The 115,343-nt window shown below is 60.7% G+C and carries 102 protein-coding genes, 1 tRNA gene, 1 pseudogene and 2 riboswitches (2 of these 106 cut by a window edge); of the genes and pseudogenes, 66 read left to right on the plus strand and 38 right to left on the minus strand.

All coding sequences use genetic code 11. From position 1 onward, the window contains the following. Positions 1 to 383, minus strand: partial view of a MarR family winged helix-turn-helix transcriptional regulator gene (locus ACT7DV_RS10150; RefSeq protein WP_444662300.1) — the 5' portion only. 103 nt of this gene lie to the left of the window's left edge; 383 of the gene's 486 nt are visible here — the first part of the coding sequence; it begins with the start codon at positions 381 to 383; its stop codon lies off the left edge, out of view. 203 nt (positions 384 to 586) lie between these two features. Between ACT7DV_RS10150 and ACT7DV_RS10155 the strand changes: the two genes are divergently transcribed. After that, entirely contained in the window at positions 587 to 1,708 is a 1,122-nt protein-coding gene (locus ACT7DV_RS10155; RefSeq protein WP_444662302.1) for a glutathione S-transferase C-terminal domain-containing protein, read from the plus strand. Here the strand turns inward: ACT7DV_RS10155 and ACT7DV_RS10160 are convergent. Continuing rightward, the gene (locus ACT7DV_RS10160) at positions 1,705 to 2,010 is read right to left on the minus strand and encodes a hypothetical protein (protein ID WP_444662304.1); all 306 of its coding nucleotides are present in this window, start codon (positions 2,008 to 2,010) and stop codon (positions 1,705 to 1,707) included. The genes ACT7DV_RS10155 and ACT7DV_RS10160 overlap by 4 nt on opposite strands. Positions 2,011 to 2,127: 117 nt before the next feature. Between ACT7DV_RS10160 and ACT7DV_RS10165 the strand changes: the two genes are divergently transcribed. Further along, the gene (locus ACT7DV_RS10165; protein WP_444662306.1) at positions 2,128 to 3,051 is read left to right on the plus strand and encodes an RNase H family protein; all 924 of its coding nucleotides are present in this window, start codon (positions 2,128 to 2,130) and stop codon (positions 3,049 to 3,051) included. Between the two features lie 78 nt (positions 3,052 to 3,129). Here the strand turns inward: ACT7DV_RS10165 and ACT7DV_RS10170 are convergent, their stop codons facing one another. Beyond that, a complete protein-coding gene (locus tag ACT7DV_RS10170; protein ID WP_444662308.1) occupies positions 3,130 to 4,581 on the minus strand; it encodes an APC family permease in 1,452 nt (483 codons plus the stop codon). Between the two features lie 263 nt (positions 4,582 to 4,844). Here ACT7DV_RS10170 and ACT7DV_RS10175 point away from each other — a divergent pair, with 263 nt between their 5' ends. The 10 genes from ACT7DV_RS10175 (at position 4,845) to ACT7DV_RS10220 (ending at position 18,763) form a co-directional block, all read left to right on the plus strand. Continuing rightward, positions 4,845 to 6,005 carry a serine hydrolase domain-containing protein gene (locus ACT7DV_RS10175; RefSeq protein WP_444662310.1) on the plus strand — a complete coding sequence of 387 codons (1,161 nt, stop codon included), beginning with the start codon at positions 4,845 to 4,847 and terminating at the stop codon, positions 6,003 to 6,005. Between the two features lie 48 nt (positions 6,006 to 6,053). Further along, a complete protein-coding gene (locus tag ACT7DV_RS10180) occupies positions 6,054 to 6,842 on the plus strand; it encodes an SGNH/GDSL hydrolase family protein (RefSeq protein WP_444662312.1) in 789 nt (262 codons plus the stop codon). Between the two features lie 101 nt (positions 6,843 to 6,943). After that, positions 6,944 to 7,041: riboswitch (glycine riboswitch) on the plus strand. A gap of 165 nt (positions 7,042 to 7,206) precedes the next feature. Then, entirely contained in the window at positions 7,207 to 10,053 is a 2,847-nt protein-coding gene (gene gcvP, locus ACT7DV_RS10185; RefSeq protein ID WP_444662314.1) for an aminomethyl-transferring glycine dehydrogenase, read from the plus strand. A gap of 12 nt (positions 10,054 to 10,065) precedes the next feature. After that, positions 10,066 to 11,193, plus strand: a complete 1,128-nt coding sequence (gene gcvT, locus ACT7DV_RS10190) for a glycine cleavage system aminomethyltransferase GcvT (protein ID WP_444662316.1) — start codon at positions 10,066 to 10,068, stop codon at positions 11,191 to 11,193. A gap of 60 nt (positions 11,194 to 11,253) precedes the next feature. Next, positions 11,254 to 11,634, plus strand: a complete 381-nt coding sequence (gene gcvH / locus ACT7DV_RS10195; protein WP_444662318.1) for a glycine cleavage system protein GcvH — start codon at positions 11,254 to 11,256, stop codon at positions 11,632 to 11,634. Then, positions 11,634 to 12,956, plus strand: coding sequence for a serine hydroxymethyltransferase (gene glyA, locus ACT7DV_RS10200; protein ID WP_444662320.1), 1,323 nt, complete (start codon positions 11,634 to 11,636; stop codon positions 12,954 to 12,956). The genes gcvH and glyA overlap by 1 nt, the downstream gene beginning before the upstream one ends. Before the next feature lie 187 nt (positions 12,957 to 13,143). Continuing rightward, positions 13,144 to 14,553 (plus strand): L-serine ammonia-lyase, encoded by a 1,410-nt coding sequence (locus ACT7DV_RS10205; RefSeq protein ID WP_146276049.1) that lies wholly within the window; start codon positions 13,144 to 13,146, stop codon positions 14,551 to 14,553. 411 nt (positions 14,554 to 14,964) lie between these two features. Continuing rightward, positions 14,965 to 16,323: a magnesium transporter gene (gene mgtE, locus ACT7DV_RS10210; protein ID WP_444662321.1), complete on the plus strand. Its 1,359-nt coding sequence runs from the start codon at positions 14,965 to 14,967 to the stop codon at positions 16,321 to 16,323. Positions 16,324 to 16,382: 59 nt separating this feature from the next. Further along, complete coding sequence (locus ACT7DV_RS10215; protein WP_444662322.1) at positions 16,383 to 17,492, plus strand: NADH:flavin oxidoreductase/NADH oxidase; 1,110 nt, start codon at positions 16,383 to 16,385, stop codon at positions 17,490 to 17,492. A gap of 140 nt (positions 17,493 to 17,632) precedes the next feature. After that, positions 17,633 to 18,763: a baeRF2 domain-containing protein gene (locus tag ACT7DV_RS10220; protein WP_444662324.1), complete on the plus strand. Its 1,131-nt coding sequence runs from the start codon at positions 17,633 to 17,635 to the stop codon at positions 18,761 to 18,763. Positions 18,764 to 18,868: 105 nt separating this feature from the next. Here ACT7DV_RS10220 and ACT7DV_RS10225 read toward each other — a convergent pair whose 3' ends face one another. Further along, positions 18,869 to 20,041, minus strand: coding sequence for a CPBP family glutamic-type intramembrane protease (locus tag ACT7DV_RS10225; protein ID WP_444662326.1), 1,173 nt, complete (start codon positions 20,039 to 20,041; stop codon positions 18,869 to 18,871). Positions 20,042 to 20,176: 135 nt separating this feature from the next. On the opposite strand from ACT7DV_RS10225, the gene ACT7DV_RS10230 reads away from it, so the two are divergent. The 3 genes from ACT7DV_RS10230 (at position 20,177) to ACT7DV_RS10240 (ending at position 23,652) form a co-directional block, all read left to right on the plus strand. Then, positions 20,177 to 21,430 carry a YibE/F family protein gene (locus ACT7DV_RS10230; RefSeq protein WP_444662328.1) on the plus strand — a complete coding sequence of 418 codons (1,254 nt, stop codon included), beginning with the start codon at positions 20,177 to 20,179 and terminating at the stop codon, positions 21,428 to 21,430. 69 nt (positions 21,431 to 21,499) lie between these two features. After that, positions 21,500 to 22,513 carry a metal ABC transporter solute-binding protein, Zn/Mn family gene (locus tag ACT7DV_RS10235; protein WP_444662330.1) on the plus strand — a complete coding sequence of 338 codons (1,014 nt, stop codon included), beginning with the start codon at positions 21,500 to 21,502 and terminating at the stop codon, positions 22,511 to 22,513. 20 nt (positions 22,514 to 22,533) lie between these two features. Continuing rightward, complete coding sequence (locus ACT7DV_RS10240) at positions 22,534 to 23,652, plus strand: CDP-glycerol glycerophosphotransferase family protein (RefSeq protein WP_444662331.1); 1,119 nt, start codon at positions 22,534 to 22,536, stop codon at positions 23,650 to 23,652. A 5-nt stretch (positions 23,653 to 23,657) separates the two neighbouring features. Here the strand turns inward: ACT7DV_RS10240 and ACT7DV_RS10245 are convergent, their stop codons facing one another. From ACT7DV_RS10245 to ACT7DV_RS10265, 5 genes are all read right to left on the minus strand, one after another. Beyond that, entirely contained in the window at positions 23,658 to 25,151 is a 1,494-nt protein-coding gene (locus ACT7DV_RS10245; RefSeq protein WP_444662333.1) for a gamma-aminobutyraldehyde dehydrogenase, read from the minus strand. A gap of 20 nt (positions 25,152 to 25,171) precedes the next feature. Further along, complete coding sequence (locus ACT7DV_RS10250; protein ID WP_444662334.1) at positions 25,172 to 25,540, minus strand: cupin domain-containing protein; 369 nt, start codon at positions 25,538 to 25,540, stop codon at positions 25,172 to 25,174. Then, the gene (locus ACT7DV_RS10255) at positions 25,540 to 26,985 is read right to left on the minus strand and encodes an NAD(P)/FAD-dependent oxidoreductase (protein WP_444662336.1); all 1,446 of its coding nucleotides are present in this window, start codon (positions 26,983 to 26,985) and stop codon (positions 25,540 to 25,542) included. Before ACT7DV_RS10255 ends, ACT7DV_RS10250 begins: the two co-directional genes overlap by 1 nt. Positions 26,986 to 27,167: 182 nt before the next feature. Next, positions 27,168 to 27,485 carry a hypothetical protein gene (locus ACT7DV_RS10260; RefSeq protein ID WP_444662338.1) on the minus strand — a complete coding sequence of 106 codons (318 nt, stop codon included), beginning with the start codon at positions 27,483 to 27,485 and terminating at the stop codon, positions 27,168 to 27,170. Positions 27,486 to 27,594: 109 nt separating this feature from the next. Next, entirely contained in the window at positions 27,595 to 29,517 is a 1,923-nt protein-coding gene (locus ACT7DV_RS10265; protein ID WP_444662340.1) for a primary-amine oxidase, read from the minus strand. Between the two features lie 124 nt (positions 29,518 to 29,641). Between ACT7DV_RS10265 and ACT7DV_RS10270 the strand changes: the two genes are divergently transcribed. The 4 genes from ACT7DV_RS10270 (at position 29,642) to ACT7DV_RS10285 (ending at position 34,248) form a co-directional block, all read left to right on the plus strand. Further along, positions 29,642 to 30,229, plus strand: coding sequence for a TetR/AcrR family transcriptional regulator (locus ACT7DV_RS10270; protein WP_444662341.1), 588 nt, complete (start codon positions 29,642 to 29,644; stop codon positions 30,227 to 30,229). Between the two features lie 162 nt (positions 30,230 to 30,391). Further along, positions 30,392 to 31,267, plus strand: coding sequence for an AraC-like ligand-binding domain-containing protein (locus tag ACT7DV_RS10275; protein ID WP_444664831.1), 876 nt, complete (start codon positions 30,392 to 30,394; stop codon positions 31,265 to 31,267). Between the two features lie 114 nt (positions 31,268 to 31,381). Further along, positions 31,382 to 32,812 (plus strand): APC family permease, encoded by a 1,431-nt coding sequence (locus tag ACT7DV_RS10280; protein ID WP_444662343.1) that lies wholly within the window; start codon positions 31,382 to 31,384, stop codon positions 32,810 to 32,812. A gap of 23 nt (positions 32,813 to 32,835) precedes the next feature. Continuing rightward, the gene (locus tag ACT7DV_RS10285; RefSeq protein WP_444662345.1) at positions 32,836 to 34,248 is read left to right on the plus strand and encodes an aldehyde dehydrogenase family protein; all 1,413 of its coding nucleotides are present in this window, start codon (positions 32,836 to 32,838) and stop codon (positions 34,246 to 34,248) included. Positions 34,249 to 34,330: 82 nt separating this feature from the next. Here ACT7DV_RS10285 and arr read toward each other — a convergent pair whose 3' ends face one another. Continuing rightward, positions 34,331 to 34,741 (minus strand): NAD(+)--rifampin ADP-ribosyltransferase, encoded by a 411-nt coding sequence (arr, locus tag ACT7DV_RS10290; RefSeq protein ID WP_444662347.1) that lies wholly within the window; start codon positions 34,739 to 34,741, stop codon positions 34,331 to 34,333. A 139-nt stretch (positions 34,742 to 34,880) separates the two neighbouring features. Between arr and ACT7DV_RS10295 the strand changes: the two genes are divergently transcribed. Continuing rightward, positions 34,881 to 35,693, plus strand: a complete 813-nt coding sequence (locus ACT7DV_RS10295; protein ID WP_444662348.1) for a shikimate 5-dehydrogenase — start codon at positions 34,881 to 34,883, stop codon at positions 35,691 to 35,693. Positions 35,694 to 35,792: 99 nt separating this feature from the next. Here ACT7DV_RS10295 and ACT7DV_RS10300 read toward each other — a convergent pair whose 3' ends face one another. The 5 genes and pseudogenes from ACT7DV_RS10300 to ACT7DV_RS10320 form a co-directional block, all read right to left on the minus strand. Then, the gene (locus ACT7DV_RS10300; RefSeq protein WP_444662350.1) at positions 35,793 to 35,957 is read right to left on the minus strand and encodes a hypothetical protein; all 165 of its coding nucleotides are present in this window, start codon (positions 35,955 to 35,957) and stop codon (positions 35,793 to 35,795) included. 56 nt (positions 35,958 to 36,013) lie between these two features. Next, positions 36,014 to 36,490: an HtaA domain-containing protein gene (locus tag ACT7DV_RS10305; protein ID WP_444662352.1), complete on the minus strand. Its 477-nt coding sequence runs from the start codon at positions 36,488 to 36,490 to the stop codon at positions 36,014 to 36,016. A 349-nt stretch (positions 36,491 to 36,839) separates the two neighbouring features. Beyond that, positions 36,840 to 38,201, minus strand: a complete 1,362-nt coding sequence (locus ACT7DV_RS10310) for an FAD-binding oxidoreductase (protein ID WP_444662353.1) — start codon at positions 38,199 to 38,201, stop codon at positions 36,840 to 36,842. A 60-nt stretch (positions 38,202 to 38,261) separates the two neighbouring features. Continuing rightward, entirely contained in the window at positions 38,262 to 39,629 is a 1,368-nt protein-coding gene (locus ACT7DV_RS10315; RefSeq protein WP_444662355.1) for an aspartate aminotransferase family protein, read from the minus strand. Between the two features lie 7 nt (positions 39,630 to 39,636). After that, a pseudogene (locus ACT7DV_RS10320) lies at positions 39,637 to 41,140 on the minus strand (CoA-acylating methylmalonate-semialdehyde dehydrogenase). A 117-nt stretch (positions 41,141 to 41,257) separates the two neighbouring features. Between ACT7DV_RS10320 and ACT7DV_RS10325 the strand changes: the two are divergent. Both ACT7DV_RS10325 and ACT7DV_RS10330 read left to right on the plus strand, forming a co-directional pair. After that, a complete protein-coding gene (locus ACT7DV_RS10325; RefSeq protein ID WP_444662356.1) occupies positions 41,258 to 42,784 on the plus strand; it encodes a PucR family transcriptional regulator in 1,527 nt (508 codons plus the stop codon). A 92-nt stretch (positions 42,785 to 42,876) separates the two neighbouring features. Continuing rightward, positions 42,877 to 44,586 (plus strand): HNH endonuclease signature motif containing protein, encoded by a 1,710-nt coding sequence (locus ACT7DV_RS10330; protein WP_444662358.1) that lies wholly within the window; start codon positions 42,877 to 42,879, stop codon positions 44,584 to 44,586. Positions 44,587 to 44,595: 9 nt separating this feature from the next. On the opposite strand, the gene ACT7DV_RS10335 is transcribed toward ACT7DV_RS10330, so the two are convergent. The 3 genes from ACT7DV_RS10335 to ACT7DV_RS10345 form a co-directional block, all read right to left on the minus strand. Next, complete coding sequence (locus ACT7DV_RS10335) at positions 44,596 to 45,654, minus strand: ImmA/IrrE family metallo-endopeptidase (RefSeq protein ID WP_444662360.1); 1,059 nt, start codon at positions 45,652 to 45,654, stop codon at positions 44,596 to 44,598. Positions 45,655 to 45,822: 168 nt separating this feature from the next. Continuing rightward, entirely contained in the window at positions 45,823 to 47,202 is a 1,380-nt protein-coding gene (locus ACT7DV_RS10340; RefSeq protein ID WP_444662361.1) for an aspartate aminotransferase family protein, read from the minus strand. Further along, positions 47,199 to 47,666, minus strand: coding sequence for an Lrp/AsnC family transcriptional regulator (locus tag ACT7DV_RS10345; RefSeq protein ID WP_444662363.1), 468 nt, complete (start codon positions 47,664 to 47,666; stop codon positions 47,199 to 47,201). The genes ACT7DV_RS10340 and ACT7DV_RS10345 overlap by 4 nt, the downstream gene beginning before the upstream one ends. Before the next feature lie 215 nt (positions 47,667 to 47,881). Between ACT7DV_RS10345 and ACT7DV_RS10350 the strand changes: the two genes are divergently transcribed. The 8 genes from ACT7DV_RS10350 to rpsN all read left to right on the plus strand — a co-directional run bounded on the left by ACT7DV_RS10350 (position 47,882) and on the right by rpsN (position 53,679). Next, positions 47,882 to 49,108: an ABC transporter substrate-binding protein gene (locus ACT7DV_RS10350; RefSeq protein ID WP_444662365.1), complete on the plus strand. Its 1,227-nt coding sequence runs from the start codon at positions 47,882 to 47,884 to the stop codon at positions 49,106 to 49,108. A 44-nt stretch (positions 49,109 to 49,152) separates the two neighbouring features. After that, a complete protein-coding gene (locus tag ACT7DV_RS10355) occupies positions 49,153 to 50,286 on the plus strand; it encodes an ABC transporter ATP-binding protein (RefSeq protein ID WP_444662367.1) in 1,134 nt (377 codons plus the stop codon). After that, positions 50,283 to 51,185 (plus strand): ABC transporter permease, encoded by a 903-nt coding sequence (locus ACT7DV_RS10360; protein ID WP_444662369.1) that lies wholly within the window; start codon positions 50,283 to 50,285, stop codon positions 51,183 to 51,185. Before ACT7DV_RS10355 ends, ACT7DV_RS10360 begins: the two co-directional genes overlap by 4 nt. A 1-nt stretch (position 51,186) precedes the next feature. Then, a complete protein-coding gene (locus ACT7DV_RS10365; protein ID WP_060702426.1) occupies positions 51,187 to 51,984 on the plus strand; it encodes an ABC transporter permease in 798 nt (265 codons plus the stop codon). A 148-nt stretch (positions 51,985 to 52,132) separates the two neighbouring features. Then, entirely contained in the window at positions 52,133 to 52,633 is a 501-nt protein-coding gene (locus ACT7DV_RS10370) for a MarR family winged helix-turn-helix transcriptional regulator (RefSeq protein ID WP_444662371.1), read from the plus strand. A 328-nt stretch (positions 52,634 to 52,961) separates the two neighbouring features. Next, complete coding sequence (rpmB, locus tag ACT7DV_RS10375; protein ID WP_060702424.1) at positions 52,962 to 53,198, plus strand: 50S ribosomal protein L28; 237 nt, start codon at positions 52,962 to 52,964, stop codon at positions 53,196 to 53,198. Between the two features lies 1 nt (position 53,199). Beyond that, a complete protein-coding gene (gene rpmG / locus ACT7DV_RS10380; protein WP_022874359.1) occupies positions 53,200 to 53,370 on the plus strand; it encodes a 50S ribosomal protein L33 in 171 nt (56 codons plus the stop codon). Between the two features lie 3 nt (positions 53,371 to 53,373). Beyond that, complete coding sequence (gene rpsN / locus ACT7DV_RS10385; protein WP_060702423.1) at positions 53,374 to 53,679, plus strand: 30S ribosomal protein S14; 306 nt, start codon at positions 53,374 to 53,376, stop codon at positions 53,677 to 53,679. 68 nt (positions 53,680 to 53,747) lie between these two features. On the opposite strand, the gene ACT7DV_RS10390 is transcribed toward rpsN, so the two are convergent. The 3 genes from ACT7DV_RS10390 to ACT7DV_RS10400 are packed head-to-tail and all read right to left on the minus strand — an operon-like array spanning position 53,748 to position 56,788. Beyond that, entirely contained in the window at positions 53,748 to 54,335 is a 588-nt protein-coding gene (locus ACT7DV_RS10390) for a J-domain-containing protein (protein ID WP_444662372.1), read from the minus strand. After that, positions 54,332 to 54,850, minus strand: coding sequence for a GNAT family N-acetyltransferase (locus ACT7DV_RS10395; protein WP_444662374.1), 519 nt, complete (start codon positions 54,848 to 54,850; stop codon positions 54,332 to 54,334). The genes ACT7DV_RS10390 and ACT7DV_RS10395 overlap by 4 nt, the downstream gene beginning before the upstream one ends. Positions 54,851 to 54,865: 15 nt before the next feature. Next, complete coding sequence (locus ACT7DV_RS10400) at positions 54,866 to 56,788, minus strand: FAD/NAD(P)-binding protein (protein ID WP_444662375.1); 1,923 nt, start codon at positions 56,786 to 56,788, stop codon at positions 54,866 to 54,868. Between the two features lie 288 nt (positions 56,789 to 57,076). On the opposite strand from ACT7DV_RS10400, the gene ACT7DV_RS10405 reads away from it, so the two are divergent. The 18 genes from ACT7DV_RS10405 (at position 57,077) to ACT7DV_RS10490 (ending at position 75,809) form a co-directional block, all read left to right on the plus strand. Then, entirely contained in the window at positions 57,077 to 58,102 is a 1,026-nt protein-coding gene (locus tag ACT7DV_RS10405; RefSeq protein ID WP_444662377.1) for an amino acid ABC transporter permease, read from the plus strand. Next, positions 58,099 to 58,905, plus strand: a complete 807-nt coding sequence (locus ACT7DV_RS10410) for an amino acid ABC transporter ATP-binding protein (protein ID WP_171920207.1) — start codon at positions 58,099 to 58,101, stop codon at positions 58,903 to 58,905. Before ACT7DV_RS10405 ends, ACT7DV_RS10410 begins: the two co-directional genes overlap by 4 nt. Before the next feature lie 25 nt (positions 58,906 to 58,930). Further along, positions 58,931 to 59,896 (plus strand): ABC transporter substrate-binding protein, encoded by a 966-nt coding sequence (locus tag ACT7DV_RS10415; protein ID WP_444662379.1) that lies wholly within the window; start codon positions 58,931 to 58,933, stop codon positions 59,894 to 59,896. Continuing rightward, a complete protein-coding gene (locus ACT7DV_RS10420; protein WP_444662381.1) occupies positions 59,896 to 60,981 on the plus strand; it encodes an LLM class flavin-dependent oxidoreductase in 1,086 nt (361 codons plus the stop codon). Before ACT7DV_RS10415 ends, ACT7DV_RS10420 begins: the two co-directional genes overlap by 1 nt. After that, entirely contained in the window at positions 60,978 to 62,009 is a 1,032-nt protein-coding gene (locus ACT7DV_RS10425; RefSeq protein ID WP_444662382.1) for an LLM class flavin-dependent oxidoreductase, read from the plus strand. Before ACT7DV_RS10420 ends, ACT7DV_RS10425 begins: the two co-directional genes overlap by 4 nt. After that, a complete protein-coding gene (locus tag ACT7DV_RS10430) occupies positions 62,006 to 63,334 on the plus strand; it encodes an LLM class flavin-dependent oxidoreductase (protein ID WP_171920291.1) in 1,329 nt (442 codons plus the stop codon). Before ACT7DV_RS10425 ends, ACT7DV_RS10430 begins: the two co-directional genes overlap by 4 nt. After that, positions 63,331 to 64,302, plus strand: coding sequence for a transporter substrate-binding domain-containing protein (locus tag ACT7DV_RS10435; protein ID WP_444662384.1), 972 nt, complete (start codon positions 63,331 to 63,333; stop codon positions 64,300 to 64,302). Before ACT7DV_RS10430 ends, ACT7DV_RS10435 begins: the two co-directional genes overlap by 4 nt. Before the next feature lie 21 nt (positions 64,303 to 64,323). After that, positions 64,324 to 65,319, plus strand: a complete 996-nt coding sequence (locus ACT7DV_RS10440) for an SDR family NAD(P)-dependent oxidoreductase (RefSeq protein WP_444662386.1) — start codon at positions 64,324 to 64,326, stop codon at positions 65,317 to 65,319. Positions 65,320 to 65,493: 174 nt separating this feature from the next. Further along, positions 65,494 to 65,778, plus strand: a complete 285-nt coding sequence (locus ACT7DV_RS10445; RefSeq protein ID WP_061954273.1) for an HU family DNA-binding protein — start codon at positions 65,494 to 65,496, stop codon at positions 65,776 to 65,778. Between the two features lie 272 nt (positions 65,779 to 66,050). Further along, on the plus strand, positions 66,051 to 66,335 hold the full coding sequence (locus tag ACT7DV_RS10450) for an HU family DNA-binding protein (RefSeq protein ID WP_013349906.1): 285 nt from the start codon (positions 66,051 to 66,053) through the stop codon (positions 66,333 to 66,335). A gap of 152 nt (positions 66,336 to 66,487) precedes the next feature. Further along, a complete protein-coding gene (locus tag ACT7DV_RS10455; protein ID WP_444662389.1) occupies positions 66,488 to 67,096 on the plus strand; it encodes a hypothetical protein in 609 nt (202 codons plus the stop codon). 55 nt (positions 67,097 to 67,151) lie between these two features. Further along, the gene (locus tag ACT7DV_RS10460) at positions 67,152 to 67,733 is read left to right on the plus strand and encodes a copper resistance CopC family protein (RefSeq protein WP_444662390.1); all 582 of its coding nucleotides are present in this window, start codon (positions 67,152 to 67,154) and stop codon (positions 67,731 to 67,733) included. Positions 67,734 to 67,821: 88 nt separating this feature from the next. Further along, the gene (locus ACT7DV_RS10465) at positions 67,822 to 68,352 is read left to right on the plus strand and encodes a copper chaperone PCu(A)C (protein ID WP_444662394.1); all 531 of its coding nucleotides are present in this window, start codon (positions 67,822 to 67,824) and stop codon (positions 68,350 to 68,352) included. Then, on the plus strand, positions 68,333 to 69,508 hold the full coding sequence (locus tag ACT7DV_RS10470) for a Dyp-type peroxidase (RefSeq protein WP_444662396.1): 1,176 nt from the start codon (positions 68,333 to 68,335) through the stop codon (positions 69,506 to 69,508). Before ACT7DV_RS10465 ends, ACT7DV_RS10470 begins: the two co-directional genes overlap by 20 nt. Positions 69,509 to 69,610: 102 nt before the next feature. Further along, positions 69,611 to 71,665, plus strand: coding sequence for a cytochrome c oxidase assembly protein (locus ACT7DV_RS10475; protein WP_444662398.1), 2,055 nt, complete (start codon positions 69,611 to 69,613; stop codon positions 71,663 to 71,665). Next, positions 71,658 to 72,407, plus strand: a complete 750-nt coding sequence (locus tag ACT7DV_RS10480; RefSeq protein WP_444662400.1) for a hypothetical protein — start codon at positions 71,658 to 71,660, stop codon at positions 72,405 to 72,407. The genes ACT7DV_RS10475 and ACT7DV_RS10480 overlap by 8 nt, the downstream gene beginning before the upstream one ends. A 125-nt stretch (positions 72,408 to 72,532) precedes the next feature. Then, positions 72,533 to 74,437, plus strand: a complete 1,905-nt coding sequence (locus tag ACT7DV_RS10485) for an NHL domain-containing thioredoxin family protein (protein ID WP_444662402.1) — start codon at positions 72,533 to 72,535, stop codon at positions 74,435 to 74,437. Between the two features lie 121 nt (positions 74,438 to 74,558). After that, complete coding sequence (locus ACT7DV_RS10490; protein ID WP_444662404.1) at positions 74,559 to 75,809, plus strand: MFS transporter; 1,251 nt, start codon at positions 74,559 to 74,561, stop codon at positions 75,807 to 75,809. Between the two features lie 17 nt (positions 75,810 to 75,826). Here ACT7DV_RS10490 and ACT7DV_RS10495 read toward each other — a convergent pair whose 3' ends face one another. The 8 genes from ACT7DV_RS10495 to ACT7DV_RS10530 all read right to left on the minus strand — a co-directional run bounded on the left by ACT7DV_RS10495 (position 75,827) and on the right by ACT7DV_RS10530 (position 82,535). Beyond that, a complete protein-coding gene (locus tag ACT7DV_RS10495; RefSeq protein WP_444662405.1) occupies positions 75,827 to 76,849 on the minus strand; it encodes a hypothetical protein in 1,023 nt (340 codons plus the stop codon). A gap of 66 nt (positions 76,850 to 76,915) precedes the next feature. Further along, on the minus strand, positions 76,916 to 78,457 hold the full coding sequence (locus ACT7DV_RS10500) for a helicase HerA-like domain-containing protein (RefSeq protein WP_444662406.1): 1,542 nt from the start codon (positions 78,455 to 78,457) through the stop codon (positions 76,916 to 76,918). An 18-nt stretch (positions 78,458 to 78,475) separates the two neighbouring features. Further along, positions 78,476 to 79,243 (minus strand): amino acid ABC transporter ATP-binding protein, encoded by a 768-nt coding sequence (locus ACT7DV_RS10505; protein ID WP_444662408.1) that lies wholly within the window; start codon positions 79,241 to 79,243, stop codon positions 78,476 to 78,478. Continuing rightward, entirely contained in the window at positions 79,230 to 79,895 is a 666-nt protein-coding gene (locus ACT7DV_RS10510; protein WP_146275961.1) for an amino acid ABC transporter permease, read from the minus strand. The genes ACT7DV_RS10505 and ACT7DV_RS10510 overlap by 14 nt, the downstream gene beginning before the upstream one ends. An 83-nt stretch (positions 79,896 to 79,978) precedes the next feature. Further along, on the minus strand, positions 79,979 to 80,788 hold the full coding sequence (locus ACT7DV_RS10515; protein WP_444662410.1) for an amino acid ABC transporter substrate-binding protein: 810 nt from the start codon (positions 80,786 to 80,788) through the stop codon (positions 79,979 to 79,981). 87 nt (positions 80,789 to 80,875) lie between these two features. Further along, positions 80,876 to 81,805, minus strand: a complete 930-nt coding sequence (locus ACT7DV_RS10520) for an AEC family transporter (protein ID WP_444664832.1) — start codon at positions 81,803 to 81,805, stop codon at positions 80,876 to 80,878. A gap of 71 nt (positions 81,806 to 81,876) precedes the next feature. Continuing rightward, positions 81,877 to 81,947, minus strand: a tRNA-Gly gene (locus ACT7DV_RS10525). 96 nt (positions 81,948 to 82,043) lie between these two features. Continuing rightward, positions 82,044 to 82,535 (minus strand): SseB family protein, encoded by a 492-nt coding sequence (locus ACT7DV_RS10530; RefSeq protein WP_444662412.1) that lies wholly within the window; start codon positions 82,533 to 82,535, stop codon positions 82,044 to 82,046. A gap of 111 nt (positions 82,536 to 82,646) precedes the next feature. On the opposite strand from ACT7DV_RS10530, the gene ACT7DV_RS10535 reads away from it, so the two are divergent. Beyond that, complete coding sequence (locus ACT7DV_RS10535) at positions 82,647 to 84,353, plus strand: fumarate hydratase (RefSeq protein ID WP_060702407.1); 1,707 nt, start codon at positions 82,647 to 82,649, stop codon at positions 84,351 to 84,353. Between the two features lie 181 nt (positions 84,354 to 84,534). Then, positions 84,535 to 84,876 (plus strand): hypothetical protein, encoded by a 342-nt coding sequence (locus ACT7DV_RS10540; RefSeq protein WP_444662414.1) that lies wholly within the window; start codon positions 84,535 to 84,537, stop codon positions 84,874 to 84,876. A gap of 6 nt (positions 84,877 to 84,882) precedes the next feature. Here ACT7DV_RS10540 and ACT7DV_RS10545 read toward each other — a convergent pair whose 3' ends face one another. Beyond that, positions 84,883 to 85,725, minus strand: a complete 843-nt coding sequence (locus ACT7DV_RS10545; RefSeq protein WP_444662415.1) for a M15 family metallopeptidase — start codon at positions 85,723 to 85,725, stop codon at positions 84,883 to 84,885. Between the two features lie 215 nt (positions 85,726 to 85,940). On the opposite strand from ACT7DV_RS10545, the gene dcd reads away from it, so the two are divergent. Continuing rightward, the gene (dcd, locus tag ACT7DV_RS10550; protein WP_060702404.1) at positions 85,941 to 86,522 is read left to right on the plus strand and encodes a dCTP deaminase; all 582 of its coding nucleotides are present in this window, start codon (positions 85,941 to 85,943) and stop codon (positions 86,520 to 86,522) included. 66 nt (positions 86,523 to 86,588) lie between these two features. Here dcd and ACT7DV_RS10555 read toward each other — a convergent pair whose 3' ends face one another. Continuing rightward, positions 86,589 to 87,911 carry an MFS transporter gene (locus ACT7DV_RS10555; protein ID WP_444662417.1) on the minus strand — a complete coding sequence of 441 codons (1,323 nt, stop codon included), beginning with the start codon at positions 87,909 to 87,911 and terminating at the stop codon, positions 86,589 to 86,591. Between the two features lie 225 nt (positions 87,912 to 88,136). Between ACT7DV_RS10555 and ACT7DV_RS10560 the strand changes: the two genes are divergently transcribed. From ACT7DV_RS10560 to mnhG, 6 genes are read left to right on the plus strand one after another with little or no spacing between them, the layout of a single operon-like run. Then, positions 88,137 to 91,106 carry a Na+/H+ antiporter subunit A gene (locus tag ACT7DV_RS10560; RefSeq protein WP_444662419.1) on the plus strand — a complete coding sequence of 990 codons (2,970 nt, stop codon included), beginning with the start codon at positions 88,137 to 88,139 and terminating at the stop codon, positions 91,104 to 91,106. After that, a complete protein-coding gene (locus ACT7DV_RS10565) occupies positions 91,103 to 91,552 on the plus strand; it encodes a Na(+)/H(+) antiporter subunit C (RefSeq protein WP_022874324.1) in 450 nt (149 codons plus the stop codon). The genes ACT7DV_RS10560 and ACT7DV_RS10565 overlap by 4 nt, the downstream gene beginning before the upstream one ends. Then, positions 91,549 to 93,150 carry a Na+/H+ antiporter subunit D gene (locus ACT7DV_RS10570; RefSeq protein WP_444662422.1) on the plus strand — a complete coding sequence of 534 codons (1,602 nt, stop codon included), beginning with the start codon at positions 91,549 to 91,551 and terminating at the stop codon, positions 93,148 to 93,150. The genes ACT7DV_RS10565 and ACT7DV_RS10570 overlap by 4 nt, the downstream gene beginning before the upstream one ends. Positions 93,151 to 93,161: 11 nt before the next feature. Continuing rightward, complete coding sequence (locus ACT7DV_RS10575) at positions 93,162 to 93,794, plus strand: Na+/H+ antiporter subunit E (RefSeq protein WP_444662424.1); 633 nt, start codon at positions 93,162 to 93,164, stop codon at positions 93,792 to 93,794. After that, positions 93,791 to 94,057, plus strand: a complete 267-nt coding sequence (locus ACT7DV_RS10580; RefSeq protein ID WP_444662425.1) for a monovalent cation/H+ antiporter complex subunit F — start codon at positions 93,791 to 93,793, stop codon at positions 94,055 to 94,057. Before ACT7DV_RS10575 ends, ACT7DV_RS10580 begins: the two co-directional genes overlap by 4 nt. Beyond that, positions 94,057 to 94,461, plus strand: coding sequence for a monovalent cation/H(+) antiporter subunit G (mnhG, locus tag ACT7DV_RS10585; protein WP_444662427.1), 405 nt, complete (start codon positions 94,057 to 94,059; stop codon positions 94,459 to 94,461). Before ACT7DV_RS10580 ends, mnhG begins: the two co-directional genes overlap by 1 nt. 55 nt (positions 94,462 to 94,516) lie before the next feature. Here the strand turns inward: mnhG and ACT7DV_RS10590 are convergent, their stop codons facing one another. After that, positions 94,517 to 94,768 carry a DUF4235 domain-containing protein gene (locus ACT7DV_RS10590; protein ID WP_060702398.1) on the minus strand — a complete coding sequence of 84 codons (252 nt, stop codon included), beginning with the start codon at positions 94,766 to 94,768 and terminating at the stop codon, positions 94,517 to 94,519. Positions 94,769 to 94,841: 73 nt separating this feature from the next. Then, positions 94,842 to 94,965: riboswitch (TPP riboswitch) on the plus strand. 63 nt (positions 94,966 to 95,028) lie between these two features. Here ACT7DV_RS10590 and ACT7DV_RS10595 point away from each other — a divergent pair. After that, a complete protein-coding gene (locus tag ACT7DV_RS10595; RefSeq protein WP_444662429.1) occupies positions 95,029 to 95,649 on the plus strand; it encodes an ECF transporter S component in 621 nt (206 codons plus the stop codon). Further along, positions 95,646 to 97,973 (plus strand): ATP-binding cassette domain-containing protein, encoded by a 2,328-nt coding sequence (locus ACT7DV_RS10600; RefSeq protein WP_444662431.1) that lies wholly within the window; start codon positions 95,646 to 95,648, stop codon positions 97,971 to 97,973. The genes ACT7DV_RS10595 and ACT7DV_RS10600 overlap by 4 nt, the downstream gene beginning before the upstream one ends. On the opposite strand, the gene ACT7DV_RS10605 is transcribed toward ACT7DV_RS10600, so the two are convergent. Beyond that, positions 97,970 to 98,845 carry an aminodeoxychorismate lyase gene (locus ACT7DV_RS10605; RefSeq protein WP_444662433.1) on the minus strand — a complete coding sequence of 292 codons (876 nt, stop codon included), beginning with the start codon at positions 98,843 to 98,845 and terminating at the stop codon, positions 97,970 to 97,972. The genes ACT7DV_RS10600 and ACT7DV_RS10605 overlap by 4 nt on opposite strands. A 169-nt stretch (positions 98,846 to 99,014) precedes the next feature. Between ACT7DV_RS10605 and cls the strand changes: the two genes are divergently transcribed. After that, complete coding sequence (gene cls / locus ACT7DV_RS10610; protein WP_444664834.1) at positions 99,015 to 100,508, plus strand: cardiolipin synthase; 1,494 nt, start codon at positions 99,015 to 99,017, stop codon at positions 100,506 to 100,508. On the opposite strand, the gene ACT7DV_RS10615 is transcribed toward cls, so the two are convergent. The 4 genes from ACT7DV_RS10615 to ACT7DV_RS10630 all read right to left on the minus strand — a co-directional run bounded on the left by ACT7DV_RS10615 (position 100,495) and on the right by ACT7DV_RS10630 (position 104,229). Further along, entirely contained in the window at positions 100,495 to 102,510 is a 2,016-nt protein-coding gene (locus ACT7DV_RS10615) for a chorismate-binding protein (protein WP_444662435.1), read from the minus strand. The two genes, cls and ACT7DV_RS10615, sit on opposite strands and share 14 nt — an antisense overlap. Continuing rightward, complete coding sequence (locus ACT7DV_RS10620; RefSeq protein ID WP_444662437.1) at positions 102,497 to 103,006, minus strand: low molecular weight protein-tyrosine-phosphatase; 510 nt, start codon at positions 103,004 to 103,006, stop codon at positions 102,497 to 102,499. The genes ACT7DV_RS10615 and ACT7DV_RS10620 overlap by 14 nt, the downstream gene beginning before the upstream one ends. Before the next feature lie 90 nt (positions 103,007 to 103,096). Further along, positions 103,097 to 103,720 (minus strand): LysE family transporter, encoded by a 624-nt coding sequence (locus ACT7DV_RS10625; protein ID WP_444662439.1) that lies wholly within the window; start codon positions 103,718 to 103,720, stop codon positions 103,097 to 103,099. Continuing rightward, the gene (locus ACT7DV_RS10630) at positions 103,717 to 104,229 is read right to left on the minus strand and encodes a MarR family winged helix-turn-helix transcriptional regulator (protein ID WP_444662441.1); all 513 of its coding nucleotides are present in this window, start codon (positions 104,227 to 104,229) and stop codon (positions 103,717 to 103,719) included. Before ACT7DV_RS10630 ends, ACT7DV_RS10625 begins: the two co-directional genes overlap by 4 nt. A gap of 217 nt (positions 104,230 to 104,446) precedes the next feature. Between ACT7DV_RS10630 and ACT7DV_RS10635 the strand changes: the two genes are divergently transcribed. The 3 genes from ACT7DV_RS10635 (at position 104,447) to pulA (ending at position 111,756) form a co-directional block, all read left to right on the plus strand. Next, positions 104,447 to 106,498 carry an MMPL family transporter gene (locus ACT7DV_RS10635; protein WP_444662443.1) on the plus strand — a complete coding sequence of 684 codons (2,052 nt, stop codon included), beginning with the start codon at positions 104,447 to 104,449 and terminating at the stop codon, positions 106,496 to 106,498. 288 nt (positions 106,499 to 106,786) lie between these two features. Continuing rightward, positions 106,787 to 108,334, plus strand: a complete 1,548-nt coding sequence (locus ACT7DV_RS10640) for a DEAD/DEAH box helicase (protein WP_444662445.1) — start codon at positions 106,787 to 106,789, stop codon at positions 108,332 to 108,334. Positions 108,335 to 108,711: 377 nt separating this feature from the next. Then, positions 108,712 to 111,756, plus strand: a complete 3,045-nt coding sequence (gene pulA / locus ACT7DV_RS10645; protein WP_444662447.1) for a pullulanase-type alpha-1,6-glucosidase — start codon at positions 108,712 to 108,714, stop codon at positions 111,754 to 111,756. A 46-nt stretch (positions 111,757 to 111,802) separates the two neighbouring features. On the opposite strand, the gene ACT7DV_RS10650 is transcribed toward pulA, so the two are convergent. Further along, positions 111,803 to 112,150, minus strand: a complete 348-nt coding sequence (locus ACT7DV_RS10650) for a PLD nuclease N-terminal domain-containing protein (RefSeq protein ID WP_444662448.1) — start codon at positions 112,148 to 112,150, stop codon at positions 111,803 to 111,805. Between the two features lie 164 nt (positions 112,151 to 112,314). On the opposite strand from ACT7DV_RS10650, the gene dnaK reads away from it, so the two are divergent. The 3 genes from dnaK to ACT7DV_RS10665 all read left to right on the plus strand — a co-directional run. After that, positions 112,315 to 114,168, plus strand: coding sequence for a molecular chaperone DnaK (gene dnaK, locus ACT7DV_RS10655; RefSeq protein WP_444662450.1), 1,854 nt, complete (start codon positions 112,315 to 112,317; stop codon positions 114,166 to 114,168). A 13-nt stretch (positions 114,169 to 114,181) separates the two neighbouring features. Continuing rightward, complete coding sequence (locus tag ACT7DV_RS10660) at positions 114,182 to 114,763, plus strand: nucleotide exchange factor GrpE (RefSeq protein ID WP_060702386.1); 582 nt, start codon at positions 114,182 to 114,184, stop codon at positions 114,761 to 114,763. A gap of 85 nt (positions 114,764 to 114,848) precedes the next feature. Further along, positions 114,849 to 115,343, plus strand: partial view of a DnaJ C-terminal domain-containing protein gene (locus ACT7DV_RS10665; RefSeq protein WP_444662453.1) — the 5' portion only. 477 nt of this gene lie beyond the right edge of the window; only the first 495 of its 972 coding nucleotides appear in the window; the start codon lies at positions 114,849 to 114,851; the stop codon falls past the right edge of the window.

A 115,343-nucleotide genomic window follows, 5' to 3' on the forward strand; every position in this document is an offset into this window, starting at 1 on the left:
AGGGTTTCTCGCACAAAGGTCACGTGGCTGGGTGCCGCGTTTTCGATGGTTGCCTGGCCCAGCTCAGTCAGCGCAATCTGATGGCCGCGGCGGTCGGTCTCATCGGAGCAGCGGCTGATCAAGCCCTTGGCCTCCATGCGGCGCAAGAGGTGGGAGAGGCGCGAGCGATCCCAGCGCAATGCCTCGGCGACGTCCGCGGGACGTAAACTGGGTTCTGTTGCTTCAGAAAGCACGGCCAGGACCGAGTACTCCCCGGACTGCATTTGGGAATCGCGCATCAGCTGGCGATCCATGGCACTGGGGAATAGCCAGAGGAATTCGCGGATGGTTCTCCAGAGGTCCTGCTCGCTCTCGGATAGCCAGCGGGTCTCATCGCTCGTCATTTTCTTCACCCTTTTGAAATCTTGCAGCTCAGCAAATTTTGTTGACGCATCAATCATCTCGTGTAAAGTTTAATTTGGCAATATATGGTGACGCGTCAATCAGATTTCTGAACTTGCTGCCATGTTCAATTGCTGCCGCTTGCCATAATGTCGATAGGGGAGCGCGCAATCTGGATTGGCGCGACGGACTGTGGAGGGAAAAGATGAGCGAGGAATATTCAACCAAGGGTGCCTATGTCACCGGCGGGGAATTCACCCGGGATACCAATTACATCCAAGACCGGATCGTGGCCGATGCGAACCCGGCAAATTACGGCAGTGAACACAACAACAGCAAGATCGGCCACCCGGACGCCGGTGTCGGCGTAGGCGCCCAGCTCTGGCCGGTGGAAGCCGGACGCTACCGGCTAGTCGCGGCTCGCGCCTGCCCATGGGCCAACCGCACGCTGATTGTTCGCCGAATACTGGGCCTGGAAGACGCGCTGTCTGTCGGACTGCCCGGCCCCACGCACGATGCCCGCAGCTGGACCTTCGACCTGGACCCCAGTGGGAAAGACCCGGTCCTTGGCACCGAACGCATTCAAGAGAACTACTTCAAACGCTTTGCCGATTACCCGCGGGGCATCACCGTACCGGCCATCGTGGACATTCCCACCGGGGCGGTCGTCACCAATGACTACCCGCAAATCACCTGGGACCTGTCCACCCAATGGAAAGAATTCCATCGCGAAGGCGCGCCCAACCTGATACCGCAGGACCAGCTGGACGAGATGCTCCCGCTGGTCAAGCGCATCTTCACCGAGGTCAATAACGGCGTCTACCGCGCCGGCTTCGCGGGCAGCCAAAGCGCCTACAACGATGCCCATGACCGGCTGTTTGCCACCTTGGATTTCCTTGAAGAGCGCCTGTCCACCCGCCGCTTCCTCATGGGCGACCACATCACCGAGGCAGACGTCCGGCTCTTCACCACCCTGGTTCGATTCGATCCGGTGTACCACGGGCACTTCAAAACCAACCGGAACAAGCTCATCGAAATGCCGAACCTCTGGGGTTATGCACGGGATTTGTTCCAGACTCCCGGCTTTGGCGACACTATCGATTTCGAGCAGATCAAGGCCCACTACTACGTGGTCCACGAAGATATCAACCCCACCCAGATCATCCCCAAGGGGCCGGTCTTGGAGAACTGGCTGGAAGCTTCAGAACGCGAGCGCTTGGCCGACCAGGGACCGTGGCTAGAAGGCACGGCCCCGGAGCCGGTGCGCCCGCAAGAGCGCGTCCAGTCCGGGCACAATCCGCTGTATCCCACCGAACTGGCAGGCTAGTAATCAAACCCCTGAGCTTCACAGGCCTTCTTGAATCCTTCAAGATCCGTGATCTCAGGGGTTTGCGGCTCTCGGAGATCAACCGCATCGCGCACTGGCCCGGTTGCGGATTGCGCACCATGGGCTGCGGCCTTTTGCATATTGGTTTCTCCAACTCCCTGGGGCGCATCAAGCCCGCCGCCAAAATGGATGCAGGCCGCATAGCCTTCTGGGTCCTGCTCCCTGAACCGATCAGTCGAGGGCTCCGAGCACGCGGCCAATAGCAGGCTGATGGCCGCCAAGAGGGGCAATATTTTCTTCACGCCACCCATGGTAGCCAGTGCACGGCAAGATGAAGTGCGAACAACGCCATAGACCCGGCGGCGACATGGCCCAATCCATGAGCCGGAGCCAGGCCGGTAGCGTGGCAGGATTAAACCATGACGATCATTGCTGCTGCAGATGGATCCGCCCTCGGTAACCCCGGGCCGGCCGGTTGGGCCTGGTACGTGGACGAAGAGAACTGGGCCGCTGGCGGCTGGGACCATGGGACCAACAACATGGGCGAGCTCCAAGCTGTCCTCGAGCTCTTCCGTTCCACCGCGCACCTGCCGGATGAAGAGCTGAAGATCCTCTGCGATTCGCAGTATGCCATCAACTGCATCAGCAAATGGATGCCCGGATGGAAAAAGCGCGGCTGGAAAAAAGCCGATGGCAAACAAGTTCTCAACCAGGACATCCTCAAGGAACTTGATGCCGCGATCCAAGGGCGGAAATACACCTTTGAATGGGTCAAGGGGCACGCCGGCCATGAGCTGAACGAAGCTGCCGACGACCGCGCACGGGCGGCAGCGACAGCACATCAGCAGGGCACCGCTGTGGATGCTGGACCCGGCTACGCCGGGGGCGCACGCCCGGCAGCAGCTACAGGCGGGACCGCCACTGCGCCACCAGTTCCGGCGGCACCGGAAGTTCCGACCGCCGCCCAGGTGCAAGCGGAGCCGGGCGCCGACTTCGCGGCCACGGTCTACGAACTTGAACTCGGCTTCCTCGACCCGCAGATCCGCTCCAGTTTCACCGAGCTCAAGGATTTCCTGCACCCGAGTTACCAGGAAGTGACCCGGCATGGAGGACTGCTTGATGTCGCGACGATCGGATCGCTCTTGAGCGCCGGATCTTCCCTTCCGGGCACCGGCCAGATGCAGGTCCTGGCCACCCGCCAGATCAGCGAGGAAATGGTGCTGCTGGCCTACCGGATGAAGCCGGCCGGCACCGGGACGCTCATTGTCTCTTCGTGGTGGCAGCTAGATGCCAGCGGCTGGAAGCTTCGCTTCCGGCAGGAAACTATCGAGCAGCCAGCCTAGGTCCTGCCGCCGGGCATGGGGCAAAAATATGGTCCACCGGGGAAATTCCCGGTGGACCAAGGTATTGCTGGAGAGGATTTACTTGTAGTCGCCAGGGCGGGTCTCGATGATGCCCTTCTTGTAGTTGACGCGGTTGATCAGCCAGGTCAGGGCCCAAAGAGCCACGCCGATGACCAGCAGCAGGCCCGCGATCTCGTACTGCACCCAGTCGGCGCGCGAACGGGCCCATGGGCCGGCGAGGAACAAGCAGAAGGCCACGCCAAGAATCGGGATGATGGTTGGTGCGCGGAACGCATCGTCAGGTGCCTTCTCGCGGCGCAGCACCAGCAGCGAAACGTTCACTACTGCGAAGACGCACAGCAGCAGCAGCGCAGTGGTGCCGCCCAGGGAACCGACAATGCCGTTTTCGCTGTCCAGGTTCACATAAGCCACCAAGGCGATGGCAAGGGCGGTGCTGAACAGAATGGCTACCCAAGGGGAGCGGCGGGTGGAGTGCACCTTGCCCAGGAACTGCGGCAGCACGCCCTGGCGGGCCATGCCGTAGAGCAGGCGGCTGGCCATGAGCATGTTCATCAGCGCCGTATTGACCACTGCAAAGACGGTCACGAACGGGAAGATGGTATCGATGGGAATGTTCGGTGCGCCGATGCGCACCACGTCCAGCAGGATGCCGGCATCCGGGTTCTTCGGGTTCAGCAGGTCGCCGGTGGGGATCACCATAATGACGGTGATGGCTACGAGCATGTAGATCAGGGCACACAAGCCCAGGCTGATGAGCATGATCTTCGGGAAGATCTTGTTCGGGTTCTTCGTCTCTTCCACCAGATTGACCGAGTCTTCAAAGCCCACCATGGCGAAGAACGCGATGGCCGTGCCCATGGTCACCGCGGCGAAGAGGCTGCGATCGGAAGGGGTCTCGAAGACGACCAAGCGGCTCACGTCGCCCTGGCCCGAAGCGATAACTGCGAAGCCAATGCCGATAATCACCGCCATGATGGCCAGCGAAACGATGGTCAGCACCAGATTGAACTTCACGCTCTCGCCCACACCGCGCAGGTTGATCAGCGCAAGGATCACGATGATGATAATGGCCGCCCACATGCCCGCCTGCGGGGTCGTGGGCACACCGTCAATGAATTGGCCGAAGCCGATCAGCAAGTTTTGCCCCACCAGGGTCGCCGACGTGGCAGCACTGGTAATGCCAGAGCAAGCCACGGTGAAGGCCACGATAAAGGTGACAAAATGGACGCCGAAAGCCTTGTGCACATACAGCGCAGCGCCTGCGGCGTGCGGGTATTTGGTCACCAGCTCCAGGTAACTGAAAGCGGTGAGGGTTGCGATGGCGAAGGCGACCAGGAATGGCAGCCACGCTGCGCCGCCGACCTGTCCCGCAACCTTGCCGGTGATGGCAAAAATTCCAGCGCCGATGATATCGCCCATGATCAGGAATAGCAGCAGCTTGGGGCCGATCACCCGCTTGAGTTCTGCATCCTGGCTCTGGGGTATTGGCGTGTCACTATCCACAGTCATGCGATCGAGATCATCTCCTTCAAATATTGGTGGCAAGCATGACAAATTTAGTGGCTGCACCCAAAGCGGGCAACCTGCCTTCAGGGCTGGCTCACAGTTTCCGAAGCCCAGCGGTATGAATCACGGGATAAGCGGTCAATGACTGGCAAACCTGTGACTTGACGTACGGATATGCTGGTAGGGGCGCTCATGGGCGCCAATCGTGAATTGCGCGGAATCCGACTAGGGTTAGTTGAAAAGCGAGAAGCAGTTTAAGGATGTAAATGGACTCGGTGATCAGCGAAGATTTCGCACCGTTGGCTCAGGCTCTTGAAGCGCGAGCTGCCGAAGAGGAAGACTATTCGGCGCAGCTGGCCGTATATCACCGAGGCGAGCTGGTGCTCCGCCACAGCGTGGGAGAGCACCTTGCCGGGAATGCGCTGACTTGTGTTTTCTCCTGCACCAAGGGGCTGGGCGCGCTGGTCGTTGCACTGTTGGTCCAGGATGGCCTGATCGACCCCGCCGAGCCAATGGCCACCTACTGGCCGGAATTCGGCGCTGGCGGAAAAAATGCCTTGAGCGTCGGCGAAGTACTCAGCCATCAGGCCGGTGTCCTCGGCGTTCCCGGGGGAGTGCCCAGCCAGGTGCTGCTGAACTCGGCAGAATACGCCAAGGTCCTGGCCTCCATGCCAAGCATCTGGCCGCTGGGCCAGAATATCGTGGGCTACCATGCCATCACCATGGGGGTGCTCATGGAAGAACTGGTTCGCAGGGTCACCGGCAAGGAACTCAAGGAGATCTTTGAAGAGCGCATCCGCAAGCCGCTGGGGGTGGACGCCTATATCGGGCAGGATCCTGCGTTGGAATCCCGCTACCGCGACGTCTTGCCGGCGGCCGAAGCTCCCGCCGAATTTTTCGACCCCTTCTCACCGGCTGGCCTCGCCGTGAACTCCTCCTCCGGGTTCGCCCTGGAAAGCGGCCCGGTGTACAACTGGCACGAGCTGGCCAATGCGGCGCAGGTACGTGAACTTGGCCCGGCTTCCATGGGCGGCGTAGCCAGCGCCCAGGGCCTGGCTGCCATCTACGCGGCGTCCTTCGGGGCGGTTCCTGCCCTCGGCGCTTCGCGCGGATTGCTCAGCGAAGACACCTGGTCGCGAGTATCCACCGAGCTGGTCTACGGCCATGACCGCACCAATGGATTGCTGCAAGCCTTCGCACTGGGATTCATGAAAGCCACCGCGCGCAACAACTACGGCTCGATTTTTGCCTACGGGCACGATGGCGCGAACTCCTCCCTGGCTTTCGCGGACCCGGCCTACCAGTTGGGCTTCGGCTTCATCCCCTCGCGCAGCGAAGGTGCCAGGGAAACCTCCACCGGGGTGCAATTGAGCCAGCTGTGCCGCCAGCTCATCTTGGCCAAGGGCGCCAAGGCGAAATCCAGCTAGCCGCAACGGCACAACGCAAAATCATCAGCAAGACGAAGTGGGATTGAAGTGAAGAAGTTTTTGGCATTAGGTGATTCATTCACCGAAGGCGTCGGCGATGTTGATGCAGAACGTCCAAACCAGGTGCGCGGATGGGCTGATCGAGTTGCCGAAGTGCTCGGTGCCCAGGGGGATTGGGAATATGCCAACCTTGCGGTGCGCGGCAAGAAAATTGGCCAGGTGATCAACCAGCAACTGGACCAGGGGCTGTCCATGGCCCCGGACCTGGTGAGCATCTACGCCGGCGGCAATGACATTTTGCGTCCCACCGCGGATTTGGACGCGCTGATGCGCGGCTATGAGGGAATGGTCCGCCGCTTTTCCGAGGCCGGTTGCACCGTGATGCTCTTTACCGGTTTTGATACCGTCGAATCCCCGCTGTTTTCCAGGACTCGCCCGCGCACTGCCATCTACAACGAGAAGGTCCGCGAGATCGCCGACAAGCACGGCGCGATCATCGCCGACTACTGGCGCTGGCGGGAATTCTCGGACCTGCGGTACTGGGCGGCAGACCGCCTGCATATGAATGAACTTGGCCATGCGCTGATGGCCTCCAAGGTGCTCAACGTCCTGGGCGAAGAGCAGGTGGCCGAGGGCAACTGGGCCGAACTGATCCAGGCTCCGGTGCTGCCCGAGCTGGCCGTGAACTCGCGCGGCGAGAAGCTCAAGGAAGAATTGGGCTGGGCCACCGAGCATTTGGTGCCGTGGCTCAAGCGCCGCCTGACCGGAACGTCCTCTGGAGACTCCTTGTCAGCCAAGTATCCCGAGTACGTTCGGCTAGCCGTCCCGGCGAGCTAGAAGTTTTGTGACAGTTTTTCTGCCGAGGCGTCTTTGATGTTCCGCGCGAGGCAGGTAACATGGTTGTGTGCTGCGGGTCTCCGACCGGCAGCGTGCGCCATAGACGGATGGCGGGAGAGCCCCGTTCACACCATGGACGGGCGCCGTAGGAGCAATTCCTCCCCAGGAAACTCTCAGGCCCCCGTACCGCCATCACGAGGCAACTCTGGAAAGTAGCCGGCCAGTACCGGTTCACCGAAGGTGCAAGCGCCCGGCTTAGTTGGCCGGACGCGTAAAACTCTCAGGTAGTGCAACAGGGATGGGGAGGCAAAGCGTCCTTCCTTTGGCATGCGCCAAGACAGATCCCCGTGGAGACTCCAGCACCATGACCAGCACGCAGATTTCGGCTTCTACGAATAGCGAATTCGTTGCCCGCCATATCGGCCCGCGTCCTTCCGACGTAGACACCATGCTTCAGACTCTGGGCTACAACAGCCTCGAAGACCTGATCGACACCGCCGTTCCGGCAGACATCCGCCAAGACGCCATGCTGGATATCCCAGCCGCCCTGAGCGAAACCCAAGCACTAGCCCACCTGCGTGACCTGGCCTCCAAGAACGTCATGAAGACCCAGATGATCGGCCAGGGCTTCTACGACACCATCACCCCCGCGGTGATCCGCCGCAACATCGTGGAAAACCCGGCCTGGTACACCGCCTACACCCCGTACCAGCCAGAAATCTCCCAGGGCCGCCTCGAAGCCCTGCTGAACTTCCAGACCATGGTCATGGACCTGACCGGACTGCCGATCGCCAACGCCTCGCTGCTGGACGAATCCTCCGCCGCCGCCGAAGCGGTGCTGATGATGCGCCGTGCCAACAAGAAGAAGGCCAAGGGCAAGACCGTCCTGGACTCCAACATCTTCCCGCAGACCATCAAGGTCGTGCAGGGCCGCGCCGACGCGCTGGGCTTCGAAGTCGAGGTCGCTGACCTCTCCGCAGGCCTGCCAGAAGGCGACATCTCCGGCATCGTGCTGCAGCAGCCAGGCAGCAACGGCTCCATCTCCGAGCACACCGGCATCATCGCCGCCGCCAAGGAAGCCGGCGCCATGGTCACCGTGATCGCCGACCTGCTGGCACTGACCATGATCACCCCTCCAGGCGAGCAGGGCGCCGATATCGCCGTGGGCAACACCCAGCGCTTCGGCGTGCCGCTGTTCTTCGGCGGACCGCACGCAGCCTACATGGCGGTGGCCGATGGCCTGACCCGTTCCATGCCAGGACGCCTGGTCGGTGTTTCGGTGGATGACGCAGGAGTTCCTGCCTACCGCCTGGCCCTGCAGACCCGCGAGCAGCACATCCGCCGCGAGAAGGCCACCTCCAACATCTGCACCGCCCAGGCATTGCTGGCCATCTGCGCCTCGATGTACGCCGTCTACCACGGCCCGGCAGGCCTGAAGCAGATTGCATCACGCGCCAACAACCACGCCCGCGTGATCGCCAGCTCGCTGGTTGCCGGCGGATTCACCCTGGCCTCGCAGACCTTCTTCGACACCGTCGTGGTGAACGTCGAGAACGCCGGGGAAATCATCGCCAAGGCCATCGCCGCGGGCATCAACCTGCGCAAGGTCAGCGACACCCAGGTCGGCATCTCCACCGATGAGACCACCACCTCGAGCATTGTGAAGTCCCTGCTGGAGGTCTTCGGCGTGCAGCTCTCTGCCCCGGAAGGATTCGAGATCCCTGCCGGTCAGGTGCGCACCAGCGACTTCATGACCCACCCGATCTTCAACACCATCTCCTCCGAGACCCAGATGATGCGCTACCTGCGCCGCCTCTCGGACCGCGACCTGGCGCTGGACCGCACCATGATCCCGCTGGGCTCTTGCACCATGAAGCTGAACTCCGCAGCCGAGATGGAATCCATCACCTGGCCAGAGTTCGCTTCCATCCACCCGTACGCACCAGCCGAGCAGACCGAGGGCTGGCGCGAGCTGATCACCGACCTGGAAGGCCGCCTGACCGCGATCACCGGCTACGCTGGCGTCTCCATCCAGCCAAACGCCGGCTCGCAGGGCGAATACGCAGGCCTGCTGGCCATCTCGGACTACCACGCATCGCGTGGCGAGGGCCAGCGCAATGTCTGCCTCATCCCGGCTTCCGCCCACGGCACCAACGCCGCCTCGGCAGTGCTGGCCGGCATGAAGGTCGTGGTCGTGAAGACCGCAGCCGACGGAACCATCGACGCCAATGACCTGGATGCCAAGATCGAGGCCAACAAGGACGTCCTCTCGGCCATCATGATCACCTACCCGTCCACCCACGGGGTCTACGACGCCGACGTGCGCGAGGTCTGCGACAAGATCCATGCTGCTGGCGGACAGGTGTACATCGACGGCGCCAACATGAACGCCATGGTGGGCCTGGCCCAGCCGGGCAAGTTCGGCGGAGACGTCAGCCACCTGAACCTGCACAAGACCTTCTGCATCCCGCACGGCGGCGGCGGCCCGGGCGTCGGCCCGATCGGCGTGGGCGAGCACCTGCTGCCATTCCTTCCCGGAGATGCCTCGGGCACCTACACCGAGCGCGACGGCGTGCCGGTAGTGGCTACCGCCTTCGGCTCGGCCGGCGTACTGCCGATCTCCTGGGCCTACATCGCGATGATGGGCGGGGACGGCCTGACCGAGGCCACCAAGCACGCCATCTTGAACGCCAACTACATTGCCAAGCGCCTGAACGAGCACTTCCCCGTGCTGTTCACCGGCAACAAGGGCCTGGTTGCCCACGAGTGCATCCTGGATTTGCGCGAGCTGACCGCGAAGACCGGTGTGACCGCAGAAGATGTGGCCAAGCGCCTGATCGACTTCGGCTTCCACGCGCCGACCCTGTCCTTCCCGGTCGCCGGCACCCTGATGGTGGAGCCCACCGAATCCGAGGACCTGGGCGAGATCGAGCGCTTCATCGAAGCCATGATCACCATCCGCCAGGAAATGGAAGAGGTGCTCTCCGGGATTTACACCATCGAGCAGTCCCCGCTGCGCAACGCTCCGCACACGGTCTCCGCTGTGGTCAACAGCGGCTGGGACCGCAAGTACTCGGTAGAGCAGGCCGCCTTCCCGGTAGCCAGCTTGAAGTTCGACAAGTACTTCCCGGCTGTCGGACGCATCGACGGCGCCGGTGGCGACCGAAACCTGATCTGCTCCTGCCCGGCTCCTGAAGCCTTCGAAGACTAGAAAGACTTTGAGATGACTGAGACTACCCAAGAACTCAAGCACACCGCCCTGCATGCCCAGCATGCAGAGCTCGGCGCCAACTTCACCGACTTCGGCGGCTGGGATATGCCGCTGAAGTACGGTTCGGAACTGGCCGAGCACAAGGCCGTGCGCTCCACCGCTGGCCTGTTCGACCTGTCCCATATGGGCGAGGTGTACCTTTCTGGTCCGCAGGCCGGCACCGCGCTTAACACCGCACTGGCTGGCAACTTCACCATCATGAAGGTGGGCAAAGCGAAGTACTCGCTGATCCTCGATGCTGAAGGAAAGATCATCGATGACCTGATCGTGTACCGCCTGGCAGAAGAAGAATTCCTCGTGGTGCCCAATGCCGGCAACGCCGACGTGGTGGCCGTGGCCCTTCAAGAGCGCGCTGCAGGATTCGACGTGCAGGTGGATAACGCCTCGGCCCGCCAGAGCCTGATCGCAGTCCAGGGACCCAACGCGCAGGCGATTGTCTCCAAACTGGCAGCGGATGCCGAAACCGCCCAGAGCGTCACAGAGCTGAAATATTACGCAGCGGCCAAGCTGGTGCTCGGCGGTATCGACGTGCTCCTGGCGCGCACAGGATACACCGGCGAAGACGGCTTCGAATTAATCATCGACAATGAACAAGCCGCCGAACTGTGGGCCAAGATCATCGCCATTGGCGCGGACCACGAATTGGTTCCGTGCGGCCTGGCCGCTCGCGACTCGCTCCGCCTTGAAGCAGGCATGCCGCTGTACGGCAACGAGCTGAGCCTGGATCGCACCCCATTTGATGCGGGATTTGGCCCAGTGGTCTCCTTCAAGAAGGAAGAAGACTTCGTAGGCCGCAAGGCACTGGAGTCCCTGCGCGAGCAGACCCCGGCACGCAAGCTCGTTGGCCTGAAGGGCCTGGGAAAGCGCGCGGGACGCGGCGGCTACGCCATCGTGAAGGACGGGGCCACTGTTGGTGAAATCACCTCCGGACAGCCTTCTCCGACCCTCGGCTACCCGGTGGCCCTGGGGTATGTGGATGCGGAATTCAGCGAAGTCGGCACCGAGCTGGAAGTAGATCTGCGCGGTAAGACTTTGCCATTTGTCGTCGTCGAACTGCCGTTCTACACGCGAGCCAAGTAACGTTAAACATCAGTAGGGCCAAGCCATACGCCCGCTTATTCCCTTGGGAGAGGAAATACCGTGAGTAAAGTTCTTTCGTCATTGCGCTATTCGGCCGAGCACGAGTGGATCGATGCATCGTCCCCAGCCAAGGTCGGCATCACCCAGATCGCTGCAGACGCCCTGGGCGACGTGGTCTACGTCGACCTGCCAGAAGTTGGCGATTCTGTCAGCGCCGGTGAAACCTGCGGCGAGGTGGAATCCACCAAGTCGGTATCCGACCTGTACTCGCCAGTGACCGGCACGGTCGTTGCCATCAACGACGAGGCTGTTGACAACCCCGCAATCCTGAACGAAGACCCCTACGGTGCCGGCTGGCTGTTCACCGTAGAAGTGACCGAAGAGGGCCCGCTGCTTTCGGCAGCAGACTACGCAAGCACCAACGGTGGAGACGTCGAGTAATGAGCAACCAGACTTTTGAATCCCTAGCGCCAGCATCGCTGACCCAGTCGCTGGCTGCCTTGGACCCGGAGGTAGCGCAGCGCATCGACGCCGAGCTGGCCCGCCAGCAGCGCGGCCTGGAAATGATCGCCTCGGAGAACCACACCGCCCAGGCCGTCATGCAGGCCCAGGGCTCGGTGCTGACCAACAAGTACGCCGAAGGCTACCCGGGCCGCCGCTACTACGGAGGTTGCGAAGAAGTCGACGTCATCGAGACCCTTGCCATCGAGCGCATCAAGGAACTGTTCGGCGCGAACTTCGCCAACGTCCAGCCGCACTCCGGCGCGCAGGCCAACGCCTCGGTGTACCACGCACTGGTCCGTCCGGGCGATACCGTGCTGGGGTTGAACTTGGCTCATGGTGGTCACTTGACCCATGGCATGAAGCTGAACTTCTCCGGCCGCTTGTTCAACATCGTGCCCTACGGCGTGAACGAGGAAACCAATGTGGTGGACATGGACGAGGTGGAGCGCCTTGCCGTGGAGCACCAGCCGAAGATGATCGTGGCCGGTTGGTCGGCGTACCCGCGCCAGCTGGACTTCAAGCGCTTCCGCGAGATCGCTGACAAGGTCGGCGCGTACTTGTTTGTGGACATGGCGCACTTCGCGGGCCTGGTCGCTGCCGGGTTGCACCCGTCTCCTGTGCCTTATGCGCATGTGGTCACCTCGACCACGCACAAGACTTTGGCTGGTCCTCGTGGCGGAATCATCTTGTCCAATGATGCCGAGATCGCCAAGAAGCTGAACTCTGCAGTCTTCCCAGGCCAGCAGGGCGGCCCTCTGGAGCACGTGATTGCTGGCAAGGCAGTGGCCTTCAAGATCGCTGCGTCCGAAGAGTTCAAGGAACGCCAGCAGCGCACCTTGGCTGGTGCCAAGATCCTTGCTGAGCGTTTGACTCAGGATGATGTGGCGGCCAAGGGCATCAGCGTGTTGACCGGTGGCACCGATGTGCACCTGGTTCTGGTTGATCTGCGTAATTCGGAGTTGGATGGCCAGCAGGCCGAGGATCTGCTGGCAAAGGTGGAAATCACCGTGAACCGCAACTCGGTTCCATTCGATCCTCGTCCGCCGATGGTGACTTCGGGGTTGCGCATCGGTACTCCGGCGTTGGCAACCCGTGGCTTCTCTGAGGCGGCGTTTGCCGAGGTGGCCGAGATCATTGCGCAGGCGTTGATCGCTGGTGCTGATGGCAATACCTCGGTGTTGCCAGAGCTTAAGGACCGGGTTCTGGAGCTGGCGCAGGCCCATCCGCTGTATCCGGATCTGGCCAAGGTTTCCGAGTAGCACCATCTTGTGAGGATGGGGGCCCGGACGGCGGAAACATCCGCTTTTCGGGCCCGCAGTCTTTCATCCGCAGAAGTTCACCCCACGCTGTGCGGAAGTTCCGATGCAAGGATGACCTCTTGCACACCACACCATCTTTCCGGAGTGAGCACTCCGGATTGCCGACGTTCTAAGGATGTGACCCGCCATGGCGGTAAGCGTATTCGATCTTTTCTCGGTTGGCATTGGACCCTCATCCAGCCACACCGTGGGGCCAATGCGTGCGGCGCACGCATTCATCGCCCAAGTAATCCGTGAAGAGAAGATGGATGCCCTGGATAATATCCGGGTCGATGTCTATGGCTCACTGGCCGCGACCGGACGCGGGCACGGAACTTTCACTGCCATCATGCTGGGACTTGAAGGATTTGAACCCGAAACGGTGCTGCCTTCGCAGGTTGATGAACGCCTGGAACAGATGGATGCCACTGGAATCTTGCAGTTGGGAGCGCAGCTAGGACAGCGCAAAGACCTGAACTACTCCGTCAATGACATGGTCCAACACCCGTTGACCGTACTGCCGCGCCACACAAACGGAGTGAAGTTTGTGGCCCTCGATTCACAGGGCAATGAACTGACCAATGAAACGTTCTTCTCAGTTGGCGGCGGCTTCATCGTGCGTGAAGGTGCTGAGGAGCGCATCGAGAAGAATCTGGAAGAAAAGCTGCAACAGCAGCCATACCCTTTCACCACTGCTGCCCAGCTTTTGGAGCATGTGAAGGCCACGGGCAAGTCCATTGCCGACATCATGATGTCCAATGAATTGGCCTACCGCAGTCAGGACGAAATCCGATCAGGACTGGTCCACATCTATCAGGTGATGGAGGACTGCAAGGACTCTGCCTTAGAACGTACCGGTGTGCTGCCCGGTGGGCTTAAGGTTCGCCGCCGCGCGCCGGAATGGCATGAGCGCCTGCGCAAGGAAGACAAGGACCGTGATCCTGTGTACTGGCAGGAATGGATCAACCTTGTCGCTTTGGCAGTGAATGAGGAAAATGCTTCCGGCGGCCGCGTGGTGACTGCGCCGACCAATGGTGCGGCCGGCATCATCCCAGCGGTCCTGTTCTACGCCACCCACTATGCCCCAGGTGCCAAGTACTGGAATGAAGAGGAAAGAAACGACGCCGTAGTGCGCTTCCTGCTCACCGCAGGCGCAGTGGGAGTGCTCTACAAGGAGCAGGCCTCGATCTCCGGCGCTGAGGTTGGCTGCCAGGGCGAAGTCGGCTCGGCCTCGTCGATGGCCGCTGGCGGCCTCGCCGAAATTCTCGGTGGCACCCCGGCACAGGTGGAAAACGCCGCAGAAATCGCCATGGAGCACAACCTCGGATTGACCTGCGATCCCATTGGCGGCCTGGTCCAGATTCCATGCATCGAGCGCAATGCGATTGCTGCATCCAAAGCAGTGAATGCTGCCAAGATGGCGCTGATGGGCGACGGCGAGCACCATGTCACCTTGGATGAAGTCATCATCACAATGCGTGAAACTGGCAAGGACATGAGCGATAAGTACAAGGAAACGGCCATGGGCGGCCTCGCCGTCAACGTGGTCGAATGCTAATCGCTAGCTGAGATTTATTTTCGGGAGGCCGGTTGATCCGGCCTCCCGAAGCCATTTAATGTGAGATGCATCGTTGTTGTTGGCTATCAGCCTCGGGTTTCTGGTAGAACTGGCAATACACGCAGCATGAATCCATGCTTCGGAATTTCAGGAGGTGAGCTTCATGGACGGCAGTTCTAGTCGATCTATATACCTGCGAGCTCACCAGTTCCTTTCTTCATGCGCCAGCTGATTTTCCTGATCCAGGACAGCTCTGCGTCCGGCGAGTTCGCAGCCTAACCACCCTTGGCATGCGCAAATTGGCGCACGCAAATACTGACTGATTTATCACCCGATTTATCGGATGGAGAGTGGTGAGTAGTTGCTTGTGAGCCTTGAAATTGCGCCAAACGAACCGTTCGGAAGACAATAATGTTCACCTTCGAATACGTAGACTTTTCAACTACTTCCCAGGAAATCCGCACCTGCCTCGCAGCTGATGCATATCAGCGCCTAGCCGCGTTGCTCAGGGAACTGGAGCTGGGGCAGCTCATCGAACAATTTGAAGCCTTGAAGACAACCGACGCTGCGATCCTATACCGCATGCTGGACAAAGAGCGGTCGTTGGAAGTCTTCCAAGAGCTCGATGCGCCAGTACAGGCTGAACTCATCGAGACGCTCCAGCAAGAATCGGTCGTTGAAGCATTCGCCGCGTTGGAACCTGCAGACCGGGTTGCGCTGCTTGACGAGCTGCCAGCCACCGTTGCCACGCAGCTGCTTGCCGGATTGGACGCCCGGCAGCGCCAAGCGACCGGGGTGCTGCTGGGCTACCGGGATTCAAGCGCCGGGCGGGTCATGTCGGCCCAATTCCTCTCCACGCATCCGGAGCTCACCGTCGGGCAGACTCTGGATCGCATTACCCCGCAGTTGGGCACGACGGAACACTGCCACATCATCATGGTGGTTGATCGCACCCGCCGGCTCATCGGAGCGGTGCGGCTGGGTGATCTGCTCGGACAGCCTCGGGAGCAGCCCATCTCTGCCATCAGCGTGGAAACACCTGCCGCGCAGGCCTCCGAGCCTGGCATCGAGGCAGCGCGCAGGGCTGTCGAACGCCACCTGGACTTGATGCCGGTGCTTGATAATGATGGACGATTGATTGGCGTGCTTCCACTGGGAGAGGCCATCGAGCTGCTCGAAGACGCCGAGGAATCACGCACCGCACGCAGCGCTGGATCCGAGCCTTTGTATCGTCCGTACCTTGGCACTCCGCTGCGCAAGCTGGTGCGAGCCCGTGTGGTTTGGCTCCTGGTCTTGGCGATCGGCGCCACGCTCACTGTGCAAGTGCTCGCCACTTTCGAACAGACCTTGGAGTCCATGGTCGTGCTCAGCTTGTTCATCCCGCTGATTGTTGGCATTGGCGGAAATACAGGCAACCAGGCGGCCACGACTGTCACAAGGGCACTGGCCATGGGAGATGTGCGCGTGAGCGACTTGGGCCGGGTCATTTTCCGGGAAGTGCGCATCGGGGCCATGCTGGGACTGTGCTTGGGTGCTATTGCCTTCCTCATTGCCGGCGTCGTTTTTGAACTGAAGGTCGGCCTAATCATCGGGATAACGCTCGTGGCACTGTGCAGTGTGGCGGCGGCCGTTGGGGGAGCGATGCCGATCATCGGAAAGTTCTTCAAAGCCGACCCGGCGGTCTTCTCCAACCCATTCATCTCCACCTTTGTGGACGCTGCTGGGCTGATCGTGTACCTCACCGTGGCAGTACTCGTCCTGGGCCGATGACCTCGACGCTCGATGGTGCTGGGCGGAATAAATCAGGCGGCCTCAACGTCACACTAGGTATGCCGCAAAGCAAGTTATTCAGCCCAGTGACCATCCCCGCCAAAAACGGAACAGGACTCCAGCTGCGCAATCGCGTGGTTCTGCCACCGATGTGCCAATATTCCATCAGCGAGCGCAACGGAGTGCCAACCACATGGCACCTCGCGCATTTAGGATCCATGGCCCACGGCGGTTTTTCCCTTGTCATCGCCGAGGCAACGGCAGTCGCTGCCGAGGGGCGAATCTCTGACAGGGATGCCGGATTATGGAACGACGAGCAGGTCGAAGCCTGGAAGCCCATCACCGAATACATCCGCTCCCATGGCGCTGCCGCCGGGGTGCAGCTGGCCCACGCCGGCGCGAAGGCCTCCACCTACGGATGGCTCAAAGAGCTGGAGGAAGCTGGCCTCTCGGGCAGCATCAGTGTCGAAGACGGCGGTTGGGAAACCTTCACGTCCGCGCCGAGCGACCTGTTCGACCTGAAGCCGGCAACAGCCATGAGCCCCGAGCAGATCGCCGAGTCAGTTCAGGATTGGGCAGCAGCGGCACAACGTGCCGATGCCGCCGGATTTGATCTCATCCAGATCCATGCAGCGCACGGTTATCTGATCCACCAGTTCCTGTCTCCACTGACCAATCAGCGCACCGATGAATATGGCGGAAGCTACGAGAATCGCACCCGATACTTGCGTGAAATCATCCAGGCAATCTCGGCCGTCTGGCCGGCAGATAAACCGCTCGGGATTCGTTTTTCAGGTGAAGACTGGGTGGAAGACGGATGGAGCATTGCCGACACGGTGAAACTCGCCGAGGAACTGTATGAGCTCGGGGTGCGCGCGTTTGACCTCTCAAGCGCGGGCATCGGGCCTTTCCATGGGCCAACGGGGCCGGGGTACCAGGTGCCCCTGGCACAGGCCGTCAAGCAGGCGCTGCCGGACGACGCATTTGTCACCGCCGTAGGCGCTATCACCGATGCCATTCAGGCTGAGCATATTGTGGTCTCAGGCCAGGCCGACGGCGTGAGCATTGGACGGGCTGCTTTGGGCAATCCGCAGTGGCCAAACCATGCTGCCCAGCAGCTTGGCGCCGAGAAATCGCACCCTCCGCAGTACTGGCGTGGACGCTGGTAAATTGTTGCCGCCATGCTGATTTCATTCCAATCACAAGTTAGTTTCTGGTTACCTCTTCCAGCCACTGAATAGTGATGTTAGGTTAGTCCCACGGATCTAGTCGCAAGGCGGCCAAGGGTCGCGTGCGGAAGGGAGTCAGCATGGCACTACGCGCGGATTCTAATGGAATCGACGCTTCGCTCTATCGAAGGAATGGATCATGGAGCACGGCTCTCGTGGATGCTTCACTGGGTACGACGGGTGCTCAAGAAGCAGCTGATCGGCTTCCAGGGGATGTCGCCAAATTGCTGAAGTCCCAGCAAGCCAAGGCTGATGATATCCAAGCATTAATTGGTGCGTTGGAACCTGCCGAAGGACTGCGAGCACCGGTTGCAAGATTTGTCGCTGTCCATGACGGTGAAGTTGTACTCAATGAAATCATTCCCGGGCTCAAGGTCCAGGCTCCAACGGTGGATGTCGGGCCTTTCCCGAATTTCACGGCATTGGCTCGTGCTCGCGGTGGTTCCTTCTCTTACCTGGTTGCCGAAGTGGGCAAGGACGGTGGCGAAGTGCATCTGTACAACACGGCATCACCAGAGCGCATCGCTAGCCAAGGCATCGTTGGACTGCCCGAGGAGATTCACCACGCTCGAAAGGTTCCCGGTGAATACGACCAGCCCAAGGCCCAGGCGGCTGCCGACGAAATGGTGCGCAGGAACGCAGATGAAGTCGCCCAGCTGATTACGAAGATGTCTGCGGAAAATTACGTTCGATTGATCGTGATCTCCGGGGATATCAAGGCTCGCGAAGCGGTCATTGCCCAATTGCCGGCGGCCCTGCGGGATTACGTGGAAGTCATCGATTCGCACACGAGAACTGGTGGTGCTGATTCAAAACAGGTTGATGCGAGGATAGCCAAGCTTATCGAGGACGTGAAGTCCAAGTCACTGGCTGATCTGGAAGCGAAAGTCGCGGCGCAGTCAGGCAACGGCCGTTCGCTCTTGGCCGTGGGCCTGGACGAAGTGGTGACAGCGTTGCAGTCGGCACAGGCTGAAACCGTGCTTGTCGGGCAATACCAAGACGAGCACACCTTGCGTGCCCTGAGTGCCGAGCCCTGGATTGCCCATCAAGAAGGGGATGACCACGCAGAATTGGTTGCCGGTGAGTGGCCGGCACCGGAAGTGCTCTTGCGGGCCACCGCATTGACGGATGCGACTATTCGATATGTCCCGGATTCGGTCATACCTGACGGGGCAGGAATTGCTGCACTGCTGCGTTGGGCGAAGCCCTGACCCCCTCAATAATATGAAATTGGGCTCTTGCCACGAGGAAAAATCGTGTCAAGAGCCCATTGCCATGCCAGAACCTCCTCCAGTTTTCAGCCGGAGAACAGCGGCTTAGCGATCGTGATTCTCGGGAGCGCCATGAGCTGGATCAACGGGAGGCGTCGACGGGTACCTGGGAGACGGAGGATAGTCCTGCGGGTAAGGCGATTGGGCCTGCGGTGCGGACGGATCCATCGGTGGCGCCCAATAAGCCTGGCGCGGGTGAGGTACCGGCTGGGCCATCGGCCAGGGCTGCAGCAGCGGCGGCCGAGTCATGGGCGGGATTGGCCCTGCGGCGCGAGCGACGTCGTTCTTGCTGGAAAGCTTGACCAGGGCAAATGTCAGCAGCGCCGTGAAGAGGACCGAGAAGAGCAAGGACATCGGACCGGATGACGTTGCATTCAAATCCACCTGGCCCATTGCTCCGAGCAAGAACAAGAAGGTGTTGTTGATAATGTGCATGGCCATTGCAGCTTCCAGGCCGCCGGTGCGCCAGGTGAGGTAGCCGGCAGCGATGGCAAAGGCCGTCACATCCAGCAGTCCATAAACGTCGTAGAGGTGGCCAAAGGTGAACAACGGCACCGGCAGGAGAATGGCAAAAAGGGGATGCTTCAGCCAGCTGCCGATAATCTGCATCAATGCTCCGCGGAACACCAATTCCTCGGCAGCACATTGAAATGGTGTCAGCAAAATGACCAAGAGAGCAAAAAAGAGTGGATCAGCCGGAACTTTGGCCGCAGCCATGTCAGGTTGGCCTCCCACACCGGCGGCCGTCAGGCCGAAGCTCAGGGCGAAGTAGGCAGCAAATAAGAGGGAACTGGTGCCGAGGGCCATTGCGAACCAGCGCCAGCGCAATCTTCCAGCGACGGAAATCAATTGGCCGACAGGCTTGGAGCCGAGCAATAGATAGGCCAGATAAACCGCGGGGATCATGATGATCAATGACGCCATCGTAATGGTGAAATCGATGGGCGAGGTCATGTCCAACTCTGCCTCGGTAAGGACTGAGTCTGGCGCGCCATTTGAATCGGCCGCCCAATTGGCGGGGTTCACCAAGGCCACTACGAAGATAATCAGCATGACGACAATGAACAGTGCTACAAAAAAACCCAGCCCGGTTCCGGCAAAAGCCAGCGGGCGCCACCAGCGGTAATCATGGTTTCGACGCATTAGCCGGTGGAAGGGAAAACTTTGTTCCCCGGCAGCTATGGGCGCAGGGGGCTGCAGAAAGTGTGGCGAGCTCATAGGTCAATTCTCCCGCTGATCACCCATTGCGACATGAACCTTGCGGAGGATTTATCGGTCATCCCAAGGTAGCCACCTTGGTGCTCATAGACTTGTTGCAGACGATTCGCCTTTATTGATTTGGAGAAAGACCCAGTGGGCCACCATCACCATGACGGACCGATATTGCAGGATCCCAAACGCCGGCGCCGTGCCTCGATCATCTTGTGGGCATTGCTCGCGCCTATCGGCGTGCTGGCAATGGTCATGGTCATCGTCCTATGGCCCCAAGGAACGTACAACAAGTTTGCCCTCGATGGCTCCATGGATACCGCTGGTGGTGCCACGATGGCCACCGGCACCGTAACCCGGAGCGGTGTTGAGACCTGTCCTTCGTCCCAAGGGCTGGAAGACGTGGGCGGCAAGACCTTGGAATGCACGGTCACCTATGTCATGCCAGCGTCAGGCGGGGCGGAAATCCAGATGGAAATTCCGCCTGAAATGCTGCAATCCCGGGATGCCCGGCCCGGGGATGCCTTGCGCTATTTAGACCTGTCCAAGGTAGATACCACCAGCGGCAGTCCCTACGTGTTTGTCGACTTCGTGCGCACCATGCCCATGACACTGTTGGCCATTGCCTACGGGGTAGTTGTCGTGCTGGTGGCTGGATGGCGTGGTGCGCGAGCGGTCATCGGCTTGGTTGGCGGCATCGCGTTCATGATCTTCTTCATGGTCCCGGCGTTGATAGAGGGCGGGAATCCCGTGGTGGTCGGCCTGACCGGTGCCACGGCCATCATGTTCGTGGCGCTGTATTTTGCCCATGGCTTGAATGCCAAGACATCAACGGCGCTGCTGGGCACGCTCTTTGGCTTGGGAGTGACCGCGGCGTTGGCGCTGTGGCTAACGGACGCGGCGGCGCTGACTGGCGCTAATGACGAGTCGGCGATGACCTTGTCTACTGTGGCGCCGCAAATTTCCTTGCCCGGCCTGCTGATCTGCGGCGTGCTGGTCGGTGGAATGGGTGTGCTCAACGATGTCACCATCACTCAGTCCGCCACGGTGTGGGAACTGGCCGAAACTTCGCCCAGGGCTTCGGCCAAGGAACTGTTCTTCCGCGGCATGCGCATTGGCCGGGACCACATTGCCTCAACTGTCTACACCATTGCCTTCGCATACGCCGGGGCCGCGCTGCCAATCCTGGCCATAGCGGCCATGAGCAACCAGGGATTCGGTGTGACGCTGGGCTCAGGGGAGATGGCTGAGGAAGTTATCCGGATACTTATTGGTTCTATAGGTTTGGTACTGGCTATTCCGGTCACCACGGCCATCGCGGTCATGGTGGTGAAGGCCACCGGTACTGGCGGAGCACACGGCAAACGGTCCTTGTTTGCCGCCAGCGCAGACGCTTAGGTGCGAACGGTTCTCAAAAGTAATGTAGAATTGTTCTCAATAGCAAACGTGTTTGGATGGAGAACTCATATGAAGAAGTATCGCTCATTGCTTGCAGCCGCCGTTGCTGTGCCCGTGGCGGGGATGATCCTCGTAGGGTGCGCCGGGACTGGCAGCGAAGCCAGTGACGCCGATACCTCCGCGGTCAAAGTGGTGGCCACGACCAATGTCTATGGCCAAGTTGCCCGTGCTGTAGGTGGCGACACCGTCAGCGTCAGCGAGATCATCACCTCGGCTGCCCAGGACCCGCACTCCTATGAGCCAACCACCCGCGACAAGCTCACCGTTTCCGAAGCGAATATCGTTGTTGCCAACGGCGGGGGATACGACCAGTTCATGGATTCGCTGGTCCAGTCCCTGCCCAGCGACGAGGCTTCCGGCGTTCAACTGATTCACGCGGTGGATTCTTCGCCGATTGCCAAGGAGCATGAGGAAGAAGAAGCGCATGAAGGCGAAAGTGCCGAGGAGCATGCCGAGCATGCCAAAGAGGAAGCGCATGAGGAGCATGAAGGCCATGATCATGCCGGCTACAACGAGCACATCTGGTACGACCTCGACTCCATGTCGGCCTTGGCCGATGAGCTGGCCACCACCTTCGGCAAAACTGACGCCGCCAACGCGCAGCAATACACGAAAAACGCCGAAGAGTTCAATGCCGGCATCAAGAAGCTGCAGACTCAGCTGCGCGATGCCAAGCTCGAGGACAAAAAGTTCATCATGACTGAGCCAGTGCCGTACCACCTTCTGGAGGATGCAGGCATGGAGGACATCACGCCTGAAGGGCTGAGCGAGGCCATCGAAGAAGGCGAAGGCATTGCGCCGATGACCCTCAAGAAGGCCCAGGACCTGTTGGAAGGCGGCAAAACCGGCGTCCTCGCCTACAACGTGCAGACCGAAGGCAATGAGACCAAGGCGCTGAAAAAGGATGCTGAATCCGGCAAGGTGCCAGTCGTCGATTTCGCAGAAACCATTCAGGATGATTCAAGCTACCTGGATTGGATGAAATCCAACATTTCCAACTTGGCTTCCGCGATCAACGGCTAGCCGGTACGTAGACTACATGTATGGCATTGATTCCTTCCCAAATTACTCAGGCGACAGGTAAAGCACGCGCCTTGATCGCGGAGCGATCAGTGCGAGTTGAAATAGCCCAAGGTCAAAGGGAAATACAACAAGCCGACCATGTTATCTTCTTTGCCGAAGGCCCCGGCCAGTTCTACCAACTAGGAGTCTGGCTGGGGACCTTTGAGCGGCTTTCCGCCCAAGGCCTGAGCATCGGTCTGGTATTGATGGACTCACTCAGCGCGCGGCAGGCACTGAACTCCAGCACACTGCCCCTGCTGTTCACACGTTCCATGGAACAAATCGAGTCCAGGCTGCGCGAGTGGAACACCAAATCGATCAGCTACGTGAACAATGCCCAGCGGAACTTCACCATGCTGCGCTTCAACGGGCCAGCGCATATTCATCTGAACCATGGCGAGAGTGAAAAAGCCTCGATGGTTTCTAACCAGCTCAAGGCCTATGACTTTGCCTGTGTCGCCGGACCCGCAGCGGTGGATCGCATCTGTGAAAACATCTCACGATTCGATCCTTCGCACCTCGTGCAGATCGGGCGGCCCCAGCTTGATGCCTTGGAACTGGCAGGACCCTCAGAGAAGATCCGAGTCCTCTACGCACCAACGTGGGAAGGCGACTCTTCGGCGATGGCCTATTCCTCGGTGATGAGGCTGGGCGAACGGATCCTTGCGCAGCTGGTCAACGATGACCGGTTTGACGTGCGTTTTCGTCCCCATCCGAAAACCGGCGATATCCAGGCTGAAGCCAAGAAGACCGTGGCTGCTTTGCAGTCGAGGTTCGAGTCGACCATGGATCCCGTTCCCGACGCTTCGCAATCCCTGGTCTGGGCCGACGTGGCCATTTGCGATACTTCAGCCATGGCCTACGACGCCGTGGCATTGAACGTTCCGCTGCTGCTCGCCGCCGAACGCCCGAGCAAGCTGCGTGACGGGCTGCCGATGGAACAGCACCTTGGCAACGCCAACGGATTGGCGGACCGGGTAGCGAAACTGGCTGCCAGCGGGGTGGCCGGCAAGCAAAAACAACTGGCCCAGTACTTCTTCGCCACCACCGAGCCCGGGATGGCCACGAAGAAGCTGAACCAGCTGTTCTCCGGTCTGTAGCCGGCCTATTGGCGCTGTTTGAAAACGGTGTCCTGCCACTGGCGGTGAGGCGCCGGATCGTGGGAGAACATCACGTGCTTCACATTGGTGTATTCGTCAAAGGAGTACTGGCTCATATCCTTGCCCATGCCTGAAGCCTTGTATCCGCCATGTGGCATGTCCGAAACGATGAGGATATGCTCATTGATCCACACGCAGCCGGCCTGGATCTGGGCGCTGGCCTGCATTGCCCGGTCGACATTCTTCGTCCACGCGCTGGCAGCCAAACCGTAGGGCGTGTCATTAGCCAGATCTATGGCTTGCTCGTCATCCTCGAACGGCAGGGCCACCAGGACCGGCCCGAAAACTTCGTGCTGGACAATTTCTGAATCCTGGGCGGCACCGATGACCAGTGTTGGGCGATAGTAGAACCCGGGGCGTTCCTCGCGCCGGCCACCGGCCAGTATTTGCGCGCCGTCCTGCTTTGCGCGATCGACCATCGCCGAAACCTTTTCCAGGTGCGCTTCGCTGATCAGCGAACCCATATCGGTGTCGGGATCTGCGGGATTGCCAACCACCATCGCATCCATCAGCTGCGCCACCCGCGCGGTGAACTTGTCAAAAACAGAAGAGTGCACATAGGCGCGGGTCGCCGCCGTGCAATCTTGGCCGGAATTGATCGTGGAACCGGCCACCGCGCCGTGAGCCGCTGCTTCAATATCGGCATCGTCAAAGACGACGAATGGCGCTTTGCCGCCCAACTCCAAGTGCACGCGGTTTGCGCGTTCAGCGGCCATCGACATGATCTTCAGCCCTACCGCGGTGGAACCTGTGAACGAGGTCATCTTCACCAGAGGGTGGCGTACCAGCGTTGCCCCGACGGAAGGGCCATCGCCAACCACCACATTGAGAACACCATCGGGCAGCCCCGAATCGCTTGCGGCCCTGGCAAAAAGCATGGACGTGCCGGGAGTGAGCTCACTGGGCTTGAGCACGATTGTGTTGCCCGCCGCGATGGCCGGGAGGACCTTCCAGGCAGCCATTTGCAATGGATAGTTCCAAGGGCTGATCGAGCCGATGACGCCAACAGCTTCACGGCGGATCATCGAGGTGGTGTTGCCTGCATAGTCGCCAGCAGCCAAGCCCTGGAGGTTTCTGGCGGCGCCGGCAAAGAAGTTCACATTGTCAATCGTTCCGGGGACGTCAAACTCCGTGGACATCCGAATGGATTTGCCGGTTTGCGCCGTTTCCACCTGGGCCAGCTCATCTGCATGCGCGTCAAGCTCGCGGGCGAAGGCCAGCAGATGGTCTGAGCGTTCTGCTGGTGTCAGTGCGGACCAGGTCGTAAATGCCCGTGCCGCGGCTTGTACCGCTTGGTCCACTTGTTCCGAGCTCGCCGTATCAACGTCGAGCAGTTTATCACCGGTCGCGGGGGAGACCCGCGGCAGGACAGGTCCCTGGCCGCGTACCTGCTTCCCGTTGATGAATTGATGTCCCAGAGTCGGGTTGTAGTAATCCATGGCGATGCTCCTGTGGATGCTCAGAGGGTGAAGTAGATCTTGCGAAGTGTTTCGGTCACGGCCCATCGGGTATGCATGCCGGCCTTCAAGCGCACAGCGGTGCCGTTGGCCAGTTCTATTTCCTGGGTGCTGAAGCCGTCGCTGCCAAGGATTTGCAGCCTGCCGCGGCCGGAGAGCACGACAAAATACTCGTCGGCTTCGACATCTTGCATGAATCCGGGCGACATTTCCCAAACTCCGATTTCAGCTTCGCCAAGGGTGCTGACTTGATGGAATCCTGTAGTTGCAGGAACCTGTCCCTCGATGCGCTGCCCTGTCTCTATCGGATGGCGAGCAATGGGGAGCTCAAGCAGCTTTTGGCATTCAAAGTGCGGAGGGAAAATCGTCATCAGGAGTCGAACCCCATCCCGATCTTGTCCATGAATTTCAAGAATACGGAGCGCTTGCCTTCGTGGCGATCCGCCTTGACCAGATGACTTGTCATGATTTTGACTCCGAGCCATGCGGCCGGTTCTGGCGGGAAAGGAATAGGCTTGGTGTGGACCAATTCCAGTTCTGTCAGTTCGGTTTTCTCTCCGGAGAGCAAGTCCAGCATGACCTTGGCGCCGAACCGGGTCGCGCCGACTCCCAGCCCGGTGAACCCGGCGCAGTAGGCGACCTTGCCTCCATGGGTGAGGTCGAAGAAGGAGAAGAAGCGGGAGCAGGTGTCGATGGCGCCGCCCCAGGCGTGGGAGAACTTCACGCCGGATAGCTGCGGGAAGCTGCCAAAGAAGTGCGCGGCCAACTTGTTGAAGGTTATTTGATTGCTGTCGTAGCTTGAACGCACTTTTCTGCCGAAATGGTATACGGCATCGTAACCGCCGTAGAGAATGCGGAAGTTCCCATTGGCATCGATTGTTGGCCGCGAGTAATGGAAGCGATTATTCATGTCGGCTAATCCAACCATTCGGTCCCAGCCGATGGCCGCGCGCTGCTCTTCTGTCAGGGGCTCGGTCATCAGGGCGTAGTCGTACACCGGGACGATGCGGGCCCGGTGGCGTTTGAGCAGCGAAGGGAAAACATTGGTTGCCAGGGCGACTCGCCCCGCCATGATGCTTCCATCAGCCGTCAAGACCTGGACTTTGTCGCCGGCATCGGAGATTTCCAGGGCATGCGTATGCTCGTAGAATTCCACACCCAGCTCACGGCAAACCCTGGCAAGCTCCCAGGCCAACTTGGCTGGATGCACCAAGGCCGTGGAGTGGTGGTCTAAAGCGCCGGCCAAGAAATCCGGCGAATTGATGACTGCTTTGACTTGTTGCTCGTCGAGGAAATCTACCCCGGATGATTCAGCTTCTTCACTGGCCCAGGCAATCTGGTGAGCCTCGGTAGCCACGCTCAAGGAACCCTGGCGGATAAAGTCGACGTCCATGGCGTACTTCTGAACGGACGCCTCGAATTCATCAAGGTTTTGCGCTCCAAGCTCGGCAAGCAGTGCATTTTCCTTCGGGAGATGATTCGCTCCGTTGGCTTCTCCATGCACGAGCGACGCTTCGCAGAATCCTCCGTTGCGTCCGGACGCGGCCCAGCCGATGCGTTGGCCTTCGATGAGAACTACATGCCGTTGCGGGTCCCGCTCCTTGGCCTGCAACGCGGTCCACAGGCCCGTGTATCCACCACCGACGATTAGTAATTCTGCGGTGATTGAACCGTGCAGCGAAGCACTGGGTTCTGGGCGCTGCTCATTGTCCAGCCAATAACTGGTGTGCTTGGCGGATGCTAGTGATTCGGCAATGAGCGATGAAGGGACTTCTGCTTCATGCCGGTCGAAAGTAATTTGGTGCTGAGAGCTCATGGGTTCTTTCCTGGATTAATAGCGGAGTTGTGAGTGCTATTGATCCAGGGGAACAACCATGGGGCCTTGCGGTTTTGCGGTTTGCTGGGCACGCAGGATGCCAGTTGAGAGCCAGTCGGCGATCAAGGCTTATCCCTCTTCTCGGCAGAAGATCCGCAAATTGAATATGATTCATTACTTATCTAAACTTGAGCTTTTCCGCCTGTCAATAGATTGCCGGGAAGCGACAACCGGCTTCGCTGAATATGACACAGAATTGCCGCCCAGAACATCACGGCGAATTCTGGCAATGCTAGCAGCAGCATGAGATTTCCGTGCGCGGATGAATGCGCCGTCGCTGAATGATGATGTTCGCCCATCCATGGCAGGCCCAGCGCCATCTCCATATGGAGCATCCCCATCAGCGCACTCATCACCAGCAGCTTTTGCGCCGGCGCGCCTCGCCAAACACCCCAGGCGCATTTGGTGCACCAGAGCGACATGACCAGCAGAATAGACATCCACCACAGTGAATGCGGCAGAACAGCAATGCTGGCCAGATGCGCGAGGCCCAACCCCAAGGCGGCTGACCCGAGCACTCGATGCGCAGGGACCAGCCGCCGGGAAGGACTAGGCGCTATCGCCACAGCAACCATCGGAGGCCTTGGTGGAGCAGCAGCCATGCTGGACGGGGGCTGGAACATCGAGCACCGGGGAGCGGTCGAAGAAACCCTCGGGGCGGATGGTGAAGCCCACGGTGTCCACTGGCATCATTGGCCAGTCCTCGGTGCGTGGGAAGTGGGTCAACGCGAACGTGTGCCACATGCTGATCTGCTCGCCATCGATGTTCTTGTCGTCTTCAATCCATGAGCCGATGCCGTCCGCACCACGACTCTGGTTGACGAAATCGCCGGTAGGGTAGCGGTGCGAAGCATCGCGCTTGGTCACCCATAGCGCCTTGGAGGCGAACTCGGCGCGTCGATGAATTGACGAACCGTCGGCGGCAAGCAGGGTCGGCAGCCCCTGGGACATGAGCTTGTAGCCTACCGGCTTGCCAAGGTAGTTCTTCGATTCAGGGTTGGTCACCACCCAGGCGCGGCCTGCGGTCGGGTTGTTCTCGCGCACCGCTTGCTGCTCGGTGCCCAGTACCGTGTGGCTGCGCGTGAAGGCATTGCCGCGAGGATTTTCCTTGCTGATGGGAAGGCGTACTGCTTCCTCCTCAATGACCCGGCTCGGCCCGCCATCCAGGGAGAAGTCCAAGCGGGCTCCGAAAATGTGCTGGTGGAATGGCGCGCCGAGCCCCGGAGCCATTTCGGAAGCGAAACGTTCGTCGAGCATGGCCGAGGTGAAAACGATGCCGGTGGCCTTGGCCTCGAATTCGATGGTGCCGTCCAGATACAGGTACCAGTAGAAGCCGTAATCGTAGTTGCCCACAGTAGTGAAGAAGCTGATCACCAATCGGCGGTTGCGTCGCGTGTATTTCACGCCGGACCAGTCATCCGCGTGCTTGGAGAGGATCGAGGCATCTTCCTCGTGCATGCAAATGCCGTTGGTGATCGTTTGGGCGTTGCCATCTGCGTCGGTGACTACAGGGGAAATGTAATGGATTTCGCCCAGGCAATCGCAGCCCAGCTCCAGCGAGTTGGCCAGACGGCCGATCAGGTATTCGCCGGTATCGAAGTAGTTCTGCCAGCTGCGCACCGGTGACGGGTCACCGTAGGGGACCACCATTTCGGCGATGGAGGCCCGGTCCAGGATGCGGCGATCTACGCCCTTGTCGTTGAAGCCGATGTTGTAGAGCACCAAGCCTTCGCGCATATCGAAGCCGATATCAACAGACCACTTTTCCCATTCCACGTGGTTGCCATTGGCGACGGTGAAACTGGCGCCCTCGGGCTGGGTGATTTCAATGGGTTTCTGCGTGGTGCGCGTCGGGCCGCTCAGCTCCGGATCGGTGTAATTGCCATGCGTCTCGGGGACCGGGACAATTTGAAGATCCAGCAGGCGATCAACTTTTTGGGCAATGGTGTCAATGTAGACCACGAGCCCATCCACTGGGTGGGCCCAGGCAGAATCTTCGGCGAAGTCCTGTCGGAAGGCGAGTCCGCGCAGGATGCGGCGACCTGATTCGTCGGGATATTCGTCGTCGTAAACACCGGCGGAGAGCGGCGCGACGCGTACCTGAGCCGGGGTGAGGCCTCGTTTGTCCAAGGCAGCCGCCCACTGGGGGTCGGAGCCCAGGATGGATTCAACCATTTCGAACTCTTCGAGCAGCACCGGCATCTGGCCCACCTTGGACGGATCAAGATCGATAGCCGACACCACGCTGCGGTTGCCCAGGTCCAGCACGATGTCTTGTGGCGAGTTGGTGATCTTGTCCAGGAGCATGATGCGGACAAAGCGACCGGGGCGCGAGTGCTGCGGGTCCTCTAGGCCCAGGTAGGCGATGCGGGTGTTGTCGCCGAACAGCCGGTTTTCAAGCAGGACCTCTTTGGCTCTGGCGATTTCTGCTTCGCTGAGTAAGGTGAAATCTGTCGTTGCTGTGGTTGCCATGCGCGGATTCCTTCGGGTGTGTGATGCACATCAATTATTATTCTATGAATGTAGAGAATACGGAGTGGTGTTGTGCGGCGCAACCCTTTGGCGCGAAGAAAATAAAAATGACTAAGCTTGGGTCATGCCGAAAATCGTTGATCACGACCAGCGTCGTCGAGAGATCGTAGAGGTCACCTGGAAGTTCATTGCCCGAGAAGGAATCGAGAAACTGAACCTGCGTGACTTGGCCGCTGCTGCTGGTTACGCCAACGGGGCGCTGAAGCCGTACTTCCCAACGCGTGACGCACTGCTTGTGGCGACCTTCAACTTCGTGGCTGACGCAACGAATCAGCGAATCAAGAAGAACGCAGCAGGCCTGCAGGGCCTGGAAGCCGTTTCAGCGTTCGCCCGGGAAGTGCTCCCGCTCGATGAGTTGCGGCGGAACGAGGCGCGCATTGCCGTGCACTTCTGGCATCTCGCGCTAGGCGATCCTAAGCTTGCTGTCGTGAATGCGTCGACGATGGACCAATGGCGAACCATGCTCGATGGCTGGCTGGAGCAAATTTTCACGGCAGGAGACGCGCGCGCACTGATGGCACGCGATTCGCTGATCAACTTCCTCTTGGGTGCCCAGGCCAGCAGCGTGCTGGACGCAGACGTCAATACTGCAGAACTGCTGGAACAACAGCTGAAGTACCAGGTGGATCTGCTCGCGTCTCTCGCCCGGTAGAGTTCCCATCGATATTCTCGGGTTGAAGAAAATAGTGACAATCTACGCGGCCGAGCGTACCCTCAAATGTGATGCCCCGCACCTTGGAAGCGTCAATGGGGGGGAGGGAACGCATGTATCAGATCCAGCACGTTCGACTCATTTACCGCGTGGTCGAGGCTCATTTCTGATGCCTTCGTGCAATTGCGCAGTGAACAAGTGACCGGTGGCCACTTCACCGCCTCCCTCGGGGTAAACATGCTCGGCGACATCGGCCTGATGCGCATCCACGCCAGGCCCCATGCGGTGCAACGCACCGTGGACCTGACCAACAGCGGGGATGGAGAGTTCTACAAAGTCTCCTACCAGCTCGACGGCTATGGACTGCTGGTTCAAGACGGGCGTGAAACGGTGCTCGCCCCAGGAGACTTGGCCATCTATGACACCCAGCGTCCCTATACGCTGGCCTTCGAAAAGCCAGCAACCGTCGTTGTCGCACTGATTCCGCACGGCCAATTCAAGCTTTCAACCCAACAGGTCGGGCAGGTTACCGCACTGGCCCTCAAGAACAACCATCCGCTCTCCGGGACCGTCGCCCCGCTCATGAACCACCTTGGCGCCAATCTGGCGCAATGGGACGAATACGGGGGATACCCCTTGGCCCGCAATACCGTGGATCTGCTTGCCACGGCACTCGGCGGAGTGCTGGGAATCGAGTCCGTCGCGGACGCCAAAGCCCAGCAGCGGGAAAAGATCACCAGCTACATCGATGACCATCTCAACGACCCCGACTTGGGGCCGGCGCAAATCGCGGCAGCGCACTTCATCTCGATCCGCAGCTTGCACGCATTATTCGAGCATCAATCCCATAGCGTCGCTGCGCTCATTCGCCACCGCCGCCTCACCGAAGCTTCGCGTTTGCTACGCGACCCACTGCTATTGACGCAATCAGTCCAAGCGATTGGCGCGCGGGTGGGCATCGCCGACGCGGCTGGATTCAGCCGGATGTTTTCCAGGGAATTCGGCTGCACTCCGGGCAAATACCGCACCGGACAATGAGATGTGGCGCACAGCCATGCGCGGGGAAGCAATGAGGCTGCACCGAATGACAATGCGAATCCTTCCGCGCCGTAGATCCTGAAGAGAGCACAATCAACACTTTTGGGGGATCTTATGGCACTGGAACAACGCACTCTTACGGTGCCAGCGCTGGTGGTCATGATCATTGCGGCCAGCGCACCATTGACGGCGGTTGCCGGAGGCGTCACCACAAACTACGCGGTGACCGGAATGGGCTCTGTGCCGCTGTCCTTCCTGCTCATCGGGGCGGTGCTCCTGGTCTTCAGCGTTGGCTACACAGCCATGAGCCGGCACATCCCCAACGCGGGTGCCTTCTACGCCTACGTGGCAGAAGGCTTGGGCAGGATCCTGGGAGTCGGAGCCGCAATGGTGGCGCTCGTAAGCTACAACCTGATGCAAATCGGCATCTATGGAATGTTCGGATTCGCGGCAGCTTCCTTCGCCAATGCCACCTTCAACACGGCAATTCCGTGGTGGGGCATGGCCCTCGTGGCCTGGGCCGCCGTCGGGTTCCTCGGCATGAACCGCGTGGATTTCTCCGTGAAGGTTCTGGGCATCATTGTTGCCGCCGAATTCCTGGTCGTTGTCGTTTACAACATCATGGCTTTTGCGCTGGCACCACAAGCACCGCAACCAGAAACCGCCTTCAACTTCTCCGACGCACTGGCCCCGGGCATGGGTGCGGTCGTGGCGTTCACCATTGCGGCGTTCATGGGCTTCGAATCCGGCACCATCTACAACGAAGAGGTCAAAGACCCGCAGCGAACGGCACGGCGTGCCACCATGATCGCCATCGTCATCATCGCCTGCTTCTACGCCTTCTCCGCCTTCGCGGTAGCGGTAGGCGAGGGGGCGGACAACGTCATCGCCGCCTCAGCCGAGAATGGCCCCGATCTGCTGTTCGTCTTTTTCGCAGCCCATGCCCCAACGTGGTTCGTGGATCTTGCGAATATCCTGTTCATCACGAGCCTGTTCGCCGCATTGCTGGCCTTCCACAATGTCATTGCCCGGTACTTCTACTCCATGGGCCGTGGTGGCGCCCTGCCCAAGTTCTTGGCGGTCACCTCGCGAACCACCCACGCGCCTATTGCAGGATCGATGGCCCAGTCCGTGCTCGGCCTGATCGTGATTATTGCCTTTGCCATAGCATCGAGCGGTCAAGAACCCATGTACATCGTGTTCACCATGTTCACCTGGATGACCAACTCCGCTGCTTTCGGACTGGTCCTGCTAATGGCCCTGACGTCCTTCGCCGTCATCGGATATTTTGGGCGGCGCAAAACCGACGACTCGGTGATCACCCGAGTGGTCGCTCCACTGATCTCAGGCATCGCGCTGTCCTATGTTTTCGCGCAAATCATCATCAACTTCGATATTCTGCTCGGCGTGGAAGACCCGGGCCTTCTGGGATACGTGCTCCAAGGCATCGTCATCATCCCCGGGGTCCTGGCTTCTTCGGCCGCGGCAATCATCCGGCTGACCGGCAGGGGATCCCAGCCGGCAACAGAATTATCCGTCCTGTAAAAGCACAACAAAGGAGTTGCACCATGGCCTACGCCAACGCCCAAGAATTATTGGACGCAATCCAGCCCGCCACCGGCGGAACCGAAATCTTCGATCCGGCAACCGGGGACCTCGTGGGCCGGGTTGCGCAGCAGAACGCCGAAGACCTGGATGCCGCAGTCGCTTCGGCCAAGGCTGTACAGCCTGCCTGGGACAAGCTCGGACACGCTGAACGCAAGCGCTTGCTGAATGCCGCTGCGGACAATATCGAGGCTAACGCTGAAGCCTTGGCCGAGTTGCTCTCCCGCGAGCAGGGCAAGCCGCTCAATGGCCCTAATGCCCGATTCGAAGTGGGAGGGGCAGCGGCATGGCTGCGAGCAGCGACCGCCTATGAAGTAGAACCAGAAGTGATCGTGGATGACGGCGAAACCTATGCCGCGAAGCATTACCGCGCGCTGGGTGTCGTCGGGGCCATCGGACCGTGGAACTGGCCAATGATGATTTCCATCTGGCAGCTGGCCCCATCCCTGCGCATGGGCAACACCGTTGTGATGAAGCCCAGCGAATACACTCCGCTGTCAGTCCTGGCCTTGGTGCACATCCTCAATGAGGTGCTGCCCGCCGATGTCCTGCATGTTGTCGCCGGAGGACGCGAGGTCGGCGAAAAGCTCTCCAGCCATCCGGACATCGCCAAGATCATGTTCACCGGTTCCACCCGCACCGGCAAGGCGATCATCCGATCTTCAGCCGATACGGTCAAACGGCTGACCATGGAACTGGGTGGCAACGACGCAGGCATTGTGCTGGAGGACGCCGACCCGAAAGCAATTGCCCAGGACCTGTTCTGGGGCGCGTTCATCAACACCGGCCAGACCTGCGCTGCGTTGAAGCGTCTCTACGTCCCCGAAGCAATCTACGACGAGGTGTGCACCGAACTCACCGCGGTAGCCAAGGCCATGCCGATGGGCAACGGCCTGGACGAAAACAATGTCTTGGGCCCTCTGCAGAACAGGGCCCAGTACGACATCGTTGCCGAACTGGTCGCGGACGCTGTGAATTCGGGAGCCACCGTATTGCTCGGTGCGAACCCGGATGAACAGGCCAAGGGCTACTTCTATCCCACAACCCTCATCGCCGACATCGACCCGGACAACCGCCTGGTGACCGAAGAACAATTCGGCCCGGCCCTGCCGATCATCAAGGTCAAAAACAGTGCTGAAGCAGTTGCCCACGCCAACTCCCTGGAAGTCGGCCTCGGCGCTTCAGTCTGGAGCAGCGACCGCGACAAGGCTCTGGAGGTAGCAGCCCAGATTGAGTCGGGGACCGTGTGGATCAACTCCCACGGCACCATCGATCCTCGCATTCCATTTGGTGGTGCCAAGCAATCAGGCTACGGCCTGGAATTCGGCCTTGACGGCCTGAAGTCCTTGGCGCAGCCGCAGATCATCAAGGGCTGACAAGCTCAGGAGAAAATGAGAATTGGCGGTGTTCGCGGGCCAGCGCTGGGCCCCGTGAATACCGCCAATTCCCGGTGCAGGGCTAGTTGATGATGTCGCCTTTGGGGCTGTCTGTAATCGCTGCGATGCGTTCTCGCCAGGCTTGCAGCTGTTCAGGAGGCAGCCGCGTCCAATCATGGATTTCGCGGACAACTTTCAACGGACTGGCGCTGCGGTAGGAACGAGTCGGGTTTCCCGGGAACTTCTTGTCGGTGACATTAGGATCATCTTCGAATTCTCCGGTCGGCTCCACCTCATACACATGCGGAGTTCCGTCAAGTGCCGCAATCTGCGCAGCCAAACCAGCCCCATCGGGCAACGCCGTGAAATAGATGTGATTCATGAGGATCTCGGGTCGATAGTTCGAGGGAAAACCAGCGGACAATAAATCGCCGGGGTCCAAAGCCGCCTTGGTGCCGTGATAAAACGGTCCTGCTTCCGAATCCTTGCTCATGGACCTGAGCTTAGCGAATCGGGCACGGCGGTAAAAGGGGCACTGGCCGAGTAGCCATCGGGCGAGCAATTGAACGGCTTCAAGTACCCGGACACGTATATTTGGTGGTGAACTGCGAACAAGCTTTGGAGAAATACTCGTGCCCATCTTGAATAAAGACATGTCCCTGTGCATCTCGCTGTCGGGGCGCCCATCAAATATCGGGACCCGCTTCCACAACTACCTCTATGAAGAACTCGGGCTGAACTTCATCTACAAGGCTTTCTCCACTGATGATTTGGCAGGCGCCATTGCTGGTGTCCGTGCTTTGGGAATTCGTGGATGCTCCGTCTCCATGCCTTTTAAGGAAGACGTGATGAAGCTGGTCGACGAGATCGAGACTTCTGCCGCAGCTATCGATTCGGTCAACACCATCGTGAACACCGAAGGCCGGCTGGTGGCCTCGAATACAGATTTTGAAGCAATTGCGACGCTGATCAAGCGCCACGAGCTGGATGCGACCCACAGCGTATTGGTCCGCGGATCCGGAGGAATGGCCAAAGCTGTTGTCGCAGCGTTCCGCGATGCTGGCTTCGAAAATCTCACCGTACTGGCCCGGAACGAAAAATCCGGCCAAGAGCTGGCTCAGAAGTACAACTACAAGTTTGTTGCTGCTGATCCAGCACCTGGCAGCCAGATCTTGGTCAACGTGACTCCGCTAGGCATGGATGGGGAGCAAGCCGACGTCCAGTCATTCTCCGATGAGCACATCGCTGCCGCTGAAGCCGTCTTTGATGTTGTCGCTTTCCCAAGCCAGACTCCGCTAATCCGCGCAGCCCAGAAGGCAGGAAAGCCAGTGATCACCGGCGCGGAAGTCATCGCACTGCAGGCCGCCGCCCAATTCGAGAAGTACACCGGGCACTCGCTGAGCGATGAGCAGATTGCGCGGGCCTCGGAGTTCTCGCGCCAGTAGCCGCTTGCTGATCCTGGCGGGGCATTGTACTGCAATGCCAAGTAGCTGATGCCAGCACCAAGTTCTTGGTGCTGGCATCAGATATGTCAGGTGTTGCGGCTATTCGCCTCTTGAGTCCGTTTCGTCATCCGCAACGATTTCCACGGTTGTCGACTTGCGGCCCCGGGCCACGAGGACGATGACAACGACCAGTGCGATGACAAAGAGCACCGGAACGATGTAGAACACGATGACCTCGTAGGCATTAGGCACTAACGGGTTCACGCTTGAGTCACCTTTATCTAGTTGATCCATGTTTTTTGGCACTTGGCTTGAGCGGATCAGCCGCGGAGCACTACCTCCAGATCTTCGAGCTGCTGGCCTGCAGGATATTGTCCGTTGAAAAGCTTCGAACCATCTTCGGTGAGTACAGCGGAGAAACGGGTCTTGACCAAGCCGAAAGCGCGCGAGACGGCGGTTTCAGTGAGTTCAGCGATCGCAATGCGACCATTAGCCGTACCAATGGTGAGCGTGATGGCTTCATCCTGGTTTTCCACGCGAGGCTCAAGCAGGTCCAGCTTCATCATGCCGCCGTGTCCGGAGAAAGACACGTGGCCGTTGAACCACACCTCATTATCCGGGACATCAGTTGCCGGGGATGCAGGGAAGACCAAGGAGTTGCCGGCTTGCCAGACACCATTGCTTGCTTCGATGCGTCCGTCAGCAAGGGAAGAAATATAACCCACGAACGAGGCTTTCAGGCCCCATTCCAGATGCGGCTGGAACGGATCGCCAGCTGGCGCACCATTTCCCATCATTATTTTCGTCCTTCCACAAGGTAACGGCACTAAATACTCTGTTGATCAGTATTTCATAACTCCGATAGTTGTTGGTGCCCAGATTCACTGCTAGCTGATCATTACGCGGTGCTTCATTGAGGATGCGATGGTTGCTGCAACCGCCAGCAGTGCAGCCGGCATCAACATCACGGCAATTATCCGGTCGACCATTTGAGCGTGGTGCGATGAACGCGCGCAAGGATTTGCCTCGGCGCAAGGGGGCCGAGGAGAAAGGCCGCACCCATCGGAACAACGATGGCCGTGCCAAAATCTACCCAGGGGTATTTGTCCCTGGCCGGGCTGTGCCCTGTCAGGCGGGGAAGCCAGGCTAGATCGCCTTGCCAGGATTCAAGATTCCCTGCGGGTCAAAGACGGCACGCAGCCGGCGCTGCAGCTGCAAAGAAGTTTCGCCCAGTTCTTCGGCCAGCCAGTCCTGCTTGAGCAAGCCGATGCCGTGTTCGCCGGTTAATGTCCCGCCCAGATCCTTGGCCAGATGGAACATGTCCGCCAAGGCTGCCTTGGGGGCACCGGAAGTAATCGACTGACCTCGAGGAACGATAATGATCGGATGGAGATTTCCATCGGCCGCGTGGGCAATGATGAAAATCGAAACAGCGCGTACGGCTTCGATCCGCCGCAGCCCGTTGATCGCCTCGGCTAGCCGATTGCGTGGTACCCCGATATCGCAGATCGACACCGTACCCAGTTTTTCCATGCTGGGGATGGCCTGGCGCCGGGCTTCGAGCAGAGCTTCGGCATGCTGCGGGTCTTCAGCTAATTCGCTGTGCCCGGCTAATGGCCCGATGGCCTCCTGCAACGCCTGCATTTCCAAGTGCGCACCGTAGCCATCGGTTTGGGCGAGCAACAGCGCACCACCGCGGTTGTGGTGATCGGTTCCCAAAGCGGCATCCACCGCGCCGAGCGTTTTGCCGTCCATTAGTTCCAGCACCGATGGTGTCAGCCCGGCGGCCGCAACCGCTGAAGCCGCCAAGGCCGCCGAAGCCTCATCGGGGAAGTATACGACCAGGGTGGCGGTGTGCCTCGGCTTCGGGCGCAACCGCAACATCGCCTCGACCACAATGCCCAGGGTCCCCTCGGAACCGATCATCAGCGCATTCATGTCGTATCCGGCCACGCCCTTGATGGTCCGCCGCCCGGTGCGCAGCAATTGCCCATCGGGCAGGACCACCAGCAAGCTCAGCACCGATTCGCGGGTGACTCCGTACTTGGCGCACCACATGCCACCGGCATTGGTGGCGATGTTGCCGCCGATGGAACAGATGGCGGTGCTGGCCGGATCCGGCGCGTAGAACAGCCCGTGCTCCAAGGCAGCCTGGTTGACGGCCGCATTGATGACTCCGGGCTGGACCACCGCGATGCCTTGCACCGGGTCCAGCGAGAGGATCTGGTTCATTGCCGACAGATCCAGCACCACCTCGCCGGCCTGCGCGCAGGAACCTGCAGCCAGCCCGGTACCGGCCCCGCGCGGGACGATCTTCACTCCATGCTCGGAAGCCAGCTTCATCGTGAGCACTACGTCATCGACATCCTGCGCGAAAACCACGCCGTCGGCAAAGCTTTGCGGGATGAACCCCGAACGATCCACGCTGGCCCGGGCCCGATCATCCGGATCTGTTGAAGCCCGTGGGTGGGCGGCCAGCAGCTGTTCGCTGGTTGGTGAAGTCATCATTGTCCTCCCGCAAAAAAGAAAACTGGCAGGATGGCTTGCGCCACCCTGCCAGCATGGTTGTTATTCGACGAAGCTATCTGCCACGATCAGCGCCTGCTCCAGCCGATCCAACGCTTCGATGAGCACCTCGTCCTCGATATTCATCGCCGGAACCACGTGCAGCCGGTTGAAATTGGCAAACGGCAGTAGGCCAGCCTTCTTCGCCGCGCCGATCACCTGGTTCATCTCCGGGCTGCTGCCGCCATAGGCGGCCAACGGCTCACGGGTTTCCCGGTTCTTCACCAGCTCGATAGCCCAGAACACCCCGGTGCCGCGCACCTCGCCCACCGATGGATGGTCAGCGGCGAACTGTGCCAGTCGCGGGCCGATGATTTCCTCGCCGAGCCGCTTGGCGTTCTCCACCATGCCCTCATCCTCCATCGCGGTGATGGTGGCTGCGGCCGCGGCGCAAGCCAGCGGGTGGCCAGAATAGGTCAGCCCGCCCGGGTAGGCCTTCTCCCGGAAGGTCTCGAAGATCTCCGGGCTGATGGCCACCCCGCCCAGTGGCACATAACCGGAGTTCACACCCTTGGCGAAGGTCAGCAGGTCCGGCACCACATCAAAGTGGTTCACCGCGAACCATTCACCGCTGCGCCCGAAACCGGCCATCACCTCGTCTGCGATGTATACGATGCCGTGCTTCTTGGTCAGCTCGCGAACACCCTCGAGATAGCCGGGAGGCGGCAGGTAGATGCCTGCGGTACCCGGAATCGACTCAAGGATGATCGCGGCAATGGTGCCCGGGCCCTCCAGCAGAATCGTGTCCTCCAGGTGCTTGAGCGCCCGCTGCGTTTCCTCTTCCAAGGTTCTCGAATTGAAGTAGGAGCGGTACGGGTAGGCGGGGAAGAAGTGCACGACCCCGTCGCTGGCATGATCCGAGGCGAAGCGCCGCGGATCCCCGGTGATATTCACCGCCAGGTGGGTGCCGCCATGGTAGGAACGGTAGGCCGAGAGCACCTTGTGCTTGCCGGTGTGCACCCGGGCCATGCGCACCGCATGCTCCACCGCATCCGCGCCGCCATTGGTGAAGAAGATCTTGTTCAACTCGCCCGGTGTGTGCTTGGCGACCAGCCGCGCCGCCTCCGAGCGTGCCTCGTTCACATGCTGCGGGGCGATCGTGGCGATCTTGCCGGCCTGCTCCTGGATGGCGGCGATGACCTTGGGATGCTGGTGGCCGATATTGGTATTGACCAGCTGGCTGGAGAGGTCGATGAGCTTATTGCCCTCGCCGTCCCACACATAGGAGCCCTCGGTCTTCAGGATGGTCATCGGGGTGAAGGGCCCCTGCGCCTGCCAGGAATGGAACACATGTTCCCGATCCAGCTCGTAGGCGCGCTTGCCGGCGGCGATCTGCTCGCTGGTGATTTCGTCGGTCAACTGCTCGCTCATGATGCTCCTAGTCGTTCTGCGGGAAGCCGAGGTTGATGCCACCGTGGCTGGGATCCAGCCAGCGCTTGGTGACCACCTTGTTGCGGGTGAAGAATTTGAAGCCCTCCGGTCCGTAGGCGTGCTGGTCGCCGAACAGCGAGGCCTTCCAGCCGCCGAAGGAGTGGTAGCCCACAGGGACGGGGATCGGCACGTTCACCCCGACCATGCCCACCTGGATCTCGTCCTCGAAGCGGCGGGCCGCTCCACCGTCATTGGTGAAGATCGCGGTGCCATTGCCATAGGGCGAGGAGTTGATCAGGTCGATCCCCTCGTTGAAGGACTCGACGCGGACCACGGAGAGCACCGGGCCGAAGATCTCATCGGTGTAGATGGACATGCCGGTGCCGACCTTGTCGAAGAGGGTCGGGTGCAGGAAGAAGCCCTCGCCCTCGGCATCCACGGTGCCGGTGCGGCCATCGATCACCAGTTCAGCTCCGGCCTCGATTCCGGCGTCGATGTACCCGGCCACCTTGGCCTTGTGCTCGCCGGTGATCAGCGGGCCCATATCGCAACCGCGGGTGCCATCGCCCACGCGCAGCGTCTTGGCGCGGTCGGCGATCTTGGCCACCAGCTCATCGGCGATGGATTCCAGCGCCACCACCACGGAGATGGCCATGCAGCGCTCGCCGGCCGCCCCGAAGCCCGCATTCACGGCCATGTCGGCGGCCAGGTCCAGGTCGGCGTCGGGCAGCACCAGCATGTGGTTCTTCGCGCCGCCGAAGGCCTGGACGCGCTTGCCGTGGGCGGTGCCGGTGGAGTAGACATACTGGGCGATCGGGGTGGATCCGACGAAGGATACCGAGTTGACCCGCGGGTCGGTCAGCAGGGCGTCCACCGATTCCTTGTCGCCGTGCACCACATTCAGCACGCCTTCGGGCAGTCCGGCCTCGGCGAAGAGCTGGGCCAGCCAGAATCGAAGCGGTCGGGTCCTTCTCCGATGGCTTGAGCACCACGGCGTTGCCGGCGGCGATGGCGACCGGGAAGAACCACAGCGGGACCATGGCCGGGAAGTTGAAGGGGGAGATGATGGCCGAGACGCCGACCGGCTGGCGCAGCGACTGCACGTCAACACCGGTCGAGGCGTTCTGCGAGTATTCGCCCTTGAGCAGGTACGGGGCGTTGCAGGCCAGCTCCACCACTTCCAGGCCGCGGGCTACCTCGCCCAGCGCGTCGTCGAGCACCTTGCCGTGCTCCGCGGTGATGATGGCGGCCAGCTCGCCCTTGCGCTCGGCCAGCAGCTGGCGGAAGTTGAACATGATCGCGGTGCGGCGGGCCAGCGAGGTGTCGCGCCACTTCGGGAAGGCCTCTGCGGCAGCGGCAATGGCCACCTCGGTGGTGGCCTTGGAGGCCAGCTGCACGGTGCGGGTGATCTCGCCGGTGGCCGGGTTGTAGATGTTGCCGGTGCGCTCGTTTGCCGAGTAGGCGGCGTTGTTGATCCAGTGCTGCAGGGTATCGGTCAGCGTAGTGCTCATCGCGGGTGTTCCTTTCAAGGTCCTTCATCGGGCTTTCCTTCATCATGGGTCATTGCGGTGACCGGGAACACCGTTACTGTGTCATGATTTATGCAAGAAAGATTACGGAGTGTAAAAATGCTGACGGTCAAAGAGGTCCTGCAATTACCGGTGGTCCAGGCCGCCGATCCTAGGATCCTCTGCGCCGACGGGCTGGACTCCGAACTGCGCTGGGTGCACGTGACCGAATCCAGCGAGAACACCGAGCTGCTCCTGGGACGCGAACTGGTGCTCACCACCCTGCGCAACGTCAGCGACGTCCGGGGCTTCATCACCGCGCTGCGCGCCGCCGGCGCGGCCGCGGTCATCATAGAGGACACCACCGGCAGCGCTATTTCCGCCGAGGACCTGGGCCTGCCCGTGATCGTGCTGCGCCGCCGCACCCGCTTCGTGGCAATCACCGAAGTCATCCACCAGCTGCTCGTGGCCCAGCAGCTCGAAGCCGTGCAATTCTCCCGCACCGTGCACGAAATCTACACCGGGCTCTCGCTGTCCGAAGCCGACGAAGCCGACATCGTCTCGCGCACCGCCGAGCTGCTGCGCGCCCCGGTGGTGCTCGAAGACGTCCGCCACCGGGTGCTCGCCCACGCCGACGCCCACCTGGAGGACTGGATCAACCGCTCCAAGTTCGTCGGCTACCTTCAGCACACCGGACGGGCCTCCGGAGCGGAGAACTGGCTGCAAACCCCGGTGGGCGCGGCCCGCCGGCGCTGGGGACGGCTGATTGTCCCGGCCCAATTGCAGGACGACGACCGGGCCGCCCTGGTCCTGGAACGCGCCGGCCAGGCCCTGACCATCGCCCGGCTCTCGGGACGTGACGAACGCGAACTGCTCTACCAGACCCGCACCGCCACCTTGCATGAACTGGCTGCCGGGCACAGCTACAGCGAAAAGGAGCTGTCCATCCGCACCCAGGCCCTGGGCCTGGCCCCGGCCGCCTACTATGTCCCGGTGGTCATTTCCACCTCCGCCGCGGCCAGCGCCACCGAAACCCAGCTGGCCGACCGCGCCTTGCTGGAGGAGCTCGACCAGCTCGCCGATTCCATGCACCTGGGCATCCTCGCCGGCCTGCGCAAGCCCGGCTACCTCTCGATCCTGCTGCCGGTGCGCGCCCGCGAACTGATCGACTCCACTCTGCAGGGCTTCACCCGCCGGCTGGCCGAGCAGCGGGCCGAGCCGGTGGCCATCGGGGTCGGGCCCGAAGGCACCCTGGGAGCGGCGATCACAGGGCTGGAACAAGCCGCGCAGGTAGCGGAAATCGTGCCGAACCTGCCCACCCGCGCCCAGCCCTACTACCGCTTTGCCGACCTGCGCCTGCGCGGGGTGCTCTCGGCCATGGGCAGCGACCCCCGGATGCGCACCTTCGCCCACGCCGAGCTGGCCTCCTTGCTCAACCCCGTCGACGAACCTGCCCTGGACCTGCTCGAGCTCTATCTTGCGCACAGCGGCAACAAGTCCGCCCTGGCCAAGGCCGGCTACCTCTCGCGCCCCACGCTCTACTCCCGGCTGGCCAAGCTCGAAGCCAAGCTCGGCGTGGTGCTGGACTCCGCCGAATCCCGCGCCAGCCTGCAGGTCGCCCTGCTCTGGTACCGCATGCACGGCTGAGCCCCGCCGGTCCTGGTTGTCCCTGCCGAAGTTCTCCACAGTTCGATCCCGGCGCCGGTCCGCCGCCCGCGCAACCGTGCACGCTGGGGGACATGAGCACAGCAACGACCCAGGCACTGGCCGATCTGGCCACCGCGGCCCGGCTGATCGCTTCGGCCACCGCTGTGCTCAGCGATCCCGGGATCGCTCCCGGCCACGCCGCCTGCTTCGGGATCCTGGCCGAACAGCTGGGCGCAGCCCAAACCCGCGCGCAGATCCATGTCGCCCATGCCGTGCGGCGCAGCGGCGCCCACAAGCTCGACCAGCCCTCCCTGCAAGCCGTTGCCCAGGCCGGCGCTGATCCCAGCCTGCCCAACCTTGCTGCCGCCGAAGGCCAAACCACCGCCGGGCGCACCGCCTTCCGCTCGGCCCGCTTCTTCCTGCAGGACTGGTTGGATATTCCGCGCAGTGCCGCCCACGATCGGCTCATCCAGGCCGACTGCCTGATCGGAGGCGTGGATGAGGCCGGGCAGCCCCTCTCACCTTGGCTCGAAGAGCTGGCCGCGGACTTCGCCGAACCCGCCATCGATCCGCGCCTGGTGGCCGCCACCGCGCTGAAGCTGCACTCCACCCGCAAGGACCTGCCCGATGGCGCGGCCGGGGCCGAACAAAAACAGCGCCTGCAGTCCGACGCCCGGCAGCTGATCCACAGCGAACCCAAATCCGCGCGCAAGCACATCGCCGACATGGTCGCCCAGGTCAAAGCAGGCAAGCGCCCGCTCAAAGCGCTGCTGGACGAGGTCGGCCTCTTCCGCCGGGGCACCCGCCGCGGCTTGATCGAATACATTCTGCGCGTTCTGCCCTCCCAGGCCGCGGTGATCGAAGCGCACTTCGCCCGCACCGGCAACCGGGCCACGCAGGCCGGGGACCGCCAGGGATTGCAGGAAGCCGAAGCCGAATTCACCGGCGATCCGGGCGAGGGCTGGGACGATGAAGCCACCAAGCCCGACTGGGCCCGCGAAGGCAACACCGACCCGCCCGGCGCGGATCCCGGCGCCGACCCGGACCTTGAACCTGCTCCGGACGCCGACGCAGAGCCCGACACTGAACCAGAAGCCGCAGGCACTCCCGGCGACCGGGCACCCGCGTGGGAAGACCTGAGGCCCGAACGGCGCCGGCTGATTGGCCTCATGGCGCTATTGCTCAAAGATCATCGAGCCAATGACGGGACAAGCGCCAGCCGTGCCGGCCTGGCCACCGCGCAAGTCAGCATTATTCTGGATTACGAGAAAATGCTCAGCGGAGCACCGCGCTATGCCGTGAGCTCCTCGGGACTGGCGTTCTCGCCCGGTGAACTGCGCGCCGCCATGTGCAATGCCGGAATCTATCCGGTCATCCTCAACGGCCAATCCCTGCCTCTTGACCTGGGCCGAACCCAGCGCCTGTTCACCAAGGCGCAGGGGCGGGCGATCCGCGCCGCCTACCGCGGGTGCGCATACCCGGGCTGCGCGATGCCCGTCGAACGCTGCGAACTGGACCATCTGGACGCCTGGGAGAACGGCGGATGCACAGACATCCATTCGGCGTCCCTGTGCTGCCCGGTCCATCACGTGGAACGGCACTGCGGGCTGTTCCACGCGGTGAAGATCTCCGGCTGCCGCCCCATGGTCTTGCTATCGCCCGATCTGGACCCTGAGCAGCAATTGCGGATCAACACCTACTTCATGACGCCCGATGAGGCCTTGGCCGCCGAGGAACTGGCGCAGCGCATGACCGCCCAATGGCGTGCAGGCCAGCTCGAAATCGAAATCGTCGACCCCTGAGGACACGGGCTAGAGCGCGCGCAGGTGCCCGCGATGGATCTCGCCGGGCTCTTGCTCGTTCTTGCCAGCCAGCACGACGAAGGCCTGCCCGAACGTCAGTTCGTGGATGTGCTGTTCGCGCAGTCCCAGCTCGCGGGCGATCACCGAGGTGCTGGCACGATGCTCCAGCTGCAGCGAAGGGAAGACTATCGAGAATACGCGGGAGGTCACCGGCTGCACCGGTGCCGGCGCTTCGAGCGCGATCTCCTGGGATAGCCAGCAGTAGGCCTTTTCGCCGAGCAACCCGCTGGCGCGGCTATGGGCCAGGATCACCGCGGCTGGCACACCGAAATGCTCTTCGAGGGTCAGCAGCTGCGGGATCTGCAGGGAATCGGAAATCCGCATCTGCAAGGATAAGGCCGGCAGCAAGAGCTGAGCGGCAAACTGATCGGCTTCCAGTTCCGCAGCCGCTACCTGTTCGCTGCCTGCGCCCAAGGACGAATGCAGCAACAGATGCCCCAGCTCGTGGGCGAGGGCAAAACGACGAGCCTTCGCGGACCCGGAGGCCAGGAAGATGTAGGCCTGGGAATCCTCCCAAAAGCTGAAGGTCTTCACCGCTTCGAGTTCCGGCGGCAGGCTCAGCACCCTGACCCCGTGGGATTCGAGCAGGTGCAGCACATCGGGCAGCGCGCCGCAGCCAAGGTGCCAGTCCAGGCGCAATTGCACGGCTGCATCGGACGGCGAATATCCGGTCAGGTCCGGGACTTCGGTGGCTGGCAGGGAGAAATTCTTGGTGATCAGGCGATAGAGCTCCACGCCGGTCCGGCCGGCGGCGGCAGCGGCCCGCTTCTGCGCGGTGCTGGTTCGCCGTGGGCTGCGGAAGAAGATGCGTTCGGTATCGATGCCGCTGGCGGCAGGCAGGTGGAAGAAGCGCGGGGTGCATCCGAGCGCGGCGGCCAATTCATCGCCCAGTCGCTCCGGTGCCTGGGCCAGCTCCTGCTCGCAGATGCCCAGTGACGCGGCCAGGGCAGACCGGCTCAAAGCTGCACGTTCGCGTGCGAGCCTGATTCTGGTCGGTTCCAAAGTCATGAGCTTCCTGCCATCTTCCAAAGACGATCTTCATCGTCCAATGACCTCAGACTAGTGGCCTATGACACAAAGCACCAATTGAGTGGCAAAGCGTGAAGACTTGGTGCTTCATATGACGCTGACATGCAGATTTATGGCCCACAGGTTGCACCTGCGGGCCATAAAGCACTAGATCTTATTGGCGGCTTCCTTCAGCACCGTGCGAAGGATGGATTCGATCTGGTCGAATTCCGGTTGCCCGATGGTGATCGGCGGCGCCAGCTGGATGACCGGGTCCCCGCGATCGTCGGCTCGGCAATACAGCCCGGCCTCCCACAGGGCGGGGGAGAGGTATTGGCGCAGCAGCCGCTCGGATTCTTCGTCGCTGAAGGTTTCCTTGGTGGCTTTGTCCTTGACCAGCTCGATCCCGTAGAAGTAGCCGGCCCCGCGCACGTCGCCCACAATGTCCAAATCCTTGAGCTTGGACAGCGTGGATTTGAAGGCGTCGGCGTTGTTCTTGACGTTCTCGTTGAGCCCTTCGCGCTCGAAGATATCCAGGTTCGCCATCGCCACCGCGGCCGCCACCGGGTGCCCGCCAAAGGTATAGCCGTGGTAGAAGGTGGTGTCGCCCTTGGTAAAGGGCTCGAAGAGCTTGTCGGAGACGACCATCACGCCCAGCGGGACGTAGCCGCTGGTCAGCGCCTTGGCGGAGGTGATGATGTCGGGCACGTAGCCGAAGTCGTTGCAGGCGAACATCGAGCCGATGCGGCCGAAGGCGCAGATGGTCTCGTCGGAGACCAGCAGCACGTCGTATTCGTCGCAGATTTCCCGCACCCGGTCGAAGTAGCCCGGGGGAGGCGGGAAGCAGCCGCCGGAGTTCTGCACCGGCTCCAGGAAGACGGCGGCCACGGTATCGGGGCCTTCGAATTCGATGGCCTCGCGGATGCGCTCCGCGGCCCAGAGCCCGAAGTCCTTCTCGTTCTCCGCGAACATTTCAGGCGCCCGGTAGAAGTTGGTGTTCGGCACGCGGAAGGTGCCTGGCACCAGCGGCTCGAACGGGGTCTTCATATCAGGCAGTGAGGTGATGGCCAGTGCGCCCTGCGGGGTGCCGTGGTAAGCCAGCGCCCGGGAGATGACCTTGGTCTTGCCGGGCTTGCCCTTCATCTTGAAGTGCTGCTTGGCCAGCTTGAAGGCCGATTCAACCGCTTCGCCGCCGCCGGTGGTGAAGAAGACGCGGTTCAGGTCCCCCGGCGCGTAGCTGGCCAGGCGTTCGGCCAGGTCGATGGCTGGTTCGTGGGCGTAGGACCAGAGCGGCATGAAGGCCAGCTTCTGCGCCTGCTTCGCCATCGCTTCGGCAAGCTCGGCGCGTCCGTGGCCGGCGTTAACCACAAACAGCCCGGCCAGTCCGTCGAAGTACTCGCGTCCGGAATCGTCGTAGATCTTGTGCCCCTCGCCGCGCGCAATGATCGGAACCTGCGCGCCTTGCGAGATCCCGGAGTGCCGGGCCATGTGCATCCAAAGGTGATCGCGAGCGGCCTGTTGGCGATCGGTACCACGTGGTGTGTTCATCGTGTTCCCCAGTTGTATTCCTGTTTTTTCAGTGAAAGGTAGGTGAAGGTATTGGTGCTGACCACGCCTTGGATTCCGCGGATGGTTCCGATCACCCGAAGCAGGTCCTCGTCGTTCGAGCAGATGACCTCGGCAAGGATGTCGGAACTTCCGGTGGTGACTACGCAGTAGTCCACCTCGGGAAGCTCGGCAATGCGGTCGGCGGTGCCGCTGATGTCATCGTTGGCAACGATGCCGATCATCGCCTGGCGGGTGAATCCCAGCTCCAATGGGTTGGTGACTGCGACGATTTGCATAACGCGACTCTCGACCAGCTTCTGCACGCGTTGGCGCACTGCGGCTTCGCTCAAGCCGACTGCTTTGCCGATGGCGGCATAGGAACGGCGCCCATCTTCCTGCAGCTGCTCGATGATTTCCTTGGAAATTTCGTCGATGGCCTGTGCTGAGTGCGAGAGTAACGTCATATCGACCTCCTTGGGTCATTGGGCTTTGAACCGACCCTACATCCACTGATTCAGTTGCGAAAGGATTATTTTTGTAAGTTTCTCGTTTCGGATTCGTTAAATATCTGAGGAATCTTTTGTTCAGGTCTTGTTTGACTTTTGCATAGCTGACAGGATGAACGTCATCACATTCAGTATGTGCCAGATCACATTTCGCAGATGTTAGGACGGATGCCATGTCGCACTCGCAACGACGACTACCGCAAGATCCACAAATTCGCGCACTGGTCCAAGCCATGGGCCAGCGAAGCTTCTCCCGCCGGTCTGTGCTGTCCACCGCCGGGGCGCTGAGCTTGACTGGATTGCTGGCAGCCTGCGGCACCGGCGGCTCCAGCGGAACGAAAACCGAGGTGTCGGTGACCGATATTTCCGAGTCCGATCCCTCCGTGAACTGGGCCAACTGGACTTTGTACCTGGATTATGACGACAAGAAGAAGACCTACCCGACCCTCGACGCCTTCACCAAGAAGACCGGCATCAAGGTCAACTATGCCGAAGACATCGACGGCAACGACTCCTACTACGGCAAGGTGCAGGGCCAGCTGAAGTCCGGCCAGGACATCGGCCAGGACATCGTCACGCTCACCGACTGGATGGCCGGGCGCCTGATCCGCCAGGGCTACACCCAGGAATTGAATCTCGATAACATCCCGAACTCGGCCAATCTTCTGCCAACCTTGCAGAATGTCGACTTCGATCCGGGCCGCAAGCATTCGCTGACCTGGCAAACAGGCTATGCGGGCATCGCGTGGAACAAGAAGGCCTTCCCGAAGGGCCTGAAGAGCGTGGAAGACCTCTGGGATCCCGCGCTGAAAGGCCGCGTGACGGTGCTTGACGAGATGCGCGACACCATGGGCCTGCTGATGCTGCAAAACGGCGTGGACGTCGCGGGCCAGTGGGGCGAAACGGAATTTGGCGCTGCCGCCGACGTGCTGCGCCAGAACATCGACAACGGCCAGATCCGCCAGGTCAAGGGCAACTCCTATAAGCAGGACTTCATCTCCGGGGACGCGATCGCCGGTATCGTCTGGTCCGGGGACCTGGTCCAGATGAACTTCGAGAACGATGATCAATGGGAGTTCGTGATTCCCGAGGCCGGTGGCACCCTGTGGAGCGACAACCTCATGGTTCCGGTCGCGTCGCCGCGCAAGGCCAACGCCGAAAAGCTCATGGACTTCTACTACGATCCTGCGGTGGCCGCCGAGGTCGCCGCCTACGTGAACTACATCTGTCCGGTGCTCGGCGCCAAGGAAGAGATGGAAAAAATCGATCCGGAACTGGTGGAGAATCCGCTGATCTTCCCGACTGACGAGGATCTGGCCAAGGCCCACGTCTTCCGCTCGCTGGATGGCGAGGAAGAGTCCACGCTGGGCTCGCAATTCCAGGAAGCCATCGGCGCCTGAGCCAGGCTTGGCCCAGAGCAATTGACCAAGGAAGTGATAGGGGTATGACTACATTGGCAGAACGAACCGAAAGCACCGCGACCTCGGGGGCCGATCTTAACCTGTCGGGCATTTCGAAGCGCTTCGCCAGCTTCACCGCCGTCGAGGAATTGGATCTGCTGGTTCCCTCCGGAACATTCTTTGCGCTGCTCGGCCCCTCGGGCTGCGGCAAATCCACCACCCTGCGCATGATCGCCGGGCTCGAAGCACCCAGCGAAGGCAGTATTTCGATCGGCGGGCAGGATGTGACCGCGTTGCCCAGCCACCGGCGCCCGGTAAATACGGTCTTCCAGTCCTACGCGCTCTTCCCGCACATGTCGGTGCTGGAAAATGTGGCCTTTGGCCTGAAGCGCAAAAAGGACCCGCAGGCGATGCAGAAAGCCAAGGCGGGGCTGGAGCTGGTGGAGCTCTCGCACCTGGCCAGCCGCAAGCCGGCCCAGCTCTCCGGCGGCCAGCAGCAGCGTGTGGCCCTGGCCCGCGCGTTGGTCAACCGCCCGCAGGTGCTGCTGCTGGATGAGCCGCTGGGCGCGCTGGACATGAAGCTGCGCCGGCAAATGCAGCTGGAGCTCAAGAAGATCCAGACCGAGGTGGGGCTGACCTTCATCCACGTCACCCACGACCAGGAAGAGGCCATGACCATGGCCGACGTGGTCGCGGTGATGAACGGCGGGCGGATCGAGCAGATGGGCGCCCCGCGCGACCTCTATGAACTGCCGCGCACCGCCTTCGTGGCCAACTTCCTGGGCAAGTCGAACCTGATGCGGGGCATGGTCACCGCCCAGGAGAACGGCATGCTCAGCGTGGATGTTTCCGGGCGCACGATCCTGCTTCCGGCGGACCGGGCGGTGCAAACTGCCGGCGAGGTGGTGATCGGTGTCCGCCCGGAGAAGATCACCATCGACCGGGTGGCGGTGGCCGGGGACAACCAGCTTTCTGGCACCGTGATCGATGTGTCCTTCACCGGGACCACCACCGAGTACCTGGTTGAGGTGGAGCAGATCGGCCTGATCGGCACCTTCTCGCAGAACCGCGGACAGCAACCGGCCCAGGAAGGGGATACCGTGTTCCTGGCCTGGGACGCCGCGCACTCCTTCGGGCTGGCCGGGGACGAAAGCGTGAATGCCGGAGTCGAATCATGAGCCTCGATCTGCGCAGCAAGGACGAAGTGCGCGCGGAAAAGCGCAAGAACCGCACCGGAATCTACCTGGTTTCCCCCGGATTGCTGGTGCTGGCGCTGTTCTTCGCCCTGCCCGTGGTCATCCTGCTGGCCATGAGCTTGTACGTGAAACCGCCAGGAGCGGAGATTGGCGAATTTGTTCCCGGATTCGAGCTGGGCAATTACGCCACGGTGCTCTCGGCCTACTGGCCAGAACTGCTGCGCTCCTTCTGGTTTGCGCTGATCGCCACGGTGCTGGCGCTGCTGATCGGCTTCCCGATGGCGTACCTGGTGGCTGTGCGGCTGCGTGAGCGCACGCTATTGCAAGGCATCCTGCTGGTGCTGCTGATCGCGCCGTTCTTCTCCAGCTTCATCCTGCGCACCCAGGCCTGGAAGCAGATCCTGGCCGATGAAGGATTTGTCGCCCAGTTGCTGAAGTTCATCGCGATCCTGCCGGCCGACGGGCACCTGACCGCCACACCCATCGCGGTGGTGGCTGGCCTGACCTATAACTTCTTGCCCTTCATGGTGCTGCCGATCTACGCGAACCTCGGCCGGCTTGATACCCGCCTGCTCGAAGCGTCCGGGGACCTGTACGCCAGCCCGGTCAGCTCCTTCGCCAAGGTCACGCTCCCGATGAGCGCTCCCGGCATTTTTGCCGGCACGCTGCTGACCTTCATCCCGGCGGCCGGCGACTACGTGAACTCGGCGCTGCTGGGCAACAACCGCGATACGACGATGATCGGACAGGTGATCGATTCGCGATTCTTCAAGGTCATCGATTACCCCGGCGCCTCGGCGCTGAGCTTCGTCTTGATGATTTCGATCCTGATCCTGGTCACGATCTATATCCGCCGCTTTGGCACCGAGGAGTTGATGTAGCGTGAAGCAGAAAATTGGACGCTGGCTGATTCCCGTGATCGGCGGTGCGGCTTTCATCTACCTGCTGGTGCCGATCGCCTACATATTTGTCTTCTCCTTTAATGATGGCGGCCGGGCCAACCTGCAATGGCAGGGGTTCACCCTCGATAACTGGCTCAACCCCTGCGGGGCGCCTGCCGTCTGCGAGTCGCTGGCGCATTCGCTGCAGATCGGCAGCGTTGCCACGGTGATTGCCACTGCCTTGGGCACGGGGATCGCCATCGGCTTGGTACGATACAAGTTCCGCTTCCGCAAGCTCACCGATGTGCTGATCATTTTGCCGCTGGCCACCCCCGAAGTGGTGCTCGGTGCTTCGCTGCTTGCACAGTTCCTGAATCTGGGATGGGAATTGGGCTTCACCACCATCGTGATTTCCCACGTGGTCTTCTGCCTGTCCTTCGTGATCGTGACGGTGCGGGCCAGGGTCTCCTCGCTGGATTCGCGGCTGGAAGAGGCTGCGGCCGACCTTTATGCCTCCCCGCGGGCGGCGTTCTGGAAGGTCACCTTCCCGCTGCTGCTTCCCGGGATTGTGGCGGCCGCGCTCTTGTCCTTCGCGATGAGTTTCGACGACTTCATCATCACCAACTTCAACTCCGGTTCCTTCCAGACCTTCCCGAAGTTCATCTATGTTTCGGCCACCCGCGGCATCCCGCCGCAGGCCAACGTGATCGGTTCGGCGATGTTCATAGTTGCCTTGCTGGTAGTGGTCATCGGACAGGTGATCAGCTACCGGAAGAAGAAGCAGCTGGAAAATTCCTGAGCTGGGCAGGGCCTGCACGCGAGTGCGGGCCCTGTCTTTGTGTGCGCTATTTCAGGCTTTCGGCGGATACCTAGCTTTAGAATGTAGTCTCTACGAGATTGGTACCTCGACGCCCTGTTCCGGCAGGCCTTGAACGATTGGAAACTTCATGAGCGATAAGCCTGTGTGGCTCACGCAGTCCGAACGCGACGCCTGGCTGGGATTGCAAACCGTCATGACCCTGCTCCCGGCCACCTTGGATTCCGATCTGCAAGGCCTGGAAGGCATCACGCTCTTCGACTACCACATGCTGGCAATGCTCTCCGAGGCCGAGGACCGGAAATTGTCGATGACCGCCTTGGCATCGCATACCAGTGCGTCGCTCTCGCGCCTGTCGCATGTGGTGAAGAAGCTGGAAAGCCGGGGATGGGTGGTTCGCGAGCAATCCGAGGAAGATGCCCGTGTGAAAATCGCCTCATTAACGGATGCCGGTTGGGACGCAGTGGTGAATATGGCGCCTCATCATGTGGGTTCGGTTCGGGCTCTCTTATTCGATCCCCTTGATGACAAGGACGTTAAGAACCTGACCGCGATTATGCGCAAGGTGACTGCCTCGCTGGACCAGGATCATTGGATCCTGAAGCCGGGCGCCACCGATTTGGAACACTGAAGATTTCTCGATAAGCTAATCAGGCGTTAATCGCGTGTGTTGTTATGCCGTCTAACGGTGGAACAACGACGCGTTGCCCGTAATACCGAATATCGTGACCACCTGAGTACGGGGACATTGCTCGACCGGTTGCGAAGTTCACCGACATACATACTTTAAGGCTCTTCGGTTGGTTCTCACCCAGCCTGGTTACCTTCCTAGTGTGCAGTATTAACGGTGTTTCACTGGTTGGCGGGACTCATAACGCACTAAGCGGTGCCGATATTTGCTTATGGGCACTGTGCGCGAGTACCGCCGAATTTTACTACTAACTAACTGAGGAGTGATCATGGCAGCTGTTTGCCAGGTAACCGGTACTACTCCGGCCTTCGGACATAGCATCTCCCACTCGCACCGTCGCAACAAGCGTCGTTTCGATCCGAATATCCAGAAGAAGACCTACTACGTGCCTTCGTTGCGCCGCAAGGTGACCCTGACCCTCTCGGTCAAGGGCATCAAGCTCATCGATGCTCGTGGAATCGACGCTGTTGTTGGCGACCTGATTGCGAAGGGTGTGAAGCTCTAAGATGGCAAAGAAGGATAAGGACGTACGTCCGATCATCAAGCTGAAGTCCACCGCTGGTACCGGTTTCACTTACGTAACCCGTAAGAACCGTCGTAACGACCCAGACCGCATGGTTCTGAAGAAGTACGATCCAGTAGTCCGCAAGCACGTCGAATTCCGAGAGGAGCGCTAAGACATGGCCAAGAAGTCCAAGATCGCAAAGAACGAACAGCGCAAGGTCATTGTCGAGCGTTACGCTGAGAAGCGCCTCGAGCTGAAGAAGACCCTTGTAGATCCAAACGCAACTGACGAGGCTCGTGAAGCAGCCCGCGTAGGCCTGCAGAAGCTGCCACGCGACGCTTCCCCGATCCGCGTTCGCAACCGCGACTCGATTGACGGCCGCCCACGCGGTACCTTCCAGAAGTTCGGTATCTCCCGTGTTCGCTTCCGCGACATGGCACACCGTGGTGAGCTTCCGGGCATCACCAAGTCTTCCTGGTAAGACCTGCAAGTCATCTGGCTTAGCAAAAGCCGCCTTCCTCTTCGGAAGGCGGCTTTTGCCGTTAAGCACTAGATTTTGCGCTGCCACCAGCGGCGCTTTGCCAGCTGAGCAGGAACGGCCTCGGTAACGCTGGCGCGGCGCCGCTGCCAGGCCAGCACCTCGGCGGTGGCATCACGCAGGGCCGTGATCACCGGAGGTCCGCCCAGCAGCTGGCGCCGGGCCTCGATAATCCGCTGATTGAAATCCTCGATATGCTCGCGCACTGACTTCTCGGTAGGCAAGCGATCCAGGGTCTGCTCCATCTGCTCGTCCTCCACCCGCAACGTCAGCGCCGGGGGACCCAGGCCGGTGATCTGCTCGCGGCGCATCATCGATTTCAGCCACCAGTCGGGATCGTCGTTGCTGGTGATGTGGTCGATCTTCTGCCCGGCCAAGGCCAGATGATCGAAGTCTCCACGGGCAAAGGCCTCATCGAGCACCGAATTGGCGACCTCCCACGCTTCGTCCTCGGCATGCAGCTGCAGCGGAGTCTTCTGCTTGGCGACCGGGGCCATGCCCGTGGCCTGCGCATACTCGTCCACCGGCAACGGCTCGTCGCTGGCCTGCTCCATCTGGTACCGCGCGGCGTTCAGCGCGGCATCCTTCTTCTGGTTCATACTCCTATCGTGGCACCACCATTGGTGGCGGGCAACTGCTTGGTGAACGGCAGGTGCCCGATGCCATCCAGATCGGCGGCTAGATCAAACTGGGGCTGGTAACCGGCGTTGAGGTACAGCTTAAGCGCCTCGGGTTGACGAGGTCCGGTGGTGAGGAAGAGCTGTGTATAGCCTAATTCGGCTGCAGCGCGTTCCAGCTCGATCAGAACACGTCGCGCCAGTCCTCGCCGCCGATGCTCTTCATGGGTCCAGATGCGTTTGAGCTCGGCGGTGTGCTGGTCATAGCGTCGAAGAGCACCACCGGCAACCGTCCGTCCAGCCTCTTCGAGAATGACAAAACGCCCTAGCGGATCGCTGAATTCGTGTGCGGGAAAGCGGTCAAGTTCCTGGGCAACCGACCCGTTGCGATCGCCATAACGCTGGGTATATTCAGCAGTGAGCCCGGCAAAAAGTGGGGCGAGGCGCGGGTCGCCGATCAAAACGGCGTGAGCGGTGAGCTCGGGGGCTTGAGTCATGGGTGTTCCTCGATTCTAAGCAATGCTGTGATGGGCTTGTGCCACGGCGCCGGCTAACTCCCACTGGTCCATGGATGCCGGAGCCGAGAGCAGCTCACGGGCCAGGGCGTCGCTATCGGCGAAGGGAGCGGAGTTGGACTGCGGCCGTGAGAAAGCACCGGCTTGGAATCGGCCTACGGCCGCTCCGGCAGCAAAAAGCCAACGCTGGACGCGCCCTCCTCTGCCTATGGCCTGGCGCAGTGAAGTGATGTGCATTTTTCCTGAACCTCCTGGTTCTTCGGTGACCAGTCCTTGGCGGGATAGCGAGGCCAGCAGGGGATCGGTGCTTGTTGAGATGTTCGTGCTGGGTAGCCTGGCCTCGATCAACCACGGTGCGTGAACGGCACCGGCGAGGGTTTGCGCGCTGAACAGCTCGCGCTCGGTGTCGAACCCGAAAGTGGTTTCCGGGCCCAAAAACCGGACAAATCCTGCCTCGTGTAATGCAAGTAGTTCGCGCAGCCGACGTGCGGGCGGGCCGGAATCAACAAAGCTGAAAAATCCCTGCCACCACGTTCCCAGCTGTGTTCGCCCGGCCTGGCTGAATTTGTCGTGGGCGAGCGGAAGGGTGGCAAAGCAGCGCAGCAGTCCCAGAAAAAGGGCCTGGTACTCTGGGCGATCTGGCGAATCACGCAGACGCAAATCCTCTTGAATATGCTCACTCACCAGCTTATTGAGTTGTTCGCCGTGGCCCTGGGCAGGTAACGGGCGGGGGATGGGCAGTGGAAACTCAAGATCCTCAAATTCCAGCCGATCATTGGGTGCAACAAAAGCGGCCACGAGTCTTGCGCGTTCGGGGAAGTACCAATCGATGCGGTCATAGGCGGCTAGAAATTCTGCCCAGCTTCCGCGCAACTGATCTGGGCGTGTGGCAAATAGTTCGCGGTAGTAGAAATATCCGGTTTCTTTCGCGACCAACGGCCAAATATGGGCGAAGAAGTCCAGATCGCCGTGCCGTGCGTGCAATGCAGCGACCGCTTCCTCAGTGAAGTAACGGGCGGTCAGCTCTGCAGTTGTGGAGCTGAGGATCTTGCTGTGATACGGCACTCCGCGCCGGGAACCGGCCAGAAGTTTGGGTTCCCGGCCACTAGGGATATAGCGCAGCCCACCGGAGTCGGTGGGCTCAAAGCGTCCGCCACGGCCTTCAAAAAGCAGTACAAAGAGATCAGTGAAGGCCAAGCCCATACCCGAGACCAGAACCTCTGTGCCCGGCAACAACTCATCGAAGTTGATGTCGTTGGTGTAGCCCGGTGGGATGTAACCCAGATGATCAGCGCTATCGGCGCGCGCGGAGAATTCTGATGCGCGGGCATCGGAGCTCATTTTGGCGTCCAGGTGGCCTTGGACGAGAACCACCTGATCGGCGACGAGTTCTTCGCCTGAAGCCAGCAGCACCTTGTTCGGTCCTGATCCGGGGATCAAATCCACCGCGGAATCTTGATGGACTTTGATGGAATCCGGCGCGGTGAAGGATGCTTGGACCCGGGCGAAGAACCAGCGCAGGTAGCAGGACTGCAGTCGGCGGGTAGGGAAGTCGCCCGCCCCCAAGGTAGCTACTTCGGCTTGCAGAAGTGGATCGGCCAGTACTAGGGGTGGCACATCGGGCAGTTGCCCCTCGCGGATGAGCTGCACCCATTGATCCAATGCCGGGCCGTTATTGGCCGGGCCCAAGCATTGAACCGAGTCATCGGTGAACATCGTGACATCGGCGGCCCGGGAATTGAGCTTAAGCAGGGGACTTTGATCTTCTCGCCAGATGCGACCGGCGCCCGCTGGGAATGGGTCGACGATATGCAGGTGAAGCGCGGTGTTATTCAACAGCGCGCGGTTGGCGCTGATGCGCTCCAAAATAATGGCGGTTCGTGGCCCGCCGCCGATAAAAACGATGTGCCGCTCGGTCATTGTTCTCCTTTGCGCTGCCGATCGATGAGTGCCCGGAATCTGTGGGTAGCGCCAGATTAGGAGGAATGGCGGCTCCAAGATAGCGTGCTGACTTGCAGGGACGCATAGGTCATGGTTCCGCCATCCAGGGACATAAATCGCGATAAATCGGCGCCAAAAAGGGGTCATGAATCGTCATTTCGACACATGGTGTCCTTGGGTGAACGGGCGTGAATCTGGTAAGTGCAATCGGCCAAGCTTCGGTTCTAGCGTGAGCACAACAGATACGAACTCACGAAGGAGGAACCGATGCCACCGGCAACCAACATCACCACGTCACCGGCCATGCATGAACCAGCCACAGAGCTCTTGGAGGAGCACATAGCTGCTGAACCGAGTCACAATGCAACACCCAACTACGCGGACTATGCTGTCGTGGCCGCACGGCATCCGTGGCGCTGGGTTGGCACGGCGATAGTTGCTGCGCTGGCGGCAGCGGTGCTGTACTCGCTACTGACCAATCCGCGTTGGGAATGGGGCGTGGTGGCCCAGTGGTTCACCGCCGAATCCATTCTGAGAGGTCTCGGCCAGACGCTGAAACTGACCTTGATCTCCGGCAGTCTGGGTTTTGTGCTCGGATTTATCCTGGCGCTGATGCGGCTTTCAAGCTCGCCGCTTTTCAGCTCGGTGTCGTGGACTTTTTCTTGGATTTTCCGTTCCACCCCGCTCTTGGTGCAGCTGTTGCTTTGGTACAACCTCGGCTACCTGTATGAAAGCATCCGACTGGGTGTCCCCTTCACCTCGATTACCTTCGCAGAATTCCAGACCACCAGCCTGATCAGCCAGTTTGCGGCTGCGGTACTGGGACTGACTTTGAACCAGGCGGCCTATAGCGCCGAAATTATTCGCGGTGGCATCCTCTCCGTAGACCAGGGCCAGATCGAAGCGGCCACGGCCCTGGGTATTCCACGCTGGCGTCGATCCACCAAGATCGTGCTCCCACAAGCGATGCGCGCCATCTTGCCGACCGCTTTCAACGAAATCATCGGTCTGGTCAAGGGCACCTCGATTGTCTACGTGCTGGCCTATTCGGAACTGTTCTACACCGTGCAGGTGATCTACAACCGAACGCAGCAGGTATTGCCGATGCTGCTGGTGGCCACCATCTGGTACATCGTGATCACCTCGGTGCTCAGCGTCGCCCAGTACTACATTGAGCGCCACTATTCACGAGGTGCGCTTCGCACTCTTCCACCGACGCCACTGCAACAACTGCGTGCCTTTTTCACAACGCACGCCACCGCCAAGATCAACTCCCCGAAAGGACAGCCATGAGTCTGGCAGTTTCACAAGTCGCAACCCGCGGAGCAGTGGCGGTGCGCTCGGTCGATAAGAGCTACGGCAACCAGCAGGTGCTCCACGAGGTAGATCTAGACGTGGCCGAAGGCGAAGTACTGGTCATTATCGGACCCTCGGGCTCGGGAAAGTCCACATTGCTGCGCACCATCAACCACTTGGACAAGGTCGACCGAGGCACCATCAGCCTGGATGGGGAACTGATCGGCTACAAGGTGCGCAACGGCAAACTGCATGAACGGCGCGAATCAGAAATTCTCGCCCAGCGCACCGAAGTGGGCATGGTGTTCCAGAACTTCAACCTCTTTGGCCATCTCACCGCACTGCAGAACATCATTGAAGCGCCAATCTACGCACGAAAAATCGCCAAGGCCAAGGCATTAGCTCGGGCCAAGGAACTGTTGGCTCGTGTGGGACTAGCAGACAAGGCCGATGCCTATCCCCGTCAGCTCTCTGGCGGACAACAACAGCGCGTAGCTATTGCCAGGGCGTTGGCTTTGGACCCCAAGGTAGTGCTTTTTGATGAGCCAACCAGTGCGTTGGACCCCGAGCTGGTGACCGAGGTACTGGAGGTCATCAAGGACCTGGCGAAATCCGGGACCACCCTGATCATCGTGACCCATGAGATCAGTTTCGCCCGCGATGTCGCGGACCGAATCATCTTCATGGACAGCGGACGCGTAGTAGAACAGGGAACTCCGAACGAACTGCTGACCAATCCTCAGCACGAACGCACCAAATCATTCCTTTCAAAAGTCATCGAACCGGCCTTTAACATCTAAAGTTTCGTCACCAAGGACTCGCACCATGAACAAGTACGCAGCTGTTTCTGCACTATCCGCCGTTGGTCTACTCGGCTTGGCCGGATGCGCTGACCCGGGAGCCGCCGCTCCGGCAGCATCTTCGAACTCTGAATCAAAGAGCACTATCACCTACAACACCTCGCCTGACCAAGACCGAATCCGCTCCACCAAGGATCCGAAACTGGCCGACGCGGTGCCTGACAAGATCAAGAAGGACGGCAAATTGACCGTTGCCACCACCGCTGGTTCGGTACCGCTGTCCTTCCACGCCACGGATGAGAAGACTGTGATTGGCACGGAAGTTGATCTGGCACAATTGGTCGCCGACAAGCTGGGCTTGGAACTGGATTTGCAGATCACCAGTTGGGAGAACTGGCCCTTGAAAACCGAATCGGGAGACTTCGAAGCGGTCTTCTCAAATGTCGGCGTGAACGCTGATCGAGTCAAGAAGTTCGACTTCGCTAGCTACCGGGCTGCCCACATGGGATTTGAAGCTCGTGCCGACAGCAACATCTCGGTGAAGTCCGCGGATGACATTTCAGGCAAGAAGATTGCGGTGGGTTCTGGAACCAACCAGGAGAAGATCCTCTTGACCTGGAACAAGGAGTTGGAAGGCAAGGGCAAAGCCCCGGCAGAGCTGCAGTATTATTCCAGCGAGGCCGACACCATTTTGGCCCTGTCCTCAGGTCGTATTGACCTGAACATCGCGCCGTATCCGTCCACCGCGTACCGGCAGAACCAGCGAGATGACTTGAAAGTGGTTGGCAAGATCAACGCCGGCTGGCCTAACGAAACACTGGTCGCCGCAACTACTAGAGCCGGGAACCATCTGGCCGAACAGATCACTGCAGCGTTGAACGAAACCATCGAGGAAGGCACCTATGCGAAGGTGCTGGACCGCTGGTCGTTGAGCGAAGAAGGGCTAACAAAATCGGAAACCATCAACGCGTCCAACTACAAGGGTAAATAATGCGTTTTCAGGTGCTAGACATTATTGCCCACCAGAATGACCCGATCACCGGCCTGCAGGTAGATACCGCGGAGCGCTTTGAACAGGTCGTTCAAACCGCGGTACGTGCAGAGCAACTCGGATTTGATTCCTTCTCCATAGGCGAGAGGCACGCTGGGGCGTTCATTTCCTCCTCGCCGGCCGTCGTGCTTGGAGCCATCGCTGCACGGACCAAGAAGATTCGTTTGCATACAGGTGTTGTCGTGCTTTCCATCCTTGACCCGGTGCGAGTGGCAGAGGACTTCGCCACCGTTGACCAACTGAGCACCGGACGACTGGAACTAGGAATAGGCAAGGGCAATGAGGTCGCGCACTTCCCGCTCTTTGGCAGAAATATTGAAGACCAATGGGACTTGCTGGAAGAGAACTACGAACTGCTCAAAGCCCTGTTTAGCGATGAACCGGTGGACTTCGCCGGACATTTTCGCAGCAGTCTTGCACAAGTCACCACCAGCCCGCGCCCTTACCAGTCTTCGGTCCGGATCTGGCATGGTTCGGCCACCTCGCTCCGTTCAGCAGAACTGGCCGCCAAGCACGGTGACCCATTGTTCTCCGCCAATGCGATCCAGCCCAAAGAAAATTACAAGGCGCTGATCGACCACTACAAAAAAGCGTATGAGCAGGCCGGCCATGATCTGGCAGGCAGATATGTCGGTTCTGGGAGTGGCGCAGGTGGAGTGTACCTGGCTGACAGCACCAAGCAAGCGATCAAGGAATTTGGGCCGGTCTATGAGGCGCTGACCAACCGACGCGATGTGCCAGGGAATAACACCCCGTATCGCAATATCGAGCACGCCGTTGCCGAAGGCCCGCTGTTGGTTGGCAGCCCGGAATTTGTTGCGGCCAAGATTCTGGATTACCACCAGAGCTTCGGCCACGACTTGCAATCCATCTCGCTGCCCACTACTCACCCCCATGAGGCGCAAATTGAAACTTTGGAACGCTTCGCTCAAGAAGTGATCCCGTTGGTCAACACACCAACCACTCTGTGGACCGAGCAGGATCCGCAGGCGAAAAATACCTTACGAAAGGAGTATGCACTATGAGCGAACGCTCAGTGCTGCTGGCCCTGAATCTCGACGGTGCCGGAAACGATCCCGAGCACACCGCCCACCAAGCGCTGCGCGCTGAATCCGCAGGTTTCCATGCTGTGAGTTTTTCCAGCGACGGGTTGCTCGACGCCGTGCAGCGGGCGAGTTACGTTGCCGCACAAACTCGCCGGATCGGTTTGTTGCCGGTGATCGATGCTCTTTTTACCGAACCTTTCCACACCGCCACTCAATTGGCCAGCCTGGACATCATTTCCCGAGGTCGTGCCGGATGGATCTTGGAAACACATAATGACTCCGTGCAGGCGCAGGCCGTGGGACGCACCGTGTTAGCTGACGATGAGCTCAGCATCGAAGCCGCCGAGGTGGTCACCACCCACCGCCGGCTCTGGGATAGCTGGGAGGATGACGCGATAGTCCGCGATGTGGCTACCGGGCGCTACTTGGATGCGAACAAGTTGCACTACGTGGATGTTGAAGGCAAAAACTTCTCAGTTAAGGGACCAGCCATCACCCCACGCCCACCACAAGGGCAATTGCCGATTATTGCCCCCTCTTACCTGTTTAGCGAATCGGGTTTGCAACACTGCCGGCTAAATGGGGCGGACGTTGTAGCAATCAATACCGCGAGCCTCCAGACCTTGCTGGCACAAGCGACAGTTTCCAGCACCTCCGGAGCCGTCGCAATTGAGCTCGACATTTACCTCGATATAGCTGGGCAGACCGGGGCACAACGTGCCGCAGACGTTGGGCTCCAAAGCAGCGAACGCGCGGTTTTTGCCGGCAGTACCCAGGCGCTGATCAACTTCCTGGCCGAATTTGCAGAAGCAACTGCCAATCCAGCAGACCAACGCCGGCATCTTGTGCATTTGTACCCCGGAGATCTGGAGATCGACGGGGCAGTGCTGATCGACGAAGTACTTCCACAACTGAAGTCCAGCAATTTGCTGGCACCCAATTCAACGACCTTGCGCGAGGATTTCGCGTTGCCAGTAGCCCAAAACCGATTCCAGGAGGCATCATGAGTACCCAGCATCAACTTCGATTCGGCGTCTTCTTCCAAGGCGTGAACTCATCCACCATTTGGCGCAGCGAAGCCTCGGGCTCCCAAACCGACTTTTCCTCCTTCCGGCAGATCGCCCAGACTGCCGAGCGGGGCCTGTTCAGCGCCTTTTTCCTCGGTGAAGGCCTGCGATTGCGTGAACATCTAGGAGAAATCCACGAGCTCGATGTGGCGGGCCGCCCAGACGCGCAAACCATGCTCGCAGCACTTGCCGCGGTAACTAGCAAGATCGGTTTGGTAGCCACCCAAAACACCACCTACAACGATCCAGCGGACTTGGCCCGTCGACTCTCCTCGTTGGATTTGATTTCTGAGGGTCGAGCTGCCTGGAACATCGTCACCACCCACAACGCGTGGACTGGCGCAAACTTCCGTCGCGGTGGCTACCTTGAGCACCACGAGCGATACTCGCATGCCGAAGATTTTGTGCGTACCGTCCGGCAGATCTGGGAGGGTGCCCCAGTCCACCACCGAGGAAATCATTACAACGTTGACTACACCGGCACCGTTCCGGTTAGCGCACAGCATCGCCCCGTGCTATTCCAAGCCGGTGACTCGGCCGAGGGACGCGACTTTGCGGCACGCCAAACCGATGTCATCTTCTCCGCTCATGTCGGGCTGGAAGACGCACTGGAATTCCGCAGGGACATCAACGCTCGTGCAGCCACGGTGGGGCGTGCCGAAAATTCGGTGAAGATCATGCCGGGAGCCGAATTCATCGTTGCTGAGACCCCAGAGGCGGCAGAAGAAAAGCACCACTGGGTACGCGAACATCAGATTGGCCCGCAACAGGCGCTGGCCTACCTCGAACAGTTCTGGGGGACCCGGTTAGAGAGCGTGGACCCATATGGGCCACTACCGGAGTTTGAGCCAGTAGTAGTGCGGAGCTCGGTAACCCGAGGTAGCGGGTTCCAAGGAGCTAAATCCCTAGAACTGGCAGCCACGTGGCGTGCCGAAGCCAAGGAGAAGGGGCAGAACATCATCGAGTTCGTCCGTTCGCGCTCACACCGTGCCGACCACACCTTCACTGGCTCCTATGATCAGATCGCATCCCGGTTGGCACGATACGCAGAACTCGGAGCGGTGGATGGATTCAACATCACCCCGTGGCTGATACCTACCGGACTTGATGACATCGTCAATCACCTGGTGCCTCGCTTGCAGGAGCGTGGCATTTATCCAGAGTCCTACGCCGGAACCCTGCGCGAAAACTTGGGTCTGAGTATTGACGAAACCCACGAGCAACGGGCTCAGCAGCCAGCTCTAGCGGAACAGGAAGTGTCATGAAACAACAGAGAACTCGCAATGCCTTCAGCATCGTGGCGCTCATCGGGCTGGTATCACTGAGCGCCTGCGCTGATCCGTCGCAGGCTACCGAGGATGCGCTCTCGGCTACCGCCAGCGATAGCGCAGTTGCAGCTTTGAGTAGCCCCAACCAGGAACGTCCCGAAGTTGAGGTCAATAAGAAGGCTCAAGCTCTGGTGCCAGAAAAGATTGCTGCAGATGGAAAATTGAGTGTCGTGACCGCACCAGGTGCTGCACCATTGAGCTTCTATGCCACGGATAACAGCACCCCGGTAGGCAACGACGCGGACCTAGCCGCGGCGCTCGCCGACGCGTTGGGATTAGAGCTTGACCTAATCCCGGTGTCTTGGGCCGATTGGCCTTTAGGAATTGAGTCGGGCAAGTACGAGGCTGCGATCAGCAACGTGACCGTGACTGAAGAACGCAAGAAAAAATTTGATTTCGCGACCTACCGTGAAGACTTGCTAGGTTTCTATGCCGACAAGGATTCTAAGATTGGCCCCATCTCAAAGGCCGAAGACGTTGCCGGGCTGAAGATCATTGTCGGTTCGGGCACCAACCAGGAGAAGATCTTGGTTGATTGGGATAAGGCCAACCAATCCAAGGGATTAAAGCCCGTTGACTTCCAGTACTACGACGATGATTCGGCATCCACCTTGGCACTGTTGTCCGGTCGTGCCGACGCAAGCTTTGGGCCAAATGCTACTGGCGCCTACAAGCAGGCGACAACCGGGGAACTAAAGCAGATTGGCTCCTTCCCCGGAGGGTGGCCAGACACCGCCCAAGTGGCGGTGACCACCAAAAAGGGCAACGGGTTGGCTGGAGCCGCGGAGGTTGCCTTGGACGGCCTGATTGATTCTGGCGCGTACTCTCAGATCTTGGACAAATGGGGACTTGGCGAAGAAGGTATTACTGATTCGCGCTTGAATCCTGACGGATTGGCCGGGTAGCGCTTGTAGTACGGTGGGGGCATGAATCGTGCAGTGCGTTTGGGTTCCCTGGAACAGCTGGGGCAGGGTCTGCCTCAAGCCAATATTCATGACAATCGTGGTCGCTGGAAGTCACTAGGAGATGGCAAAACTGCTGTAGTTACGGGTGCCAACAACGGTCTGGGATTTTTTGCCTCCCTGGGGCTTGCCGCCGCTGGTGCTCATGTGATTTTGGCTTGTCGCAACCGATTACGCGCTGAAAAAGCCATGGCAGCCATCTGTTCTCGGGTGCCCGGAGCAAACGTTGAATTCATGCAGTTTGATGCTGACTCATTGACGTCTGCCACGGCTCTGGCGGCGGAACTTCGCGGTCGCCAGCTCGATATCCTGGTGGCCAATGCAGGAATGATTCGTACGTCATCATCAAGGGAACCCGGACTGTTGGAGTACGAGCGAACAATGACCACCAACGTCATTGGACACGCCCGACTCATCGGGGAATTGGCTGAGAAGTTCCGCCAAGGTTCGTTGCGTCTGATCACCCTCGGGTCGATGTCCACGTTGATGTTGCGTACGGATGCTTCGAATCTCAAGCTGGAAGCCGATTATCATCCCTACCGTGCCTATGTTCAGTCCAAAGCGGTGCTTCAAAGCTTTGGCATTGGACTGGATCATCGATTGCGCCAGCTGCAGTGGCCGGCCCGATCCATCGCTGTGCATCCCGGATATTCACTGTCCGGGCTCACCCCGCAGGTAGAAGGGATCAACGAACCTGACTTTGCCAAGCGTTTAACCGGCCGATTGCAGGCCAGTTTCGCGCAGGGCAAACATGAAGGTTCGGTGGCAATTGTGGAGGCAGCCTTGACTAGGGGGCTGGACAACTGCGCGCCCGGAATCTTTTTTGGTCCGCAACTGACAGCCAAGGGCCGTATTTCGCTAGCCAGACCGGCAAATGCCACTCGAAGCAAGGTGCTTCAAGACGCGGCATGGGAGCTATTTGTGCAAGCGAATGGGGGACTCGATCCGTTTGCGCTGTAGCTCGCGGGTGAGCTTTCACACTTCAAATCTCTAGAGGAATTCGACAAAATCCGCGGGACGATGCTCTTTTTGTCGCACACAACTGGTAAGTTCATCTCTGATAAGCCCGTGCGACCGTGCGGCATTCGAAGCCTGGAAACAGGTTTTGGATCACTAGTCCAGGAGGACCATACATTGGCTATGAACCGTAGCGAACTTGTTGCAGCCGTTGCAGCGAAGACCGAAAACTCCCAGGTTGCCGTCAACGGTGTTCTGGATGCTGTGTTCGAAGTTTTCGTCGACCAGATTTCCAAGGGCGAAAAGGTCACCATCCCCGGTTGGTTGGCTGTAGAGCGCACCGATCGTGCAGCTCGCACCGGCCGCAACCCACAGACCGGTGAAGCAATCCAGATTCCTGCTGGCCACTCGGTCAAGCTGACCGCTGGTTCGAAGCTGAAGGCTGCTGTTGCCAAGAAGTAAGCTTCTTCAGGCTTGAACAAGGCCCATCCTCCCTCGACGGGGAGATGGGCCTTGATGCATTAAAGGGCGTATCGGAACTGGTCGTTGAACCCAAAATTGATGCCGTTAGGCCCAGAAATCTGTAAGAAGATGAAAAAATCCCGGTATTTCGCCTGTTTTCGGGCATTTCTCGGCCCAAGGTTTGATATGTTCTCACTGATAAGTCCGTGCGACCGTGCGGCGTACGAGGCCCGGAACCGGGTTTTGGATCACTAGTCCAGGAGGACCATACATTGGCTATGAACCGTAGCGAACTTGTTGCTGCTGTTGCAGCGAAGACCGAAAACTCCCAGGTTGCCGTCAACGGTGTTCTGGATGCTGTGTTCGAGGTTTTCGTCGACCAGATTTCCAAGGGTGAGAAGGTGTCGATCCCAGGTTGGTTGGCTGTAGAGCGCACCGATCGTGCAGCTCGCACCGGCCGCAACCCACAGACCGGTGAAGCAATCCAGATTCCTGCTGGCCACTCGGTCAAGCTGACCGCTGGTTCGAAGCTGAAGGCTGCTGTTGCCAAGAAGTAAGCTTCTTCAGGCTTGAGCAAGGCCCGATTCTCCGCTGGAACTTTCCGGCGGATGGATCGGGCTTTCTGCTTTTCTGCACGTTTGAGCCGATCTTCTACTTCGCGTAGAATCAGGCGTGCTTGACGATCCATCAGAAGAATAGGCTGAACCCGGTGCCACAGAATCCCGCAACCCGCGTACTGCGCGGCTGGTTAGCGGCGAGCGTGTGCACCTGGACGGCCTTTGCGGCTCACGCCCATAGTGCGCCGACAAAAATGTCGCTGGTTGCAGTGGGCCTGATCACCTGCATCTCAGCGGTGATCGCGCTGCTGCTGGTAGGGAAGAAATACCGCTTGTGGACGACCAGCCTGGTGGTGATCGCCAGCCAGGGCCTATTCCACTTGAGCCTGTCGGTGATGAGCCACGGCGATTCCGGGGTTTCCGGCATGGAGCATGTGCAGCATACTGGGCGCAGCCTCGAACTGGCCCACAACATCAGCGCCCACTACGCCGAGGCGCACACCGAATCGATGCTCTACGCGCACGTGCTGGCTGCAGCAGTCAGCATTCTCGTGCTCAACCGTGGCGAGCGCCTGCTTGCCCTCTTGGGCTCATACCTCACCCTGTCCTCGGCACGGCGAATTTTTTCGCTCGTCCGTGGGCAGATTCCCGAAACACCGATGCTTCCAGCCTACTTCCCGCTGCGCTTCCAACTCAAGCTTGCGCAATTGGGAAGGCTGCCCGGGCGCCGGGGTCCTCCTTTCTTCGTTCTTGCCGCCTAGGACAATAACGAAGTGCCCCCCTGACTGGGGGATTGGAAGGAAAACAATGAAGAACATGACGCTGCCCAAAATGACCCTCACCCGTCTGGCCGCTGTGATCGCGCTATCGATCTTGGCACTGTTCACCTCGATGACTGCCGCCTCGGCCCACGACGAGCTGGTCGGCTCCACTCCCAAAGACGGTGCGAGCCTGAAACAAGCGCCAAAAGAGCTGACCCTCGAATTCTCCGGTGTGCTGCAAACCATGTCCGGCGTGGATTCCACGAAGGTGGTGCTGAAGCAGAACGGCGAGGCCGTCGACGCATCAGCTGAAACCAAGGGCAAGACCGTGACCGTGACCCCGGCGAAGCCATTGGAAAGCGGCCAGTACGAGCTGGCCTTCCGCGTGGTCTCCGAGGACGGGCACCCGGTGGAGAACAAGCTGGAGTTCACCGTGAATGCCTCGGCCAAGCCAACCCCATCGATGATCAGCGCACCAAGCGAATCGGCCGCACCAAGCGAGTCAGCACAGCCTAGCGAGAACCCGTTGCAGGATGCGGGCAGCTCGATGAGCCCGGTCATCTGGGTCATTATCGGCGTCGTGATCCTTGGCGGCGTCATTGGCGTTCTGGCCAAGTTCATGCGCAACACCAAGTAAGCAGCCACTTTATTCCGGTGCGCCCAAGGCCACCGCGGCCTTTGGCGTGCCTGCACATTCTGTGCCCACACCACGAAAGCTTGAGACGATGAAGACTAGAACAATGACCGCACTGCTGCTGAGCTTCGGACTGCTGCTCACCGGTTGCGCGCAAAACGCACCAACGGCCAGCCAAAGCTCCAAGGCACCGCAGTCCGCTGAGCAAAACAGCACGCAAGCACAGGGGCTTGTGGCCAGCGACACCTGGGCCAAGGCAGCCGAATCAGGGATGAGCGCGGCGTTCGGAACCCTGCACAATTCCGCGGACTCCCCGCTGGAACTGCGCAAGGTGAGCAACGCGCAAGGCGATGAGATCCAGCTGCACGAAATGACCGGCAACGGGCAGAACATGAGCATGAAACAGCTTGAGGGCGACCTGGTGATCGCTCCCGGAGCCGACGCGGTGCTGGCTCCCGGCGGAAATCACCTGATGTTCATGGATCTGAAAAAGCCGCTGGTCGCCGCCCAAACCACGACGCTGACCCTGGAGTTCTCCGACGGCTCGAGCACCGACGTTGATTTCGCGATCCGCAACTTTGATGGCGCCAAGGAAAACTACGATGAACATGCCGGACATTAATGTTCCACGCCGCCTGCTGCTGGGCAGCACCGCTGCCGCCGCGGCCGGCGGGCTGCTCACCGGCTTTGGCGCTGGCGGCCTGCGCTCCGCCGAGGCGGCAGCTCCAGCGCAAGAGGCTCCTGGCGGTCCGCGGTTCAGGTCGTTCTATGGCCAGTACCAATCCGGGATTATCGATGCGCAACAGGAACATGCGGTGTTTGCCGGATGGGATGTGCTCTGGCGCGATGGCTCGCGCAAGCAGCAGCTGCAGGCCCTGCTGCAGATGCTCACCGATGATGCGGCCCGGCTGATGGGCGGCCGGGGAGTGCTGGCCGATACCGAACCGGAAATGGCGCAGCCTCCCAGCGAACTGACGCTGACCGTGGGGCTGGGCCAAAGCCTGCTCGATGTGGCCGGGCGCGGGAGCATCGCGCAGCTGCCGGCCTTTGCCGGCGACGAGCTCGAAGAGCAGTATCAGCAAAGCGACCTGCTGATCCAGTTCTGTTCGCAGGACCCCACGGTGCTGCATCATGCGGTGCGAGCGGTGGCCAAGAACCTCCGCGGGCTGGCCAGGCAGCGCTTTGCGCAGGCTGGCTTCATGCGCCCGATGCCCGGACGGGAAACCTTCAGGAATCTGTTCGGGCAAGTGGACGGGGTCAATAATCCGAAAGACCAGTTGCGCGAGCAGGTGGTATTCGGTGATGGGCAGGACAGCTGGATCGCCAACGGCACCACGCTGGCGCTGCGCCGTTTCGAAATGGACCTGGACCGCTGGGACGAGGTGGATGCCACGGGCCGGGACTTCGCCCTGGGCCGCAGGCAGGCCGATGGTTCGCCGCTCTCGGGCACTAGCGTTGATGATCCGGTGGATCTGGCGGCAGTAAATGAGCTGGGCCTGCCGAGCATCGCCGCCAACGCGCACGTGGCCCTTGCCAAGCCGAGCCACGCGGCCGAGAGCATCCATCGCCGGGGCTACAACTTCGATGACGGGCAGCACGCCGGCTTGCTGTTTGCCAGCTACCAGCGCGACCCGGCGACCAGTTTCATTCCGGTGCAGCAACGCCTGGCCGCCGCGGATGCGCTGAACACTTGGCTGAAGCCGGTGGGTTCGGCCCTCTATGCGATCCTTCCGGGGATCAGCGAGGGCGGGTATTTGGGCGAGCAGCTCTTCAGCTAGCCCCGGCCGCTGCCCCGCCATGGTGTGAGATGCGCCGTAGCGGGGCAGCGCTGGCACTTCCGGCCTGACGGGGCCGGGCAAAAATGAGATGATAAGAAGGATATGGATACAGCACAGCGCACGGTTTCAGCCACCCGCTTCATTCTGCCCGGGCTGCTCGCTTCGGCGGCAGTTTTCCTGGCCGCGGTGATGTTCACCGGCATTGCCCGCCCGGCCGAATTGGCCGACCCGGGAGCCTTTATCCGCTGGAGCCTGCCGATCGCCCGTGCGATCCACCATTCTTCCATGTCAGTGGCCATTGCGGCGCTGATCTTTGCCGCCGCGATTCTGCCGCGCAGCAAAAAAGTCACCCGCGATGTGCAGGGCGCCGATCATCCGGCCTTCAGCCGCGCGATGAACATTGCCGCCTCAGCGTCGGTGCTGTGGACGCTGTCGGCGGCCAGTGTGATGGTGCTGACCTTCTGGGACCTGGCCGGCCTGCCGATCAATTTGGACACGCAGTATTCAGCGGCGATCCTCGACTACATCCTGTCGATCACCACCGGCCGGGCCTGGGCCTGGATGGTGGTGATCGCCGCCGTGGTCAGCTCGCTGGCTTTGGCGGTGCGATCCAAGACCGGGGTGGGAGCCACCGCCTTCTTCTCGCTGTTCGGCATCCTGCCGCTGGCCTTCATCGGCCACGCCGCCGGGGGAGATGACCACTTTGCCGCGGTGAACTCCATCGGCCTGCATCTGCTGGCCGTGGTCCTGTGGTTTGGCGGCATTATCGTGCTGGCGCTGCTGGCTCCGACGCTGGCCGGCGAAGCCCCGGGACGCAAGCGCGGACAGGTGCTCGCCGGAGTGGTGCTGCAGCGATATTCGGCGCTGGCCGCCTTCGTGGTGTTCTTGATGATCGGCTCCGGGCTGGCCTCGGCGGTTATCCGCATCACCAGCTGGGAACAGTGGCTGACCCCCTATGGGACCCTGGTGATCGCCAAGCTGCTGATCACCCTGGCCCTGGGGGCGCTAGGCCTGTGCCACCGGCGCTTTGTGATCCCCAAGCTGCTGGCAGGACAGTACGGCGCGCTGCGCGCGGCCTGGCAGATCGTGCTCGGCGAGGTCATCTTGATGGGGTCGGTCATGTCGGTGGCCACCGTGCTGGCCCGCACGGCGCCGCCGACCTCCGATGAAGCCCCGGCGCAAACCACCCCGGCACGCCTGCTGACCGGCTACGACCTGCCGCCAGCCCCGGATACCGCCAGCTGGTTCACCACTTGGCGGATGGACTGGATCTGGGTGGCCGTGTGCCTGTTCGGGCTGGCCGCCTACCTCTGGGCGTTCATCACCCTGGCCCGCCGCGGGGACAAGCCCAGCGTGCCGCGCCTGGCCAGCTGGATTGTCGGCCTTCTCGCGCTGTTCTACGTGACCAGCGGCGGCGTGGCGGTGTACGGGAAGATCCAGTTCTCCACCCACATGGTCGACCACATGTCGCTGACCATGATCGTGCCGATCTTCCTGGTGCTCGGCACCCCGATCACCCTGCTGCTGCAGGTGCTGCCGGCGCGCACCGACGGCACCCGCGGCCCGCGCGAATGGATCCTCTTCCTGGTGCATTCACGCTACTCCAAGGTCATCACGCACCCGATATTCGCGGCCGTGAACTTTGCCGGGTCGATCGTGGTCTTCTACTTCACCCCGATCCTGGAACCGGCCATGCTCTACCACGCGGGGCACGAGCTGATGAACCTGCACTTCCTGCTCACCGGCTACCTCTTTGCGCTCTCGCTGGTGGACGCCGATCCGGTGCCCAAGCGCTACCCGTACCCGATGCGCCTGGTGGTCTTGCTGGCCACCGTCGCCTTCCACGCCTTCTTCGGGGTGGCGCTGATGAGCACCGAAACCCTGCTGGCCCCGGACTACTTCGGGAATATGGGGCGCACCTGGGGCGGCAGCGCGCTGGAGGACCAGGTGGTGGGGGCCGGGGCGATGTGGGCCATCGGCGAGGTGCCCACCCTGGTGCTGGCCATTTTTGTGGTCCTCTCCTGGCTGAAGCAGGACAAAAAAGACACCAAGCGCTATGACCGGCAGGCCGATCGCGACAACGACGCCGAGCTGGAAGCCTACAACGCGATGTTCGCCCGCTACCAGCAGGCCGATAAGAGGAATCCGAATGCCTAGGAAAATGACCGTGGCCCTGGCCCTGGCCCTGTGCGCAGCGCTGGCCCTGAGCGCCTGCTCGTCCACCCAGACGCAGATGCCGCAGGACCAGACCCACAAGAAGGCCGCTGAGGCCACCGCCAGCCCGAGCTCCAGCGAATCCGCACGCCAGTTGACCACTGCCGAGGTGGCGACCACCGCCGGCGCGGTGCTCGCCACCGAACTGGGCTTCCCGAACAGCGCCAAGATCCAGGGCAAGGACCTTGAAGCGCTGGCCACGCCGCCCACCGATACGCTCAAGGACATTGTGGTGCTGCCGGCGCAGTGCTCGGCCCCGATCAACGACCTGAACTGGTCGCCGGTGCAATTGGGCACCGAAGCGGCGCGCACCGATTTCACCAATGCGAACCAGACCATCACCGGTTCGGTGGAAGTGGCGAAGCTGGGTGCAAATGGCGCAGCCGCGGTCGACTCGCACAACAAGAATGTGCGCACCATCGTGGAGCAGTGCAAGTCCGCGAAGCTCAACGGCATGGACTACACCGAAACCCTGAAGTTCTCCGATCCGCGAGTGGACAAGGTGGATTCGGCACTGTACTACAGCCGCGATGGGCAGTACGCACAGAATTCGCTGGTGCTGATCAAGAAGACCAAGCAGTACGCGGTGATGGTCTCCTTTGTGGCCAGCAGCTCGCTGGCCGACGAAAAGTTCAACAAGGTGGCCACCAGCGTGATGGATGCGGCCATCGCCCAGCTGCCCTAGCGGAATAGAAGCCGGGTGGCACCTGTTGCATCTCAATGTTCCTTAACACCGTTTAGCACTGCCCCTGGCCGTGGCCGATAATGAAGTTCTAACTGCCGAGCCACGGCAATTGCGAAAGGATGACCATGAGCGCAACAGAATCGGTCCGCGCCAACTACAAGGTGCGCGCCAGCGAACTGCTGGGCCGCAACTGGCTGAATACCGGTGGCAAGCAGCTGGACCTTGAAGCCCTGCGCGGCAAGATCGTGCTCCTGGACTTCTGGACCTTCTGCTGCATCAACTGCCTGCACGTGCTGGACGAGCTGCGCCCGCTCGAGGAGCAGTACTCGGATGTGCTGGTCACCGTGGGCGTGCACTCGCCAAAATTCGAGCACGAAGCGGACCCGGATGCGCTGGCCGCGGCCGTGGAACGCTATGAAATCCATCACCCTGTGCTCGATGACCCGGAGCTGGTCACCTGGCAGGCCTACGGTGCCCGCGCCTGGCCAACCCTGGTGGTGCTGGATCCCGAGGGCTACATCGTCGCGCACCTTTCCGGCGAGGGCCACGCCCAGGGCCTGGGCTCGCTGGTCGATGAACTGATCGCCGAGCATGAGGCCAAGGGCACCTTGCACCGCGGCAACGGACCCTACGTCGCCCCGGAGGCCCGCGAGGGCGACCTGCGCTTCCCGGGCAAGGCCATCGCCTTGGAGAACGGCCACTTCCTGGTGGGCGATTCTGGCCACCACCGCCTGGTGGAGCTGGACGCGGACTTCTCGGTGGTGCGCACCTTCGGCTCGGGCGCCAAGGGCTACGCCGACGGCGGCGCCGGCACCGCCCAGTTCAACGAGCTGCAGGGCCTGGCCGCGCTGCCTGCGGAACTGGCCGCGGAGGTGGGCTACGACGTGATCGTCGCCGACACCGTTAACCACCGGTTGCGCTCGGTCAACCTGGCCACCGGCCAGGTGGGCACCGTGGCCGGCAACGGCGTGCAGCGCCTGCTGGATTCGGAAAACGCGCGCCAGGAAACCCAGCCCACCGAGCTGGGCACCGATGCGCTGAATATTTCGCTGTCCTCCCCATGGGATGTGCTTTACCACCCTTCGGGCAAGGTCATCATCGCGATGGCCGGAACCCATCAGATCTTCGCCTTCGATCCGCGCACCTCCGCGGTCTCGGTCTTCGCCGGCACCGGCCTGGAGGGCCTGAACGACGGCGCGCCGGATGAGGCCTGGTTCGCCCAGTCCTCGGGCCTGGCGCTGTCCGGCGAGAACGTGTGGATTGCCGACTCGGAAACCAGCGCGCTGCGCTGGATCGAGGTCCAGGACGGCGAGGCGAAGAGCGTGAACACCGCGATCGGCACCGGGCTGTTCGACTTCGGCTTCCGCGATGGAGCCGCCGAGCAGGCCCGCCTGCAGCACCCGCTGGGCGTGGCCGTGTTGCCTGATGGCTCGATCGCGGTCGCGGACTCCTACAACGGGGCGGTGCGCCGCTTCGACCCGGCCACCAAGACCGTGTCCACCTTGGCCAAGGGCCTGAAGGAGCCAGCCGATGTGCTGGTTGATACCTCCGTGGACGGGGACCCGGTGCTGCTGGTCGTGGAGACCAACACCCATCAGCTGGTGCGCATCCCGATCCCTGCCGAGGCCCTGGTGGTCGATGAGGGCGCCAGCCAGACCCAGCGCCCGAAGACCCGCGTGCAGTCCGGCAACCACGAGATCCTGGTGCGCTTTGCCGCTCCGAAGGGGCAGAAGCTCGATGACCGCTGGGGCGACCCGACGCAGTTGAAGATCTCGGCCAGCCCCGAAGAACTGATCCTGGAGGGCGGCGGCACCTCGGTGGGCCTGACCCGCACCTTGGTGCTCAACCCCGAGGTTTCCGAGGGCGTGCTGCACATTACCGCTCGTGCTGCGGCCTGCGATGGCGAGCCGGGCGGCGAAATCCCGGATCACGCGGCCTGCCACCTGTACCAGCAGGACTGGGGCATTCCGGTGCTGCTGGATGCACAGGGCGAGAATGAGCTGTTGCTCGACCTCCGCGGGGTGAACTAGCCCGCAGAGGCCAGGCCAGCGCGAAACCCGCAGCGGGGAATGCAGAGGAAACCTCAGCATTCCCCGCTGTGCCGCATTAGACTGTAGTGCGGGAGGCACCGGAGGGATCCGGCGAGAGCTTATGGCAGTGAAAATGTTCCGGGCATTGGAAATACCCAACTACCGGTTGTGGATCATCGGCGCCCTGGTCTCGAATATCGGCACCTGGATGCAGCGCGTAGCCCAGGACTGGCTGGTGCTGACCGAACTGACCAACCACGACGCGGTAGCCACCGGAATCACCACGGGTCTGCAATTCCTGCCCGTCCTGGTCCTGGCACCCTATGCCGGGCTGATTGCCGACAGGTTCAACAAGCGCCGGCTGCTGATGGCGACCCAAAGCTTCATGGGGCTGTGCGCACTGGTCCTGGGGCTGCTGGTCGTCACGGATTCGGCGGAACTCTGGCACGTCTACGTGCTGGCGGGGCTGCTGGGCATCGGCGCTTCCTTTGACGCACCGGCCCGCCAGGCCTTCGTCTCCGAGGTGGTCCCCGGAAGCCACCTGGCTAACGCGGTGGCGCTGAACAGCGCCAACTTCAACCTGGCCCGCCTGGCCGGCCCCGGCATTGCCGGCGTGGTGATCGCCCTGGTGGGCACCGGCCCGGCGTTTTTGCTCAACGGCGCCTCCTTCCTGGCGGTGATCACCTCGCTGGTATTCATGCGCAAGGACGCCCTGCATCCCACCACTCCGGTGGCCCGGGCCAAGGGGCAGGTGCGTGAGGGGTTCAGCTATGTCAGAAGCCGCAAGGACCTGGTGCTGATCTTCTTCCTGGCCTTCATCATCGGCACCTTCGGGCTGAATTTCCAGCTGACCAATGCGCTGATGGCCACCGAGGTCTATGGGGTGGGCGCAGGGGAGTACGGCATCCTGGGCAGCATCATGGCGGTGGGAACCTTTGCCGGGGCGCTGCTGGCGGCGCGGCGTTCGGCCCCGCGCTGGCGTTTCTTGATTGGCGGCGGGGTGTTCTTCGGCTGCGCGGCCCTGGCCAGCGCCTGGATGCCGAACTACCTGCTTTTCGCCATCATGCTCATCCCGGTGGGACTGGGAGCGCTGACCTTCTTGAACAGCTGCAATACCATGGTGCAGATGTCGGTGCCGGGGCAGTACCGGGCCCGGGTGCTGGCGTTGTACCTGATGGTGGTGCAGGGCGGGACGCCGATCGGCTCGCCCCTGGTGGGCTGGTTCGCCGAGCTCTTCGGCACGCAGATCGCCGTGTCCATCGGCGCGGTGCTGTCCCTGGCGGCGAGCTTGCTGGCGCTGTTCTTGTGGCAGAGGTTCAAGACCAATGCGGTGCCGCTGCGCAGCCAATTCCGCGAACTGCTCGGCCGATAAGACTGCGGCCGCGAGAACTACTGAGCAGCCTGCTCGACACCCGCCACCGGAACCACGGAGACTTCGGTGGTGCTGGTGGTCAGCTCCGCGGTGAAGGAATAGGTGTCCTTGATGGTCTTCTTTTCCTTCGCGCCGGTGCGCAGATCCTGCTCGGTCAGCGTCAGATTGGCGGTGGTTGTCAGCGGGGAGAGCACCCACGCGCCGTTGTAGTAGCTGACTTCGATCTTCGGGTATTTGGCGATGTCCCACTTGATGGTGGAGGAATCAACGCGCGCCGAGGTGTTGTAGGCGAAGGGGCAGCCCGAAGGCATCAAGACCTGCTGGCTGGCGCAGCCGTCCAGGTATTTCTTGACCTTGGAGTTGATCGCGGAGACAAAGGCCTTGGTCGGCTCGGTCTTCAGCGCGATCTCCACCGGATCCTTGGCAGGCTGGGTGACCACGACACCGCGGGTGTCGGCTGCAAAATTCTTGGTGCTGAAGCTTGCATCCAACACCGAAGGATAGAAGACCGGCAGGGAACTGACGCCGGCCTCCAACGGGATCTTCTGCTCGTTGACGGCCACCTCATTCACCGTGTTGGCCTTGATCTTCACGCTGGGCAGGGTGGAGGGTTCGAACTCCCACTTGTCGAAGAAGAACCAGGTCTTGCCGGCATGGCGCAGCGTGTAGGTGGACTGCTGGTCCACGCCCGTGGCCTTGTAATGCGCGGTCACGGTGCGCAGCTCGCTGTCGCCGTCCACCGGCTGCGGCATATCGGTGCTGAAGTCCGTGATGCCGGCCTGGGTGCGCTTGAGCACCTCGCCGTCCAGCGCAACCGCATCGCCCTGCGGCACCCGGGCCTGCATCAGCCCCAGGGCCTTGGCGCCCTGGCCGTCGGCGAGGTAGCTCTGCAAGACTTTGACCTCGTGCGCAGGGGAGAACAGGGTGCGATTAGCGATTATCACGCCGGCAACAGCCAGAACGAGCACTGCCACCGCGGCAAGGGCCCAGCGAAAGGCCAGGCGGGTGGCGGCGATCGGCGTGGAGTTAGGAGTCTTCATCAGTAGCTAGGCTATCTGGTTTCGGGCTCCAGACTGTAACTGGCGGGTCAAAAACGGCGGGTCTTCTCAACGGCGGCGGCGCTTTCGGTTGCCGAACATTCCGCGCAGCAACTCGCGCCCAATCATCGATGCGGCATCCAAGGCCATGTCCATCATCGGGTTCGGCTGTGCCGGGGCCTGCCGCTCGCGAGGCGCTTCGGCTTGCTGCGCGTCAGCCGGTACCTCAGCCGGTTGCTGCGGCGTTGCCGTAACAGCGGAGGCGGCCTTGGCTTCCAGCAATTCCCGGGCCGATTCGCGGTCTACCGCGGTGGTGTACCGTGAAGCCAGCGGGGAGGCCGACAGATTCTCTTCAAGCACCTGCGGCGAAGCAGGGCCGATGGTGGATCCTGGCGAGGACATCCTGGTCCATGCCACTGGGGTGGGTGCGCCCTTTTCGCCGAGCACGGTAATCACCGCTTCGCCCACGCCAGCCTGGGTCAGCGCAACTTGCAGGTCCACGCCGTTGACCGGGAATGTCTTGATGATCTCCTTGAGCGCGCTCTGATCCTTGGCGGTGAAAACGCGCACCGCATGCTGGATGCGGTTGCCGAGCTGGCCCAGGACCTCATCGGGCAGATCGGTGGGGGACTGGGTGATGAAGAACAGGCCCACCCCCTTGGAACGGATCAGGCGCACCGTGTTGATGATCGCGTCGGTGAACGCCTTGGTGGCGTCCTTGAACAAGAGATGCGCCTCGTCAAGGAAGAACACCAGTTTCGGCTTGTCCAGGTCGCCGGCTTCGGGCAAGTCCTCGAACAGGTCCGCGATCAGCCACATCAGGAAGGTGGAGAACAGCATTGGCTGCTGGTTCACCGAAGGCAGTTCCAGCACGTTGATCACGCCGCCGGTTTCGCGCACCTGCAAGAAATCGGCGGTGTCGAATTCCGGCTGCCCGAAGAACTGGTCCAGGCCCTGGGATTGCATGATCGTGATGCCACGCAGGATGACCGATGCGGTCGCCGCGCTCACCCCGCCCAGGCCCTTCAGCGCTTCGGCGCCCTGGTCGCTGACCAGGAAGCTGATGACCGACTTGACGTCGTTGAGGTCATCGAGCGGAAGCTTGTTGGAGTCGGCATAGTGGAAGATCAGCTGCAGGCATTCTTCCTGGGTTTCGTTCAACTCCAGGACGCGGGCCAGCAGGATCGGGCCAAAGGCATCGACACTGGCGCGAACCGGGGTGCCGTGGGCCCCTTCGCCCAGCGAGAGGAACTCCACCGGGTTGGCGCGGGGAGAAAATTCCTTGCCGAGTTCGGCCAAGCGGGCGGTGAGCTTTTCCGAGCCTTCGGCGCTTTGGGCCAATCCGGAGAGATCACCCTTGATGTCGGCGAGGAATACCGGAACACCGGCCTTGCTCAACTGCTCTGCCATCAGCTGCAAAGTGACCGTCTTGCCGGTACCGGTGGCACCGGCGACCAAACCGTGGCGGTTGAGCATTTTCAGCGGCAAGCGGATCGGCGCCGTGGGCTGAGGCTTGCCGTCGATCAGGGCTGTACCCAGATCGAGGCTCTCGCCTTGGAAGTTGTAGCCTTCGATGAGGCCTGCCAGCAATGCATTTGTATCCTGGGTCATAGCGCTACTCTATGCTTTCTAGAACGGGTGCAAAAGACGTTGGACGAATGCTTGTGTGCGGGGATTTGCCGGCGTGGACAGAACCTGGGCAGCGTTTCCGGTCTCCACGACCACTCCGCCATCCATGAAGACGACGGTATCGGCCACATCCCGGGCGAAGGCCAGCTCGTGGGTCACCAGCACCATGGACCAGCCCTCCTGGGCCAGTTCCTTGATGACGCTGAGCACTTCGCCAACAAGTTCGGGGTCCAGAGCACTGGTCGGTTCGTCGAAGAGCAGCAGGTCGGGCTGCTGCATCAGCGCGCGGACAATGCCCACGCGCTGTTGCTGTCCGCCGGAGAGCGAATTCGGGTAGGCCTCGGCCTTGGAGCCCAGCCCCACGCGATCCAGGAGCTCGCGCGCCTGAAGCAGCACCTGGTCGCGCGGGCGCTTTTGGACTTCGATCGGCCCAATGCTGACATTTTGCAACACCGTCAGATGCGGGAAGAGATGGTGCCCTTGGAAAACCATGGCCGAACGATCGCGCAGCACCTGCGCTGATTTTGGCTTGGTCGTGGCATCGAAGCTCACCGCCGGGCCGCCTTCAAAGCCGACGGTTCCCGCATCCGCGATTTCCAGCCCATTCAGGCAGCGCAGGGCGGTGGTCTTTCCGGAACCCGAGGGGCCGATCAAGGCCACGACTTCGCCGGAGTGCACGGAAAAATCGATGCCCTTCAGCACCTGGTTCTCGCCGAAAGCCTTGTGCAGGCCGGTGACGCTGAGCAAGGTTGTGCTACTTGGCGACATACTTTTCCAGCTTTCCTTCAACAGAGTTCTGCAGCGCAGAGAGCAACAGGCAAATGATCCAGTAGATTGCGGCCGCTTCGCAGTACAGCAGCATGAACTCGTAGGTCGAGGCCGTGATCTCCTGGGCCTTGCGGAACATTTCGGTGACCAGGATGGTCGAGGCCAACGAGGTGTCCTTCACCAATGAGATGAAGGAATTGGACAGGGGAGGAATCGCCACGCGGGTGGCCTGCGGAAGAATCAACCGGTACAGGCTGCGCGTGCGCGACATGCCCAGGGTATATCCGGCCTCCCACTGTCCGGCCGGGACCGAGAGGATCGCGGCGCGGATAATTTCGGCGGCATAGCCGCCGATGTTCAGGCTGAAGGCAATGATCGCACTGGGCCAGGGATCAATGGTGATCCCCAGGCTGGGCATGCCGTAGAAAATGACAAACAACTGCACCAGCAGGGGAGTGCCGCGAACAATCGAAATGTAGACCCGGGCGATGCCTGAGAGCGCCGGGTTTTTGCTGATGCGCATCAGCGCCATCAGCAACGCGATCGCCAGTCCGAGGGCAAAGCTGATCAGCGCGAGCGGAATGGTTGCCGTGATTGCGCCCTGGGCCAGTGGCCAGAGCGAATCGATGAATAACTGCCAATTCGAATCCATAAGCTACCTTTGAGACAAACGAGACTGGCCCCACGCTGGAGACGTGTGGAGCCAGTCTACTGTTTCACTAGGGATGGTACCGGTTATTTGCTGATGTCCTCGCCGAAGTACTTTTCAGAGATCGATGCCAGCTCGCCATCGGCACGCAGCTCGTCCAGGGCGCCATCGATCGCTTCTTGCAGATCCTCCGAGCCCTTGCGCAGGGTGACTGCCGATTCGCTCTTGTCCTCGGATTCAGCGGCGATCTTGATGCTGTCATCCGGATTGGTTTTCTGTGCATCCAGGAAGGTCAGCTTGTCATTGACGGTGGCATCCACTCGACCCTGCTTGAGCAGGGTGACCGACTGGGCCCACCCCTCCACCGGCTCGATGGTGGCGCCAGCGGCCTTGGCTGCCTCATAGAAGCTGCTGGTCAGCGACTGCGCGGTCTTCTTGCCCTTTAGCGAGTCGAAGGAGGTGATGTCGGTGTTGTCGCTCTTGGTGACAACTACGCCCTCGGAAACGGTGTACGGCTTGGAGAAGAGGTACTTCTCTTCGCGTTCCGGGGTAATGGCCACCTGGTTGGCGATCACATCAAAGCGTCCGGCATCCAAGCCAGCAAAAATTGCGTCCCACTGTGTTTCCTGGAACTTGACCTCAACACCCATCTTTTCGCCGACGGCCTTGATGACTTCAACGTCGTAGCCGGTCAGCTCGCTGCCTTCATGGAAGGAAAAGGGGCGGTAGGTTCCCTCGGTGCCGACGGTCAACACGCCGGCGTCCTTGACCTTTTGCAGGGCAGAATCGCTCTGCTCGGACGAGGAGGAGCCAGCGGTGTCGCCAGATGAACCGCAGGCGCTCAGGGATAGGGCAAGAATTGCGGCGGTAGCCAGCAGTGGAACGGTGCGCTTCATGGTGACCTCATTCAAAAGGGGGTGAATATGCTCTAGTCCTAACAACAGTCTAGAGACATCCGCTTATTCCGAAGCTCAAAAGTTACACTAAATTCCCAGCATGACGGCCAGCAACATCATCAGCGGTATCGCGCAGATGGTCGTGATGAGCACCGTATCCTTGGCCACGATCACCCCGTGGTTGTAGCGCGAGGCGGTCACGAAGATATTTTGCGCGGTAGGCAGTCCGGCCATGATCACCGAAGCGACCAGCATTTCTCCGCGCAGCCCGAAGGCCAGATAGGCCAGCACCCAGGCCAGCGCCGGGTGGATAACCAGTTTTGCTGCCGTTGCGATGAGCACATCAGCGCGTCGGCCGGACTTCTTCTCCAGCGGCCTGGACCCCACAAGCGAAATGCCGAAGGCCATCAGCATGCACGGAATCGAGGCGCCGGCAATCAGATCGATCGGTTCAAGCACGATCGAGGGCGGTCTGAAGCCGGTCAGCGCGACGACGAGGCCAAGCATGGAGCCGATGATCATCGGGTTCTTCGCCGTGGCCACCAGCAGTGCCAGCGGCGTGGTGCGGTGGCGCGAGGTGGTGGCATCCAGCATCGCCAAATTGATCGGCTGGTACAGTGCCAGCTGGAACAAGATGATGGGTGCGGCAAAAGACGCATCGCCAAGGACATAGAGGGCGATCGGCAGCCCGAGGTTGGCCGAGTTCACCGTGGACGCGGACATCGCGGCAATGATCCGCTCCGAAGCTGAGCGCTTCAGCCAGCGCGCCGTCGCCAGGTAGTACACCACGGCCGTGAGCGCAGCGGAGATGGCGGCCACCCACAACAACGGGCCCAGCACGGCGACGGGATCGGACTCGGCCAAGGTGGTGAACAACAGGGCGGGGCTGGCGATGAAGAAGGTGACCCGGCTCAGGACATTGCGACCTTGTTCGCCGAGCACCCCGGTGCGCCCAACCAGATATCCAACGGCGATCACCACCCAGATGATGGAGAAGCCTTCGAGGACTCCGGTCATCATGCTCCTTGGGCGTTGGCCTGGTAAAACGAAAACGTCGGGGCACCTGGTGGTACCCCGACGTCAGTGCGAGCGGGCGACGGGAATCGAACCCGCGTATCGAGCTTGGGAAGCTAGCGCTCTACCATTGAGCTACGCCCGCAGGTGCACCGAGCGGCCTAATGACGGCTCGGGCAACAATCAGCATATCCCACGAATTCGATCGGCCGGTAAACGGCGCGAATAATCGTGCGGAAAGTTACGCTTGGTCTTCGGATTTCTGCTTCAGCAGCTGCTGCTGCAAAATAGCCACGCCATCTGCGGGTACCTCGAAGCTCAGTTCATCGCCCGGGTTCACCACGAATCCGGTGTTCTCCAGTGCGCGCACCACGGTGGCGCCTTGGACCTTAACGCCAAATGGCGCTTGGTCGATGTAGCTGGAGGGAATGCGTTCCAGGGTGGTGAACAACGCCACCACGGCCTCGCCGGTCGGGTTGGTCAGCAACATCGGCTGGGCGTTCTTGTTCTCTTCGGTGACCTCTTCGCGGGAGAGGAAGTACACCTCGGCGCTCATGAAGGCGCCAATGACGGAACCGGACAACTCAGGTTTGTTAAGACCGGCCTGCAGCATCATTTCGAAGTGCGTTTTAGGCTTGGCACGGTGCTGGTCCATAGGCGTCTGGATGATCGCATCCGGGATTTGTGCCGGATTCTGGCCATCGTGCGCAGCTGGGGTGTTCTCGGTGCTCATGTACTCCAGCATGTCGCGATAAAGCCTCAGGTGCAAACGGCGAATGCGGGAAAATCGGGGTAAAGGCCTAAAATGGCAGATGAGCATCCACGATTGAATCAAGGACAGAGCATGCCTGAATTCCGTTATGAGGATCTTCTGCCTATTGGCGAAGATACAACCCCATACCGCAAGATTTCCTCCGAAGGCGTCGAGGTCGTCGCCGGCCCGGATGGAAAAAATTTCCTCAAGGTCGCACCAGATGCCTTGGAGCAGCTGGCCGAAACCGCACTGCACGACATCTCCCACTACCTGCGCCCGGCCCACCTGCAGCAGCTGCGCAACATCCTCGACGATGAGGAAGCCAGCCCGAACGACAAGTTCGTTGCACTGGACCTGCTGAAGAATGCCAACATCGCAGCCGGCGGCATCCTGCCGATGTGCCAGGACACCGGCACCGCGATCGTGATGGGCAAGCGCGGACAGCGCGTCCTGTCCGAAGAGCAGGATGAGATCTCGCTCTCGCGCGGCATCTACAACGCCTACACCAAGCTGAACCTGCGCTACTCGCAGCTGGCGCCGATCACCACCTGGGAAGAGAAGGCCACCGGCAACAACCTCCCGGCGCAGATCGACCTGTACGCAAACACCAAGGACGGCGCTGACACCAGCTACAAGTTCCTGTTCATGGCCAAGGGCGGCGGATCGGCCAACAAGTCCTTCTTGTACCAGGAGACCAAGGCGATCCTCAACGAGAACTCGATGCTGAAGTTCCTCGATGAGAAGCTGCGCTCGCTGGGCACCGCTGCCTGCCCTCCGTACCACCTGTCCATCGTCATCGGCGGCACCAGTGCCGAAATGGCGCTGAAGACCGCAAAGTACGGTTCGGCCAAGTACCTGGACTCGCTGCCTACCGAAGGGGCGATGACCGGCCGCGGTTTCCGCGACACCGAGCTGGAAGAAAAGGTCCTCGAATTGACCCGCCACTTCGGCATCGGCGCGCAGTTCGGCGGCAAGTACTTCTGCCACGACGTGCGCGTGGTGCGCCTGCCTCGCCACGGTGCTTCGATGCCAGTGGCCATCGCAGTATCCTGCTCGGCTGATCGCCAGATGCTGGCCAAGATCACCGAAGAGGGCCTGTTCGTGGAGCAGCTGGAAACCGATCCAGCCCGCTTCATGCCAGAAGAAAACCACCCGGCCCTGGCCGCACACGACGATGAAACCGACGGCGTCACCGGCACCGGTGGCAGCTCCGTGGTGAAGATCGACCTGAACAAGCCAATGGATGAGATCCTGGCCGAGCTGACCAAGTTCCCGGTCAAGACCCGCCTGTCGCTGACCGGCCCATTGGTGGTGGCCCGCGATATCGCGCACGCCAAGATCAAGGAACGCCTGGACGCCGGCGAAGAGATGCCGCAGTACCTCAAGGACCACCCGGTCTACTACGCAGGCCCGGCGAAGACCCCGGAAGGCATGCCTTCGGGCTCCTTCGGCCCGACCACGGCAGGGCGCATGGATTCCTATGTGGACCAGTTCCAGGCAGCCGGCGGCTCGATGGTCATGTTGGCCAAGGGCAACCGTTCCAAGCAGGTCACCGATGCGTGCAACACCCACGGCGGCTTCTACCTTGGTTCCATTGGCGGCCCGGCCGCACGCCTGGCCCAGGATTGCATCAAGAAGGTCGAAATCCTCGAATACGAGGAATTGGGCATGGAAGCCATCTGGAAGATCGAAGTCGAGGACTTCCCAGCCTTCATCGTCGTTGACGACAAGGGCGAGGACTTCTTTGCCGAGACCTTGAAGCCGACCTTCACCGGCATCCCGGTACGCGCAAAGTAGATTTCGGCGTTCTAGACAGGGACTGCCAGCGGTTATCGCAACCGCTGGCAGTCCCTGTGCAATTCCTAGCCGATGCACAGGCGGCGGCGGGGGATAAAAGCCTGAATACCGGGGGCTGCTTCGGTAGAATTCATGGTGCTTCGCATGCGCTGGATGCATTACCGGGATGAAGGGCAGGACTGTGAGACGGCTACTGGTCGTGAATGTGCTGCTGGGCATCCCCGGAATTATCTACTATTGGATGCTGAGCCTCATGGTGCTTGCCGACCCGCTGACCACGTGGGGGAGGGCAGCTCGGGACCTCTATGAGGCCCACTCGTTCTTGCCTGTTCAAGTAGTGCTCGGTCCGCCCCTGGCCATCGGAACCATGGTCTGGGTGCTGTCCAACGTGAACTTGATCTACCGCAGGAAGCGCGCAGGCGCCTGCCAGAAAACCAGCGGCAAGTACTTGCACTGGGGCATCGCGCTGGCAGCCTCGTTGATTCCGACCGCAGTGTTTCTGGGTATTGCAGCGTTCTTTTAGACAGCCTTATTTTTCAGTGAAGCCGAAGCCCCAGTCACGGTAGGGCGGCAAGAAGCGCAGGACCAGAAGGTCGTCTTCCTTCATCACGCCGTGTCCAACCTTCTGGGCGTCCTTGTCGGATTCCTTGTCGGCTTTTTTCGAGTCGGCTTCTTCCTTGGGTGCTTCCAGCGACTTTCTGAGCATCTGAATGTAGTCTTCATAGGTCTGTGCGCCAGATTCAGCCAAGGCCTTGGCATGGTCCTTGCCGATGTAGCGCACATGCCATGGCTCATATTTGTAGCCGGTGATCTCTTCTTTGCCCTGCGGGTAGCGGATGATCAAGCCATAATCCTCGGCATGCTCCGCAATCCAGATGCCTGCGGGAGTTTGGCCGAATTCTTCCTTCAGCTCAGCCCGGCTGTTGGCGTATCCCAGGTCTGCTGCCAACCCGAGCTGGTGCTCGCTGGTTCCGGGGCGTGCCGAAATGCGTTCAGCATAAGCCGTCCCGTACTTCGCTTGATATTGGCTGAACAGCGAAGCTTGGCGTTGATATGAGCGGTAGGCACTGAGCAGCTTGATGGAGTGCCCGGCAGCTCGGGCATCAGCGATGAGGTCCTCGACGGCTTCTGCGGCTTCGGGGCGCAAGGTCAGCCCGGTGCCGCCAACACTCACCAGGTTGGCCGGGGTGTAATCCTCAGGCGACAGCTTGGTGGTCGGATTGATAAGGGCCAGCATGCTCGACGCATCTGAAAGCTGGGAGCTTTCAACGGCAGGCAGGTCTTCGGCTGGCGCGGCCAGCGCAGCCGGAACTGCACAGAGCAGCAGTGCCGCGGAAAGAACGGAGCTGGTCAGCGCGGAGGCTAGACGCATGATGTGATGAACCCCTGTGTTGCGAAGTGATGATGAAGGGGCAAACCCCAATCCCACGATAGCTGGAATTGCTGGGGAAGTAATGGGAATTGCGTCACGGCCGCGGTGAACAAATGATGACTTTCCGTGGATCAGCGATCCATTCCAAACAAGAAAACCTACATATTTCTTCGATGAGTTCAACGATTGGGCATTCTCACGATAAATTTGAAAGCGTGTTGTATTCAGATGGTGACATTCGTCGAGAAATAGCGTCCGGGGAGATTGGGCTTGAGCCCTTTGAACCGAATATGGTCCAGCCCGCATCAGTGGACGTTCGTATTGACCGGTTCTTCCGGCTCTTCGACAACCACAAATATGCGCACATCGATCCATCGGTGGAACAAGATGAGCTCACCCGTTTGGTCGAGGTTGACCCGGACGAGCCTTTCATTCTGCACCCCGGCGAATTTGTACTTGGCTCGACTTACGAAGTAGTGACCCTCGGGCACTCCATCGCTGCGCGGTTGGAAGGCAAGAGCTCCCTCGGCCGTCTCGGATTGCTGACCCACTCCACAGCAGGTTTCATTGATCCTGGCTTCTCGGGCCACGTCACCTTGGAACTTTCGAATATGGCCACCTTGCCAATCAAGCTCTGGCCGGGATCGAAGATCGGCCAGCTGTGCTTCTTCAAGCTGACCTCAGCCACCGAGCACCCCTATGGTTCTGGCCCCTATGGAAACCGCTACCAGGGCCAGCGTGGCCCCACGGCGTCGCGCAGCCACCTGAACTTCCATCGCACGAACATCGAAAGCTAATCACATTAATGGATCGGCCCCTGCGGGGCCGATCCATTGTGCTATCTGCCTCAAGGCAGCAATTGCCTAGGCATCTGGACTACGTGGAGATCGAATCGGCAACAACAGAAGCAGGCCGAGAGCCAGGACCACGAGGATGCCCAGGATGCCAAAACGCTGGGCGCTCCCCGAAGCGACGAATGGGGTGGCCAAGGCAATGGACAACCCGAAAAGCCCGGGTGCCAAGAAGGACACCGCTCGCCCGGTCGTAGCGTAGAGGCCGAAGAGCTCACCTTCGCGCCCGGCGGGGACCAGCCGGGAAAGGTAGGACCGCGAAGCGGATTGGGCAGGACCGACGAACAGGCATAACAGCAAACCGAAGATCCAGAAGCCGCTGGCCCCGGAAGATAGGAAAACCCCGGCGCCGGCAATCAGCAGTCCTGCCAGCGAACCACAGATGACCTTCTTCGGCCCCAGCGTGTCGTCGAGCCGGCCGCCCAATACTGCTCCAAGGGCCGCGACCAGATTGCCGGCAATGGCGAAGATGATGACTTCCGAAGGGGCGAAGCCGAACGTTCCTGCAGCGATGACGCCGCCAAAGGTGAAGATCGCGGCGAGGCCATCGCGGAAGACTGCGGATGAGCAGAGGAAGAAGAGCAGGTTGCGGTCGCTGCTCCACAAGTTCCTGATGGTCGCAAACAGCACCTTGTAGGAATCCTTGAGCGGGATTTTGACTGCACTGGCTGGTGGGGATTCGGGGATGATGAAAAACAGCGGCAGGGCAAAGACCAGGCACCAGCCCGCTGAGAAGAGAGCGATCAATCGCAGATTCAGCGAGTTTTCGCTGGAAGCCCCAGGCCACTGGACGATCGGTTCAACGAATCCGAAGAGCACGAGTGCCAAGGCGAGAATTCCGCCAACGTAGCCCATGCCCCAGCCGAATCCTGATACCTTGCCGACGGTGGCCTTGGTGGAGATCTGGTTGAGCGCGGCGTTGTAGTTCACCCCGGCAAACTCGCTGACCACCGACATCAACGCGATAAGGATGGCCCCGAACCATAAGAACGCCGGATTCGGGTAGACGAAGAAACAGGCGGCGCAAATTGCAACGAGGATCAGCGTATTGACCACAATCCATAGTTTGCGCCGGCCTGCGGCATCAGCGCGCAACCCGGTGACGGGCACCAAAAAGGCGATGGCCAGGCCGCCGAGGGTCAGTGCCTGGGAGAGCACCAGGGAGGCATGGTCCTTGTCGCCAAAAAGATCGCTGGTCAGGTACACCGTGAATACGAAGGTGATCATGACCGCGTTGATGGCGGCCTGGCCCCAGTCCCAGCTTGCCCATGCCAAGGTGTACTTGTTGAGCCATTTCTCGCTCACTGGCCTCGACATCGGCTGATTGATTGACATGGTCGAATCGTACCCGTTGCATGAGAACCGTTGGTGAACCCCGCACAGAAATTAGGCGTTCCTGTGTAAAAGCCCAAAATCAGCTGATCGCGGAAACAGCAGAAAATATGCCGCCAGCGGCACATCCCACGGAATCGGGCAGTGGCCGGCTGATAAAATTACAGGTGCAGACTATTTTTCGTGGTCATCGCACTCTGCCCATCCGCCAGACGACAGAGGAGACACGTGCTAGTAATTCTCGCTGCGTTGTTTGTGACCGCTTTCTTGTGCCCGATGCTATTCCGGGCGCTGAAACGAAATGCCTTTTATGTGGTGGCGGTCGTCCCGGCAGCGGGATTCGCCTGGCTCTTGACTCAGCTTCCGGGGGTGCTCGCCGCCGATGAGTCCTTGGCCAATGGTGCGCCGAACGCACCACCGTCCATTGGCATTCAGTGGATTCCCGGACTGAATATCGGATTGAACTTCCGGCTGGATTCGCTAGCGGCCACGATCCTGCTGCTGATTCTCGGCGTCGGCGCGCTGGTGCTGTTCTACTGCGCCCGCTATTTCAAGAACGATGACCCGCAAATCGGTGGATTCGCCGCCAAGATGGTCGCCTTCGCCGGAGCAATGACCGGCCTGGTCACCGCGGACGACGTGATCATCATGTTCATCTTCTGGGAAATCACCAGTGTCCTGTCGTACCTGCTGATTGGTTTTAACCAGGCCCTGATCACGGCCCGCCGTTCGGCGATGAATGCGCTGATTGTCACGACCCTGGGCGGGCTGGTGATGCTCGCCGGCATCTTGATGATCGGTGCCAAGGCCGGAAGCTACCAGCTTTCCGAGATTATCGCTTCTTCAGACCAACTGGTCGCCTTGGGCAGCTACACCGACGTGGCAGTGGCCCTGATCATCGTGGGAGCCATTTCCAAGTCGGCGCTGGTGCCCTTCCACTTCTGGCTGCCCGGCGCCATGGCCGCGCCAACCCCGGTCTCCGCCTATCTGCACGCTGCCGCGATGGTGAAGGCCGGCGTCTACCTCATCGCCCGGCTGGCACCGGGCTTTGCCGACACCAACCTCTGGGCGCCGATGACGGTGGGCATCGGCATTGCGACTATGCTGATCGGCGGCTTCCGTGCGCTCAAGCAATACGACCTCAAACTGATTTTGGCCTTTGGCACCGTCTCGCAGCTCGGATTCATCATTGCGATATTCGGCTTCGGCACCCCGGAAGCCGCCTTCGCCGCGCTGGCCATGACCTTGGCACACGGGCTGTTCAAGGCGACCCTCTTCCTCAGCGTGGGCATCATCGACCACAACACCGGTACCCGTGATATTCGAAAGCTCAGCGGGCTGCGCCGTGCCATGCCAATCCTCACGGCCACCGCCGGGATCGCGGCTGCTTCGATGGCCGGAATCCCGCTGCTCTTCGGGTTCGTCGCCAAGGAAGCAGTCTACGAGTCAGCATTGCACCTTGATACCCCGTGGGGCATGATCGCGCTGATCGGACTGGTGCTGGGCGCCGGATTGACGATGGGCTATTCGCTGCGTTTCTTCTTTGGGGCTTTCGGGGTGAAGAAGTATTCGGTGCCTGCGCTGATCTGCAAGGCGCCCACCCTCATTTTCTTGGCACCGCTGCTGGTGCTTTCGGCGCTGACGCTCGTCCTTGGCGTCTACCCGCAGCTGGTGGAACCGCTGATGCTGCAGTGGTCTCAGGCCCAGGGCGGACCAGGCAAGATGCACCTGCTGCCGTTTGCCGGTTTTAATGCTGCCCTCGGGCTGAGCGCGCTGTCGGCGAGCTTGGGCCTGGCCTTCTACTGGATCCGCCGGCGAACCGATACCGGTGCACCACTGCGCCGGATGACGGTCTCGGCCGAAGAAATCTACCGCATGTCGGTGAACGCCTTGGACATGGCGGCAATTTGGATCACCGGTCGCACCCAGCGTGGTTCGTTGTCCTTCTACCTGGGAGTGATCCTGGGCGTGGTGCTGGTGCTTCCGCTGGGCATCGCCCTGACCGTGTCCACGCCATGGCCGGAAAACTGGATTGTTGCCGATCATCCTGCCCAGCTGCTGATCGGCGCGATTATCATCGCCGGCGCCGTGGTGGCAATCATCGCCCCGAAGCGCTTCATGGCGGTGCTGATGGTCTCGGTTACCGGCTATGGCATGGTGGCAATTTTTGCGCTGCAAGGGGCACCGGATCTGGCGCTGACCCAGCTGCTGGTGGAAACCATCGTGCTGGTTTCCTTCGTGCTCGCCCTGCGCGCCCTGCCCAAGCGCTTGTGGGGCGGGGTGGTCCGGATCAAGTGGGGCCGCGCCCTGATGGCGATTGCCCTGGCGGTGATGGTCATTTACATTGCCATCGCCATGATGGGTGCCCGCCAAGAAGCCAGCATCTCGCTGGCCTGGCCGGAATTGGCCTACAACCAGGGCTACGGCAAGAACATTGTGAATGTTGCCCTGGTGGATATGCGCGTGTGGGACACTTTCGGGGAAATCACCGTGCTGGCGGCAGCTGCCACCGGCGTGGCGTCGCTGATCTTCGCCGGACGCAGCTTCGGCAGCCGGGTGCGTGCCCACGAGGTTGCCCCGGGAAGCATCGATTCGGGTTCCGAAGCCATGGGCGGCAAGGACTCCAAGGAAGTGGAACTGCGCATTGCAAGGCGTTTCGCCTCCAGCGGCAACCAGGACTGGCTGATGGCAGGAAGCACGCTGGTCGCCGAACGGCGCTCCATCATTTTTGAAGTGGTCACCCGCCTGATGTTCCACTCGGTGCTGATCCTCTCGGTCTACACGTTGCTCACCGGGCACAATACGCCAGGTGGCGGTTTTGCCGGCGGGCTGATCGCAGGACTGGCATTAACCATCCGCTACCTGGCCGGAGGACGCATCGAGCTCTCCGAGTCCATGCGGATCGCCCCGGGCATGCTGATCGGTGGCGGTATTGCGCTGGCCGGGCTGTCCGGAATTGTGCCGCTGCTGATGGGCGATGAAATTTTTACCACCTATGCCATGGAATTCTGGTTCTTCGGCGACCACAAATTTGTCACCTCCACCATCTTCGATATCGGCGTCTATCTGGTGGTGCTGGGCCTGGTGCAGGATGTCTTGCGTTCGCTGGGCAGCGAGATCGATTCGCTCTCCGAAGGACGAAGCCCGGTGGATCGCCACGACTTTGTTGAAGCATCACGGACAGGAGTTGGACGATGAGTGTGAACATCACCTTCCTCGTGATTACCGGAGTGCTGCTGGCGGCCGGATTCTATCTGGTCCTTGAACGCACACTGACCCGCGTGTTGCTGGGCATCATGCTGCTGGGCAACGGCATCAACCTGCTCATCCTCACCAGCGGCGGCCGGCGCGGAGTGGCTCCGCTGTTCCAATCCGGATTGGCTGCCGAGGAGTATTCAGACCCGTTGCCGCAAGCGCTGATCCTCACGGCCATCGTGATCACCTTCGCGGTCACCGCCTTCCTGCTGGCCATGATCTACCGTTCCTGGACGTTGACCAGCGCCGATGAATTGGCCGACGACACCGAAGATATCAAGGTCTCGCAGAAGACCGCATACGACGAAGAGGAAGACTCGCCGGTGGCAGAGGATACGACCGAATTCGTTGATGAAGAGGGCCGCCCAGTGCGCGAGGGGGAAGAGTGAATTTTCTGGATCTAGCACCCCTGGCCGTGGTCTTGCCGATCATCGGCGCCGGGGCAGCGTTCTTGGCCCGGCGGCAGGTGCGCACCCAGCGGTTGATCACCATCGGGATCCTCTGCTTGACCCTCGTTCTGGAAGCGGGCATGCTGGCCGCGGTATGGGGAGGCGAAAGCTACGCCATCCACATCGGCGGCTGGGAGTCGCCCTTTGGCATCGCGCTGATGGTCGATGGCTTCAGCTCCTTCATGCTGCTGATTTCCACCCTGGTCTCGCTGGCCGTGCTCTTCTTCGCCACCAGCCAGGGCCTGGCCGACGGCGACGAGCCCGGACCGGTGTCGGTTTTCCATCCGGCCTACCTGATCCTGCTCGCCGGAGTGTCCAACGCCTTCCTGGCCGCCGACCTGTTCAACCTGTACGTCGGGTTCGAAATCCTGCTGACCGCCAGCTACGTGCTGCTGACCCTGGGCGGAACTGCCGAACGCATCCGAGCCGGTACCACCTACGTGGTGGTTTCAGTGGTGTCCTCGGTGATCTTCCTGATGGCCATCGCCATGACCTATGCGGCGACCGGCACGGTGAATATGGCCGACCTGGCCGTGAAGCTGCCCGAACTGGATCAGGGCCCGCAATTGATTTTGCATGTGCTGCTGCTGATTGCCTTCGGCATTAAAGCGGCAGTATTCCCGCTGTCCCTGTGGCTTCCGGACTCCTACCCGACGGCACCTGCACCGGTGACCGCGGTGTTCGCCGGTTTGCTGACCAAAGTGGGCGTCTACGCAATCGTGCGCACCGAGACACTGATTTTCCCGGGGGGCGCAGTGAACGCCGGGCTGCTGGTGGTGGCGGCGCTGACCATGGTGATCGGTATTCTTGGCGCGCTGGCGCAGACGGACTTCAAGCGCATGCTCTCCTTCACCCTCACTAGCCACATCGGATACCTGATTTTCGGCGTGGCTGTCGGGGGACCGCTGGCCATTGCGGCGACCATCTACTACGTGGGCCACCACATCATCGTCCAGACCTCGCTGTTCATGGTCGCTGGCCTGATAGAACGCCGTGCCGGAAGCTCAAATGTCACCAAGCTGGGCTCGTTGGCCAAGCTTTCCCCGGCCCTGTCCCTGCTCTTCTTCATTCCCGCGATCAATCTCGGCGGCATTCCTCCGTTCTCCGGTTTCCTGGGCAAGTTCGGATTGCTCCATGCCGCCGTGCAGGATGCTGACCCGCTGACCTGGGTGGTGGTGGGCGCGGGCCTGCTGACCAGCCTGTTGACGTTGCTGGCGATCATTCGTGTCTGGGCCCGCATCTTCTGGCGCCGCGCCGCCGATGCCGAGGTGCCGAACCAGGAGCTGGTGGATGAAGCAGCTCAGGTGGCGGCCGAAACCGCGGCTGGTGGAGCGCAGAACCCTGGCCTGGGCCTGAAGCTGGCTCGGGAATTGGAAGCTGCGTCCCTGCCCTGGGGCATGCGCTATGCCACCGGGTCGCTGGTGGTAGCGGGCATTGCCCTGACTATTTTTGCGGGGCCGATTTTTGAATTCTGTGAACGGGTCGCCGCGGAGCTCATTGCCCGCGACGCATACATCAACGCGATCTTGCCATTCTGATTGGAGGGATGATGCCGACTAAAAACTTGAAACCCGGTGACCAGCGTATTGATGATGCGCTGGATACCTCAGGCGTGCGCCACCGGGCGACACTCAAGCAGGAATGGCCGCTGCTGGCCCTGCTGATTTTTGTGTGGTGCGCACTGTGGCAGGATTTCTCGCCGGCGAACCTGATCTTCGGTGTGATTATCGCGCTGGTCATCGTCACGCTCTTTCCGTTGCCTCCGGTGGTGCTTTCGGGACGCATGAACGTTTGGTACTGCCTGCAGCTATTCATCTGGTTTGTTGGCCAGGTGTTTGTGGCCAGCTTCGAAGTGGCCCGCCTGGCCATCTTCCGGGGAAAGAAGACCCGCAGCGGCGTCATTGCGGTTCCCCTGCGCACCGACTCGGATCTGATCGTGACAACGGTTGGCCATGTGCTGACCCTGATCCCGGGATCCTTCGTCATTGACGTGGACCGCAGTTCATCAACGCTGTACTTGCACTACATCAATATCGAATCAAGGCAGGATATGGACCGTGCCCGTGAAGCCGTGCGCGACATTGAACGCCGGATGATCATGGCCATCGGCAGCCGGGATGAGTTCGACGCGATCAAGCACGAATGCGGACCGAACCTGATGCGAATGAAGGGCAAAAAATGATGGAAATCGTGATGTGGATTTGCGGCATCATGCTGGGCTTGGCCACCGTTGCCTGTGTAATCCGCGTGGCCAAGGGCCCGTCGATTCTCGACCGCGTTCTCGCACTGGACGTGATGCTGCTGATCATCTCCGTGGCGCTGTGCCTGGAGATGGTCTACAACCGGCACACCGACTACCTGCTCTTCGTCATTGCCGCTTGCACGTTGGGCTTCATCGGCTCGGTCACCGTTTCGCGCTACGTTTCTGACCAGAGGAATGCCTGATGGAGATGTTCGTGGATATTCTCGTGGCAGTACTGCTGATTGCCGGTTGCCTCATGTCACTGATTGCCGGTATTGGCCTGCTGACCTTTCCCGACATGCTCACCCGCATGCATGCCGCAACCAAGCCCCAGGTCCTCGGGTTCTTGCTGGTCTTCACCGGGCTGGCGATTCAGCTGCGCAGCTGGGCTGTGGTTCCCGTGCTCTTCTTGGCATGGGGAATGCAGTTGTTGACCGCACCGGTCTCGGCTCATATGATCGGGCGCTCCGGCTACCGCACCAAGCACGCTGCCAAGGACTCGCTCTATGCCGATGAGCTCAAGCAGATTGTGGACAAGACCAGCAGTGCCCCGCCCACCGGAACCTTCGATGCAACCTCGGGTGCAACCGGAAAATCTGAAGACTAGGACAACAACACAGCACGGGCATCCCGCCGACGGCGGGATGCCCGTGCTGTGTGCGCTACTTGCTAAAGCGTGCGACTACCTTGTTGCTACCGCGGTCTGCCAGCACCTGAATGGTGGCTGCCACGATGGCCGAGAAGATCGCAAATCCGAGAGCCTGGCGCAGCGAAGCCTCGGCGGCTTCTTCGCTTCCCTTACGGGGTGCCTTGTTTCCGGTGAAACCCTTCCACAGCTGGTCAACCAGCTTGCTGCCGACAAAACCGGCGCCAATGGAAATACCCGTGGTGGCAAGTTTCTGCACTGTATTCATTTTGCCCTCGTTTCAACGTCGTGACTTATCGTTCCTCTGCCCAGCATACCTGCGGTATGGTAGGTGGGCAGTAATTTTCCGACAGGGGAGCGTCAGACTTCGAAACTGGAGTCGCAAGACGCTGAGAGTGCGATAGATCGCAGACCCTCGAACCTGCTCCGGCTAGTACCGGCGAAGGAAGTCGAGCATCTCGGATGCGGACCGGGACCATTGTGCCCTGAATCCGTACATCTCCCCTCCTTGATATAGGAGGACCACCAATGAAGCAATCAGCAGCAAATCAGCGTTCTGGCTGGCGCGTCGTAGACATCGTCACTGCATCGGTCATCGCAGTCGCCTCGGGCGTCATCTTCTGGGCCTGGGGCGCAGGCTATGGGCTGTTCTCGCTGGCCTTTGCGGCCTTCCCTCCCGCGGCAGCACTGCTCACCGGCGTTTGGCTCTTCCCCGCGGTGCTTGGCGCGCTGATTATCCGCAAGCCCGGCGCGGCCCTGTATTGCGAGCTGCTGGCAGCGGTGGTCGAAGCGCTGCTCGGTTCGCATTATGGCCTGACCGTGCTGCTGTCCGGCCTGGTCCAAGGCCTGGGTGCCGAAGTGGTCTTTGCCGCGTTCCGCTACCGCAAGTGGAATTTGGGCGTGGCATTGCTTGCCGGGCTCTTCTCTGGACTTTTCGCCGGTATTTCCGAGGCCTACATCATGGCCTACTACGTTGAATACACCCCGGCGCTGAAGCTGTTCCACGTGATCGCTACCGGTGTCTCCGGGCTGATTGTTGCAGGCCTGCTGTCCTGGCTGGCAACCCGTGGCCTGGCCAAGACCGGCGCGTTGAGCGCTTTGGCCAGCCGCCGGGCACACCTTGAATCCGGAAAACTGGCCGCGAAATGAGTTCGATGGCCAACACCGGTGCCACGGCACAAACTCGGCGAGGCATCGAGATCATTGCTCGAGGTTTTTGCTGGCAGCACCCGGAACGCTCGCAACCTGCCATCTCGGCATTTGACGTGCAGATCAACTCCGGCGAAAAGGTGCTGCTAATCGGCCCGTCCGGGGCAGGCAAGTCAACCTTGCTCCATGCCCTGGCCGGACTGCTGGAAGTCGATGGGGCCGAGCAGATCGCCGGTCAACTGCTCATCGACGGGTCAGACGCCTTCGCCCGGGAACACCCGGTGGGGCTGATGCAGCAGGACCCGGAGACCCAGGTGGTGCAAAGCCGGGTCGCCGACGACGTGGCCTTTGGCGCCGAAAACCTGGCGGTGGATCCGGCCATCATCCGCCAGAGAATTCCCGAGGCCCTGGACGCGGTGGGGCTGGGCATGCTGCCCATGGACCACCGCACCCAGGAACTGTCCGGCGGGCAAAAGCAGCGCCTGGCCCTGGCCGGAATCCTGGCCATGCAGCCTGGGCTGATGCTGCTTGATGAACCCACCGCCAACGTCGACCCGGAAGGCATCGGGCCATTGCGCGATGCGGTGCTCAACGCCGCCCGGCTCAGCGGCGCCACGCTGATCGTGGTCGAGCACCGGCTGGATGCGTGGGCAGAACATATGGATCGAGTCATCGTCCTCGAACCAGGCGGCGGCATCGCCCACGACCTGGACCCGCAGCGGCTCATTGACGATGAAGACCTGCGTGCAGAGCTTTCGGAGGCCGGAGTGTGGGTGCCAGGCTATTCGCCACAGGTCCGACCGGCGAGCCCCCGGCCCGGGGCGCTGCTTCTGGAAGCCGCCGAGCTGGTCAGCGCCCGCAGCGGGCAAGCGCCCCGGACCCAAACGGTGAATCTGGCGGTGAGCGCTGGAACGGCGACGGTTATCCGCGGCGAGAATGGCGCCGGGAAATCCACCTTGGCACTGACCTTGGGCGGTTTGCTGGAACCGGCACAGGGAGCCTTGCAGGCTTCCGACGCGCTGGCCAACGGCCTGGGGAAATCACCATTCAGCTGGCGGGCAGGAGCCCTGATCGGCCGGATAGGGTCGGTGTTCCAGGAACCCGAACACCAATTTGTCACCCAGAGCGTGCGCGAAGAATTGGCTTTTGCGCCGCTGCGGGCCAAGGCAAGCGGCGGCCACGAGCTGAAGTACGAAGCGCAGCAGGTTGATGCCCTGGTCGAGTCGCTGCTGCAGCGTTTGGGCTTGCAGCATCTGGCCGAAGCTAATCCCTTTACTCTTTCGGGAGGGGAGAAACGCCGGTTGTCGGTGGGCACCGTGTTGGCCGCGGCCCCCGATGTGCTGATCCTGGACGAACCAACCTTCGGACAGGACGCCAGGACATGGCGGGAGCTTGCCGGATTGCTCGTGGAGCAATTGGAGCAGGACACCGCGATTATCGCAGTGACTCACGACGAGCATTTGGCCAGCGTTCTGGGGGCCCGGGAGGTTCACCTGACCGCTGTCGCGAATCAGGAGCCCGTGGTCGCCAGGGGCCCGGTCCTCGACGCTCCGGTGGGCCACAGCTGGCTGGCGAAGATCAATCCCTTGGCCAAGCTGGGTGCGGTGGCAGCAGCCACCTTGCCCCTGATTACCACCTTGGACTGGGTTTCGGCGCTGGTGGTCGTTGCTGCGACCATCCTGGCCTTCCCCTTGGCGGGCTTGAGCCCGGCAAGATTCTTCAAGCGGGCTTGGCCCCTGCTGATCGCCGGGGTGGTGGCCGCTTGGGGCATTGCCCTGGTGGGGCAGGACAGCGGGGCCGTGTATGCGCAGCTGGGGATCTTCAGCATTACCGAGGGCTCGGTCCACGGCGGTATCGCCACCGGCTTGAGGGCCTTCGCCTTGGCGCTTCCATGCATTTTGCTGCTGGCAACCACTAATCCCAGCGATTTGGGCGGGGCGTTGTCGCAGCAGTTGCGTGTTCCGCACCGTTTTGTGCTCGGAGCGCTGGCCGGCATGCGCCTGCTGGGGCTGATGGTGGAAGAATTCGCCACTCTCGGGCTGGCTCGGCGGGCGCGCGGGGTGGGCAGCTTCGGCACCGTTGCCCAGCGCATCGGCGCGAAGCTGGGCCAGTGCCTGGCCCTGCTGGTCCAGGCCCTTCGCCGGGCCGGACGGCTGGCGGTCACCATGGAAGCCAAGGGCTTCGGCATCGGGCAGCGCACCTGGATTCGCACGGCCACCTTCACCAGCAAGGATGCCGCGGTGCTGTTGGCGGGCATCGTGCTGGGCACCCTGGCTGTAGGTGCGGCCGTGCTGGCCGGCACCTACAACTTGGTCTGGGGCTAGCGGATCGCCTCGCTGAGGGCGCTGAGCTCTTCATGGAGCTCGGCGTCCAAGCGCAATGGCTTGGCGTCGATGGTGCGCACCGGGGTGAGCAGGCGGATGGAAGAAACCAGCCAGACGCCGTCTGCCTGGTAGAGGTCCTCGGGACGCAATGGGCCGTAGCCCAGGTCCCAGCCATCCTGGGCTGCCGCATCAAAAATGGCGCTCTGCGTGGTTCCCGGCAGGATGCCTGTTTCCAGCATCGGGGTCAGCAGGCGCTTGGTCTCGCCATCGCGCTGGGCCACCAACACGGTAGAGGTTGGCGCTTCGAGCACGATGCCGTCGGCCGAGGTGAAAATGACGTCGTGGGCTCCGTGCTTGCGGGCATAGCGCAGGGCCGCCATGTTCACGGAGTAGGACAGGGTTTTGGCACCCATCATCAGCCACGGCGCGCGTTCGGCGAGTTTCGAGTCGTAACCGCGGTCCAGCAGCAACACGTCGACACCGGTCTCGCGCTGTTCCTTGCCCAATGCCGGGGCCGGAGTGACGGTGACCCAGCAGATGGCTGGATCCTCATCGTGCTCGCCGCGGGCTGCAACGAGCTTGACCACTGCTTCTTCGGCCCCGCCGGTGGCATCAAAGTCGGCGACTGCTGTATCCACCGCCGCGTACCAGCTGCGCGCATCGGGGATGACCAGATCGGCCACCTCGGCCGAGGTGGCCAGGCGGGCCAAGTGGGCCTCGATTTTTCGGACAGCCTGGTTGGTGTAGAGCATCGATTCGAAGACACCGTCACCGCGGGTGACTCCCTGCGCGGTGACCAGAAGCTGGGGTGCAGAAATATCGGCCAAGTAGCCTGCCGGATAGGCCGGATCCAAGAATACTAGTGAGCTCATACCTACAGATTATCGAACCCATGCCACTTCCGTGGCCTTTCTTCTGAATGGTGTTCAGACAAGGCGAAGAATCTTAGATAAGCTGGGCGGAGGCATTTGAGCTGCCTGACGCAGATCAGAGCCGAAAATAGCGTCGATCATCGTGCATTGCCAAGGGGGTGCTTGAGTGTTGCCAAGCAATGAAGTGCTGGTGCAAATCGGTGGCGTGCTGTGGAGCATCCTGGTCGCTATCGAACTCGCGGTTCGCTACTTCATGATCGGCATCGTCCCCGGCAATCGACGCCCGACGACGGCCATGGCCTGGTTGCTTGCGATCTTCTTCCTCCCCGTGGTCGGGCTGCTGGCCTACTGGCTGTTTGCCAATCCGCGCCTTTCTCGCCGACGCTTGGAAAAGCAGCAACGCGCCCATGCGCAGATCATGGATGCCACCAGGCATATGCAGATGCCGGAGGAATTCCATTCACAAGAAGAATGGGTTGAATCCGCGGTGATGCTCAACCGCAACCTCGGCGCGATGCCGTTGGAAGGCGGCAACAGTGTCGAGGTGATTTCCGACTACCGTTCCTCCATGGAGTCGATGCGCGAAGAAATCGACAAGGCGACCCGCTATGTCCACATCCAGTTCTACATCATGGGCGATGACGAAGAATATGTTGGACCGGTGCTCGACGCGCTGGAGCGGGCAGTCCAGCGCGGGGTGCACGTGCGCCTGCTCTTCGACCACCTGGGCACCTTGCGGGTCAAGGGCTATGGCGAACTGAAAAAACGGCTCAAGAAGTCGGGCATCAATTGGCGTCCTATGCTGCCCATCGACCTGATTGGCCGGCGCTGGCGCCGCCCGGACTTGCGCAACCACCGCAAGATCCTGGTGATCGACGGGGAAGTCGGCTTCACCGGAAGCCAGAACCTGATTGAGCCCGGCTACAAGCGCAAGTCCTCGCACAAGGTCGGGCGTGAATGGGTTGAAATGATGCTTCGCGTTGAAGGCCCATTGGTGCGCAGCCTGGACGTGACCTTTGCCATCGACTGGTGGCAAGAGGATGACGACCAAGAAGTGCTGATGGACATGAACGAGGCACGGCATCCGCTGGCTTATGAAGAGCGACCGGGCTCTACTCTGGCCCAGCTGCTTCCCAGCGGTCCGGGCTTTGGCACGGAAAATAACCTGCGCCTGTTCAATACGCTGATCTACTCGGCTTCGGAACGCCTGGAAATTACCAGCCCCTACTTTGTCCCCGACGATTCGCTGCTTTATGCGATCACCACGGCCGCGCAGCGCGGGGTGGAAGTGGAACTGTTCGTCTGTGAAGAAGGAGACCAGTTCCTGGTCCATCACGCGCAGCAGTCCTACTACCAGCAGCTGCTGGAAGCAGGCGTGCGCATCCACTGCTATCCCGCTCCGATGGTCTTGCATACCAAGTGCTTCACCGTGGACGATGACGTCGCCGTGGTGGGCTCCTCGAATATGGACATGCGCTCATTCAGCTTGAACATGGAAATTTCGGTCATGCTCCTGGGCAAGGACATGGTCGATGCCGTGAATGCGGTGCAGAACCATTACCGGGAGATTTCCTCGGAAATTACCCTGTCGCAGTGGCGCCGCCGCCCGCGCATGCAGCGCTGGATTGACAATGTGGCCCGCTTGACCGCTACCTTGCAGTAGCGGCCGGGAAGCTGGCTCCCAGCGCCTGGAGCACACCCCGGGACTTGGTGATGACTTCGTCCCATTCGTCCTCTGGCACCGAATCCGCGGTGATGGCACCGCCCAGTCCCAGCGACAGGCGCCATGACTGATCGGGGAGCCTGTCGCAGACCAGGGTGCGGATGACTACCGAGAAATCCGCGGCTCCATCGGCCCCGAGGTAGCCCACGGCGCCGGAATACAAGCCGCGTGCCCGATGCTCTTCGAGTTCGTCCAATATGTTCATGGTCGATAGCTTGGGGGCGCCGGTCATCGATCCGGGCGGGAAGGCTTCGCGCAAAGCATCGGCTGCAAGTTCCGGGGACTGCAAGGCCGCATCAATGGTGGACACCATTTGGTGCACCGTGGCATAGCTTTCCACCGAGCACAGCCGGGTCACGCGCACCGACCCCGGTACCGCATGGTGGGAGAGATCGTTGCGCAACAGGTCGACGATCATGATGTTCTCGGCACGATCCTTGGGATGCGTGGCCAAATCATGCTTGAGAGCCAGATCGGTTTCTTCGTCGATGCCCCGCGGGCGGGTTCCCTTGATCGGCTCGGCGCGCAGCCGGCCGTTCTTGGACAGGGCAAGGAATCGCTCGGGGGAGATGCTGGCGACTTCAAGATCGGGGAGCCGAAGATAGTGCGCAAACGGCGCCGGGCTGGACTGGCGCATCCGGCAGTAGGCCTCGAAAGGGTTGAAGTCCTCTGCATGAGCTGTCAGCTCGGTGGTCAGGCAAACCTCGTAGGTGTTGCCCTCATAGATTTCATGTTGGGCACGGCGTATCTTCTCCTGGTATCCGGAGGCCGTGTCGGCGCAGCTGAATTGCGGAACGGGGAGAGCTGCAGCGGCGCGATGCGATGGCGGATTGCCCAGCAGGATGGTGATGGCGGCATCCGGTTTGCCGGTGCTGTGCAGGTGCATCCGCGAAAGCTGGTGGTCGATGACCACGATGGTATCGGGGGCGAAGAATTGCGCGTCGGGACGGCAGGATCCCTCAGCGATGTGCGCGTGGAGATTTGCGGCACCCACTTCGCGCTTTAGTTCGTAGCCCAGATAGCCGACCCACAACGGCAAGGGGTACTCGGTGTCCAGCGGAGCGGTTGGCGGCCACAGCCCCGAGAGCGAATCAAAAAAGCCGTGGCCCAATTGCACGCGTGCACCGGGAAGGCGGACCGTGGCTCCGCTGGCATCGGCGGTGAGCAGTGGCGGCTGCTGGGAGGTGGAGAAGGCGAGCAGGGAATACCGGTTGCGTCCCAGCGGATCCTCCAGATGCTGGCTGGTGGATTCCAGCAGGGCTGCATGCGGCAACCGCTCGGTGAGCGCATCAAAGAGCGCGGCCGCGTCGGCTGGTGCTTGATAGCTTTGGCGCAGCGTGGGCACGCTGTTGATCTGGGACCCCATCAGGCCCAGTGGCTTGATCCCTGCCGGCAAAAACCGCGAAGCCTCGACCAGGGCGGAGAGCGGATCGGCGACCGTTGCAGTGTTGATGACCAAGTCAGCATGGTGCTCCGGCGAATTTGCGGTCAGATAGCCGTTTTCCTGATCAGCCCAGGTGCTCCAGAATGGCGTGTAGGTCTGGCCGTCGCGGGCCAGTGCGCGCTCGCGCCGAAAGTCCTCTGGCGCATCAAGCCAGATGCCCACATCGATGAAGCTCGCCGCCTGGTCATTGAGCGCGCCGACACCTTCGATGATCACGATCCTGCCAGGGGAGAAGATTTGCTGTTCCCCCAGGCAGCCAGCGGCCCAATCCCAGGTGAGGTAGGCGACTTGTTCCCCGCGGGCCAGCGCAGGAAGCAACTGGTTGTACAGGTCGCAGGCATGGCCCAATCCGTGCCAGCCGTGATAGAGGTCTTCCAGGCGCAGCACAGCCACCGGCGAAGTGGCTGAAAGGCGTTGCGCTAGGTCTGATGCGAAGGTGCTTTTGCCTGAACCGGAGCGTCCATCAATGGCAATAAAAGTTGGTCTAGCGGTTTCCACGAGAAGCGATATTACTCCGCACGTAATCTACAAGGGCTGGCAGGGAAGCAGAAATAAGTTTCCAGGTTTCACGGAAGTCGCCGGCATCGCCATACCAGGGGTCGTAAACGCCTTGGCGGTCATGCGGCGAGCTGGCGGCCTGCGGATCAAAGGAGCGGAACATGCGCAGCTGAGGCCGTTGCGACGGGTCGAGCTCCGCCAACTCGGGTACCAGTTCTTCGAAGTGGTCGGTGTCCATGGCCAGGACGAGGTCCATATCGGCCAATTCATCGGCGTCGATTTGGGCAGCGACATGTTCTGAGGCGTCCAGTCCATGGCTGTGCAGGATGCTGGCAGCGCGCTCGTCGATGGGGTTGCCGACTTCGCCGTCGGTGATGGCCCGCGAGAGTACTTGAACTTCGCTGACGTCGGCATTAACCAAGGCGTCTTTGAGCATGTACTCGGCCATAGGCGAACGGCAGATATTCCCCGTGCACACGATCATTATCCGGAACATGGCATCAGTCTATGGGCACAAGCCCTCTGGTGCGATAGCTACGCGCCCGAAAGTCGGGCATAAATCGGTAACGTTTCCGGGTTGATGCGGCTAGTGCAGGAACAACAGCAGAAGAGCAACGAGGATGAACAGGACCCCGAAGAGGATATTCAGCATCTTCGCGCCGCGGTAGGTGGCGGTAAAGCGCTGGAAGGTGCGTGCGGTGCCGGCAAAGAAGAAGTACATCACCAAGATGTCCACGGCGATAACCGTTCCGATATACAACGCGTATTGAGCCAGCAGCGGCTGATCCGCGTTGATGAACTGCGGGGTGAAAGCCAAGAAGAACACGATGGCCTTGGGATTGAGCAAGTTGACCAGGATCCCGCGGTTGAGCATCGCGCGTCGGGTCAGCTGCCGCCCCGAGGTGGTTCCATCGGAGGCCACTTCCGGTTTGGACAACAGCATTCGGATTCCCAGATACACCAGGTAGGCCGCTCCGGCATATCGGATGACGGCAAAGAGCGCTGGGCTATTGGCTACCAGGATTCCAACGCCGGCGGCGACAATCACGACATGGATGAGCAAGGCGATTTGCTGTCCAAGGATGCCCCAGATGGAGGCACGCCAGCCTTGGCGCATCGAATTGTTCATGGTGTTGATGGCGCCAGCACCGGGAGTGAAGCTGATGATGATGCAGGCGCTAAGGAGGGAAAACCACAGTGAAAGAGTCACCGGTTAATGCTAGTGCCCGCTGGCAGGTTCGAGAGATTCGCGGGACTTTTCGTTACGGCTTCTTCGCGGGCCTCGTCGACCCCGGCGATGGCATCGTTCATGAAGCGGGTGACGATCTGGAGTTCTTGGTCGTTGTAGGTGCCGATGACTTCCATCATTTTCATGCCCAGCGGCATAAACATCTGGCGCCCCTTGAGCCGGGCCTTTTCGGTTGGAGAGATCCGGATGACTCGTCGATCCTGGTCGGAGCGCAGTCGTTCAATCATGCCCAGGCGTGCAAGGCGGTCCAGCATCGCAGTGGTGGCGGGGGAACTCAACTGCAGTTCATGGCTCAGGTCCTTGGGGGACGGCAGTGCTCCGCGTTGCTGGTACTTCATGATGATGGACAAGGCGTTCATGTCCGTTCGGTGGGTGCCGAATTGCGCTCCCGTGGATTCAACATAGCGGTCGGTTGCCTGGCTGAATTCCTGTAGGAGCACCACCAGCTGCTGGTAGTCGCTTGCAGTCATAGCCGCAATCCTAAACCGTTTTGGCCGGTGTGCAGAAAAAATAGTTCGATGGTGGAACTATCTAGGGTAATGTTGGATACATATCGAGGATCGATGCGCAGAGTCCCACAATGAATGAGGAAACGCGAAAGTGCCACAACAAACCCAGCTAGCAAACGGCTCGACCACTACCAGGAAAAGAAAAAGCATAGGTATAAGAGTTGGAATCTACGCTGTCTTGATTCTGCTGTGGCTCGGCGTCGCTGGACTAGGCGGACCCACTTTCGGGAAACTTTCCGAAGTCCAGACCAATGACCAGACCTCCTTCCTTCCCGCCAGCGCAGAAGCCACCCGTGCCCTTGAGTGGCAGAACAAATTCCAAACCTCTGAAGCAATCCCCGCCGTCGTGGTCCTAACCGGCGCGGGGCAACTGGAGGCTTCTGCCACCGATGCGCTCGCCGAAAAACTTGCTGGCTTCAGGTACCTCGATGGGGACGTGGCGGGCCCATTTATTTCTAAGGACGGGCAAGCCGCTGAACTGCTCGTACCAATCTCCGGCGAGACCGAAGCCAAAGAAGGCGTGGAGGAACTGCGTTCCTTGATCGCCGCAGAAAAGCCCGAAGGCACCACCGCCTACGTGACTGGACCGGCAGGGTTCAGCGCGGACCTGGCTGAAGCCTTCGGCGGAATCGACGGGGTGCTGCTGGGCGTGGCACTGGCAGCGGTGCTGGTTATCCTGCTGCTGGTCTATCGCTCGCTGCTGCTGCCCATCACGGTGCTGATGACCTCGATGGTTGCCCTCTGCGCCGCGATTTTGAGTGTCTATTTCATGGCCTCGGAGGGCTGGATCCGGTTGGATGGACAGGCCCAAGGCATCCTTTCCATTTTGGTGATTGGCGCGGCCACGGATTACTCGTTGCTCTTTGTCGCGCGGCACAAGGAAGCGCTGGTAGCAGGTGAAGACAAGTGGCAAGCAGTATCCACGGCGTTCAAGAGCTCGCTGGAGCCGATTATCGCTTCGGGCGGCACCGTTACCGTGGGCCTGCTTTGCCTGCTCTTCTCGGATTTGAACTCCAACAAGGCTCTAGGGCCCATCGGCGCTTCGGGCATCATCTTCTCGATTATTGCTGCACTGAGCTTCTTGCCAGCAGCATTGGGGCTTTTAGGCCAGGCCGCCTACTGGCCATTTGCTCCCAAGCCTCAAAGCGCTCCCCAAGACCAGGGGATCCCGGCGGGCTTGTGGGGCAGGATAGCTGGCTTTGTCGCCCGGCATCCACGGCCAATCTGGATGATCACAGTTGTCGTCTTGGCCGCGGGAGTTCTGGGCGTCACCGGGCTCAAGGCCCACGGAGTGCCTCAAAGCGAACTGGTGGTTGGCGGTTCTGAAGCCCGCGATGGCCAGGTAGCGCTGGGCGAGCATTTCCCGGGAGGAACCGGCTCCCCGGCAACGGTGATAGTTGATCAAGCAGATGCCCAGGCAACCCTGGACAAGGCTCTTGATGTGACGGGTGTTGACTCAGCGTACCTGCAGGCCGAAAATGGCGGCCCTGCGGTAGCTGAGCGCGGAATTGAGCCGTATGAGGTCCAGGGGCGTAACCTCATTTCTGTGACCTTGGCCGATGCAGCCGACTCTGATGAGGCCAAGCAAACCATCGTTCAGCTGCGCGATGCGGTGCACCAGGTCAATTCGCAAGCGCTGGTTGGCGGCACCACCGCCACGCAGCTCGATACCAATGCAACGGCGCAGGCGGACCTCTACAAAATCATCCCCACAACCCTGGGCGCGATCTTCGTGATTCTGATGCTGCTCTTGCGCTCGGTGCTCGCTCCATTGCTCTTGATGATCACCACGGTGCTCTCCTATGGAACGGCCATGGGCGTCAGCGCATTGGTCTTCAATAATGTCTTCAACTATGTTGGCGCGGATCCTTCGGTGCCGTTGTTCGGCTTTGTATTCCTGGTAGCGCTGGGCGTGGATTACAACATTTTCCTCATGACAAGAGTGCGCGAGGAGTCCTTGAAAATCGGCACCTATGAAGGCATGCGCCGCGGGCTGCAGGTCACCGGCGGTGTGATTACTTCTGCAGGTGTTGTCCTTGCAGCAACCTTCGCCGCACTAGGGGTTGTACCCATCATGTTCCTGGGACAGCTGGGGTTCATTGTTGCCTTTGGCGTGCTTCTGGACACTTTTATTGTCCGCAGCCTGCTAGTGCCAGCACTGGTGGAGGAGATTGGACCTAAGGTCTGGTGGCCCTCCAAATTGGCACGCAAAATTGGCGCCAGCAAGTAATGCGAACGTGGTGAAAGTCTCCGGCATATCAAGGGCAAAGCGGGGGTAGTCACAGGGCAATCGGGTTCAAGCACTGTAGAGTAGATACTTGTGCACCACCGGATTTGACCGGATGCATGCGTCGACAGTTTAGATTTCCCCTCCAGTTGATTCCCCGGAATGATTCCGTGCGGATTCACCGGTGGTTGCAGGCCAGAACGATGGCCCTGCGCGGTGCGGACTTCCTCCTGGCTCGGCGAGACCCAGCGCCACAGCTCGTGGCGTGCGAATCAGAGAGAAAGTTTGAATATGTCCGTAACTTTTAGCGCCCTAGGCGTGCCTGGAAACCTTGCCAAAGTCCTTTCCGAGAGCGGAATCGAAACCCCCTTCCCGATTCAGGAAGCCACTTTGCCATCCACTTTGGCTGGCGGAGATGTTCTTGGCCGCGGACAGACCGGTTCCGGCAAGACCTTGGCTTTTTCGTTGCCACTGGTCGCTCGCTTGGCGCAGCGTCCCCAGCGCCGCAAGGCCCGCTTCCCCCGCGCATTGATCATGGCACCAACCCGTGAATTGGCAACCCAGATCGCCAAGACTGTCGATCCCCTGGCGAAGGCTAGCGGCCTGCGCACCACCGTCATCTACGGCGGCGTGGCCCAGAGCCGCCAGGAAAAGGCCATGAATGACGGTGTTGACATTGTCATTGCCTGCCCTGGCCGACTTGATGATCTGATCAAGCAGAAGATCGTTGACCTGTCCCAGCTGGAGATCTCGGTGCTGGACGAGGCAGACCACATGGCTGATATGGGCTTCCTGCCGGTAGTTCGCCGCATCATGGACCGCATGCCAACTGGCATCCAGCACATGCTGTTCTCCGCCACTTTGGATAACGGAGTGGACAAGGTGGTCAAGCGCTACCTGAGCAACCCGACCATTCACTCGGTGGATGCGCCGGAAGCCGCTGTGAACACCATGGAGCACCACGTGTTCGTGGTTCCCAGCGATGACAAGAAGGAACTCATTCGGGTTCTGGCCCAGGGCACTGCCCGCCGCATCATGTTCATGCGCACCAAGCATCACGCCAAGAAGATGGCCGTCACCCTGTCCAAGGCTGGCGTTCCAGCAGTTGACCTGCACGGCAATCTCTCGCAAAATGCACGTGACCGCAACCTGGCTGCTTTCGCATCCGGCGAAGCAAAGGTTCTTGTCGCCACCGACGTTGCCGCCCGTGGCGTGCACGTTGATGGCGTGGAGCTGGTCGTTCACATCGATCCACCTGCAGAGCACAAGGCATACACCCACCGCTCGGGCCGTACCGCACGTGCTGGTTCGGATGGAACCGTGGTGACCATCTGCACCCCTGATCAGCAGGGCGACGTTGCTTCCTTGCTGAAGCAGGCCGGGCTGAAGGTGCCTTTCGAAAAGGTCAACCTGGAATCGCCAGTAGTGGCAAAGGTTGTTGGCGAAGTTGCCGAGCACGTTCCTTACGTTGCTCCAGTGCAGCAGAAGCGCAACCCGGCGAAGAGCAAGCCTGCTGGTGAATCTTCCAACGCTCGTGGTGGCCGTGGTGGCGGACGCAACGCACGCGGCGGCAAGCCTGCTGGTGAAAGCCAGGGCCGCGGTGGCGAGCGCCGCCGTCCGGAGCGCGACGGCGCCATGGGCCAGGGCGAGCGTCCGGCCCGCGAATCACGCAATTCAAACGGGGAGCGTCTAAACCGCTCGACTCGTGGAGCGAATGCCGAGCGCCCATCGAATTCCTCGCGTCCTGCACGCTCCGGTGGACGTAACGCGGGTTCTGCTGCTGGCGCTCGCTCACGCGGACCGCGTCGTGCTTCAAGCCCAGCCACTAGCGGTCGCTAAAACCAAATATTGATCAGTAGCCCCGGACAGCCTGCGTGCTGTCCGGGGCTACTGTCATGTAAAGAATGAAACTACGCATCGGGGACTTAGCTTCAGATTCTTAATAGTTCAAATGCAAACGCTTTCTATGCGGAATGATGGAAAAATACTGTAAAAATCGAAAGGTCGTACGGCTTTAAGTGTAAATATTGGAAACGCTTGCAATCTTAGGTTTGATCTAAGTAGTGTGGTTTGGATCACTGGCATGCTGCTTCTCGCGGCTTGTCATTCGCCCTTCGAATCCAATGGAGCATTTCGTGAACAGCAAAAGTGCTGCCTCCGCTGCGTGCAAAGAATATCCACCACACCAAGGGCCGCAGCACCAATGGCGCCGCAGATTGACCGCTCTGACGGCCACGCCCCTGCTGGTCCTAGTGTCCACGGTTCCACTAGTCGTGTCCCCTGCCTCTGCCGAGCAGGCCACCGTGACTTTGGCAGGTAGTTTCCAGGACGAGTTGGGTTGCGCTGCCGACTGGGATCCAAGCTGCGTGGCCACCTTGATGGACGATACTGATGGGGACGGAATCTATGAGTTCACGACAGACCAAATTCCAGATGGGACCTACGATTTTAAGGCAACGCACAACTTCGGCTGGGACGAAAACTATGGTGCGGACGGGGCCGCCGGAGGTGCGAACTATACTCTCTCGGTAAAGTCGGGGGACCAGGTGAGCTTCAAATACGTTTTTGAAACCCATATTGTCCAGATCGGCGGAGCCAGTGAATCGCTGGCCGGCGTAGGACAGGCCAAGGCTCAATGGATCTCGACCGATACGATTGCCCTCCCCCGGGATCTGGGTAGTGGGCAGAGGTTTGCCCTCTATGCTTCCAAGGACGCCAGTCTGAGCTTGGACGGGGAAGTGATCTCGGGAGCCAAACCCATAGAACTAGCTACGGTTATAGGTGGGCTCACTGACGCTCAGCGGAAGAAATTCCCGCATCTGGCCAACTACCGTGCCGTACGCGTAGACATGGCACGCGAAGAAATTGCCACCGCCTTGCGCTCCCAATTGGCGCTGGCGCGTTTTGAGACGCAGGGCGAGGACTCTAAGCTGACAGCCTTCACCGGCGTGCAGACTGCTGGAGCGATTGATGAGCTCTACGCTCAGGGGCTTGAGAATGTCGAACTAGGCGTCAGCTTCACAGGAAAGAAGCCCACATTCCGGCTCTGGGCTCCGAGTGCGCATCGGGCGACTCTTCTCATTACCGATAAAAACGAGAAAACTTCGCGGCATGATGCCATCTTCGACAAAAACAGCGGAGCATGGACCGTCAAGGGCAAGCCTCATTTCACTGAAGCCAAATACCTCTGGGAAGTTCAGGTCTTTGTTCCAGAGACCGGCAAGATTGAAACGAATATTGTCACCGACCCGTATTCGGTCGCGTTGACCACCAACTCCACCCAGTCGGTGGCCGTGAACCTGGAAGATCCCAAGCATCAGCCCAAGAGGTGGCGCAAGGCCAAAGCAGCCGGCGTGGAAAAAGACGTGGATCGAAGCATTTATGAGCTGCAGATCCGCGACTTCTCGGTCTCCGACTTTTCGGTGCCGGAAGAACAGCGAGGTCGCTACGGAGCCTTCGGAACCAACGGTGCTGGTAGCAAGCAGCTCAAGCAGCTCGCCGAAGCCGGGCTGACTACAGTTCACCTGTTGCCAAGTTTCGATATTGCGAGCATCGAAGAAGATGAAAAGCAGCGCATCGAAACCGGCTGCGATTTGGTATCGCTGCCCGCTGCCTCATCCAAGCAGCAAGAATGCGTGAGCGCGCATGCTGCCGACGATGGATTCAACTGGGGCTATGACCCATTCCATTTCATGGCCCCTGAGGGGTCTTATGCGAGCAATCCCGATGGCGCCGAGCGCGTAGAGGAATTCCGCGGCATGGTTGGGTCTCTGCATGAGATGGGGCTGGAAGTCGTCTTGGATCAGGTCTTCAACCACACGGCGGCTTCGGGGCAGGCGGATCAAAGCGTGCTGGATCAGATCGTTCCTGGCTACTATCACCGACTCGATGCCACCGGCAAGGTCGAGACCTCCACCTGCTGCCAGAACGTGGCCACCGAACATGCCGCGGCACAGAAGCTGATGGTCGATTCACTCGTGGTTTGGGCCAAAGACTACAAAGTTGATGGTTTCCGATTCGACCTCATGGGACACCACTCACGCGAAACCATGGAAGCGGCACGCGAGGCCCTCGACGAATTGAAGCCCGGACGCGACGGGGTCGACGGCAAGTCCATTTACCTCTACGGCGAAGGATGGAACTTCGGAGAAGTCGCAGACAATGCCCGTTTCCTCCAAGCGACCCAGGGGCAATTGAACGGCACCGGAATCGGCACCTTCAATGATCGTCTGCGCGATGCGGTCCACGGCGGCAGCCCGGTTGATTCTGCGTCAACTTTCCAGCAGGGATTCGGCACCGGTTTGGGCACCGATTCCAACGGTAGCGAAGTCAACGGAACCACCGAGGAAGCGCTGAAAGAGCTTGGCCATGTAACTGATCTGGTGCGTCTGGGCTTGACCGGGAACCTTGCCGATTACGAATTCCTGACGTCAGCCGGAACGGTGCAACGTGGCGATGAAATTGACTATCGCGGTGCCCCGGCCGGTTACGCTTCGCAGCCCGGCGAAGTGATCAACTATGTTGATGCGCATGATAACGAGACGCTCTACGACCTGACCGTGCTCAAACTCCCTCGCGATACTTCCATGGCAGATCGGGTACGGATGAATACGTTGTCGCAGGCCACGGTAATGTACTCGCAGGCTGTACCTTTCTGGCATGCCGGTACTGAACTGCTACGGTCAAAGTCTTTGGATCGCAATAGCTACAACTCGGGGGACTGGTTCAACCGCATCGACTTCTCGGGTCGGGAAAACACTTTCGGATCCGGACTGCCGCCGAAGGCTGACAACGGCGAAAAATGGGACCTGATGGCTCCATTGCTGGAAGATCCAGAGCTTAGGCCTGATGCGCAGGCGATGTCTCGGGCTGAAGACGCAGCACTTGATCTGCTGCGCACCCGTCGAGAAGTCGGACTGCTGCGATTGGGCTCTGCTGAACTGATCGAGCAGAAGGTGAGTTTCCCGCTCAGTGGTCCAAAAGCGGAACCAGGAATCATCGTGATGCGTATCGATGACACGGTGGGTGCGGATGCCGATAGCGAACATGACGGAGCCCTGGTGGTCTTCAACGCTTCACCGCAGGATCACACGCAAGTGGTCGGGGAATTAGCAGGTCATGAATACGACTTGGCTGAAGCGCTCGAACAGGGAAGCGATGAGCGAGTGAAGTCCGCATCGTTTGACAGCTCGTCGGGCAAGCTGATGATTCCTGCAAGGACCGCTGCGGTGCTGGTGGAAGCTGAAGGGGGCGCCCGGTAGCTCTGGGCACTGCGAAAATCGCGGGTCGGTAAACCTGATGACAGGTTTACCGGCCCGCTGGTTTTATGCCTTGGGCTCTGCGCTTGTCATGGGTGCGCCCAAAGGTGAAGTAGCTGAGCGGACCGATAAAGCTGATGAAGTTCGCTGCAGCCCACACTGGCTTATTTCCGCGGATCTGGGAGCTCTCGCGCCGACTCAGATCGATCTGCGCGGCGATCAGCAAGGTGATTTGCGCCGTGGCAGCTGTGACCAGCGAAACTTTGCTGGCAAGGGACAGCTCGGAGAACTTTTTCTTCTTTGCTGCTGCCACGATGTGCTTCTTGATCTGGGAGTTTTCGACAACTGCCACCGCTGGCGGTGGGGCGCCGAAAAATTTCTGGTTTATGGGAATCATTTTTGCACTTCGCCCGTTGAATAAGACAGAACGCAAAGTTGAGTGACGTTGGCTCAAGTTGATTTGACAGTCGAAAACGGCTGAGTAAACTTGAGTCCAGAACGCTCAATGAGGGCAAAGGCCCTCAGCGTTAGCACTTTCAACCAAGGCAAAGGAGAGCCATTATGTCGCGTGCCGTAGGTATCGACCTAGGAACCACCAACTCCGTAGTTTCCGTGCTCGAAGGTGGTGAGCCAACCGTTATCGCAAACGCGGAAGGCAACCGTACTACCCCGTCGATCGTTGCTTTCTCGAAGAGCGGCGAAGTTCTGGTTGGCGACATCGCCAAGCGCCAGGCCGTGAACAACATCGACCGCACCATCGCTTCGGTCAAGCGCCACATGGGCACCGACTGGACCATCGACGTTGACGACAAGAAGTACACTGCGCAGGAAATCTCCGCACGTACGTTGATGAAGCTGAAGAACGACGCCGAGGCCTACCTGGGCGAAAAGGTCACCGACGCAGTGATCACCGTTCCTGCCTACTTCAACGACGCTGAGCGCCAGGCCACCAAGGAAGCCGGCGAGATCGCTGGCATGAACGTGCTGCGCATCGTCAACGAGCCAACCGCTGCCGCACTGGCCTACGGCCTGGAAAAGGGCAACGAAGACGAGCTCATCCTGGTCTTCGACCTCGGTGGCGGTACCTTCGACGTCTCCCTGCTCGAAGTTGGCAAGGACGACGACGGCTTCTCAACCATCCAGGTTCGCTCCACCGCTGGCGACAACCGCCTGGGCGGCGACGACTGGGATCAGCGCATCGTGGATTGGCTGCTGGCCCAGGCCAAGGCCAAGGGCGCAGACCTGTCCAAGGACAAGATCGCCCTGCAGCGCCTGAAGGAAGCTGCTGAGCAGGCCAAGAAGGAACTGTCTTCGGCCACCAGCACCAACATCTCCCTGCAGTACCTGTCGGTCACCCCAGAAGGCCCAGTGCACCTGGACGAGCACCTCTCGCGTGCCAAGTTCCAGGACCTGACCAAGGACCTGCTGGAGCGCACCCGCAAGCCATTCAACGACGTTATCGCTGAAGCAGGCGTCAAGGTTTCGGACATCGCCCACGTGATCCTCGTTGGCGGTTCCACCCGCATGCCAGCCGTTGCTGACCTGGTCAAGGACCTGGCCGGCAAGGAAGCGAACAAGGGCGTGAACCCTGATGAGGTTGTCGCCGTTGGCGCAGCCCTGCAGGCAGGCGTGCTGAAGGGCGAGCGCAAGGACGTTCTGCTCATCGACGTCACCCCGCTGTCCCTGGGCATCGAGACCAAGGGTGGTGTGATGACCAAGCTGATCGAGCGCAACACCGCGATCCCGACCAAGCGTTCGGAAACCTTCACCACCGCCGAGGACAACCAGCCTTCGGTTTCCATCCAGGTCTTCCAGGGTGAGCGCGAGTTCACCCGCGACAACAAGGCGCTGGGCACCTTCGAGCTGACCGGTATTGCACCGGCTCCTCGCGGCATCCCGCAGGTTGAGGTCACCTTCGACATCGACGCCAACGGCATCGTGCACGTATCCGCCAAGGACAAGGGCACCGGCACCGAGCAGTCGATGACCATCACCGGTGGTTCCTCGCTGTCCAAGGAAGACATCGAGCGCATGGTCCAGGAAGCCGAAGCACACGCCGAAGAGGACAAGGCACGCCGCGAGGCCGCTGAGACCCGCAACGCCGCTGAGCAGGCCGCCTACTCGGTGGACAAGCTGATCAAGGACAACGAAGACAAGCTGCCAGAAGAGGTCAAGACCGAGGTCCAGGCCGACGTTGACTCCCTGAAGGCTGCCCTTGAGAAGCAGGACAACGACGACGAGGTAAAGGCCGCGTTCGAGAAGCTGCAGGCATCGCAGACCAAGCTGGGCGAGGCAATCTACGCCAACGCACAGGCCGAGGGTGCTGCCGCTCCTGAGGGCGAGCAGGCTCCAAAGGCTGATGAAGACATCGTCGACGCCGAGGTCATCGACGAAGACGAAGCCGACAAGAAGTAGGGAGCCAGGGAACATGTCCGAGGCAAAAGACCAGAACGAGAACTTCGACGCCGAGTCGGAGAACCAGCCAGAGGCTGCCAGCGAGCAGCCAACCGCTGACGCCCTGGGCCAGGCCGAGGCGATCCTGAACGAAGCTGCCGCTGGTGTCGACGAGTCCTCAGAACAGCAGGAAGAAGCTGGCGCCGGCGAAGCCGAGCTGCGCAACGACCTGCTGCGTCTGCAGGCCGAATACGTCAACTACCGAAAGCGCGTTGAGCGTGACCGGGCTGTGGCGCGGGAAAACGCCGTCCAGTCGGTTCTGACCACCTTGCTCCCAGTGCTCGATGATATCGATGCAGCTCGGGCACACGGGGATCTGACCGACGGGCCGTTCGCTTCGATCGCCAACAAGCTGGATACCATCCTGGTCCAGCATGGCCTGGAGCGAATCAACGAGGCCGGCGTGGAATTCGATCCGAACATCCACGAAGCACTGCTTCGCCAGGCTGTTCCGGAAGTTCCTGCCGACCACGTGGGGCAGGTGCTGCGCAGCGGCTACCGCAAGGGTGCCACCATCCTGCGCGCAGCCCAGGTGCTGGTAGCTACCGGCGAATAGCCACGAATAACACATTTGAAACTGCCCACTGCCGAGAAATCGTCAGTGGGCAGTTTCGAATTGGCATTGAAAGGACGGTGCCCTGATGGCAAGTCAGGACTGGATCGAAAAAGACTTCTACGCCATTTTGGGCGTCGCCAAGGACGCCAGCGAGGCGGACATCAAAAAGGCATACCGCAAGCTTGCACGCAAGTTCCACCCGGATACCAACCAGGGCGATGCGGCAGCGGAACAAAAATTCAAGGACATTTCCGAAGCCCACTCGGTGCTCGCGGATAAGGAACAGCGCGAGCAATACGACGCGATCCGGGCCATGGGCGGGGGAGCGCGCTTCTCAGCCGGAGGACCTGGCGGGGCTCCGGGAGGCCAAGCCGGCTTCGAGGACATCTTCTCCAATCTCTTTGGCGGCGGCGGCTCGTCGCGAAGCCGCGGCGGACAGCCGGACTTCTCCGACCTGTTCGGCGGTGGCGGAGGATTTGGCGGCGGCGGTTTCGGCCAAAGCGCACCGCCACGCAAGGGTGCGGACCGCACCGCGAATACCACGATCTCCTTCTCCGGATCCATCAAGGGAACCACCATC

The sequence above is a fragment of the Glutamicibacter sp. TV12E genome (assembly GCF_052441935.1).
Lineage (GTDB): Bacteria > Actinomycetota > Actinomycetes > Actinomycetales > Micrococcaceae > Glutamicibacter.

Bases quoted from the DNA above. Each gene is read 5' to 3' on its own strand.
- ACT7DV_RS10280 (WP_444662343.1), top strand. From the start codon at position 31,382: ATGGCACTGGAACAACGCACTCTTACGGTGCCAGCGCTGGTGGTCATG.
- ACT7DV_RS10325 (WP_444662356.1), top strand. From the start codon at position 41,258: ATGCTGACGGTCAAAGAGGTCCTGCAATTACCGGTGGTCCAGGCCGCC.
- ACT7DV_RS10460 (WP_444662390.1), top strand. From the start codon at position 67,152: ATGACGCTGCCCAAAATGACCCTCACCCGTCTGGCCGCTGTGATCGCG.
- ACT7DV_RS10245 (WP_444662333.1), bottom strand. From the start codon at position 25,151: ATGGATTACTACAACCCGACTCTGGGACATCAATTCATCAACGGGAAG.
- ACT7DV_RS10165 (WP_444662306.1), top strand. From the start codon at position 2,128: ATGACGATCATTGCTGCTGCAGATGGATCCGCCCTCGGTAACCCCGGG.
- ACT7DV_RS10410 (WP_171920207.1), top strand. From the start codon at position 58,099: ATGAGTCTGGCAGTTTCACAAGTCGCAACCCGCGGAGCAGTGGCGGTG.
- ACT7DV_RS10565 (WP_022874324.1), top strand. From the start codon at position 91,103: ATGAGTGTGAACATCACCTTCCTCGTGATTACCGGAGTGCTGCTGGCG.
- ACT7DV_RS10215 (WP_444662322.1), top strand. From the start codon at position 16,383: ATGCCGCAAAGCAAGTTATTCAGCCCAGTGACCATCCCCGCCAAAAAC.
- dnaK (WP_444662450.1), top strand. From the start codon at position 112,315: ATGTCGCGTGCCGTAGGTATCGACCTAGGAACCACCAACTCCGTAGTT.
- ACT7DV_RS10345 (WP_444662363.1), bottom strand. From the start codon at position 47,666: ATGACGTTACTCTCGCACTCAGCACAGGCCATCGACGAAATTTCCAAG.
- mgtE (WP_444662321.1), top strand. From the start codon at position 14,965: ATGTTCACCTTCGAATACGTAGACTTTTCAACTACTTCCCAGGAAATC.
- arr (WP_444662347.1), bottom strand. From the start codon at position 34,741: ATGAGCAAGGATTCGGAAGCAGGACCGTTTTATCACGGCACCAAGGCG.
- glyA (WP_444662320.1), top strand. From the start codon at position 11,634: ATGAGCAACCAGACTTTTGAATCCCTAGCGCCAGCATCGCTGACCCAG.
- ACT7DV_RS10555 (WP_444662417.1), bottom strand. From the start codon at position 87,911: ATGTCAATCAATCAGCCGATGTCGAGGCCAGTGAGCGAGAAATGGCTC.
- ACT7DV_RS10640 (WP_444662445.1), top strand. From the start codon at position 106,787: ATGTCCGTAACTTTTAGCGCCCTAGGCGTGCCTGGAAACCTTGCCAAA.
- ACT7DV_RS10580 (WP_444662425.1), top strand. From the start codon at position 93,791: ATGATGGAAATCGTGATGTGGATTTGCGGCATCATGCTGGGCTTGGCC.
- ACT7DV_RS10535 (WP_060702407.1), top strand. From the start codon at position 82,647: ATGCCTGAATTCCGTTATGAGGATCTTCTGCCTATTGGCGAAGATACA.
- ACT7DV_RS10360 (WP_444662369.1), top strand. From the start codon at position 50,283: ATGAGCCTCGATCTGCGCAGCAAGGACGAAGTGCGCGCGGAAAAGCGC.
- ACT7DV_RS10225 (WP_444662326.1), bottom strand. From the start codon at position 20,041: ATGAGCTCGCCACACTTTCTGCAGCCCCCTGCGCCCATAGCTGCCGGG.
- ACT7DV_RS10595 (WP_444662429.1), top strand. From the start codon at position 95,029: ATGAAGCAATCAGCAGCAAATCAGCGTTCTGGCTGGCGCGTCGTAGAC.
- ACT7DV_RS10270 (WP_444662341.1), top strand. From the start codon at position 29,642: ATGCCGAAAATCGTTGATCACGACCAGCGTCGTCGAGAGATCGTAGAG.
- ACT7DV_RS10490 (WP_444662404.1), top strand. From the start codon at position 74,559: ATGGCAGTGAAAATGTTCCGGGCATTGGAAATACCCAACTACCGGTTG.
- ACT7DV_RS10395 (WP_444662374.1), bottom strand. From the start codon at position 54,850: ATGACTCAAGCCCCCGAGCTCACCGCTCACGCCGTTTTGATCGGCGAC.
- ACT7DV_RS10430 (WP_171920291.1), top strand. From the start codon at position 62,006: ATGAGTACCCAGCATCAACTTCGATTCGGCGTCTTCTTCCAAGGCGTG.
- ACT7DV_RS10390 (WP_444662372.1), bottom strand. From the start codon at position 54,335: ATGAACCAGAAGAAGGATGCCGCGCTGAACGCCGCGCGGTACCAGATG.
- ACT7DV_RS10255 (WP_444662336.1), bottom strand. From the start codon at position 26,985: ATGAGCTCTCAGCACCAAATTACTTTCGACCGGCATGAAGCAGAAGTC.
- ACT7DV_RS10600 (WP_444662431.1), top strand. From the start codon at position 95,646: ATGAGTTCGATGGCCAACACCGGTGCCACGGCACAAACTCGGCGAGGC.
- ACT7DV_RS10235 (WP_444662330.1), top strand. From the start codon at position 21,500: ATGAAGAAGTATCGCTCATTGCTTGCAGCCGCCGTTGCTGTGCCCGTG.
- ACT7DV_RS10515 (WP_444662410.1), bottom strand. From the start codon at position 80,788: ATGAAGCGCACCGTTCCACTGCTGGCTACCGCCGCAATTCTTGCCCTA.
- ACT7DV_RS10485 (WP_444662402.1), top strand. From the start codon at position 72,533: ATGAGCGCAACAGAATCGGTCCGCGCCAACTACAAGGTGCGCGCCAGC.
- rpmB (WP_060702424.1), top strand. From the start codon at position 52,962: ATGGCAGCTGTTTGCCAGGTAACCGGTACTACTCCGGCCTTCGGACAT.
- ACT7DV_RS10205 (WP_146276049.1), top strand. From the start codon at position 13,144: ATGGCGGTAAGCGTATTCGATCTTTTCTCGGTTGGCATTGGACCCTCA.
- ACT7DV_RS10465 (WP_444662394.1), top strand. From the start codon at position 67,822: ATGAAGACTAGAACAATGACCGCACTGCTGCTGAGCTTCGGACTGCTG.
- ACT7DV_RS10660 (WP_060702386.1), top strand. From the start codon at position 114,182: ATGTCCGAGGCAAAAGACCAGAACGAGAACTTCGACGCCGAGTCGGAG.
- ACT7DV_RS10400 (WP_444662375.1), bottom strand. From the start codon at position 56,788: ATGACCGAGCGGCACATCGTTTTTATCGGCGGCGGGCCACGAACCGCC.
- ACT7DV_RS10500 (WP_444662406.1), bottom strand. From the start codon at position 78,457: ATGACCCAGGATACAAATGCATTGCTGGCAGGCCTCATCGAAGGCTAC.
- ACT7DV_RS10350 (WP_444662365.1), top strand. From the start codon at position 47,882: ATGTCGCACTCGCAACGACGACTACCGCAAGATCCACAAATTCGCGCA.
- ACT7DV_RS10250 (WP_444662334.1), bottom strand. From the start codon at position 25,540: ATGACGATTTTCCCTCCGCACTTTGAATGCCAAAAGCTGCTTGAGCTC.
- mnhG (WP_444662427.1), top strand. From the start codon at position 94,057: ATGGAGATGTTCGTGGATATTCTCGTGGCAGTACTGCTGATTGCCGGT.
- ACT7DV_RS10470 (WP_444662396.1), top strand. From the start codon at position 68,333: ATGAACATGCCGGACATTAATGTTCCACGCCGCCTGCTGCTGGGCAGC.
- ACT7DV_RS10240 (WP_444662331.1), top strand. From the start codon at position 22,534: ATGGCATTGATTCCTTCCCAAATTACTCAGGCGACAGGTAAAGCACGC.
- ACT7DV_RS10335 (WP_444662360.1), bottom strand. From the start codon at position 45,654: ATGACTTTGGAACCGACCAGAATCAGGCTCGCACGCGAACGTGCAGCT.
- gcvT (WP_444662316.1), top strand. From the start codon at position 10,066: ATGACTGAGACTACCCAAGAACTCAAGCACACCGCCCTGCATGCCCAG.
- ACT7DV_RS10285 (WP_444662345.1), top strand. From the start codon at position 32,836: ATGGCCTACGCCAACGCCCAAGAATTATTGGACGCAATCCAGCCCGCC.
- ACT7DV_RS10310 (WP_444662353.1), bottom strand. From the start codon at position 38,201: ATGATGACTTCACCAACCAGCGAACAGCTGCTGGCCGCCCACCCACGG.
- ACT7DV_RS10370 (WP_444662371.1), top strand. From the start codon at position 52,133: ATGAGCGATAAGCCTGTGTGGCTCACGCAGTCCGAACGCGACGCCTGG.
- ACT7DV_RS10510 (WP_146275961.1), bottom strand. From the start codon at position 79,895: ATGGATTCGAATTGGCAGTTATTCATCGATTCGCTCTGGCCACTGGCC.
- ACT7DV_RS10440 (WP_444662386.1), top strand. From the start codon at position 64,324: ATGAATCGTGCAGTGCGTTTGGGTTCCCTGGAACAGCTGGGGCAGGGT.
- ACT7DV_RS10545 (WP_444662415.1), bottom strand. From the start codon at position 85,725: ATGCGTCTAGCCTCCGCGCTGACCAGCTCCGTTCTTTCCGCGGCACTG.
- ACT7DV_RS10520 (WP_444664832.1), bottom strand. From the start codon at position 81,805: ATGACCGGAGTCCTCGAAGGCTTCTCCATCATCTGGGTGGTGATCGCC.
- ACT7DV_RS10475 (WP_444662398.1), top strand. From the start codon at position 69,611: ATGGATACAGCACAGCGCACGGTTTCAGCCACCCGCTTCATTCTGCCC.
- ACT7DV_RS10330 (WP_444662358.1), top strand. From the start codon at position 42,877: ATGAGCACAGCAACGACCCAGGCACTGGCCGATCTGGCCACCGCGGCC.
- ACT7DV_RS10630 (WP_444662441.1), bottom strand. From the start codon at position 104,229: ATGACTGCAAGCGACTACCAGCAGCTGGTGGTGCTCCTACAGGAATTC.
- ACT7DV_RS10305 (WP_444662352.1), bottom strand. From the start codon at position 36,490: ATGATGGGAAATGGTGCGCCAGCTGGCGATCCGTTCCAGCCGCATCTG.
- ACT7DV_RS10415 (WP_444662379.1), top strand. From the start codon at position 58,931: ATGAACAAGTACGCAGCTGTTTCTGCACTATCCGCCGTTGGTCTACTC.
- rpmG (WP_022874359.1), top strand. From the start codon at position 53,200: ATGGCAAAGAAGGATAAGGACGTACGTCCGATCATCAAGCTGAAGTCC.
- ACT7DV_RS10620 (WP_444662437.1), bottom strand. From the start codon at position 103,006: ATGTTCCGGATAATGATCGTGTGCACGGGGAATATCTGCCGTTCGCCT.
- ACT7DV_RS10435 (WP_444662384.1), top strand. From the start codon at position 63,331: ATGAAACAACAGAGAACTCGCAATGCCTTCAGCATCGTGGCGCTCATC.
- ACT7DV_RS10650 (WP_444662448.1), bottom strand. From the start codon at position 112,150: ATGATTCCCATAAACCAGAAATTTTTCGGCGCCCCACCGCCAGCGGTG.
- rpsN (WP_060702423.1), top strand. From the start codon at position 53,374: ATGGCCAAGAAGTCCAAGATCGCAAAGAACGAACAGCGCAAGGTCATT.
- ACT7DV_RS10175 (WP_444662310.1), top strand. From the start codon at position 4,845: ATGGACTCGGTGATCAGCGAAGATTTCGCACCGTTGGCTCAGGCTCTT.
- ACT7DV_RS10355 (WP_444662367.1), top strand. From the start codon at position 49,153: ATGACTACATTGGCAGAACGAACCGAAAGCACCGCGACCTCGGGGGCC.
- ACT7DV_RS10315 (WP_444662355.1), bottom strand. From the start codon at position 39,629: ATGAGCGAGCAGTTGACCGACGAAATCACCAGCGAGCAGATCGCCGCC.
- ACT7DV_RS10155 (WP_444662302.1), top strand. From the start codon at position 587: ATGAGCGAGGAATATTCAACCAAGGGTGCCTATGTCACCGGCGGGGAA.
- ACT7DV_RS10530 (WP_444662412.1), bottom strand. From the start codon at position 82,535: ATGAGCACCGAGAACACCCCAGCTGCGCACGATGGCCAGAATCCGGCA.
- ACT7DV_RS10495 (WP_444662405.1), bottom strand. From the start codon at position 76,849: ATGAAGACTCCTAACTCCACGCCGATCGCCGCCACCCGCCTGGCCTTT.
- ACT7DV_RS10480 (WP_444662400.1), top strand. From the start codon at position 71,658: ATGCCTAGGAAAATGACCGTGGCCCTGGCCCTGGCCCTGTGCGCAGCG.
- ACT7DV_RS10265 (WP_444662340.1), bottom strand. From the start codon at position 29,517: ATGGCAACCACAGCAACGACAGATTTCACCTTACTCAGCGAAGCAGAA.
- gcvP (WP_444662314.1), top strand. From the start codon at position 7,207: ATGACCAGCACGCAGATTTCGGCTTCTACGAATAGCGAATTCGTTGCC.
- ACT7DV_RS10605 (WP_444662433.1), bottom strand. From the start codon at position 98,845: ATGAGCTCACTAGTATTCTTGGATCCGGCCTATCCGGCAGGCTACTTG.
- ACT7DV_RS10220 (WP_444662324.1), top strand. From the start codon at position 17,633: ATGGCACTACGCGCGGATTCTAATGGAATCGACGCTTCGCTCTATCGA.
- ACT7DV_RS10590 (WP_060702398.1), bottom strand. From the start codon at position 94,768: ATGAATACAGTGCAGAAACTTGCCACCACGGGTATTTCCATTGGCGCC.
- ACT7DV_RS10405 (WP_444662377.1), top strand. From the start codon at position 57,077: ATGCCACCGGCAACCAACATCACCACGTCACCGGCCATGCATGAACCA.
- ACT7DV_RS10505 (WP_444662408.1), bottom strand. From the start codon at position 79,243: ATGTCGCCAAGTAGCACAACCTTGCTCAGCGTCACCGGCCTGCACAAG.
- ACT7DV_RS10340 (WP_444662361.1), bottom strand. From the start codon at position 47,202: ATGAACACACCACGTGGTACCGATCGCCAACAGGCCGCTCGCGATCAC.
- ACT7DV_RS10575 (WP_444662424.1), top strand. From the start codon at position 93,162: ATGCCGACTAAAAACTTGAAACCCGGTGACCAGCGTATTGATGATGCG.
- ACT7DV_RS10420 (WP_444662381.1), top strand. From the start codon at position 59,896: ATGCGTTTTCAGGTGCTAGACATTATTGCCCACCAGAATGACCCGATC.
- ACT7DV_RS10260 (WP_444662338.1), bottom strand. From the start codon at position 27,485: ATGTCTATTCTGCTGGTCATGTCGCTCTGGTGCACCAAATGCGCCTGG.
- ACT7DV_RS10425 (WP_444662382.1), top strand. From the start codon at position 60,978: ATGAGCGAACGCTCAGTGCTGCTGGCCCTGAATCTCGACGGTGCCGGA.
- ACT7DV_RS10170 (WP_444662308.1), bottom strand. From the start codon at position 4,581: ATGACTGTGGATAGTGACACGCCAATACCCCAGAGCCAGGATGCAGAA.